Origin of the sequence: Paenarthrobacter sp. NPDC056912, from assembly GCF_042786555.1 — a bacterium.
Lineage (GTDB): Bacteria > Actinomycetota > Actinomycetes > Actinomycetales > Micrococcaceae > Arthrobacter.
The window spans coordinates 1-115,343 of the sequence record NZ_JBHUCD010000018.1; the positions used below are offsets into that span (position 1 = coordinate 1).

The 115,343-nt window shown below is 61.4% G+C and carries 97 protein-coding genes, 2 tRNA genes, 1 other RNA gene, 3 pseudogenes and 1 riboswitch (1 of these 104 running past the window's edge); of the genes and pseudogenes, 63 read left to right on the forward strand and 40 right to left on the reverse strand.

The annotated features are described in order from the left end of the window. Positions 1–206: pseudogene (locus ACFRJ9_RS18040) on the reverse strand (IS110 family transposase); the annotation flags it as partial. 442 nt (positions 207–648) lie between these two features. On the opposite strand from ACFRJ9_RS18040, the gene ACFRJ9_RS18045 reads away from it, so the two are divergent. The 3 genes from ACFRJ9_RS18045 (at position 649) to ACFRJ9_RS18055 (ending at position 1,861) form a co-directional block, all read left to right on the forward strand. Continuing rightward, positions 649–722: transfer RNA gene (locus tag ACFRJ9_RS18045), tRNA-Met, on the forward strand. A gap of 167 nt (positions 723–889) precedes the next feature. Then, a tRNA-Met gene (locus ACFRJ9_RS18050) sits at positions 890–963 on the forward strand. A gap of 124 nt (positions 964–1,087) precedes the next feature. Beyond that, positions 1,088–1,861, forward strand: coding sequence for a GntR family transcriptional regulator (locus ACFRJ9_RS18055; RefSeq protein ID WP_377670717.1), 774 nt, complete (start codon positions 1,088–1,090; stop codon positions 1,859–1,861). Between the two features lie 117 nt (positions 1,862–1,978). Here the strand turns inward: ACFRJ9_RS18055 and ACFRJ9_RS18060 are convergent, their stop codons facing one another. Both ACFRJ9_RS18060 and ACFRJ9_RS18065 read right to left on the reverse strand, forming a co-directional pair. After that, entirely contained in the window at positions 1,979–2,767 is a 789-nt protein-coding gene (locus ACFRJ9_RS18060) for a PspA/IM30 family protein (protein ID WP_377670719.1), read from the reverse strand. A 100-nt stretch (positions 2,768–2,867) separates the two neighbouring features. Next, complete coding sequence (locus tag ACFRJ9_RS18065) at positions 2,868–4,931, reverse strand: TPM domain-containing protein (RefSeq protein ID WP_377670720.1); 2,064 nt, start codon at positions 4,929–4,931, stop codon at positions 2,868–2,870. A 322-nt stretch (positions 4,932–5,253) separates the two neighbouring features. On the opposite strand from ACFRJ9_RS18065, the gene ACFRJ9_RS18070 reads away from it, so the two are divergent. From ACFRJ9_RS18070 to ACFRJ9_RS18095, 6 genes are all read left to right on the forward strand, one after another. Continuing rightward, a complete protein-coding gene (locus tag ACFRJ9_RS18070; RefSeq protein ID WP_377670722.1) occupies positions 5,254–6,915 on the forward strand; it encodes a trypsin-like peptidase domain-containing protein in 1,662 nt (553 codons plus the stop codon). Positions 6,916–7,147: 232 nt separating this feature from the next. Beyond that, on the forward strand, positions 7,148–7,951 hold the full coding sequence (locus tag ACFRJ9_RS18075; protein ID WP_377670724.1) for an electron transfer flavoprotein subunit beta/FixA family protein: 804 nt from the start codon (positions 7,148–7,150) through the stop codon (positions 7,949–7,951). A 13-nt stretch (positions 7,952–7,964) separates the two neighbouring features. Then, positions 7,965–8,918 (forward strand): electron transfer flavoprotein subunit alpha/FixB family protein, encoded by a 954-nt coding sequence (locus tag ACFRJ9_RS18080; protein WP_377670727.1) that lies wholly within the window; start codon positions 7,965–7,967, stop codon positions 8,916–8,918. A gap of 5 nt (positions 8,919–8,923) precedes the next feature. Continuing rightward, on the forward strand, positions 8,924–9,703 hold the full coding sequence (locus tag ACFRJ9_RS18085) for a PIG-L deacetylase family protein (protein ID WP_377670730.1): 780 nt from the start codon (positions 8,924–8,926) through the stop codon (positions 9,701–9,703). Positions 9,704–9,777: 74 nt separating this feature from the next. Next, a complete protein-coding gene (locus ACFRJ9_RS18090; protein WP_377670732.1) occupies positions 9,778–10,323 on the forward strand; it encodes a gluconokinase in 546 nt (181 codons plus the stop codon). Continuing rightward, a complete protein-coding gene (locus ACFRJ9_RS18095; protein ID WP_377670735.1) occupies positions 10,320–11,723 on the forward strand; it encodes a gluconate:H+ symporter in 1,404 nt (467 codons plus the stop codon). The genes ACFRJ9_RS18090 and ACFRJ9_RS18095 overlap by 4 nt, the downstream gene beginning before the upstream one ends. Positions 11,724–11,803: 80 nt before the next feature. Here the strand turns inward: ACFRJ9_RS18095 and ACFRJ9_RS18100 are convergent, their stop codons facing one another. From ACFRJ9_RS18100 to ACFRJ9_RS18115, 4 genes are all read right to left on the reverse strand, one after another. After that, positions 11,804–12,637 (reverse strand): anti-sigma factor domain-containing protein, encoded by an 834-nt coding sequence (locus ACFRJ9_RS18100; protein WP_377670738.1) that lies wholly within the window; start codon positions 12,635–12,637, stop codon positions 11,804–11,806. 1 nt (position 12,638) lies between these two features. Continuing rightward, on the reverse strand, positions 12,639–13,355 hold the full coding sequence (gene sigK, locus ACFRJ9_RS18105) for an ECF RNA polymerase sigma factor SigK (RefSeq protein ID WP_377670741.1): 717 nt from the start codon (positions 13,353–13,355) through the stop codon (positions 12,639–12,641). A 76-nt stretch (positions 13,356–13,431) separates the two neighbouring features. After that, positions 13,432–13,899 (reverse strand): tRNA (cytidine(34)-2'-O)-methyltransferase, encoded by a 468-nt coding sequence (locus ACFRJ9_RS18110; RefSeq protein ID WP_377670744.1) that lies wholly within the window; start codon positions 13,897–13,899, stop codon positions 13,432–13,434. A gap of 45 nt (positions 13,900–13,944) precedes the next feature. Continuing rightward, on the reverse strand, positions 13,945–14,889 hold the full coding sequence (locus ACFRJ9_RS18115) for a J domain-containing protein (RefSeq protein ID WP_377670746.1): 945 nt from the start codon (positions 14,887–14,889) through the stop codon (positions 13,945–13,947). 123 nt (positions 14,890–15,012) lie between these two features. Here ACFRJ9_RS18115 and ACFRJ9_RS18120 point away from each other — a divergent pair, with 123 nt between their 5' ends. Both ACFRJ9_RS18120 and ACFRJ9_RS18125 read left to right on the forward strand, forming a co-directional pair. Then, positions 15,013–15,945: a diacylglycerol/lipid kinase family protein gene (locus ACFRJ9_RS18120; protein ID WP_377670748.1), complete on the forward strand. Its 933-nt coding sequence runs from the start codon at positions 15,013–15,015 to the stop codon at positions 15,943–15,945. A gap of 83 nt (positions 15,946–16,028) precedes the next feature. Next, complete coding sequence (locus tag ACFRJ9_RS18125) at positions 16,029–16,703, forward strand: hypothetical protein (RefSeq protein WP_377670750.1); 675 nt, start codon at positions 16,029–16,031, stop codon at positions 16,701–16,703. A 39-nt stretch (positions 16,704–16,742) separates the two neighbouring features. Here ACFRJ9_RS18125 and ACFRJ9_RS18130 read toward each other — a convergent pair whose 3' ends face one another. Beyond that, on the reverse strand, positions 16,743–17,162 hold the full coding sequence (locus tag ACFRJ9_RS18130) for a hypothetical protein (RefSeq protein ID WP_377670752.1): 420 nt from the start codon (positions 17,160–17,162) through the stop codon (positions 16,743–16,745). An 89-nt stretch (positions 17,163–17,251) separates the two neighbouring features. Between ACFRJ9_RS18130 and ACFRJ9_RS18135 the strand changes: the two genes are divergently transcribed. Then, positions 17,252–17,935: a helix-turn-helix transcriptional regulator gene (locus ACFRJ9_RS18135; RefSeq protein WP_377670754.1), complete on the forward strand. Its 684-nt coding sequence runs from the start codon at positions 17,252–17,254 to the stop codon at positions 17,933–17,935. 26 nt (positions 17,936–17,961) lie between these two features. Beyond that, positions 17,962–19,191: a cysteine desulfurase family protein gene (locus ACFRJ9_RS18140; RefSeq protein ID WP_377670756.1), complete on the forward strand. Its 1,230-nt coding sequence runs from the start codon at positions 17,962–17,964 to the stop codon at positions 19,189–19,191. Between the two features lie 13 nt (positions 19,192–19,204). Here ACFRJ9_RS18140 and ACFRJ9_RS18145 read toward each other — a convergent pair whose 3' ends face one another. Continuing rightward, positions 19,205–20,443, reverse strand: a complete 1,239-nt coding sequence (locus ACFRJ9_RS18145; protein WP_377670758.1) for an NAD(P)/FAD-dependent oxidoreductase — start codon at positions 20,441–20,443, stop codon at positions 19,205–19,207. A 178-nt stretch (positions 20,444–20,621) separates the two neighbouring features. On the opposite strand from ACFRJ9_RS18145, the gene mnmA reads away from it, so the two are divergent. Both mnmA and ACFRJ9_RS18155 read left to right on the forward strand, forming a co-directional pair. Further along, positions 20,622–21,743, forward strand: a complete 1,122-nt coding sequence (gene mnmA / locus ACFRJ9_RS18150) for a tRNA 2-thiouridine(34) synthase MnmA (RefSeq protein ID WP_377670931.1) — start codon at positions 20,622–20,624, stop codon at positions 21,741–21,743. A 93-nt stretch (positions 21,744–21,836) separates the two neighbouring features. Then, positions 21,837–23,462, forward strand: coding sequence for a hypothetical protein (locus ACFRJ9_RS18155; RefSeq protein WP_377670761.1), 1,626 nt, complete (start codon positions 21,837–21,839; stop codon positions 23,460–23,462). A 31-nt stretch (positions 23,463–23,493) separates the two neighbouring features. Here the strand turns inward: ACFRJ9_RS18155 and ACFRJ9_RS18160 are convergent, their stop codons facing one another. After that, positions 23,494–24,321, reverse strand: coding sequence for a caspase domain-containing protein (locus ACFRJ9_RS18160; RefSeq protein WP_377670763.1), 828 nt, complete (start codon positions 24,319–24,321; stop codon positions 23,494–23,496). Between the two features lie 321 nt (positions 24,322–24,642). Between ACFRJ9_RS18160 and ACFRJ9_RS18165 the strand changes: the two genes are divergently transcribed. The 4 genes from ACFRJ9_RS18165 to ACFRJ9_RS18180 all read left to right on the forward strand — a co-directional run bounded on the left by ACFRJ9_RS18165 (position 24,643) and on the right by ACFRJ9_RS18180 (position 30,194). After that, positions 24,643–26,271 carry an ABC transporter substrate-binding protein gene (locus ACFRJ9_RS18165; RefSeq protein WP_377670765.1) on the forward strand — a complete coding sequence of 543 codons (1,629 nt, stop codon included), beginning with the start codon at positions 24,643–24,645 and terminating at the stop codon, positions 26,269–26,271. 118 nt (positions 26,272–26,389) lie between these two features. Continuing rightward, positions 26,390–27,481: an ABC transporter permease gene (locus tag ACFRJ9_RS18170; protein ID WP_377670767.1), complete on the forward strand. Its 1,092-nt coding sequence runs from the start codon at positions 26,390–26,392 to the stop codon at positions 27,479–27,481. Between the two features lie 2 nt (positions 27,482–27,483). Next, on the forward strand, positions 27,484–28,491 hold the full coding sequence (locus ACFRJ9_RS18175; RefSeq protein WP_377670770.1) for an ABC transporter permease: 1,008 nt from the start codon (positions 27,484–27,486) through the stop codon (positions 28,489–28,491). Beyond that, positions 28,488–30,194, forward strand: coding sequence for an ABC transporter ATP-binding protein (locus ACFRJ9_RS18180; protein ID WP_377670772.1), 1,707 nt, complete (start codon positions 28,488–28,490; stop codon positions 30,192–30,194). Before ACFRJ9_RS18175 ends, ACFRJ9_RS18180 begins: the two co-directional genes overlap by 4 nt. Before the next feature lie 95 nt (positions 30,195–30,289). On the opposite strand, the gene ACFRJ9_RS18185 is transcribed toward ACFRJ9_RS18180, so the two are convergent. Continuing rightward, entirely contained in the window at positions 30,290–30,946 is a 657-nt protein-coding gene (locus ACFRJ9_RS18185) for an NADPH-dependent F420 reductase (protein ID WP_377670774.1), read from the reverse strand. A 159-nt stretch (positions 30,947–31,105) separates the two neighbouring features. Here ACFRJ9_RS18185 and ACFRJ9_RS18190 point away from each other — a divergent pair, with 159 nt between their 5' ends. Both ACFRJ9_RS18190 and ACFRJ9_RS18195 read left to right on the forward strand, forming a co-directional pair. After that, positions 31,106–31,495 (forward strand): chorismate mutase, encoded by a 390-nt coding sequence (locus tag ACFRJ9_RS18190; protein ID WP_377670777.1) that lies wholly within the window; start codon positions 31,106–31,108, stop codon positions 31,493–31,495. Between the two features lie 3 nt (positions 31,496–31,498). Continuing rightward, positions 31,499–32,533, forward strand: a complete 1,035-nt coding sequence (locus tag ACFRJ9_RS18195; RefSeq protein WP_377670779.1) for a hypothetical protein — start codon at positions 31,499–31,501, stop codon at positions 32,531–32,533. Here the strand turns inward: ACFRJ9_RS18195 and ACFRJ9_RS18200 are convergent. Genes ACFRJ9_RS18200 through ACFRJ9_RS18225 form a run of 6 tightly spaced genes read right to left on the reverse strand, consistent with a single transcriptional unit; the run spans position 32,530 to position 38,564 of the window. Beyond that, positions 32,530–33,255: a DUF4166 domain-containing protein gene (locus tag ACFRJ9_RS18200; RefSeq protein WP_377670782.1), complete on the reverse strand. Its 726-nt coding sequence runs from the start codon at positions 33,253–33,255 to the stop codon at positions 32,530–32,532. The two genes, ACFRJ9_RS18195 and ACFRJ9_RS18200, sit on opposite strands and share 4 nt — an antisense overlap. A 12-nt stretch (positions 33,256–33,267) precedes the next feature. Next, the gene (locus ACFRJ9_RS18205) at positions 33,268–34,560 is read right to left on the reverse strand and encodes a DUF58 domain-containing protein (protein WP_377670784.1); all 1,293 of its coding nucleotides are present in this window, start codon (positions 34,558–34,560) and stop codon (positions 33,268–33,270) included. 32 nt (positions 34,561–34,592) lie between these two features. Beyond that, positions 34,593–35,657, reverse strand: coding sequence for an AAA family ATPase (locus tag ACFRJ9_RS18210; protein WP_377670785.1), 1,065 nt, complete (start codon positions 35,655–35,657; stop codon positions 34,593–34,595). Continuing rightward, positions 35,654–36,853, reverse strand: a complete 1,200-nt coding sequence (locus ACFRJ9_RS18215) for a DUF4350 domain-containing protein (RefSeq protein WP_377670787.1) — start codon at positions 36,851–36,853, stop codon at positions 35,654–35,656. The genes ACFRJ9_RS18210 and ACFRJ9_RS18215 overlap by 4 nt, the downstream gene beginning before the upstream one ends. Beyond that, positions 36,850–37,542: a DUF4129 domain-containing protein gene (locus ACFRJ9_RS18220; protein WP_377670790.1), complete on the reverse strand. Its 693-nt coding sequence runs from the start codon at positions 37,540–37,542 to the stop codon at positions 36,850–36,852. Before ACFRJ9_RS18220 ends, ACFRJ9_RS18215 begins: the two co-directional genes overlap by 4 nt. Continuing rightward, positions 37,539–38,564, reverse strand: a complete 1,026-nt coding sequence (locus ACFRJ9_RS18225; RefSeq protein ID WP_377670792.1) for a glycerophosphoryl diester phosphodiesterase membrane domain-containing protein — start codon at positions 38,562–38,564, stop codon at positions 37,539–37,541. Before ACFRJ9_RS18225 ends, ACFRJ9_RS18220 begins: the two co-directional genes overlap by 4 nt. Positions 38,565–38,993: 429 nt before the next feature. On the opposite strand from ACFRJ9_RS18225, the gene mtrA reads away from it, so the two are divergent. The 7 genes from mtrA (at position 38,994) to secA (ending at position 49,380) form a co-directional block, all read left to right on the forward strand. After that, on the forward strand, positions 38,994–39,668 hold the full coding sequence (gene mtrA / locus ACFRJ9_RS18230) for an MtrAB system response regulator MtrA (RefSeq protein WP_144649950.1): 675 nt from the start codon (positions 38,994–38,996) through the stop codon (positions 39,666–39,668). Between the two features lie 130 nt (positions 39,669–39,798). Beyond that, entirely contained in the window at positions 39,799–41,607 is a 1,809-nt protein-coding gene (gene mtrB, locus ACFRJ9_RS18235; protein ID WP_377670795.1) for an MtrAB system histidine kinase MtrB, read from the forward strand. Between the two features lie 5 nt (positions 41,608–41,612). Continuing rightward, positions 41,613–43,322: an LpqB family beta-propeller domain-containing protein gene (locus ACFRJ9_RS18240; RefSeq protein ID WP_377670933.1), complete on the forward strand. Its 1,710-nt coding sequence runs from the start codon at positions 41,613–41,615 to the stop codon at positions 43,320–43,322. Between the two features lie 215 nt (positions 43,323–43,537). Further along, the gene (locus tag ACFRJ9_RS18245) at positions 43,538–44,368 is read left to right on the forward strand and encodes a ComF family protein (protein ID WP_377670799.1); all 831 of its coding nucleotides are present in this window, start codon (positions 43,538–43,540) and stop codon (positions 44,366–44,368) included. A gap of 188 nt (positions 44,369–44,556) precedes the next feature. Beyond that, positions 44,557–45,285 (forward strand): ribosome hibernation-promoting factor, HPF/YfiA family, encoded by a 729-nt coding sequence (gene hpf, locus ACFRJ9_RS18250; protein WP_377670802.1) that lies wholly within the window; start codon positions 44,557–44,559, stop codon positions 45,283–45,285. Between the two features lie 30 nt (positions 45,286–45,315). Continuing rightward, positions 45,316–46,596, forward strand: coding sequence for a winged helix-turn-helix domain-containing protein (locus tag ACFRJ9_RS18255; protein WP_377670804.1), 1,281 nt, complete (start codon positions 45,316–45,318; stop codon positions 46,594–46,596). Positions 46,597–46,638: 42 nt separating this feature from the next. Next, positions 46,639–49,380, forward strand: a complete 2,742-nt coding sequence (gene secA, locus ACFRJ9_RS18260; RefSeq protein ID WP_377670807.1) for a preprotein translocase subunit SecA — start codon at positions 46,639–46,641, stop codon at positions 49,378–49,380. A 114-nt stretch (positions 49,381–49,494) separates the two neighbouring features. On the opposite strand, the gene ACFRJ9_RS18265 is transcribed toward secA, so the two are convergent. After that, positions 49,495–49,917 carry an Rv3235 family protein gene (locus tag ACFRJ9_RS18265; RefSeq protein WP_377670809.1) on the reverse strand — a complete coding sequence of 141 codons (423 nt, stop codon included), beginning with the start codon at positions 49,915–49,917 and terminating at the stop codon, positions 49,495–49,497. 158 nt (positions 49,918–50,075) lie between these two features. Then, a complete protein-coding gene (locus tag ACFRJ9_RS18270; RefSeq protein WP_377670811.1) occupies positions 50,076–50,852 on the reverse strand; it encodes a LysM peptidoglycan-binding domain-containing protein in 777 nt (258 codons plus the stop codon). Between the two features lie 150 nt (positions 50,853–51,002). Between ACFRJ9_RS18270 and ACFRJ9_RS18275 the strand changes: the two genes are divergently transcribed. Further along, positions 51,003–51,575, forward strand: a complete 573-nt coding sequence (locus ACFRJ9_RS18275; RefSeq protein ID WP_377670813.1) for a hypothetical protein — start codon at positions 51,003–51,005, stop codon at positions 51,573–51,575. Here ACFRJ9_RS18275 and ACFRJ9_RS18280 read toward each other — a convergent pair. After that, positions 51,572–51,808, reverse strand: a complete 237-nt coding sequence (locus tag ACFRJ9_RS18280) for a helix-turn-helix domain-containing protein (RefSeq protein ID WP_377670816.1) — start codon at positions 51,806–51,808, stop codon at positions 51,572–51,574. The two genes, ACFRJ9_RS18275 and ACFRJ9_RS18280, sit on opposite strands and share 4 nt — an antisense overlap. Before the next feature lie 155 nt (positions 51,809–51,963). On the opposite strand from ACFRJ9_RS18280, the gene ACFRJ9_RS18285 reads away from it, so the two are divergent. The 4 genes from ACFRJ9_RS18285 to ACFRJ9_RS18300 are packed head-to-tail and all read left to right on the forward strand — an operon-like array spanning position 51,964 to position 60,331. Next, positions 51,964–52,608, forward strand: coding sequence for an SAF domain-containing protein (locus ACFRJ9_RS18285; protein ID WP_377670818.1), 645 nt, complete (start codon positions 51,964–51,966; stop codon positions 52,606–52,608). After that, positions 52,605–53,915, forward strand: coding sequence for a CpaE family protein (locus tag ACFRJ9_RS18290; RefSeq protein WP_377670820.1), 1,311 nt, complete (start codon positions 52,605–52,607; stop codon positions 53,913–53,915). The genes ACFRJ9_RS18285 and ACFRJ9_RS18290 overlap by 4 nt, the downstream gene beginning before the upstream one ends. Before the next feature lie 57 nt (positions 53,916–53,972). Next, positions 53,973–58,829, forward strand: a complete 4,857-nt coding sequence (locus ACFRJ9_RS18295; protein WP_377670823.1) for an NAD-glutamate dehydrogenase — start codon at positions 53,973–53,975, stop codon at positions 58,827–58,829. A gap of 32 nt (positions 58,830–58,861) precedes the next feature. Then, complete coding sequence (locus tag ACFRJ9_RS18300) at positions 58,862–60,331, forward strand: sensor histidine kinase (RefSeq protein WP_377670825.1); 1,470 nt, start codon at positions 58,862–58,864, stop codon at positions 60,329–60,331. 93 nt (positions 60,332–60,424) lie between these two features. On the opposite strand, the gene ACFRJ9_RS18305 is transcribed toward ACFRJ9_RS18300, so the two are convergent. Beyond that, a complete protein-coding gene (locus tag ACFRJ9_RS18305) occupies positions 60,425–60,673 on the reverse strand; it encodes a WhiB family transcriptional regulator (RefSeq protein ID WP_003804966.1) in 249 nt (82 codons plus the stop codon). A 238-nt stretch (positions 60,674–60,911) separates the two neighbouring features. On the opposite strand from ACFRJ9_RS18305, the gene ACFRJ9_RS18310 reads away from it, so the two are divergent. After that, a complete protein-coding gene (locus ACFRJ9_RS18310; protein WP_377670828.1) occupies positions 60,912–61,412 on the forward strand; it encodes a hypothetical protein in 501 nt (166 codons plus the stop codon). On the opposite strand, the gene ACFRJ9_RS18315 is transcribed toward ACFRJ9_RS18310, so the two are convergent. After that, the gene (locus ACFRJ9_RS18315) at positions 61,409–65,536 is read right to left on the reverse strand and encodes an FtsK/SpoIIIE domain-containing protein (protein WP_377670830.1); all 4,128 of its coding nucleotides are present in this window, start codon (positions 65,534–65,536) and stop codon (positions 61,409–61,411) included. The two genes, ACFRJ9_RS18310 and ACFRJ9_RS18315, sit on opposite strands and share 4 nt — an antisense overlap. A 168-nt stretch (positions 65,537–65,704) precedes the next feature. Between ACFRJ9_RS18315 and ACFRJ9_RS18320 the strand changes: the two genes are divergently transcribed. The 7 genes from ACFRJ9_RS18320 to ACFRJ9_RS18350 all read left to right on the forward strand — a co-directional run bounded on the left by ACFRJ9_RS18320 (position 65,705) and on the right by ACFRJ9_RS18350 (position 73,367). After that, positions 65,705–66,322 (forward strand): acyltransferase, encoded by a 618-nt coding sequence (locus ACFRJ9_RS18320; protein WP_377670833.1) that lies wholly within the window; start codon positions 65,705–65,707, stop codon positions 66,320–66,322. Continuing rightward, positions 66,319–67,410 (forward strand): DegT/DnrJ/EryC1/StrS family aminotransferase, encoded by a 1,092-nt coding sequence (locus tag ACFRJ9_RS18325; RefSeq protein ID WP_377670835.1) that lies wholly within the window; start codon positions 66,319–66,321, stop codon positions 67,408–67,410. Before ACFRJ9_RS18320 ends, ACFRJ9_RS18325 begins: the two co-directional genes overlap by 4 nt. Continuing rightward, on the forward strand, positions 67,410–68,396 hold the full coding sequence (locus ACFRJ9_RS18330; protein WP_377670837.1) for a Gfo/Idh/MocA family oxidoreductase: 987 nt from the start codon (positions 67,410–67,412) through the stop codon (positions 68,394–68,396). The genes ACFRJ9_RS18325 and ACFRJ9_RS18330 overlap by 1 nt, the downstream gene beginning before the upstream one ends. Positions 68,397–68,581: 185 nt before the next feature. Continuing rightward, positions 68,582–69,766 carry a UDP-galactopyranose mutase gene (gene glf / locus ACFRJ9_RS18335; protein WP_377670840.1) on the forward strand — a complete coding sequence of 395 codons (1,185 nt, stop codon included), beginning with the start codon at positions 68,582–68,584 and terminating at the stop codon, positions 69,764–69,766. After that, the gene (locus tag ACFRJ9_RS18340) at positions 69,763–71,775 is read left to right on the forward strand and encodes a glycosyltransferase (protein WP_377670843.1); all 2,013 of its coding nucleotides are present in this window, start codon (positions 69,763–69,765) and stop codon (positions 71,773–71,775) included. The genes glf and ACFRJ9_RS18340 overlap by 4 nt, the downstream gene beginning before the upstream one ends. A gap of 2 nt (positions 71,776–71,777) precedes the next feature. Beyond that, the gene (locus ACFRJ9_RS18345; RefSeq protein ID WP_377670845.1) at positions 71,778–72,635 is read left to right on the forward strand and encodes an ABC transporter permease; all 858 of its coding nucleotides are present in this window, start codon (positions 71,778–71,780) and stop codon (positions 72,633–72,635) included. Then, the gene (locus tag ACFRJ9_RS18350; protein WP_377670847.1) at positions 72,636–73,367 is read left to right on the forward strand and encodes an ABC transporter ATP-binding protein; all 732 of its coding nucleotides are present in this window, start codon (positions 72,636–72,638) and stop codon (positions 73,365–73,367) included. It begins immediately after the preceding gene. Positions 73,368–73,646: 279 nt separating this feature from the next. Here the strand turns inward: ACFRJ9_RS18350 and ACFRJ9_RS18355 are convergent, their stop codons facing one another. The 8 genes from ACFRJ9_RS18355 to ACFRJ9_RS18390 all read right to left on the reverse strand — a co-directional run bounded on the left by ACFRJ9_RS18355 (position 73,647) and on the right by ACFRJ9_RS18390 (position 87,102). Next, complete coding sequence (locus ACFRJ9_RS18355; RefSeq protein WP_377670850.1) at positions 73,647–75,890, reverse strand: hypothetical protein; 2,244 nt, start codon at positions 75,888–75,890, stop codon at positions 73,647–73,649. A 146-nt stretch (positions 75,891–76,036) separates the two neighbouring features. Beyond that, positions 76,037–77,065: a UPF0104 family protein gene (locus tag ACFRJ9_RS18360; RefSeq protein WP_377670852.1), complete on the reverse strand. Its 1,029-nt coding sequence runs from the start codon at positions 77,063–77,065 to the stop codon at positions 76,037–76,039. Further along, positions 77,062–77,817 carry a glycosyltransferase gene (locus ACFRJ9_RS18365; RefSeq protein WP_377670854.1) on the reverse strand — a complete coding sequence of 252 codons (756 nt, stop codon included), beginning with the start codon at positions 77,815–77,817 and terminating at the stop codon, positions 77,062–77,064. Before ACFRJ9_RS18365 ends, ACFRJ9_RS18360 begins: the two co-directional genes overlap by 4 nt. A 235-nt stretch (positions 77,818–78,052) precedes the next feature. Beyond that, complete coding sequence (locus ACFRJ9_RS18370) at positions 78,053–81,148, reverse strand: chitobiase/beta-hexosaminidase C-terminal domain-containing protein (RefSeq protein ID WP_377670856.1); 3,096 nt, start codon at positions 81,146–81,148, stop codon at positions 78,053–78,055. After that, on the reverse strand, positions 81,148–81,411 hold the full coding sequence (locus ACFRJ9_RS18375; protein ID WP_377670858.1) for a hypothetical protein: 264 nt from the start codon (positions 81,409–81,411) through the stop codon (positions 81,148–81,150). The genes ACFRJ9_RS18370 and ACFRJ9_RS18375 overlap by 1 nt, the downstream gene beginning before the upstream one ends. 348 nt (positions 81,412–81,759) lie before the next feature. Further along, positions 81,760–82,251 carry a hypothetical protein gene (locus ACFRJ9_RS18380; protein ID WP_377670860.1) on the reverse strand — a complete coding sequence of 164 codons (492 nt, stop codon included), beginning with the start codon at positions 82,249–82,251 and terminating at the stop codon, positions 81,760–81,762. Between the two features lie 520 nt (positions 82,252–82,771). Beyond that, entirely contained in the window at positions 82,772–84,118 is a 1,347-nt protein-coding gene (locus ACFRJ9_RS18385) for a hypothetical protein (RefSeq protein WP_377670862.1), read from the reverse strand. 257 nt (positions 84,119–84,375) lie between these two features. Continuing rightward, positions 84,376–87,102: a GH25 family lysozyme gene (locus ACFRJ9_RS18390; RefSeq protein WP_377670864.1), complete on the reverse strand. Its 2,727-nt coding sequence runs from the start codon at positions 87,100–87,102 to the stop codon at positions 84,376–84,378. 287 nt (positions 87,103–87,389) lie between these two features. Here ACFRJ9_RS18390 and ACFRJ9_RS18395 point away from each other — a divergent pair. Both ACFRJ9_RS18395 and ACFRJ9_RS18400 read left to right on the forward strand, forming a co-directional pair. After that, positions 87,390–88,280, forward strand: a pseudogene (locus tag ACFRJ9_RS18395) (CpaF family protein); the annotation flags it as partial. Positions 88,281–88,312: 32 nt separating this feature from the next. Further along, positions 88,313–89,881: a recombinase family protein gene (locus ACFRJ9_RS18400; RefSeq protein WP_377670867.1), complete on the forward strand. Its 1,569-nt coding sequence runs from the start codon at positions 88,313–88,315 to the stop codon at positions 89,879–89,881. A gap of 136 nt (positions 89,882–90,017) precedes the next feature. On the opposite strand, the gene ACFRJ9_RS18405 is transcribed toward ACFRJ9_RS18400, so the two are convergent. Next, positions 90,018–90,617, reverse strand: a complete 600-nt coding sequence (locus ACFRJ9_RS18405) for a recombinase family protein (protein ID WP_377670869.1) — start codon at positions 90,615–90,617, stop codon at positions 90,018–90,020. Positions 90,618–90,843: 226 nt separating this feature from the next. Between ACFRJ9_RS18405 and ACFRJ9_RS18410 the strand changes: the two genes are divergently transcribed. After that, a complete protein-coding gene (locus ACFRJ9_RS18410) occupies positions 90,844–91,410 on the forward strand; it encodes a hypothetical protein (protein WP_377670871.1) in 567 nt (188 codons plus the stop codon). Between the two features lie 171 nt (positions 91,411–91,581). Here the strand turns inward: ACFRJ9_RS18410 and ACFRJ9_RS18415 are convergent, their stop codons facing one another. After that, positions 91,582–92,277 carry a hypothetical protein gene (locus ACFRJ9_RS18415; protein ID WP_377670873.1) on the reverse strand — a complete coding sequence of 232 codons (696 nt, stop codon included), beginning with the start codon at positions 92,275–92,277 and terminating at the stop codon, positions 91,582–91,584. A 226-nt stretch (positions 92,278–92,503) separates the two neighbouring features. Here ACFRJ9_RS18415 and ACFRJ9_RS18420 point away from each other — a divergent pair, with 226 nt between their 5' ends. The 17 genes and pseudogenes from ACFRJ9_RS18420 to ACFRJ9_RS18500 all read left to right on the forward strand — a co-directional run bounded on the left by ACFRJ9_RS18420 (position 92,504) and on the right by ACFRJ9_RS18500 (position 105,488). After that, positions 92,504–92,791 carry a hypothetical protein gene (locus ACFRJ9_RS18420; RefSeq protein WP_377670875.1) on the forward strand — a complete coding sequence of 96 codons (288 nt, stop codon included), beginning with the start codon at positions 92,504–92,506 and terminating at the stop codon, positions 92,789–92,791. A gap of 594 nt (positions 92,792–93,385) precedes the next feature. Continuing rightward, entirely contained in the window at positions 93,386–93,532 is a 147-nt protein-coding gene (locus ACFRJ9_RS18425) for a hypothetical protein (RefSeq protein WP_377670877.1), read from the forward strand. Positions 93,533–93,590: 58 nt separating this feature from the next. Further along, positions 93,591–94,733 carry a GTP pyrophosphokinase family protein gene (locus ACFRJ9_RS18430; protein ID WP_377670880.1) on the forward strand — a complete coding sequence of 381 codons (1,143 nt, stop codon included), beginning with the start codon at positions 93,591–93,593 and terminating at the stop codon, positions 94,731–94,733. A gap of 21 nt (positions 94,734–94,754) precedes the next feature. After that, positions 94,755–95,105: pseudogene (locus tag ACFRJ9_RS18435) on the forward strand (CpaF family protein); the annotation flags it as partial. Beyond that, the gene (locus ACFRJ9_RS18440; RefSeq protein WP_377670882.1) at positions 95,105–95,959 is read left to right on the forward strand and encodes a type II secretion system F family protein; all 855 of its coding nucleotides are present in this window, start codon (positions 95,105–95,107) and stop codon (positions 95,957–95,959) included. The pseudogene ACFRJ9_RS18435 and the gene ACFRJ9_RS18440, both read left to right, overlap by 1 nt. Continuing rightward, positions 95,956–96,897 carry a type II secretion system F family protein gene (locus ACFRJ9_RS18445; RefSeq protein ID WP_377670885.1) on the forward strand — a complete coding sequence of 314 codons (942 nt, stop codon included), beginning with the start codon at positions 95,956–95,958 and terminating at the stop codon, positions 96,895–96,897. Before ACFRJ9_RS18440 ends, ACFRJ9_RS18445 begins: the two co-directional genes overlap by 4 nt. An 83-nt stretch (positions 96,898–96,980) precedes the next feature. After that, complete coding sequence (locus tag ACFRJ9_RS18450; protein ID WP_377670888.1) at positions 96,981–97,220, forward strand: hypothetical protein; 240 nt, start codon at positions 96,981–96,983, stop codon at positions 97,218–97,220. A gap of 81 nt (positions 97,221–97,301) precedes the next feature. Further along, positions 97,302–97,649, forward strand: coding sequence for a TadE/TadG family type IV pilus assembly protein (locus ACFRJ9_RS18455; RefSeq protein ID WP_377670890.1), 348 nt, complete (start codon positions 97,302–97,304; stop codon positions 97,647–97,649). Further along, positions 97,630–98,160 carry a hypothetical protein gene (locus tag ACFRJ9_RS18460; RefSeq protein ID WP_377670892.1) on the forward strand — a complete coding sequence of 177 codons (531 nt, stop codon included), beginning with the start codon at positions 97,630–97,632 and terminating at the stop codon, positions 98,158–98,160. The genes ACFRJ9_RS18455 and ACFRJ9_RS18460 overlap by 20 nt, the downstream gene beginning before the upstream one ends. A gap of 176 nt (positions 98,161–98,336) precedes the next feature. Beyond that, positions 98,337–98,747, forward strand: a complete 411-nt coding sequence (locus tag ACFRJ9_RS18465) for a pilus assembly protein TadG-related protein (protein ID WP_377670936.1) — start codon at positions 98,337–98,339, stop codon at positions 98,745–98,747. Positions 98,748–98,816: 69 nt separating this feature from the next. Then, complete coding sequence (gene prfB, locus ACFRJ9_RS18470) at positions 98,817–99,935, forward strand: peptide chain release factor 2 (protein ID WP_377670894.1); 1,119 nt, start codon at positions 98,817–98,819, stop codon at positions 99,933–99,935. A 179-nt stretch (positions 99,936–100,114) separates the two neighbouring features. After that, complete coding sequence (gene ftsE / locus ACFRJ9_RS18475; protein ID WP_377670897.1) at positions 100,115–100,879, forward strand: cell division ATP-binding protein FtsE; 765 nt, start codon at positions 100,115–100,117, stop codon at positions 100,877–100,879. Beyond that, complete coding sequence (gene ftsX / locus ACFRJ9_RS18480; protein ID WP_377670899.1) at positions 100,876–101,790, forward strand: permease-like cell division protein FtsX; 915 nt, start codon at positions 100,876–100,878, stop codon at positions 101,788–101,790. Before ftsE ends, ftsX begins: the two co-directional genes overlap by 4 nt. 55 nt (positions 101,791–101,845) lie before the next feature. After that, positions 101,846–103,261, forward strand: coding sequence for a peptidoglycan DD-metalloendopeptidase family protein (locus tag ACFRJ9_RS18485; RefSeq protein ID WP_377670902.1), 1,416 nt, complete (start codon positions 101,846–101,848; stop codon positions 103,259–103,261). 65 nt (positions 103,262–103,326) lie between these two features. Beyond that, positions 103,327–103,797, forward strand: a complete 471-nt coding sequence (gene smpB, locus ACFRJ9_RS18490; RefSeq protein ID WP_017198498.1) for an SsrA-binding protein SmpB — start codon at positions 103,327–103,329, stop codon at positions 103,795–103,797. A gap of 109 nt (positions 103,798–103,906) precedes the next feature. After that, positions 103,907–104,275, forward strand: a transfer-messenger RNA (tmRNA) gene (ssrA, locus tag ACFRJ9_RS18495). 199 nt (positions 104,276–104,474) lie between these two features. Then, on the forward strand, positions 104,475–105,488 hold the full coding sequence (locus tag ACFRJ9_RS18500; RefSeq protein WP_377670904.1) for a S1C family serine protease: 1,014 nt from the start codon (positions 104,475–104,477) through the stop codon (positions 105,486–105,488). Here the strand turns inward: ACFRJ9_RS18500 and ACFRJ9_RS18505 are convergent. Further along, positions 105,485–105,859 carry a hypothetical protein gene (locus ACFRJ9_RS18505; protein ID WP_377670907.1) on the reverse strand — a complete coding sequence of 125 codons (375 nt, stop codon included), beginning with the start codon at positions 105,857–105,859 and terminating at the stop codon, positions 105,485–105,487. The two genes, ACFRJ9_RS18500 and ACFRJ9_RS18505, sit on opposite strands and share 4 nt — an antisense overlap. A gap of 31 nt (positions 105,860–105,890) precedes the next feature. Between ACFRJ9_RS18505 and ACFRJ9_RS18510 the strand changes: the two genes are divergently transcribed. Next, positions 105,891–107,345 carry an MFS transporter gene (locus tag ACFRJ9_RS18510; protein ID WP_377670909.1) on the forward strand — a complete coding sequence of 485 codons (1,455 nt, stop codon included), beginning with the start codon at positions 105,891–105,893 and terminating at the stop codon, positions 107,343–107,345. 18 nt (positions 107,346–107,363) lie between these two features. On the opposite strand, the gene ACFRJ9_RS18515 is transcribed toward ACFRJ9_RS18510, so the two are convergent. From ACFRJ9_RS18515 to ACFRJ9_RS18545, 7 genes are all read right to left on the reverse strand, one after another. Next, positions 107,364–108,077: a metal-dependent transcriptional regulator gene (locus tag ACFRJ9_RS18515; protein ID WP_377670911.1), complete on the reverse strand. Its 714-nt coding sequence runs from the start codon at positions 108,075–108,077 to the stop codon at positions 107,364–107,366. A 9-nt stretch (positions 108,078–108,086) separates the two neighbouring features. Next, positions 108,087–108,899 (reverse strand): class I SAM-dependent methyltransferase, encoded by an 813-nt coding sequence (locus tag ACFRJ9_RS18520; RefSeq protein ID WP_377670913.1) that lies wholly within the window; start codon positions 108,897–108,899, stop codon positions 108,087–108,089. Between the two features lie 69 nt (positions 108,900–108,968). Next, complete coding sequence (locus tag ACFRJ9_RS18525) at positions 108,969–110,363, reverse strand: aminotransferase class V-fold PLP-dependent enzyme (protein WP_377670916.1); 1,395 nt, start codon at positions 110,361–110,363, stop codon at positions 108,969–108,971. Between the two features lie 31 nt (positions 110,364–110,394). After that, positions 110,395–110,508, reverse strand: a riboswitch (SAM riboswitch). 182 nt (positions 110,509–110,690) lie between these two features. Then, positions 110,691–111,503, reverse strand: a complete 813-nt coding sequence (gene hisN, locus ACFRJ9_RS18530; RefSeq protein WP_377670918.1) for a histidinol-phosphatase — start codon at positions 111,501–111,503, stop codon at positions 110,691–110,693. Positions 111,504–111,557: 54 nt separating this feature from the next. Next, positions 111,558–112,673: a ribosome small subunit-dependent GTPase A gene (locus tag ACFRJ9_RS18535; RefSeq protein ID WP_377670921.1), complete on the reverse strand. Its 1,116-nt coding sequence runs from the start codon at positions 112,671–112,673 to the stop codon at positions 111,558–111,560. A 2-nt stretch (positions 112,674–112,675) separates the two neighbouring features. Further along, positions 112,676–114,034, reverse strand: a complete 1,359-nt coding sequence (gene aroA / locus ACFRJ9_RS18540; RefSeq protein ID WP_377670923.1) for a 3-phosphoshikimate 1-carboxyvinyltransferase — start codon at positions 114,032–114,034, stop codon at positions 112,676–112,678. Positions 114,035–114,040: 6 nt separating this feature from the next. Further along, a complete protein-coding gene (locus ACFRJ9_RS18545) occupies positions 114,041–114,556 on the reverse strand; it encodes a DoxX family membrane protein (protein ID WP_377670925.1) in 516 nt (171 codons plus the stop codon). Between the two features lie 271 nt (positions 114,557–114,827). Between ACFRJ9_RS18545 and ACFRJ9_RS18550 the strand changes: the two genes are divergently transcribed. Next, positions 114,828–115,343 carry the 5' portion of a sigma-70 family RNA polymerase sigma factor gene (locus ACFRJ9_RS18550; RefSeq protein ID WP_377670927.1) on the forward strand. It continues 186 nt past the right edge of the window, so the window shows 516 of its 702 coding nt (coding positions 1–516); the start codon lies at positions 114,828–114,830; its stop codon lies beyond the right edge, outside the window.

The following is a 115,343-nucleotide window of genomic DNA, read 5'->3' on the forward strand; positions in this document are numbered from 1 at the left end:
CGCAGATACCGGGCCAGGACGTATCCGGTCGGGCCGGATTCATACACCGCCTTCACAGGCGGTTCGCAGCGGCGGATCCACTCCAGCACCACCGCGGGGTCGGAGTCCATCTTCGCGTGCACCAGCTCGCCGGTATCCGGGCTCAGCGCACAGCCAACAACGGAAACCGCGTGAACATCGAGCCCGATGAAAGTACGCTCAAACATAGCCGGGACCTCCCAAAACTCACATGTGGCACTACCATTGCACCGCCCCACGGACCAACAATCCAAGAGCACCGTCACTGGCAACCCACGGATCTGTGACACAGAAGGCCCCGGCCCTCACGCCACCGTCCCGGGGCCGTTCCCAGCCCGCCCGGACAAGGGCCGATTCCGCCGGGCCACAGGCCCCGCAGCGCCGCCCCCGGCACCAGGGACACGCCCCATGCCAGGCCGGCGCTGCGCGGCCGCCCGGCGACAATGGGCCGCACCGGACGGGCAGGGACCTAACGCCCTCACTTCATATCGTCTAACCCCTGCTTGTTCCTGAAAGGGCCTGTGCCCGCCCGAACCGGGGCGGGCACAGGCCCTTTCACGTAGGGGAGACGCACATCACGTCGTCAGGATTTGGTCTGCCATTCACCGGACGGTAATGTTGTTCTTGCGACGCGGGGTGGAGCAGTTCGGTAGCTCGCTGGGCTCATAACCCAGAGGTCACAGGTTCAAATCCTGTCCCCGCAACTGGAGAAAAGGTCCGGATCAGTCAAACTGATCCGGACCTTTTGTTTTGCCCGAAATCGCCGATGGGGGACTCGGCCCCGCGCCTTGGGCAGCGGACGTGATCTGCGGCACCTTGGCCGCGATTGGTCAAAAGCACCCTCGAAGGTGCGGTAGAGTTGATCTTGCGACGCGGGGTGGAGCAGTTCGGTAGCTCGCTGGGCTCATAACCCAGAGGTCACAGGTTCAAATCCTGTCCCCGCAACTGGAGAAAAGATCCGGATCAGTATTCACTGGTCCGGATCTTTTGTTTAACCTGGCGACGCCCCTGCCGGTGCTAGCATCGAATCCGGATTGGCGGCACGCACAAACATCACTGGGAAGGTCACATGGTCAACGAAGACTCCAACCATGGCCTTGATCGCCAAGTACTCCAGAGGGATAGCCCGATAGCCGTCTATCAGCAGGTGGCCGACGTCCTCACGGATCAAGTCAACCGCCTTGAGCCCGGGTCGCGGATACCCACTGAAGAGTCCCTGATGGACCAGTACGGAATCAGCCGCACAACTGTCCGCAAAGCCATCGAAACGCTCGTCGTGAAGGGCCTGCTCGTCCGCAGGCAGGGCAAAGGTACGTTCGTCATGGCCCAGCGCCCGGGAAAGCTGCTGAACCGCCTGGCGCCGTTCATGGAAACGTTCACGGCCGCGGGAATGAAGACCGTCAAAGGCCTCATCGAATACAAGTGGATGGAGAAGGACAAAAGCGTCCCCGCGAAGCTGGTGTCCGATGACAACCTTGTCTTGGTGATACGCCGCTCATATTCAAGCGCCGGATGGCCGTACGCCATTGCGGAAATCTTCATTCCGTCCCATATTGGCCGCCACATCAGCCTTGCCGACGCGGAACGGAACTCCATTTACCAGGTAATCCAGGACCGGACATCCAAGCCTCTCCAGCGCGCTGAGATCACCGTCACCATGCATGCCCCACCCGAGCACCTGGCGGACGCACTGAACGTGCGGGGATTCGCGATGGTTCCGCGTCTGGAGAGGACCACCCTGGGGCCCCACGGCGAGGTGTTGGAGTGCACCGTGACGTACTTCCACCCCAAAGGCTTTGAGATCCGCGCCGAGGTGGCAACGGATGCCAGCCCTGGTCAATAGCCTTAGGCGTCCTGCACGGCAGGTGGGTTGGCCGGGAGCAAAAGTGGCCGGCCCCGCAAGGGACCGGCCACTTCCATGGTTCAGCGGTACGTCATGGGCCGTCGGCCCGGTGTTTTCCTAGAGCTTGTCGAAGTCAGCTTCGTCAACGGTTACACCGTTGGAGGCCGAAGCTCCTGCACCGATGGCAGGCTTGGAGCCGCCGGACTTGAGGGCGGCAAGGCGGGCTTCGATTTCAGTCTGCTCGCCAAGGTCTTCCAGCTGGTTGAACTGGGCATCAAGGCTGGAGCTGGCGAGCTCCTGCTGGCCCAGGACCTTCGCTTCTTCGCGGCGGATCTTCTCTTCGAAACGGCCCACTTCGCTGGTGGGATCCATGATGTCGATGCTCTTGAGGGCATCGTGTACCTGGGACTGCGCGGCGGCCGTCTTGGAGCGGGCTACAAGCTCGTTGCGCTTGGCCGTGAGCTGATTGAGCTTGTTCTTCATCTGGTCAAGCCCGGTCTTGAGCTTGTCCACAACCTCTGTCTGGGAAGCGATGCTCGGTTCAGCAGTTCGTGCCTCCGACTCGGCTGTCATCTGGCGCTGAATGGCCACCTTGGCAAGGTTGTCGAACTTCTCGGCATCACTGGGGTCGCCTGCCGAGCGGTACTCATCGGCTTTGCGTGAGGCGGCCAAGGCCTTGTTACCCCAGTCCTGGGCGTTCTTGATGTCTTCGTTGTAATCCGCCTGAAGCATCCGAAGATTACCGATGGTCTGGGCCACGGCAGACTCGGCCTCGGCAATGTTGTTCGTGTAGTCGCGGACCATCTGGTCCAGCATCTTCTGCGGGTCCTCAGCCTGGTCCAGCAAGGCGTTGATGTTTGCCTTGGCGAGCTGCGAGATCCGACCGAAAATGGACTGCTTAACCATGGTGTTGCCTTTCGTCCTGCTCAGTGGTGCCCACTGAAATCAGTGATCAGTTGTTGTACCGCTTCTACATGGGGCATGGACCCCACCTAGTCTGTTTGGGCTAGAAGCTGCCGGAGTCGCCGCCGCCGAAGTCGCCGCCTCCGCCGCCCCAATCTCCGCCGCCCGAGTCGCCGCCGCCGCCGAAGAAGCCGCCGCCGCCACCGCCGTCGTTATGGCCGCCGCCCCAACCGCCGCCGCCGCCGTTCAGGATTGAGTTGATGAGGATGCCACCGAGGATGGCGCCACCGAGACCTCCGCCGCCGCCGCTACCTCCGCCGAACATTCCGCCACGGTCGTAACCTTGGTCCGCATAGCCGAAGTGGTCGACGTCCGCCTGGGCAAGCTGCGCCGCCTGAGCAGCCAGCGCGTGGGCCTGCTGCGCGTAGGTCAGTGCGGTTACAGGATCATTGCGGGAGATGGACAGGGCGTAGTCGAGGTTGCGCTGGGCCTCGGCCAATCGTGTACGGGCTTCGGTGCCTACACCGCCACGACGGGCCGTAATGTAGTCGGACGTAGCGCTGATCTGTGACTGGGCAGCCATGATGGTCTGTTGCAGGGAAGCCTGCGCCCGCCGGGCCTGCTCCTGCTGATCCCGGATACCCGACAGGGACTGATCCAACGCCTGATGGGCCGACGAGACACGTGCCAACGTCGCAATGGGGTCGATCTTGCCGCCCTGGATCTCCGCCTTGACCTGTGCCAGTGCGGCTTCGACGCCGGCTACGGGACCAGCAAGCTCCGGATGCTCGCCAGACTGAATCATGGCCCGTGCCTGGGCAAGGTCCTGGCTGGTTTCGGCTACTGCGCTTTCCAGTGAAGAGCGCGCCTCATCGAGGCTGCCGGCTGTCTTGGCTATGGCGTCGATCAGCACGTTGGTCTGGTGCAGGCTTTCCTCTGCCGCGCGGACAGCAACGGCGGCCAGGCTGTTCTCGCTGACCGCCAGCTTCTCCTGCGCCGTTGCTGCAGCGTTCTGCACGAAAGCCAGACGTTCCTTGGCTTGGAGAATATTGTCCGATACTTGCGTCAGCGCAGATTCGGCGTACTTGACGCGCAGGCCCTCAAGGGATTGCTCGGCGCTGGCGATCTTTGCGTCGGCCTCATGGGCCCCTGCCGTTACTGCCGCGAGTGCCTGGGGAGCGTTCTTCTCCAGCTCGCGAAGGGAATCGAAATCCGCTTTCTGGTCGCGCAGAGATGCAAGCGCTGCCTCGGAACGGCGGATGATCTCGCCGAGCCAACTCCGCTGCTGCTCCTCGGTGTCAGGGATGTGGTCATCGAGTTGCTGCTGAAGCTTGAAGGATTCCGTCATGTGCCCCTTGGCTTCCTGCAGCGCCTTGGTGAAGTTGCCGATGGCGGAATCGCCGTACTGTGCCTGGGCGAAGCCAAGTTCCTGCTCGCTGGATTTGATGGCGTCGTCCGCCTCGATCAACAGCGAACCGCTCTTCTGGCGCAGTTCCGGGATGCTCAGGCCCGCGAGGGGATCAAGCTGCTCGCCTTGGGGACCATAGCTCGTGCTTGTTGCCTGGCTGCTGCCCTTCTTGCGGCGGTTGCGCAGGTACAGGTAGGTACCGGCGCCACCTGCGGCTACTACGCCAACCCCGACGAGGACTCCGACGCCGGCATTGCCGCTGGGTACGGTCCCGCTGCCTCCGCCGGCGGCGTCGCCGATGGCGGCGGCCGTATCAATCGCTGCCTGTGCGTAATCCTTCTTGCCTCCGGCAAGGTTGGCTACGACGGCATTTTGAGTGATGTTCGACTGCTTGGAGTAGATGGGACTCGCAGAGTTAAGGACGAAGTTGTATTGCCCGGCAGTGGAGATCGCGAGAATGGCATCCGCCTTGCCCATGCCCTTTTTGGTGGCTACGGCGCTTGTCCACTCTGCTGGGGCGCTGGGGTTCTCGAACGAGTCAACCGTCACCACATACAGGTTGTACTTGTGATCCTTAAGCGTTTTTTGGATGGCTTCCTGGACTTCGCCCTTGCGGCTGCCCAGTACATTGGCATCATCGACGATATTTTGGCCGGACGGTATTGTCACCGGATCAGCAGCCCAGGCGGCGGTGGCCGGGAGGGCCAACAGTCCAGCCACGCCAATCCCGGCGAGTACGCGTTTAAATATTGACCGCATGTGCAACCCTTCAGCACGTCTGCGACTGGAACAAGGCGTACCAATCGTCACAGAATGCTCAGCGCCCCCACGCATGGTGTGTAAAGCCGCAGGTCGCTGTGGCAATTCCTCTTGATTCTATGGTGCACCCCATGGCCAGTCCACAGGGGTGAATATGCCACCAGCGAAATATAGGAGAAAGCTGGAACGTTGGGGCGTTGAGGCGCCTTCGTAACGTACGTTCGACTCCATTCGTGGCTTTCAGGAAGCTCCCAGCGAACGTCCGCTTTTGTTCCAGTAAACAGGTACATAGTTGAGGAAGACGAGGATGAAAGGAAGACCCATGACGGAGAACCCAGCGCAGGGCAATGCACCAGAGAACCGCGAGCCGTCCGAGCCGCGGGATCCGGCCGGAATACACAACGATGCTCCCGCCGCCCCGGAGCAGCGTGCATGGAACTCCGGTGACGAGTCAGGCAACCGCGACGGCACTCATGCCACCACTCCCTTGCCGGCCTTCCAGCCCCAGGCAACGCAGCCCCAGGCAACGCAGCCTCACGCCGCGCAGCCGCCGGCAACGCAGCCCCAGCCCGCACAGCCCCACCCATACGGCGGAGCCCACCAGCAGGAAGCACCGCAACATCCGAGCTACCCCAACCACCAGCCCTTCTATGGCGGCGGACAGAATCCAGCGGCGCATGCCTCGGGAGCTCACTTCCAGAATGCGTCGGCAGGACAGCCTGGTTTCCAGCAGGGCCCGGGGATGCAGCACGCGCCGGGTCATTCTTCGCAGGTAGCGACCAAGCGCAAGCCGGCTTTCGGAGTGGGCACCCTTGTCGCGAGCATGCTGGCGGCGGGTTTGATTGGCGGAGGCGTGGTGGCCGGCAGCAATATGCTCTGGGACAACCAGACTCCCGTGGCCTCCACCGGCAACCAGTCCAGCACCGTCATCGTGAACAACAAAGACGATGTCAACGTTATTACCGCTGCGGCAGCCAAGGCCTCACCCAGCGTTGTGACCATCAAGGCAACCAGCGGCAGCGAAGGTGGAACGGGTTCCGGCATCATCATCGATGACCAGGGACATATCCTGACCAACACCCACGTGGTGACCTTGGACGGCGCTACGTCCAACGCTGCTATCGAAGTTCGCACCAGTGACGGCAAGGTCCTCAAGGCCACCGTCGTGGGAACGGACCCTCTGTCCGACCTCGCCGTCATCAAGGTTGACGACACCTCGGGGCTCGTTCCTGCCACTCTGGGTGACTCATCCAAGATCAACGTCGGGGACACCGCCGTCGCCATTGGCTCGCCACTTGGCCTCACCGGCACGGTGACCGACGGAATCGTCTCGACGCTTAACCGCACTATCAGCGTGGCTTCTTCGGCGGCTCCGAAGGAGGGAACCGATAGTTCCCAGGGCGGTGACCAGGGCTTCCAGTTCGCCCCTCCCGGGGGCGGCCAGAGCCAGGCCACAGCCAACGAAGGATCGATTTCCATCAATGTGATCCAGACTGACGCGGCCATCAACCCGGGGAACTCCGGCGGCGCGCTGGTCAACAGCAAGGGCGAGATAATTGGTGTCAACGTCGCCATTGCATCCGCCGGCAGCGGTACTTCGGATTCCTCGAGCGGCAACATCGGTGTGGGATTCAGCATTCCCATCAACCATGCAAAACGTGTGGCCCAGGAGATTATCGACACCGGTAAGGCCAGCCACGGACAGTTCGGCGTTTCCGTACGGGCCAAGTCGTCCACCGGCAGCGACTCCAGTTTCTCGGTTGGTGCGGAGGTGGCATCGGTGACCACAGGTTCAGCAGCTGCCAAAGCGGGGATCAAGGTTGGCGACGTCGTCACCAAGTTCGGCGACTATTCGGTGAGCGATCCCAACCAGTTGACGGCAGCGGTCCGCGAACAGCCGGCAGGCGCCAAGGTCAAGGTGACTATCCAGCGCGGCGGCCAATCGCAGGAGGTTGAGGTCACCCTCGACGCTGCACAGCAGTAGGACGCTCAGGATCAACAACCGACGGCGGGCGGCACCTCACAGGTGCGGCCCGCCGTCGTGCTGTTCCCGGCGTGGCGGCAGCGATTGAAACAGGGGTTAACGCGGGGAGTGGTTTTCTGCGGGCAATATGCTTAGCTAGGACGAGCCCACGCGCTGGGCAATTCACGGCCACGCTGCTGCGGTTGGCCGTTCACAAGCATGGAAGGCTGCTTCGAAGACAGTGGAAGAGACATTGAAGATTGTCGTTCTGGTCAAGCACGTCCCGGACGCCCAGTTCGACCGGCACATCACCGGACCCGGCAACACAACCGACCGTGACGAGAGCATCTTGTCCGAACTCGATGAGTACGCCCTTGAGGCAGCGTTGCAGCTGGCGGAAGAGCGTGGCGGCCCCAAAGCAGGCAACGAGGTCATCGCCCTGAGCATGGGCCCGGCAGGTGCCGTCAACGCCGTCAAGAAGTCGCTCCAGATCGGCGCCTACTCGGGCGTCCACCTCAGCGATGACGCTTTGGCCGGTTCCGATGCTGCTGCGACCTCCTTGGCGCTGGCTGCTGCCATCCGCTATATCTCGGCGGACGGAGGTCCGGTGGACCTTGTCCTGACCGGCATGGCTTCCACTGATGGTGAGACCTCACTGGTTCCGGCCCAGCTCGCTGAGCGGTTGTCAGTCCCGCAGGTGACTTTTGCCTCCAGCCTGGAGATCTCCGGCGGCACCGTGGTGGGACGCCGGGACGCCGGCCACTTTTCGGAGACCGTGGAAGCACAGCTGCCTGCTGTTGTTTCGGTCACGGACCAGATCAACGAGCCGCGATACCCCAACTTCAAGGGCATCCTGGCCGCGAAGAAGAAGAAGATCGCTTCCCTGACGCTTGCTGACATCGGAGTGGAACCCTCGCAGGTAGGACTTGCCGGCTCGTGGACGGTGGTGGAGTCCGCCGCGGCCCGCCCGGCGCGCACCGCAGGCACCATCATCACCGACGAAGGCGACGCCGGCATCAAGCTGGCCGACTTCCTTGCCGCACAGAAGCTGCTCTAAGGGGATTCCAACCATGGCAAATGCACTTGTTTTTATTGACAACCCGGGAGCGGCGCTCAAGAAGAGCAGCCTGGAACTCCTGACCATCGCCCGTTCGCTGGGGGAGACGGCCGTCGCCTTCACGGGAGAGCTGAACGACGACGTCGCGGCCACCTTGGGTGCCTTCGGTGCCTCCACGATCTTCCAGCCGTCGCTCGGAAACCTCGACGAGTACCTCGTGGGGCCGAAGGCGGCCTATCTCGCTGCAGCTGTGGAGGCTTCCGGCGCAACCGCTGTTCTCCTCGACAACTCGGCGGAGGGCAAGGAAATTGCGGGCAGGCTGGGCATCAAGCTGAACGCAGGCGTGATCACCGATGTTGTGGGCGTGGACGAAGACGGTACCGCTCATAAGTCTGTTCTGGCCGGCTCATACAACACCACGGCCAAGGCAACAACACCGGTGACCGTGTTCTCGGTCAAGGCAAACAACGTGGAACCTGTAGCGGCTGGTACCGCGTCGGCACCGGCAACGGCCACAGTTGACGTCCCTGCTGATGCCGTAGCGAACTCGGCACGCATTTCTGCCCGTACTGAGAAGCCCGCGAGCGGACGTCCGGAGCTCAGCGAAGCCAGGATTGTCGTAGCCGGCGGACGTGGTGTCGACGGAGATTTCGGTCCTGTTGAAGAACTTGCGGACGTGCTGGGTGCTGCCGTGGGTGCTTCTCGCGCTGCAACCGATGCCGGCTGGATCGGACACGACGCTCAGGTTGGCCAGACCGGCGTCACGGTCTCGCCCCAGTTGTACATCTCCGCCGGCATTTCCGGTGCCATTCAGCAGAAGGCCGGAATGCAGACCTCCAAGGTGATCGTTGCCATCAACAAGGACGCCGAGTCGCCCGTGTTTGAGATCGCGGACTACGGCATCATCGGTGACCTCTTCAAGGTGCTCCCACAGGCGACGGCCGAAATCAAGAAGCGGAAAGGCTGATCCCTTTGCTTACTGACGTCGCGTCAGCAAAGAGCCCGTTCGACACCTCTACGGAGCGCGTCGAGCGGGTGCTTTGTTTTACTGCCCATCCTGACGACATCGACTTTGGTGCCGCGGGGACCATCGCGGCCTGGACGGCTGCAGGCGTCCAGGTCAGCTACTGCATCATGACCGACGGCGACGCCGGCGGCTTCGATCCCGTGGATCGGGAACGGATCATCGAGCTGCGGGCAGAGGAACAAAAGCGGGCAGCTGCCTTGGTGGGTGTCACTGACATCCACTACCTCCACGAGCGCGACGGATACCTGGAACCGACACATTCCGTCATGAAGCAGGTAGTAAAGCTGATCCGGGAAATCCGGCCGGACATCGTGCTGACCATGCACCCGGAAAGGAACTGGGACCGCCTCCAGAAGAGCCACCCTGACCATCTAGCGGCAGGCGAAGCTGTAACCCGGGCGGTGTATCCGGCCGTGGAGAATCCGTTCGCCTACCCTGAACTGGCCGAAGCCGGACTTGAGGCCTATAAGCTGCCGTGGCTGTGGTTTATCTCCAGCCCGGAGTCCAGGGAAAACCACTTCGTGGATGTCGCTGGCCACGTCGAGGCCAAGCTTGACGCCATTCGGGTCCATGCGAGCCAGCACCCGGATATTGAGGGCATGGAGCGTGTGGTCAGGGGCCTGATGCTGGCCAACGGGGAGCGCGCCGGCCTGCCTGCCGGGACAAGTGCCGAGTACTTCCACGTCGTCTCGGTCAACGGGTCCACCACCATCGCCGGCTTCTGACGTTGCCGTGGTGTAACCCGTGTCATATGCTTGATCTCGGTTAAATCATATTTATTCGAGGAAGGCAGACTTTGATGGCGAAGACTGCGCAACAACCCGTACTGGTGATTATGGGAGTCTCCGGTTCTGGAAAATCGACCGTGGCCGGCGTTCTTGCAGGCAAATTGGGCTGGGACCTCGCCGAAGGCGACGACCTTCATCCAGAAGCGAATGTGGCCAAGATGCACTCAGGGCAAGCCCTCAGTGATGAGGACCGCTGGCCTTGGCTTGGCATCATTTCGGATTGGATCCGGGAACGGGCCGATGCCGGGACTCCCGCGATCATCACGTGCTCTGCACTGAAAAAGAAGTACCGCGACGTACTCCGCGGCGAAGGGGTTGTATTCGTCTTCCTGCAGGGAAGCAAGGACAAGATTTCCGACCGCCTGGCATCCAGGCACGGTCACTTCATGCCGCCGTCGCTTCTGGAATCGCAGTTCGACGCCCTCGAGGAACCCACGGAAGAGGAAAACCACATTTCCCTGTGCGTTTCGGCCTCGCCCGCAGAGGAAGCGGACGAAGTCATTGAACGGCTTGGGCTGCGTCCCGCCGGTGCCGGCTCCGAAGCAACTGCTCAGTGATCGCACTGGAAACTGCCACGGAAGTACAGGCCTGGACGACGCATGACACGCGGTTGCTCGTGGTGGCAGCGCTGGGCATCGCCCTGATTGTGGTCCTGATTGCGAAGCTGAAGTTCCATCCGTTCCTGGCACTCATCCTGGGCTCGGCCTTCGTCGGTCTTGCCTCAGAGGTTGAACTGGGCAAGGTTGTCACCAACTTCGAGGACGGTGTGGGAGGGGTACTCAAGGAAGTCGGGCTCCTGATCGCCTTGGGTGCCATGCTCGGCAAATTGCTGGCCGACTCCGGGGGTGCCAACCGCGTGGTGGACACGCTGCTGGCCAAGGCGAGCGGCAACAAACTGGTGTGGATGATCACCCTGGTGGCAGTGATCATCGGATTACCGATGTTCTTCGAAATCGGGCTTGTTCTTCTCCTTCCAGTGATCGTCCTGGTGACACAAAGATCCAAGATGAAGCTGATGCGCATCGCGATTCCCGCGCTGGCCGGTTTGTCAGTGCTTCATGGCTTGGTGCCGCCGCATCCCGGACCACTCATCGCCATCAGCGCGGTGAAAGCTGAACTTGGGACCACCCTTGGTCTGGGTATCCTCGTGGCTATTCCCACAGTCATCATCTGTGGTCCGCTCTTCTCCAGGCTGGCGGCACGCTGGGTTCCCGTCGACGCTCCCGCAGTGGCTGGCGGCATCGATACCCGTCACAGTGCCGATCTCAGCGACGTCAAGCGTCAGCCCTCCTTCCTGGTGACCCTCCTGACGATCATCTTCCCTGTGGTTCTCATGTTGTTGAAGGCCTTGGGCGGGATCATCTGGCCGGATGCAGCCACCGCTCCCGGCATCAAGGTATTCCTCGACTTTGTTGGCCAGCCGCTGGTAGCCATGACACTTGCGGTGCTAGCTGCCATGGTGACCTTCGGGTACACAGTTGGCTTCACCGGCAGCAAGATCACCGCAAAGTTGGGGGCCAGCTTGGGTCCCATCGCGGCGATCCTCCTGATTGTCGGCGCGGGCGGAGGTTTCAAGCAGACCTTGATCGGAGCCGGCGTGGGCGATGCCGTCAAGAAGTGGGCTGAGGGCGCCAGCATGTCGGTCCTGGTGCTCGGGTTCATCGTGGCGGTGGCCCTACGCCTTGCAACAGGATCCGCGACGGTTGCCACGGTGACCGCAGCGGGCATCGTGGCCCCCTTGGCCAGCAGCCTGAGCCCGACCCACGCGGCGTTGCTCGCGCTGGCCATCGGAGCTGGTTCGTTGTTCCTGTCCCACGTCAACGATGCCGGATTCTGGCTGGTCAAGGAGCTATTCGGACTCACTGTCGGGCAGACTTTCAAGACCTGGTCGGTCATGGAAACGTTGATTTCCGTGGTTGGATTCGGGTTCGTGATGTTGCTCTCCCTGGTGGTTTAGCTACCGAACGCCAGAACCAACGACGACGGCGGCCGTTCCACTTGCGTGGTTCGGCCGCCGTCGTCGTTAAGTCGCTGGGGTCAGGCGGTCAACGCGACCACCAGGACCGGCGCCGTCGTCGGCGCGCTTGATCCGCCGGCTGGTTCCACAGTGATGGCCACCGATGAAGCGGCAGACAAGCCCTTCACCACTGCGGGTTTGGACAGCGTCTCAGCGTCCATGGTGCCCTGCGGAACCGGGGCCGAGCCATCCTTGGGCAAAGTCCACAATTGGTAGACCTTTCCGTTGGGTGCGGGGGCAACCCCGTCCATCAGGACCACGAATGAGTCTTTGGCGGACGACGCGGAGATGGTTGCCGTCCCACCACCGGGAACGGGTGCGGACTTCTTTTGGACGTCTTGAGCCTGCAGGACCTGGTTCACGGGATCGTTCTGCGCCGAGACGTAGGCGCCGACTCCGATACCGCCAAGGGCGATCACTGCGGCGGCCGCAGCTCCCACGAGCCAGCGCCGGGCGCCACTGGAGCGGCGGCTTTCGTCTCGTTTGGTCCTGGCGGCGGCAAGTTCGTCGACGACGGGACCCGAAGGAGCGAGGTTGGCTGCCTCATCAGCAGGCTGGCTTGTATCTTCCGTGGAGATGCGCGCCATGATGTTGTCGAAGAGCTCCGCGGGAGGTTCGTGTTCGGGTGCAAAGCTGACGGCGAGTGTTTCGCGTGCTTGGCGGACCCGCTCCAGGAACTCCGGTCCTTCCGGGGCATCCTCGATGTAGTGATCGATCATGGCCCGTTCGTCGTCGCTCAAAGCGTCCAAGGCATAGATTTCGGCCAGCTCGAGGACGCGTCCCTCGGCCAGGTCGGTAGCGATGTCGTTGGCGAACATTCTGCGGATAAAGCCTCCACCGGTGTTTTCACTCATATCAACCCACCCCCAGGCAGGTCTTCAGGCGCAGCAGTCCATCGCGGATGCGGGACTTGATGGTTGGGACGGCCGCGCCGAGATGCTCGGCGACCTCCCTGTACGTCAGGCCGCCATAGTAGGCGAGGCGGACCGATTCGCGTTGGGTGTCCGTCAGCGTACCGAGGCACCGGCTGACGGCTTCGGCTTCCAGATTGGTGTCGGCCTCCTCCGCGACGAGGTCGCGGTCCGGGTCTTGGCTGGCTGCCCCATACCTGGCTTCGCGATCGGTCGCCGCCTGCACGGCCCGGACGCGGTCAATGGCGCGGCGGTGGGCGATGGTCATGAGCCACGCAAGAGGGCTGCCGGCGGCTCGATCGAATTTCGACGCGCCCTGCCACACCTGGATGAAGACTTCCTGGGTGGCGTCCTCGCTGAGGTCGGGATCAATCAGGACACGTCTGGCCATGCCAAAGACGCGCCGCGAGGTCAGGCGATAGAACTCGGCGAAAGCCTGTTGGTCGCGTGCGGCCACGAGTTCAAGCAGCCCGGTCAACTGCGAGTTCAGGTCTGTCGCAGTGCCGGAGGCCTCGAAGACCGGTGGGCCGGGATTGTTGGGGATGTCCATCACCGTCCAGCATATGTCGTCCCGTTTGAAACCGGCACCACGACCGTATTGTGTTGCGGGCGCGGCGGTGCAGCGGTCAATGGCCATCACCCTGGTCTCCAGCGCACTCACGTAGGCTCCCTCAACGAATTTCCAAGGCAGGATTTTCCCTGCACAAGGTATTCGGTGCTGTGGCGGCCGTGGATGGCTACACCTTTGCGCCGGCAAATCCGTTCTGTCGCCACGCTTCAAAAACGGCGATCGATGCGGCATTTGCCAGGTTCAGCGAGCGCAGTGAAGGCAGCATGGGCAGGCGTACTCGCGCCGTGACATGTGGATCCTGCTTGAGCCAGTCCGGGAGGCCTACGGATTCCGGGCCGAACATCAGGACGTCTCCTGGCCTGTAGCTGACATCCGTGTAGGAAGTCTCGCCGTCCGAGGTGAAGGCGAAAACACGCTCCGGCTGCAGAACAGTCCAGGCGGAATCGATGTCCTTGTGGACTGTGACTACCGCGAGGTCGTGGTAATCCAGGCCGGCACGGCGCAGCTTGGCGTCGGAAAAGTCGAAACCGAGGGGCTCCACCAAATGAAGCTCGGCTCCGGTGATGGCTGCCAAACGGATGGCGTTGCCCGTATTGCCCGGGATTTCTGGAGTGTGGAAGAGGATGCGGAACACTGTTCCATCCTATCCAGCCGGGGCAGGTGCGTGCCGACGTGCGTCCTAGTGCATCCCTCGAAGGAGCCTGGCGAGGACAGGGACCACCACGGTATTCGGAGCGGGTCCGGAGCTGAGGAACTGCTTCAGGCCCCGGGCAAGCCCTGCACCATTGACCACCTCCACTGCGTTGTTTTCGGTCGGTCCCTTGCTGTACTGGTCAATGACCGGTTCGTGGAGGTTGCCATCGGGGCTGTGGAGGACCACCCATCCGGTGACGTTCAACTCAGGAAAAATGTCCTGCATGTGGCGCACTATGTGGCCAAGCTGCGGGGGAGCGACGGAGCGGCCGCCGTGCCGGAGCGCGTGGCCGTCCCAGGCGTAAGCACCCTTGGGCAGCAGCATGGAGCCAACCAATGCGAGCCGGTAGCCGGACAAAACAGCGTGGTCAATATGGTTGTTGTCCGACGGTGAGCGGAGACCATTGATGAGCCGTGCCGCAGGTATGGCGGTCAGGACCTGCCGGCTGATGAGCTGGACTGTCCGCATCTCCCGCTGGATGCGGGCCTCTGCGCCAAAAATCCCCCGTTTGCGGGGGAGCCCGTGGACTTGTTGGACTGCTTCGGCCCGGGAAATAAGCGGGACCTCGTCAGGGTCGTCGAAGGCAGGTACATAGACGGGGGGATCACCGGCCGTGTTGCGTTGGGTCTGCGGACGTTTGACGTTGGCGGAGGTCGCTGCTCCTGGTGCAGGCGCGCCGGTGTAGTCTCCGGGGCGCGGCTGGCTGAGGCCGGAGGCTCCGCTGGCATACCTCCGGTCGTATTCGGCCCGCCGCTTGGGATCGATCAGGGTTTCGTAGGCGAGGGTCACGCGCCGGAAGATCTCCGCTTCCCCGCCGTGGTCGGGGTGGGCCTTCCGGGCGGCCCTGCGGTAGGCCACCTTAATCTCCTTGTCCGTCGCGGTGACGGACACGCGGAGTACCTGATAGTGCGAACTGCTGCCCTCGGCCAACCACGGGCCCTTCTCTAAGATGATGGTCCGCCTCGGATGCGACGCGGTACAAGCCAGTTTATCCAGCCACTATGTGAACGTCGGCAGCGGTCTCCGTGGTTCCCGGCTGGCATAATTCACGCTGTGAATCCTCCGGCACCACCTCATCCCGTCAGCGCGCCGGGGAAGATCGCGTTGGCGATAAATCCGGCGGCCTCTTTTGGCCATAACCGCCAGGCGGGGGACGAAGCCGCCCGGTGGTTGCGTGCCGCCGGTTGCGACGTCGTCGTGCTTCGGGCGGACAGCTATGAGGCACTCAAGGCAAGGGTCGAGGAAATCCTTGCTGCCGATGCCGGCGTTGATGCCCTGGTGGTGGTGGGCGGGGACGGCATGGTTCATTTGGCGGTCAACGCGCTCGCCGGCCTGGATGTCCCGTTGGGAATCGTTCCGAGCGGTACCGGTAACGACGTCGCGAGACTCCTCGGATTGCCCTTGAACCGTACTGCCGCCGCATGCGGCAGGCTGCTGGCCGCATGGGAGGCTGGTGGTCGCAGGATAGACACGGGCCTTGTCACCGCGGCCGGCCGGAGCACCTACTTTGCCGGTGTTCTTTCGGCCGGATTTGATGCAGCGGTTAATGAGCGGGCCAACTCCTGGCGATGGCCGCGGGGAAAGGGCCGCTACAACCTGGCGATGCTGCGCGAGCTGTATGCCCTTCGGGGAATCGAATATTCGGTAACCGCGGACGGCGTCTACTGGAAGCAGCGGGCTTTGCTGATGTCGGTGGCGAATGGTCGATCGATTGGTGGCGGTATGAAGATCACTCCTGACGCCGAGCCCAACGACGGATGGCTGGATCTCTTTGTGGTCAAACCTTTGTCGAGGCTGCGATTCCTGGCCGTTTTTCCCAAGGTGTTTGCGGGCAAGCACACGGGCCACCCGGCTGTGGAGATCCGCCGGGTCCGCAAAGTGCGGCTGGAGGCCGACGGCGTGGTGGCGTACGCGGACGGCGAGCGTGTGGCGGCCCTTCCCGTTGACGTGGAGATTGTTCCGGGTGGCCTCTCCGTCCTCGCCTAGACGGGGCAACGACGTTGGGTCATGGGTACCTGCCGGCGGCTAGACTCGATCGCGGCGGCAGACAACTGGAGTAGGGAGCAAGGGTGGCGCGCAACGTTCGACGACGACTGGCTGGCTTGGCCGCCGCGGGCACCGCGGGTGTCCTGCTGGCCGCGTGCAGCGTCAACGTTCCCGATCCTGCGGCGCCGCAGCCCTCGCCGTCGGCGTCCACGCTGGCAACGCCGACGGTGACGCCGGGTCATGATGCGGCCGCCGTGGCAGCGAAAGATTTGCCGCTGACAGCGGGAGGCACCTTGGCAGCGGGGGATCCGGTGACAATCTCCAGCCGGTTGGAGGAGGTGCCGGGTTGGTCGGTGGTGCACACTGCCCTTCAGGGTGAGGTGCGCTACAGCAAGACCGACGGGTGCACCGTGGCGGCGCGTGTCAGCGTGAATCAAGGGCCTTTGGTGGTGGCCGGCGACGATGCCGCCTCAACGAAGGAACTGTTTCGCTACCTGGATGCGGGCGCCGCAGTGGAGAGTCTGAAGCCTGCCTCCCTGCGTTGGGGCCAGGAATCCGACCAGCCCTACCATGCCGTAGAGCTCCTCGCGCTGGGATCTTCCGCGGCTTCCGGTGGAAGGGCCGCCTTGGTGATGGCCCGCTTGTTCAGCAGTCCGGCATCTTCAATCTATGTCTCAGTCGGCTGCCCGGATGATGCCACGTTGGCCTCGGCCCGGGCGGATGTGGAAGCCCGGTTAGTGGTGGTTCCGCCATCCTGACGGCGGGTCTTGGACACCGCCGGGAAGTTGGGAACTGGACTACTTCTTGTTGGCGATTGCCAACCGGTTAAGTGCCAGGGCTCCCACCAGCAGGCCGAAGTCCCTCAGCGCTACGTCAAAGTAGGCGCCAAGCACCAGCAAGTTGACGATGATGCCCAGCAACCACGCGGCCACCACGAGTGATCCGATGCGTGGTCGGAAAGCCACGATGATGCCGGCTACGACCTCGATGATGCCCACTCCGTACATGAATGTCTGGGCTGGAACAGGAAAGACCGCTGTTGCTGCGGGAGCCAGGTAGATAGTCCAGTTGGTCAACAGATTGCTGAATTTATCGAGCCCGAAGACGATCGGTGCAATGGTGAATACGGTCCTGAGCAGCAGGAAGGCCTGATGTGAAGGTCCTCGCACCGGGGTCAGCCCGGTCCGTGGGTGGAGGTGCGTAGCTGCGGTTTCCATGACATTCCTTTCTAAAAATGGATACTTTGATTTTAGAGCCGTTCTGCCATTTAAACAATGGATCTTGTTTTTAGAGATATCCTTGCTGAATGAGCACGCCAGGACTCCCATGGCTCCAGCGAATCTCGGCCATTGCCTCGCTGGACGACGCCAACCGCCGGTCGCTGTACGCCTACATCCGCGGTGCGGACGATGCTGTAGGGCGGGATGAAGCGGCCAGCTCCGTCGGAATTCCACGAAGCACAGCGTCCTTCCACCTGGACAGGCTGGTGCGTGACGGGCTGTTGGACATCGAATTCAGGAAAGCCAGCGACAAAGCCGGTCCAGGTTCCGGCCGACCCGCCAAGCTCTATAAGCCCGCACTGAACGAGGTGGACGCATCGGTCCCCGAGCGCAGGTATGACCTCGCAGGGGACCTCATGGCCACAGCCATCTCGCGGTCCTTCGCTGGGGACGTGCCCGTCCGCCAGGCGCTTCTGGAGGTCGCTGGCAGCAAAGGGAAGCAGCTCGGCCGACCCGGGGACCTTCCAGGCGTACTTGCGGACCTGGGGTACGAACCCTCGGCGGATGGTTCCGGCGGGTACAGCTTGCTCAATTGCCCTTTCCACCGCTTGTCGCGGGAGCACGAAGCAGTGGTGTGCGCTATGAACGGTGCGTTCCTCAGGGGAGTGGCGACGGCATCCGGTCTTGCCCCGGAGGTCGTTCTAGCGGATCCGGGAACAGGGCATTGCTGTGCCCGGTTAGTCATCGAGGACGCCCCGCCAGAGCCGTGACGCCCTGGCGTCGGTAGAATTGCAAGGTGCCTGTATACCTTGACCACGCCGCCACCACGCCCATGGCAGCCGAAGCGCTCACTGTCATGACGCGCGAGTTGGCGCGGACGGGCAATCCGTCGTCTCTCCACGGCGCTGGTCGTCGTGCGCGCCGGGCAGTGGAAGATGCCCGCGAAACCCTGGCTGCAGCAGCGGGTGCGCACCCTTCGGAAGTGATCTTCACGTCCGGCGGGACGGAAGCCGACAATCTCGCGGTGAAGGGTCTTTACTGGGCCCGCCACGACGAAAACCCCCGCCGGACACGCATACTCTGCTCCGCCGTCGAGCATCACGCTGTGCTGGACACAGTGGAATGGCTTGAGCGGCACGAAGGTGCTGAGGTCGTGTGGCTTCCCGTCGATGAGAACGGAACCGTGCTCCTTGAGGAGGTTGAACGGGAACTCGACAAGGAACCGGAGTCTGTGGCGCTGGTAACGGTAATGTGGGCCAACAACGAGGTTGGCACTCTTCAGCCTGTTGAGCAGATTGTGGAACTGGCAAACCGGCACGGTATTCCGGTGCATTCGGACGCCGTCCAGGCCTTCGGGTCCGTTCCCCTCAACTTCCGGGCGTCCGGCCTTTCGGCAATGTCCGTCTCGGGACACAAGCTCGGCGGTCCGGTCGGCGTTGGCGCGCTTTTCCTGGGCCGGGCAGTCAAGCTGACGCCGGTTCAGCATGGCGGCGGACAGGAACGCGACGTGCGTTCGGGAACCCTGGATACGCCGGCAATCGCCGCGTTCGCAGCGGCGGCGGAAGCTGTTACATCGAGTCTTGAGGTGGAACGGGAACGGCTTGGTTCGTTGAGGGACCGCCTCATCAGCGGAGTGCGCGAGACGGTTCCTGACGCCGTTTTGAGGGGCGCTCCGTCGAGCGGCAGGCTACCGGGGAACGCCCACTTCACCTTCCCTGGATGCGAGGGCGATTCCTTGCTCTTCCTGCTGGATCTTGCCGGAGTTGAATCGTCCACCGGGTCTGCATGCACCGCCGGTGTTCCGCGACCCTCACACGTCCTTCTGGCCATGGGCCTCGACGAAGCTACGGCCCGCGGAGCCCAGCGCTTTACGCTTGGCCATAGTTCAACCGATGCCGACGTCGATGCCCTTCTGAAGGCGCTCCCGGAGGCATGCGCACGGGCCAGGCAAGCCGGTATGGCCGGCCATGAATCCAGCATTCAAACAGCCGCTACTGTTGCCCGGCTGGGGTCGTCGTCCCACTAAGTGAGCCCGGGCCCTAGGCGGCAGGCAGCATTTCCTGCAAAGGCACTTGGGCGTCAGTCAGTCGGGCAATGTCCACTTGGATCCGTCCTGAAATCAACGCTTTAATGGGCTTCTGAACCCTGCCTTGATTGACACTCATGCCCGCCACCACGTGGTTCCCGCGTACCCAGAATGCATTGAAACTGCCGTCATCCAACGAGCCGCGGATGACCGGTTCAATGCCGGAAGCCAGCGATGGAAAGCCGGAGTACTCCATGCTGAGGTTGAACTGGTCCGTATAGAAATAGGGCACGGCATCCAGGACGGCGGCCTTTCCCAGCATTGATCTTGCTGCTACCTTGCCGCCATTGAGGGCGTTCGCCCAGTGTTCGCTGCGGTGGTGTTCGCCGGTGAAAGGGTGGAGCGCGTTGGCGGCATCGCCCGCGGCCAGGATGTCCGGAGCGCTCGTGTGGAGCCCAGAATCCACCAGGATCCCATTGTTGAGGACCAGCCCCGCGCCTTCGGCCAATGACGTGTCCGGAGAGACTCCGGCCGCCAGGACCACGATGTCGGCCTGCAGGCTTTCGCCTGTGCTGGTGCGAACGGCAGCCGCGCGTCCGCCCCGCCCCTCGATAACGGCTGCGCTTGCCGGCAGTCTGAAGCGCACCCCGTGTTCCTCGTGCATCCGGCGGAAGTAGCTGCCCAGTTCCGGTCCAATGGCGGCACTCAGCGGGACATCCTCCAGTCCGAGCAGAGTCACGTCATTGCCATAACTGCGTGCTGCTGCGGCCAGCTCCATGCCGATCCATCCCGAGCCCACCATGACTACCTTGCGCCCACCGTCCTGCAGCAACGTCCGTAACTTCAGGCTGTCGTCAAAGGTCCGGAAAGTCATGACGTTGTCCAAGTCCGAACCCGGGACGGGAATTCGCCGGGGTCGGGCACCGGTGGCTATGAGCAACTTGGAATAGTCCACGGTCCGGCCGTCCTGCAACGCCACCGTATGGCTGGCCGGACTGATACCGGTCGCGGGACTGCCCAGGACGAGCTCAACATTGTTTTCCCCATACCATCCGGCCGGCACCACCGGCACGGAATCCTCGCCGACTTTTCCCAAGAGGAACTCTTTGGACAGCGGGGGCCGAAGGTAGGGAATGCGGTTCTCCGCCGCCAGCATGAGGATGGGGCCTGTGTATCCTTCCGCGCGCAAGGTTTTTGCCGCCGTAGCCCCGGCCAGCCCTCCACCGGCAATGACCATTCGTTGTTGTGCCATGTCCACTCGATTCTAAAACCAGTAATTTTGACTTTAGAAGCCGGTGCCAGGTCAGTCAAGGGATGAACCATGCTCATTGCAGTACACGCTAGAATGGATGGGCACCCCGGCTGTTCTGAGCCGGAATCGATGCCATCTTCCAGAGACACAGAAAGCCAGCATGCGAGTACTTGCAGCAATGAGCGGCGGAGTCGACTCTGCCGTGGCCGCCGCCCGGGCCGTTGAGGCGGGGCACGACGTCGTCGGAGTCCACCTCGCGTTGTCGCGTATGCCCGGCACCCTGCGGACAGGAAGCAGGGGTTGCTGCACCATTGAGGACTCGCGTGATGCGTGGCGGGCCTGTGACGTCCTGGGTATCCCTTACTACGTGTGGGACTTCTCCGAGCGCTTCAAGGAAGACGTCGTTCAGGACTTCATCGACGAGTACGCGGCGGGCCGGACGCCAAACCCATGCATGCGGTGCAACGAACGAATCAAGTTCGCGGCGTTGCTGGAAAAGGCCATCGCCTTGGGGTTTGACGCCGTGTGTACAGGGCACTACGCCAAAGTAATCGAAGACGCAGATGGCAACCGGGAACTGCACCGTGCGGCCGATTGGGCCAAGGACCAGAGCTATGTCCTGGGCGTCCTGACCCATGAGCAACTCAAGCACTCCATGTTCCCCTTGGCGGACACTCCATCCAAGGCCGAGGTCCGCGCTGAGGCCGAGCGGCGGGGACTGTCGGTGGCAAACAAGCCGGACAGCCACGACATCTGCTTCATTTCAGATGGCGATACCCGCGGGTGGCTGGCTGAGAAGATCGAAATGACTACCGGTGACATCGTCGATGAATCGGGGGCAAAGGTCGGCGAGCATCCCGGCGCCAACGCGTTCACCGTTGGCCAACGCAGGGGCCTGAAGCTTGGCACTCCCGCAGCCGATGGCAAACCACGTTTCGTCTTGGAGATCCGGCCCAAGGAAAACAAAGTTGTTGTGGGTCCCGAAGCGCTGCTTGCCATCGACGAGATCCGTGGCATCAAGGTTTCCTGGGCTGGCCTACCGATTTCCGAGATCGCAACAGGCGCGGAGTTCGAATGCCATGCACAGGTCCGTGCCCACGGCGACCCCGTGCCTGCCCGCGCACACGTCGAATCGGCTGTTGACGAGGCAGGTGTGGAACGGGCCGAACTCGTGGTCACCCTCACGGAGCCCCTGCGTGGCGTGGCTCCCGGACAGACCGTGGTCCTCTATCAAGGCAGCCGGGTGCTGGGGCAAGCCACTATCGACGCCGCCCGTTCCCTGCAGAGGGCAGCACTCTAGGAGTCATTGCCTCCGCATCACGGCGCCTTCATACTGGCCTAAGCAGCGCTTCCGCTGCGGTGTGTTGGGGTCCGCATTCGGGACGGCGATGACGTGGCATTTCCAAAGAAAAGCCCGGGAGACATCAAGGCCGGGCAGATGGTTTCGGTGACCGTCCTTGCAGAAGGGCCGATCGGCAGTGCCGGGGGACCTCCGCTGACAGCCCAGGTGCGCATACCCGTGGAGCGGTTGCGGCGCGGCCCCACTGGTCACCGCTACGCGATCCACATCAGGAAATGGCGCGGAACCACTGTTTCTCCGGTCACCCTGACGCGCCAAGGCGATCCTTGGCAGCTGGTTTCCGAACCCCCTCCGCCGGGCCTTCGCGAACTCCTGGATGACACCCGGTTCCTTGCCCAGCACGTTTACGGCGTGGCAATGAGCACCTTGGAGATTTTCGAATCCACGCTCGGCCGGCGTATGCCGTGGTTCCCTGAAGGCCGGGTGGTGCTGAAAGCCCGTGACCTCGTGACCGCGGTCGATACCGGCTATGAACGGGGAACCAACATCATCCGCTTCGGTTCCGTAGACCGAATGGGCTACAAAGTCCCTACTGCCCTCTACCGGGACATCGTGGCCCACGAGGTGACACACGCGATCCTTGACGGGTTCAGGCCTGCCTGGGCCGACCAAATGGCCACCATGGAACAGCTGGCCATGCATGAGGCACTGGCCGATCTCGTGGCTATCCTTTCCGTGTTCTCCTCCCGTGAGGTGGTTTACCGGCAGCTTGAAGCGGCGGCCGGTGGATTCGAAGCAGGTCAAGTAGTCGATGACGCCGTTCTCATGCGATCCCTCTTTGACTTCGCAAGGGACCTCTTTGCCCGCGGTCCATTGCGCGAGCCCTTTGTCGGGGCTGTTCCGGCGGATTGGCAGGATTTGCCGGAACCCCACGCCCGCGGAGCGGTAGTGGTGGGAGCGGTGCTCCGTGCTGTCCAGCGATTGTGGTCGGAACGGAATGCCCGGTTCGGGGACAACCAAAGCCTCCAACAAAAGGCCGAATCCGGTTCGATCATCGCCATGAGGATTCTGCGCATGGTGATCCGCGGCCTCTCGTATATGCCGCCCGTTGACGTTTCCTGGCGTGACCTCCTCAGGGGCATCGTCGCCGCCGACCAGGACATGGTGCCCGAGGACAACTATGGGTACCGCGAGGCGATCCAGGAAGAGTTCTCTGCAATCGGCATCCGTCGCGTTTCGATGAACAACATCAGCGGCGTGGACAACTACCAGGGCCTGCGATACCCCATCAGGCTCTCGGCCCTGGGATCGGATCCCCAAGAGGTCCAGCGCTTTGTATGGGAGAACCCGCGTCTCCTTGACGCGGCACGGCTCGAACGCCGGACGCCGCTCAGTTCCACCCGCGTGCGAACCTCGGAACGTGTTTCCCCCGACGGATTCATTATTTCGGAAATCGGGGCTTCCTTTATCCAAACGGTCCGCATGAGCCGCAGGGAAGCCTACGTCCGGCTGGGGCTGAAGACGCGGCGGGACTACGTGGACGTCCGTGGCGGAGGGCTCCTGCGTTTCGATGCAGGAGGACGCCTCGTTTACGCCGCGCTAAAACCGGTGATGGACAGGGATCGGCAGTCCGCGTTGTTCAACTCGGATGAACAACTCGACGCAGAGCGGGCAGCATCGTCAGGGGTCAGCCACAAGTTCCACGGCACCGGCGAATAGCCGGTGCCGTGGCAGGACCATCCACCGCGGGCTAGCTGCCCCAGGCAGCCTTGCGTGCCGCCGTCGTGGCTTCCAATTGGGCGACCTGATCGAATCCGCCGGCCTTCAAGCCCTTGCCGACAACCTTGAGGACTTCGGCGCGGCCCGCAGTGCCGTTGCCTTGCAAGGCCTTCACGAAGTTGTAAGTGAAGGCGCCGTTGTACTTGCCATCGATCAAGGCGTCGGCGGCTGTCTGATCGGAACGGCAGGCCGCCATGAGGACCGGCCTGGACAGCGTCGCGGCCTTGACAAGATCGCGAAGCGTTCGGGTGTCGTTGAACTCAGTGGCAATGACTGCACGCGGCGTCGGAGCGGGAAGGAACCGGGGCCGCCGTCCGGGCAAAAGGTCCAGCGACTTCAGCCCCGTGCCACTGTGGCACGTGTCCAGGACCACGTCCATGAGGACACCTTCGGGCAGGCGGGCGAACAGTGCCGAGAGTTCGTCATCGGAGATCACGGTCTGGGGATCCCAGGCGTCACCCGTGTTGTTGATGTCATAGCAAGCGAACGCCTCGTCCAGCCTGTCTGCCTCATCTCCGCTGGTGTCCGGTATTTGGGTGCCATGGCTGGAAAACGTGAAGACAATGTGCTTGGCATCTCCGTTCGCCGTGCCGTCCACCAACGCATTCAGGGCTGCCATGACCGACTTCTTGGTGGCCTTTGCATCCCTGAGGACGGTGACGTCTCCTGCTGCGAATCCGTACTTTTCCTGGAGAAGGGCCGCCAGGTCTTCCGCGTCGTTGACGCAGCCCTGAAGCCAGCTTGATTCCGGGAGATATTTGAATTTGTTGATCCCTACACAGAGGGCTGCCTTGCTCATGAGCGTGTCCTTCGGACCGGTCCTGCACCCTTTACCACGGCGGCCCCAGATACCACCGCCCGGATGCTGTTCACGGCGGCCATGAGCCGCACGGTGATCCAGCGATTGCCAACTCGCAACAAAGATATTCCGGCACCTCTCCGGAGGCAATGGCCCTCGGGCGCATCGGCAAAGCTACTGGAAGGTAAATATTGTGTCTCGAATCACAAAAATGAGGGTTCGAGGCGTTCGAAGTCTGATTGAATCGGGGAATCAAGAGTGCTCGCCGTCACAAATATCCCACGGCGGCGCGCCCAATCCATCGAACAGAAGGTTCACCAGATGGCACTGAACAAGAAGGCTCTGCACGGCGTTATCGCGCTGGCGGGCATCTCCGCACTCGCCTTAACGGCATGCACCGGGCCCTCCGGTGGCGGCTCCTCCTCAGCCCCGGCTGCCTCGGGCCCCGTCGCCTACGGCACCACGGACAAAGTCACATCACTGGACCCGGCCGGGTCATACGACAACGGTTCATTCATGGTGATGAACCAGATCTATTCGTTCCTGTTGAACTCCAAGCCAGGCGGAGCCGAGCCGGTACCGGACCTCGCGGAATCGTCGTCGTTCACGGCCCCCTCCGAGTACACGGTCAAGCTCAAGTCAGGCCTGAAATGGGCCAACGGCCACACCTTGGATTCGAAGGACGTCAAGTTCTCGTTTGACCGCCAGACAGCAATCAACGACCCCGCCGGACCAGCATCGTTGCTGACCAATATCGAGAGTGTTTCTGCTCCGGATGCCACCACGGTGGTGTTCAAGCTGAAGAACGCCAACGACCAGACGTTCAGCCAGATTCTCAGCAGTCCTGCCGCGCCGATCGTCGACGATGAAGTCTTCCCGGCAGACAAGGTCCTTTCGGACGACGAGATCATCAAGGCCAATGCCTTCTACGGTCAGTACACCATCGACAGCTACAAGAAGAACGAGCTCGTCAGCTTCAAGGCCTTTGCTGACTACAAGGGCGTGCTGGGGAAGCCTGCGAATGACGCGGCCACCATCAAGTACTACGCCAGCCCTACCAACCTGAAGCTGGACATCCAACAGGGCAACATCGATGTAGCATTCCGCAGCCTGAGTGCAACGGACGTCGATGACCTCAGGAAGGACTCCAAGGTCAAGGTGTTGACGGGGCCCGGTGGCGAGATCCGCTACATCACCTTCAACTTCGACACCATGCCGTTCGGCACCAAAGCAACTGGTGCAGACCCGGCCAAGGCGCTGGCAGTCCGCCAGGCTGTTGCAAACCTCGTGGACCGGCAGGCCATTGCCGACCAGGTCTACAAGGGCACCTACCTGCCCCTGTTCTCCAACGTTCCCAGTGGCTTCCTCGGAGCCAATGAGTCCTTCAAGGATGCCTACGGAGACGACGGCAAGCCGAGCGCGGACAAGGCCAAGAAGGTGCTGACCGATGCCGGAATCACCGAGCCCGTCGCCCTGAACCTGCAGTACAACCCGGACCACTACGGTGGATCCTCCGGCGACGAATACGCCATGGTCAAGGAACAGCTGGAGAAGTCGGGACTGTTCAAGGTCAACCTGCAGTCCACCGAATGGGTCACTTACAGCAAGGCAAGCCGTGCTGACGAGTACCCGTTGTTCCAGTTCGGGTGGTTCCCCGACTTCAGCGATGCCGATAACTACCTGACGCCCTTCTTCCCGGACGGCGGCTTCCTGAAGAACCACTACAACAACCCGGCCGTGAACGAACTCATCGGCAAGCAGCTCACCGAAGCGGACAAGACCAAGCGCGAAGCGGACATCAAGGACGTCCAGAATGCCTTGGCCAAGGACATCTCCACCCTGCCGCTCCTCCAGGGCGCCCAGGTGGCGGTAGCTGGAAGCAGTGTGAACGGCGTCGAAATGACGCTCGATCCTTCCTTCAAGTTCCGTCTCGGAACTATTTCCAAGTAACCAGACCCGGGGGAGGCGGGACACTGATCATGTGTCCCGCCTCCTTTGCTGACCACCTTCGTGGCAGGCACGCATGACACAATCCCGCGCAACCCACGGGCAGGAAATGCAGGTATCAATGACAACACTTATAGAAGTACCCGAGGCTGAGCCCGGAATCGTGGCTCCCAAGAGCAAGTCCAGGCCCGGTGGAGGCCTTGGAAGGTACATCGTGATCAGGTTCTTCCTGATCATCCCCACCGTTTTCATCCTTGTGACGCTGGTCTTCTTCCTGATGAGGGTCATCGGAGACCCCATCACCGCAGCCCAAGGCGGCCGCCTTCCCCCGGATGTGCTGGCCCAGCGAATACACGACGCCGGCTACGACCGGCCAGTCCTGGTGCAGTACTTCGAATACCTTGGACAACTCCTCACCGGAAACTTCGGCACCACGATTACTGACCGCCGTCCCGTTGTGGAGGTGCTGACCACCTTTGGCGCGGCCACACTCGAGCTTTCCATCAACGCACTGATCGTGGCGCTCGCAGTCGGAATCCCGTTCGGACTCATCGCTGCCCAGCACCGAGACAGGACTCCGGACGCACTGCTGAGGTTCTTCGCGATCCTCTGCTACGCCACTCCCGTCTTCTTCTCCGGCCTGCTCCTCAAACTGACCTTTTCCGTATGGCTAGGCTGGTTCCCCGTAGCTGGTCGGGCCTCTACCCGCACGGAACTGACCATGAGCAGCCTGGCGGCTCCTACAGGCATCTACTGGCTGGATGCGCTGCGCAGTGGCAACTGGGCAGCGTTCGCTGACGTTGTTTCCCATGCAGTTCTTCCAGCCGTAGCCCTTGGCCTGCTCACGGCCGGTGTCTTCCTGCGCCTGGTCCGCACCAATGTCATCGGCACACTGGGCAAGGACTACGTCGAGGCCGGACGGTCCAGGGGCGTCAGCGAGTTCCGGTTGGTGACCAAACACGCCTACAAGCCGGCGCTCATTCCCATCATCACGGTCATGGGCTTGCAGATCGCATTGATGCTCGGCGGTGCCATCCTGACCGAAACCACGTTCGAATGGAAAGGGCTCGGCTACCAGCTGGTTCAGTATCTGAATGCCCGTGACTTCGTGGCAGTGCAGGGCATTGTGGTCCTGCTGGCGATCATCGTGGCTGTCACCAACTTCATCGTGGACATCGTCGCCGCGCTCATCGACCCGCGAGTGAGGTACTGACCATGAGCACTCCTTCATTGACCCGCCCCAAGCAGCCTCTTCTCTCACGCCTGCCCGTGGTGTCACACCTCAGGAAGAGCGTCGGCCTCCAGCGGGGCATGCTCGTCGTGGGCGTGGTCCTCAGCGGGCTGTTCATCCTCACCAGCATCTTCGCTCCACTTCTGGCGCCGTACGGCTACTCCCAGCTCAGTGATGCGTCCGGATCGTTTCCAACGCAAGAACCACCTAGTGCGAAGCACCTGCTGGGGACCACCGTTGGCGGCTACGACGTCCTGTCCCGTGTCCTGTGGGGTTCCCAAACAGCCGTGACTGTCATCGTCGTGTCCGTCGCGATGTCGCTCTTCCTTGGTGTGGCCCTTGGTCTGCTCAGCGGCTACTTTGGTGGTTGGCTGGACCGGATCCTGGTAGTGGTGGCGGACGCCATCTACGCGTTTCCCACGCTGCTTCTCGCGATCGTCATTTCGATTGTGATCAGCCGTGGCCAGTCCAGTTTCTGGGGCGGCATCTTCTCGTGCGCGTTCTCCATCACCGTGGTTTTCGTCCCCCAGTATTTCCGCGTGATACGCGCTGAGACCATCCGACTCAAGGCCGAACCCTTCGTTGAGTCGGCCCAAGTGCTCGGGGCATCCAGCATGCGCATCATCGGACGGCACATCTTCAAGAATGCAACGAGGACGTTGCCGCTGATGTTCACCCTCAACGCCTCCGAGGCGATCCTGACGCTGGCGGGCCTGGGCTTCCTCGGGTTCGGCATCGAACCGACGTCAGCTGCAGAATGGGGCTTCGACCTCAACAAAGCGTTGGCCGATACCTCCTCCGGTATCTGGTGGACCGGTGTGTTCCCTGGCATTGCCATCGTCCTCACGGTCCTGGGCCTGACGCTGGTGGGAGAGAGCATCAACGACCTCAACGATCCCCGGATCCGCGGCCGTAAACGCGCAGGCACCACAGCGAAGGCCCCCGCAACACCGGCTGGACCGTCAACATCTTCAGAGGCAGGCAAGCCATGACCACGAACCTCGGAAAAAGATCCGACCCGGCAGGCTCCGACCAGCCCGTACTTGCCATTGACCGGCTCCAGGTCACCTTCGCCACCGACGGAGGGGATGTCCACGCCGTCAAGGACGTCAGCCTGGATGTCAGGGCTGGCGAAGTGGTGGCCATTGTGGGCGAGTCCGGTTCCGGCAAAACAGTAACGGCCAAGACAATTCTGGGCCTTCTCCCCGAGACAGCCATCAGTTCCGGCGCAGTGGTGATCAACGGCAACAACATCATCAGTGTCAGCAAGTCCACCCTGCGGAAGATCCGTGGCCGGGACGTCGCCATGGTCTTCCAGGAACCTTCAACCGCCCTGAACCCTGTCTACACCGTGGGCTGGCAGATCGCTGAAGGAATCCGGGCACATGCAACGGACGGTCATCGCGTCTCCGCCAAGGAGGCCAAGGAACGGGCTACGGAGGCTCTCCGCAAGGTGGGCATCCCCGAGCCGGAAACACGGGTCAACTATTATCCGCACCAGTTCTCGGGCGGCCAGAAGCAGCGCGTGGTGATCGCAGCTGCTCTCGCTTTGAACCCCGGGTTGATAGTGGCCGATGAGCCAACCACAGCCCTGGATGTCACCGTTCAGGCCGAAATCCTGCAACTACTAAGGGACCTGCGCGACAACTACGGCACCTCAATTGTGCTCATTACCCACAACATGGGCGTCGTTGCGGACCTGGCAGACCGCGTTGTGGTCATGTACCAGGGCGATGTTGTGGAGGAAGCAGCTTCGAGGGTCCTCTTTGCTGATCCGCAGCAGGAATACACCAGGAAGCTCCTGGCCGCCGTGCCGCACCTTGGCCGTAATTCGGCCTCGGAGGGTGCCCGCGGCCGTCTCCACCAGGACGGCAAGGTACTGGTGGAGGCAAAGAACCTCACCATCGAATACCCGGGCAGGTTTGGCAGGCACGGATTCAAAGCCGTGGACAACGTCAGTTTCACCATCTCGGAGAATGAGGTTTTCGGACTGGTAGGCGAGTCGGGCTCTGGAAAATCCACCATCGGACGGGCCATCGCGGGCCTGAACCGGACCACCGGCGGCAGCTTGAAAGTCCTGGGGTACGAGATGCTGGACTTCAAGGAGCGTTCCTTCCGTCCTCTCCGGAAGGAGATCGGCTTCGTCTTCCAGGACCCGGCCGCGTCCTTCAACCCGCACCTGACCATCGGTGAATGCGTTGCCGAACCGCTGATCATCCACACGAAGCCCACCGCGGCTGAGGCGAGGAAAAGAGTAGGTGAGCTGCTCGAATCAGTCCAGTTGCCGGCGTCGTACGCCGAACGCTATCCGCATGAATTATCCGGCGGCCAGCGGCAGCGGGCATCGCTTGCCCGGTCGTTGGCGCTCAATCCACGGCTGCTGATCGCCGACGAACCGACCTCCGCCTTGGATGTTTCCGTGCAGGCCAAGGTCCTTGACCTGTTCAAGGAAATCCAGGAGCAGTTCGGCTTCGCGGCGCTCTTCATCAGCCATGACCTCGCAGTGGTGGACATGTTGTCGCACTGGGTTGGCGTGCTGTACAAAGGCCAACTGGTGGAGCAGGGGATCGGGAACCACGTGATGGGCTCGCCGCAGCACGATTACACCAAGCGGTTGATTGCCTCGCTTCCGGTGCCGGACCCAGACGAACAAGCACGACGACGGGAAGCCCACCGCGCGCTGCTGGGCGGCTAGACACAGAGGCGGCCGGAAGGCTCAGGCTGCACGCGACGAAGGCCCGTTCCCCCTCGAGGGGGAACGGGCCTTCTCATTGATCGGAACCGCGGGCTTTACTCTGAGACGATTCCGATGTTGAACATTTTTCCTTGTGGCTGCTGCATGAAAATCCGGAGCCATAGCGGCAGCCACATTTCCAACGCGCGGGCGGCATCCAGTCCGCCAAGGTCCCGGATATGCCCAGGAACCCAGCCAAATTCCTGCAATAGCCCGGACACCGTGGACTTGGCTGCCTGATCGTTGCCGGCCATAAAGATGTCGTGGTCGCCCGCGAGACGGCCGGGATCGACCATGACCGGCGCGCTGACGGTGTTCAGTGACTTCACCACACGGACCTGCGGGTACGTCCGTTGGATGGTCTCTGCAATGCTGTCTGTGTTGCAAACTGTCAGTGACGGCGGGAAGCCGTGGGAGAAATCCAACGGGTTGGAAACGTCCAGCAGGATTTTGCCGCGCAGATTCGCCTCTCCCGCCTCCGCGAGGGCAGCCAGGCTGACCGTGCCCGGAGTTGCGTTGACTATCAGCTCGGATCGGCCCGCCGCATCGCTGAAGGATCCCGCCGCGGCCAATGGGCCAGCTTGCCGTGCCCACTCCTCGCCCTTGGGGTTGCCGGATTCGCGCGATCCCATGGTGACCTCATGCCCGAGTGAGACGAGTTTACCGGCGAGGGTGTGCCCCACCATTCCGGTGCCCAGAACAGCGATTTTCATGGAAGCTCCTTTGCTGGCTCTGCAGTGATGGTGTCATTCTGCTCCGATTCCTGAGCCACGGACACTGTTTGTCGAGCTGCCGTACGGGCCGCCTCCTCTGGTCTGGTCTCCGCAGGTAACACCCGCGGAGGTACCGGCCGGCACCCTAGACTGGGATGCATGACCGAGCAGAACAATGCCCTCCCCGAAGACGCCGACTCCTTCAATCCGGCAGCGAGTTCCCTGGCCGGCCATGTGGACCGCGCCATCATGGATGAGCTGTTGTCCATCCGGTCCAGTATCGACAACATCGACGCAACGCTTGTTTTCCTGCTGGCTGAGCGATTCAAGGCCACCCAGAAGGTAGGAATCCTCAAGGCCACGCACAAGCTTCCGGCTGGCGATCCAGGCAGGGAAGCTGCCCAGATTGCCCGGCTGCGCCACCTCGCCGAGGATGCCCATCTCGACCCCGCCTTCGCCGAGAAATTCTTGAACTTCATCATCAGCGAAGTGATCCGACACCACGAGGCCATTGCCGAGGACCACCAGATTTCCAGCCAACAGGCTTGATCCATGCCGCCACTGAATGACCTGCGTGCCAGTGCCACCGCACTGGGGCCGTGGCCCGGCGGGGACCCTGCCGAGGCGGCCCGGATCATCCGGGGCGAGTTCGGCGACCCCCATGTTCCGTTTCTGCCCGAGCTCCCGGATCGCGGAGTGGGATCCGATGCTGTGGGACGGACCGGCTCCTTGCTGGTGGAGATGGCCATCGACGTCCAGCCACACGGCTGGCGTCTGGTCGACAGGCCCGGAAAGGATGCGCAGCGGGCCCGCTCGGCACTCGCAACGGACATCAACGTTCTGGCCGATGTGGCCGGCGCCGAAGACGTTTCCGCAACGGAAATCAAAATCCAACTGCTGGGTCCGATGAGCCTGGCAGCCGGACTCTACCTTCACAACGGCGAACGGGCGCTCCTGGACTATGGTGCTCGCCGGGACATAGCCGAGTCCCTGGCCGCCGGGGTTGCTGACCACCTGAAGCGTGTCTCTGCCGCTGTTCCGGGCGCCGGACTCGTGGTGCAGGTGGACGAGCCGGAAATTGCCGCAGTCATGGCCGGGACCATCCCGACGGCGAGCGGCTACCGGACCCTGCGCTCCATCTCGGGCGAAGAGGTCACCGGAGCATGGCGGTTGGTGATCGATGCGCTCAAGGCCGCGGGCGCCGTCGAAACCGTGGTGTCGGTGCCGGAGATCGAAGCACCCATCGATCGCATACTGGCTGCAGGTGCGGACGGCGTAGCAGTGCCGCTGAAGGCCCTGACCACCCGCCAATGGGAGCAACTCGCTGGCGCAGTTGAAGGCGGGAAACGCCTCTGGGCAGGGGCTCTTTCCACCGACAACGCCCATGCCCGGCTCGCACGGGCCGCGGATGTGGTGGAAAGCATTTGGAAACCTTGGCGCCAGCTTGGCCTGCCGGCGTCGGACCTGGCCGGAATCCGCGTCACCCCATCGACGGGCCTGGAGTACTTCACGCCTTCAGGGGCCAAGGACGTACTCACCCGGCTGACGCAAGTGGCCGACGGACTGGACCAGCTGGCGCAAGGCTAGAGGCGCTTTTCCCACCGGTCCGGTTCGGCATAACGGGGGAGCGTCGTGCCGGGGGCAGCACCGGGCAAGTAGGGCACAAGCCGGTAGTCGAATCGTCCTGCATAGACCAGCACCACGCCGACCTGCGGTTGGATGACCTTGACTTGGATCCGGTGCTTGCCCTCGGCCTCGTCCCACCACTGCTCGGCATAGGCGCGTGCGTCCAAGGCTGCGGGCAACGGGATCCGGACGGGTCCCAAGAGCAGGCGGCTCGCCCGGGAAATGCCACGAAGTCGGCCTTCGGCCGTGACGCTGACTTCCAGGTCGGTGACCAGGCGGCGGTAGCGACCTACATGGTCCACCAGACGGGTGGTCGCGTGCGCACTCCCGTCTTCCGGGGACGGGAGCAGCGCGCTGGTTGTGTCATGGAACAGCCTTGTTCCAGCGGGGAAGTAGATTTCCCGCCGCGCCGTCAATGCTGGACGGCCGAACGGATCCACGTGGGCGTGATTCTCAATGCGGAACGGGATGCCCTCGCCATAGTCCGGGAAGAAGGCCTCTTCTTTTCCGGTGAGGGCGAGCAAAGGGCGCAGCCATTTCTGCCGGCAACCCACCACGTCAAAGATCCCTTCGCCTACTCCGTACGAGCCGGAGCCGGCGGCCAGCGAAAAGTACTCCTGGACTTCTGGTGCCAGATTGGCGAAGTCATCTCCGAGGGCGAGCTGGTAAATCGGGGCGTTCATGGCCGATCCTTCCTAAAGCCGTCCGGCAGCTTTGAGCCGGATGTACGTATCAGCAAGCATGGGAGGAACGTCGAGCGGCTCTGCGTCCACCACTTCAGCTCCGAGATTCCGTAATTGGACCGTGACCGCGGCGCGTTCCAAGAGCGCCCGTTCGGCCGCAGCTGCGCGAAATACCTGGCTTGCCGTTGACCGTTCTTCCTTCATGGCCGACAACAGGGGATCGCGGACCGAGGCAACAATCACCACGTGGTGGCGCGACAACTGCGCCACAGTGGGGAGGAGCCCTTCTTCGGGGGCACCGCCGTCGAGCGCAGTCAGTAAGACGACCAGCGAGCGGTGCGCCGAAACGGCACGCACCTGCGCCGGAACCTGCTGCCAATCCAACTCGATGAGTTCCGATTCCAACGGGGCCATCGCCTGGACCAGCTGACCGAGCAGATTGCCTTTCGACGCCGACTCGACCCGCGCCCGGAGCCGTCGGTCATAGGCAAGGAAGTCAACGCGATCACCGCCGCGTTCAGCCAGCACGGCCAGCAACAGCGCTGCTTCCATCCCGGTGTCGAGCCGTGGCTCGTCCTCGATCCTGGCCGCAGCCGTCCGCGAGGTATCCAGGACAATCACCACACGCCGGTCACGTTCAGGGCGCCATGTCCGCACCACAACGGACGTCCGGCGGGCAGTTGCGCGCCAGTCGATGGAGCGGACGTCATCACCTCGGACGTAGTCCCGGAGCGAGTCGAATTCGGTGCCGGCCCCGCGGATCTGCACGGCCGCCCGGCCATCCAGTTCGCGGAGCTTCCGCAGTTTGGAGGGCAGGTGGCGCTTCGAATGAAACGGCGGCAGAACCCGAAGACTGCCGTGCAATGCGAGGGTTCGTTGTCGTGCCGCCATTCCCAACGGACCAAATGACCGGACCGTGACGTGCGGGCTTTCGAGGTCGCCGCGACGCCGGGGGAGCAGCGTCACGGTCATGCGGCGGCGCTCTCCCGGTGGAACAAGGAGTGTTTGTGCTGGGTTGGCGGCACCGGCCGAGGGCTGCCATGCGTCGCGGATCTCAGCCCTGAGAGTGCGCCCGGTGCTGTTGGTTACCGTGAGCACGGAATCCACGCTGCCTTCCAGCGTTACGTTCCCGGGTTGCTGGCGGTCAAGAACCAGTCGTGCCGGTGACGCAGCCACGACGAGGTCCAGGACCAGGACCAGGAGCAGCCCGGTGACGATAACCAGGATTGTGCTCCACACGGGGAAGAGCACAATCGGCACCAGCGCCGCAAACGCCAGCAGCACGAAACGTCCCGTGATGGCCATTCAAGCCACCGTTGCCGGGCTCAACCGAAACATCACCGCGGCACCGGGACCGATGCCAAAATGCTGCCCAGGACATCGTCCACGTGAATTCCGTCCATTTGCGCCTCCGGCCGCAGGCCCACACGATGCCGAAGGCAAGGCAGCGACAACGCCTTGACATCGTCCGGAGTCACGAAGGACCGGCCAGTCAGCCAGGCCCATGCTTTCGAGGTGTTGAGCAGGGCAGTGGCACCGCGGGGCGACACTCCAAGTTGGAAGGAGGGTGCGGCCCGCGTCGCACGGACAATGTCAACAATGTAGGCAAGGATCTCGGGCGCCACAGCCACCTGCGCTACGGCCGCGCGGGCGTTGGAAAGCTCGACGGCGCCAGCTACCGGCCGTACGCCGGCTGCGGCCAGGTTTCGTGGATCAAAGCCGGCAGCATGGCGCCGGATAACCTCGATTTCCTCGGACCTTCCCGGTAGCGGCATTGTGAGTTTGAGCAGGAATCGGTCAAGTTGGGCCTCTGGAAGGGGATAAGTCCCTTCGTACTCCACCGGGTTTTGCGTGGCCGCCACTATGAAGGGATCGGGAAGCGGGCGGGACACACCATCCACTGAGACCTGGCGTTCCTCCATCGCTTCCAGGAGTGAGGCCTGCGTCTTCGGAGGCGTCCGGTTGATCTCATCCGCGAGCAGAATGTTGGTAAATACCGGACCCTCCCTGAAGGTGAACTCGGAGGAATGGGAGTCATAGACCAAGGAGCCTGTGACGTCACCGGGCATGAGGTCCGGAGTGAACTGAACTCGTTTGGTGTCCAGGCTCAGCGCTGTGGACAAGGCCCGCACCAGGAGCGTCTTGGCCACACCGGGGACCCCTTCCAGCAGGACGTGCCCGCCGCAGAGAAGGGCAATGAGCATGCCTGTCACGGTAGGGTCCTGGCCGACAACTGCCTTACCCACTTCGCCCCGGACATCCAACAGCGCTTGCCGTGCTGGATCCACGGCAGCGGGCCCGATGACTTGCGGTACGCCCTCTTCTGTACGGCTTGCCTGTGGCGTCGCGCCGCCCGTGTATTGGCTGTTGCTGTCTGTGTAACTGTTCGGCTGGCTGCTCATCGGGCTGTCGCCTCCTGTTCGATTCGTTCGATCTGTTGTGCCCACTGCACCAGTTGTCCTTCTGTCTCGGGTGTGAAGTCGATCAGGGCGGCCCTCAGCTCCGGAGCCGGCCTGGCCAGGCGGTGGGCTGTCGCGTCCACGAGTGCTTCAACCGTCGCGTCAGTTCCAAGATTGAAGTGGCGGGCAAGGCGGCCAAGCGTTCCGGCCCGGAGGTTGTCAGCCGCACGCCCAACGGCCCGCGAATCCTGGTAGAGGCGTGCCCGGCCTTCTGCCGTTTCTGCGGCCTTGACCACCACGGGGAGCGGCTCGAACACCAACGGCCCCATGCGCCGCCCGCGCCACGCGATAGACAGCAGCGCGATGACGGCCAGCCACGGGCCAACGAAGGCCAGCCACTTGGGAGCAAGTTCGTTCAGCGTGGGAATGGAACCGTCCGCGGCAATATCTGAGACCCCCGGGATATACCAGACGAGGTCTGAAGTACTACCCAGTGTTCGGAGCGCGAGGGCGGCGTTGCCCTCCGCCGTCAGGTGTTCGTTGTCCATCAGTTCGGAACTCCCGAGGACGATCACCTGTCCGTCTGCTGACGCGGCGTACAACCCTGGTCCGCCGCTGCGGGCTGCGTAACAGACCACGGGACCGGAATAGATGGTTCCCTGTGCCGCCACGGGGCCAGCTGCCTTGGCATCGGCCTGGTTGCAAGCGGGGTCAAGGATGCCGGTTGCACCAGGTACAACCCCGCCAGGACGGAGGTCACCATCCAGCCCGCTGACTGTTCTGAGCCTCGGGGCTACAACTACCACCCGTCCTGCCGCCTCGCTGAGACTCTGAAGTTGGGACCTATCCAGGAATCCCCGGGGGTCATAGAGCAGGACAGTGGTTTCTCCCTTGCCCGACAAAGCGCCCAAAGTGTCATTCATGGTGTCGGTGGATGTGATGGAAACTCCTTGGCGCCCCAGGATTTCGGCGAGGGCCATGGCGCCATCCGGGGATGGATTTCGGGCGGACATGGGCCGCGCGTCATCGGGGCCGGAGAAGCGGTCTGCGGCCAAATAGGTCACCAAACCGGCCAGTACCGCAGCGATCGCAATCCAGAGGAGGTGTCGCCGGAACCAGGCAACGAGTCCCCGGCCGCCGCGTTCTTCACGGGCCTCGTGGCCGGGAACGCTGGTTCGCTGGATCGTGGGGTGTGTCATCGGGGCACCCGGAATCCTTCGTGGGTCTGCCCCGCATAGTCCGGCGCCATGGCCTGGAGGTCGGAATCGAGTTGTCGGGTTGCCTCAAATTCAGCTTTGGATGCGGCCTGGTCGCCGTAGCGGACGGCGTCGAAGAGATGGGCGACCCTGTCCAGAAGCACTTGGGCGCCGCCAAACACGCGTCCCAACTCCTCGGCGGCCTCGTCTGCGGTCCTGCCGGCACGGGCGTCGATCACGTCGCGCTCCTCGGCGGAGCGCACAATTGCTCGGAACTGTTCGACGACGGCGGCCGCCCAGTCGCCGTCGTCGGCTGCAACTGCTGCCCGCTTCCTGTAGCCGTCAGCGTCCACCCTGCTGTCATCTCCGTAGATGTCCGCAGCGCTTGTTTTTCGACGCACATTCAGCCGGGGCCGGACCACCACGATGGCCACGACGATCAGTATTACCGCCAAGGCGATGATCAGAGGAACACCAAAGGTGTTGCCGGGACCAGTCCCGTCGCCCTCAAGGGACGTCAGCCAATCCAAGAAGTCGCGCCACATCTGATCCAGCCAGCTGGGCCGGGCATCAGGATACTGCGGCTTGGAGAGTTCCTCGGTTGCCCATCTCCGTGCTTCCTCACGGTCCGGTGTTACAGGCGGTTCGAGGGGCGCCCAGAGGATGAACGGGCGGAGCGGGGCTCCGCTCATGCCGAGGGCCGCGTTCCGGGGGGAGCAGACGGGAATTGCCCTCCTGCCGGGGGCCACGCGTTGTTCGCGGGAAGCGTCGACGGACCTCCGGGTATTCCGTCCGGATCAGCGCCGGTTTCCATCAGCCGCAGCAATTCCACGTCCAGTCCATCACGACGCATTCGCAGATCCATGTAGAGCAGGGCAGAGACGGACGTCTGGAAAGCGAACGTCACCGACCCCACCAGAGCCGCTATCGCTGTAGAGATAACGGTCGTCAGAATCAGGGTGGACGAAACTGAGTCCGGGTCCGGATGTGGCGTGACAACAGCTTCGATAGCCCCTGCAGCCAACGACACGGGGATCTGGACGATCTGGGCAATGATCCCCACCATGATGGTGACCACGAGCGTGATCCCGAAGATGCGCCACCAGTTGTTCTTGGTCAGCTGCCAGGACCGCAGCAATCCGTCGTAAACTCCGGTGCGTTCCACCACTATGGCAGCGGGCGCCAGCATCAGCTTCAGGCCGATCCAGACAAACAGCACCACTGCACCGAGACCCAAGGGCATGACAATGAGGAAGGCGCCCGGTCCCATGCCCGTAAACAGCAGGATCGCTATGCCGATCAGTGCCGCTGCCGAGAGTAATCCACACAGTGTCAGTAACGCAGCGACGCCGAGGAGGGGCCAAATCCGTCGGCCCGCAAGCTTCCACATCAGCTTGAAGCCGGTGCGCCGGTTAAGAACCGAACGCGAAACAGGCACCACCATGACCCCTTGGAGCACGGCTCCGAGGAATCCGAGCAAAACGGACACGCCCAGCGCGCTTGCCATGATGGCGACGAATGGGCCCATGAACTCGGCGAAGTCAGCTTCCGAATTGATGGATTCGACGGACATGGACAGCTGGAGCATTCCAACTGAAGCGATGCCAATGAGCACTGCCCCGGTGGCTTGGACTATCAGGGCGGAACCAAACATGGCGGCGGCATTGCGGCGGATCGTCTGGAATGAGCCGTCGAGGATCTCCCCGAATTGCAACGGGCGCAGTGGAATGACACCAGGCTTGGGAGGGGCGACATAAAACGGCTGTCCATAGGGAGGCCATCCCGGTGCAGCGTGGTTTGGCTGGTTTTGGGCACCATATTGGGGGGCTGCCCACGCAGGAGGACCACCCCATTGCGGCTGGTTTCCCCACCCCGGCTGGCCGCCCGGCGATGGATTTTGGCCGTGTTCTGGCTGTGACACGATTTCCTCCCCATAAGACCCGGCCCGCCGACATCCGACGTCCCCCTACGGACCTTCGCCCCCAGCCTATAGTCCCGCCGTCGCCACTCATAGCCCGCCGTCCAGGTAGCCGGCTTAGGCTTTCCGCCCGGCGGGTGCAGTACGGTGGAAGAGCCCTTGGGGCGCAATGCCGTGTGCCGTGCCCAACGGGACAAAGACTTGGTGATAAGGGAATATATAACTATGAAGGCACGCATTCTGGTAGTAGACGACGACGAAGCACTCGCCGAGATGATTGGCATTGTCCTGCGCAACGATGGCTTCGAGCCGGTGTTCTGCGCCGATGGCGGTCAGGCTCTCGAGGTGTTCCGTTCGTCCAAGCCGGACCTGGTGCTGTTGGATCTCATGCTGCCTGGCTCGGATGGCATTGAAGTCTGCCGGCAGATCCGCGGCGAATCGGACGTTCCCATCGTCATGCTCACTGCCAAGTCGGATACTTCCGATGTGGTCCGTGGACTGGAATCGGGTGCCGACGACTACGTACCCAAGCCCTTTAAGCCTGCTGAACTCGTGGCACGCGTCCGCGCTCGGCTGCGGCCGGGCGAGCAGAAGGCCCCCGAGACTCTGCGAATCGCGGATGTGACCATTGATGTGGCCGGCCACCTCGTGACACGTGGAGGGGAACGCATCTCCCTGACCCCGCTTGAATTCGACCTCCTCGTGGCACTGGCCCGCAAGCCATGGCAGGTCTTCACCCGCGAACTGCTCCTCGAACAGGTCTGGGGATACCGACATGCCGCCGATACGCGGCTGGTCAATGTCCACGTTCAGCGTTTGCGGTCCAAGATTGAGCGCGATCCTGAAGCGCCCGAGGTCGTTTTGACGGTGCGTGGTGTCGGATATAAAGCAGGTTCCTGAGTCTCCAGTCGGCAAAGCCGGCACAGCGGACGGGGACCCCGGTTCCAGCAGTCCCGATACGGCCGGTGTCCGTCAAGAGACGCCGGCTTCTTCGGCGTCTCAAGAACCCCGCCAAGAGCATCCCGCTCCGGTGACCCGGAATCTGTCATGGCTGGTCTCCAGGGCGCGGATCTGGACGCGCCGGAGCCTCATCCTAGTCCTTCGCGTTTCGCGGTTGATCTCGACCGGTGTCCGCCAGATCAAGCCGGGCTTGCGCTTCCTCTGGCGTTCATTGCTTCGGCGCTGGCGGCGGTCCTTGGAGTTCCGTACGGTGCTCACTACGCTGCTGCTGGCTGTGACGTCCTTTGCGATCGTCGGTGCGTACCTGTCCAACCAGATCGCCAACAACCTCTTCCAGGAACGTTTGGCGCAGGCGGAGTCGGAGTCGCGGTACAACGTCAAGCAAGTTCAGGACACGTTCGACGGCGCGCAGGTCACCGACCAGTCGAGCGTCATTACCCTCGTCTACGACACATTGAACGCCGTGGAGGGCCGCGGTTCAGTTATCCAGCGGCGCTACGTCTTTGAGGCGATGCCCGAACAGACCAAGCCGCGCAATCGTTGGGTTGAATCGCGTGCCTCGGACCAACTGACAGTGCGCGTGATTCCACCGGATCTGCGAAAGGCCGTCCAAGAGGGCGGAAAACAGCAATTCTGGGCTTCCACCCAATTTCCGGTCGGCAATGAGGACCGGCCCGGCATTGCCGTCGGGAACAAGGTCACTTTCAATGGAACCGTCTACGAGCTCTACCTGATCTACGACCTCAACACGGCCCAGAAAACCCTGGATGAGATCCAGAATGTCTTGTGGGCAGGAGGTGCGGCCCTGGTCCTGATGATCGGCGCCATAGCCTGGTACGTAACCCGCAATGTGGTCAGCCCTGTCAGCCATGCCGCTGTGGTTTCCGAGAAGCTCGCTGCTGGCCAGCTCCAGGAACGCATGGTGGTCAAGGGTGAGGACGAGGTAGCCAGGCTGGGCGCATCCTTCAATCACATGGCTGCCAGCCTCCAGGAACAGATCACCCAGTTGGCCACGTTGTCCCAGATGCAACAGCGCTTCGTCTCCGACGTATCCCACGAACTGCGGACGCCGCTGACCACCGTCCGCATGGCTGCTGAAGTCTTGTTCGATGCGCGCGAAGACTTCGACCCTATGAACAAGCGATCCGCGGAGCTGCTTTACCATCAGGTGGAGCGTTTCCAGTCCCTGCTTTCCGATCTCTTGGAGATTTCGCGCTTCGACGCCGGTGCTGCGGTCCTGGATGCCGAACCTCAGGACATTTTCCAAGTGGTTTCGCACGTGATGGAAGGCGCAGCACCTGTAGCTGCCGAGTACGGCTCGGAAGTTCGACTGAATGCCCGCCAGAAGAGCATCATCGTGGAAATGGATTCCCGAAGGATCGATCGGATCCTTCGCAACCTCCTTCTCAACGCGCTGGAGCACGGTGAAGGCAAGCCGATACACATATCGGTGGCAGCCAATCACGATGCCGTGGCCGTGTCCGTAAGGGACCATGGCATCGGAATGAGCCAGACCGAGGCGGCCCGGGTCTTTGACCGCTTCTGGCGAGCCGACCCCGCCCGGGCCCGAACCACGGGAGGAAGCGGTCTGGGCCTTTCCATCGCCGCCGAAGACACCAAGCTGCACAATGGCTGGCTCCAGGCATGGGGCCGCAAGGGATCCGGCTCCAATTTCCGGTTGACGCTGCCGCTCCGCCAGGGAGGAACCATTCAAAAATCCCCGCTTCAGCTTGAACCCGCGGACATCGGGCTCCCCGGGGCTGCCAGCGAGAGGCAGATGCTGGTTTTGGGCACCGGACTTGAAAGCCCCGCGCGAGCGACGGAAACCGATGTCAGAAATCCCGGGCCCACGGACCGCCATGCCGGGGAGGGATCGTGAGCACGTTGCGCCCGCATCGCACCAGGACCTTCGTGGCCATCCTGGCTGTGCTCATGTTCCTGCTCGCTTCATGCGCGCAAATTCCGCGCTCCGGTCCCGTGGGCAAGAGCAAGGATGAAAGTGCGGGCAATTCCAACTCACCGGTCTTCTTTCCGGCCGCCCCCCGCGCCGGTGCCAGTCCTGAGACAGTCATTGAGGACTTCTTCATGGCAGGCAGCGGCTACGAGGACGACTATCCGGTGGCGCGCCAATACCTGACACAAGCCCAGTCAGTCACCTGGAAGCCCGATAAGCGCGCAATCGTCTTCCGGGAGGCGCAGGTGGTCAAGACAGCCGTGGAGAATGAGTACCTCTACGAGCTTGACCTCGCGTATTCGGTGGATGCCGACGGCGTTGCAACGCAGTTTCCACCGGGAACCAAGGAGACAATTCCGCTGTCGCTGGAACAGGTTGAAGGGGAGTGGCGGATTTCCAAGGTGCCCGATGGGACGGCCATCCCTGAAGAGACTTTCAAGGTCATTTACGGGGCATTTCCCATCTACTTCTACGATCCCACCTTTACCTACGCGGTGCCAGACTTTCGGTGGTTCATCAAAAAGAAGACCGTCAAATCCATGACCAGCGCCTTGCTGGCTGGTCCGGCCCCGTACCTTCGCGGCGCTGTTGTCAGTGCGTTCCCGTCCGGAATGAAGTTGGCCAGGGAATCCGTTCCCGTGGTGTCCGGCGCAGCCCAGGTGGATCTGTCCGCCAAAGAGCTGTTCGATGCTTCCGCCGAAGACCGCCAACGCATGCAGAACCAGTTGGCGTTGACCTTCAGGAGCCAACCGGACGTCATCAACATCCAACTCCGCGCTGACCAGGACCTGGTCCGTGTCGAGGACAATGGCTCGGTATTGCCTCCGGTACTGGATAAGAGTGTCCCCGCGCGCCAAATTGCGGTCAGCAACGGCGACCTGGTGCGGTATGAGAACAACAGGGTCTCTCCGCTTCCAGACATCCAGTCAGTCGCCGGGCTCGGACCCCATTCACCCGCAGAGTCCCCGGTATCCCAGACGGCGGCCTTCCTCAACGGCGACAAAACCACGTTGTATTCGGTCGAACCGGGACAACCGGCTCGCCAGCTGACTACACGAAGTACGCTCACGGGGCCCTCGTTCAGCCCTCATGATTGGGTCTGGACCGCAGGCCCGGGCGCAAGCGGAGCAGCCGAAGTTGTGGCGTTCAAGCCCACCGGCATTGCTCCGGGCATGGCCGTTCCTACGGTCACGCTGACACCCCCATGGCTTTCCGGGCGGACAGTGAAGGACTTCAGGGTTTCCAGAGAGGGGACCAGGGCGCTGGTCATTTCCGAAGCAAACGGAAAGTCCTCCGTGCAAATTGCCGGAATTGTCCGCAACGCCGATGGCGCTCCCAAGGACCTCACCACGCCCATCACTCTTCTGAGTACGGCCTCGGCCGATCAAGGCGTCTGGGTTAATGGCTCGACCGTTGCCGTGATGTCCAGTTCTGCCACGGGGACTGTGGTTCCGGAACTGCTGACATTGGCGTCGGGTGAACCGCAGCAGCTGGCTCCTTGGGACGGGCTGACGAGCCTCAGCGCCGGAAACGGCTCCGAACAGATCTACGGCCAGTCGGTGGCAGGGATTTTCCAACGCGTCGGAAACGGCTGGGAGCTGCAGTTGAAGGGGCCTACGGAGCCAGCCTTCCCCGGTTGATTTCCACCGGGATTCCTGCCCGGTTTTCCACATAGCGCTCACAAAGCCTTTGCTGCGGTCGCGGCTCCGCGGAAGCTGTCAGCATGACAAACTCCGCCTTCGGTCCGGGAAATCCCGGGCGTCGGATCAGACGCCGTATCGATCCCGATCTCCACGGAGGAGATCCTGCCAGGCCTAGCCGTCGCGGCCCTGATCCGACGCCCGCGGGACGGTGCTTGACCGCGCTGAAGGCGGCGCTGGTGGATTTGCTGGCCCTGTTGGTTCCCGTTGAGTGCGTGTGCTGTGAAGCGGAGGACACGGTGCTGTGCCGCGGTTGCGCCAAACGCGTGCGCCAGCTCTGCAAGCAACCCTTCAGGGCCGAGCAGGAATCGCCTGCGTTGGTAGGCCACGACGACTCTGTGAAGCTGGCGGTGGTTGCCGCTGGGCCATACCGCGACGAATTGGCTCAATGCTTGCTCTCGTTCAAGCATTTTGGCCAGTGGCGCCTGGCAGGGGTTCTGGCTCCATGCCTGGGCAGGGCCGTGGAAGCTGCGCTCGGGGGTGCCGCCGGATACTGTCTGGTTCCAGTCCCTACCAGCGGCAAGGCCTTCCGCAAGCGCGGGTTCAGTCCCGTGCACCTGCTCCTGCGTTGCCTCCGACAACGCCGAATGCTGCCTCATTGCCAGACCCTCGATGCTCTGGCAAAGGCGGGGACTTCACCGGCAGGCTGGCCGAGCAACAAGACTGCCCGGGAACTCGCGGCCTGGCTTGCCAGCGCGATACCGGGTGTCAACAAGGAGGACCATCCGGGCGGTCAAAAGGGGCTCGGACGGGGTGAACGGGCGCGCCGTGTCCGGGGATCCATGAGGGTACGTCGGCGGCAGGCCAATGCGTTGAGGGGACGGCGATGCCTGATCGTTGACGATGTCCTCACCACCGGGGCAACGCTTGCAGAGGCGGCCCGGGCTGTGACGGCTGCCGGGGGAGTCGTCTGCGGCGCCGTAGTGCTTGCGGCCACGAGGCCACCAGCCTACGCCTCGAATCCTGCCGCGGGCGACCCCCGTTAAGTTGGTACGTCGCAATCAAAAAATAAGTGGCTAAAGGATGAATAACTCGTGGCGATGAACTAACGTCGGTTGTGGGTACCAAGAACAGATGTACCTGTCGATAGCGGCTCGGAAAGGGGCTCGACTGTCCGTCAGACCAGCCCCTAACAGCGTCGTTGTCGTGTCACCTGAGTTATTTGGAGGGCACCATGGAGTTCATGATCAGCGGACGAAATCTCACAGTTTCTGACCGCTTTCGCGAATACGCCGGCGAGAAAATCTCAAAGATTGAATCGCTGGGGGATAAGGTCCAGCGAGTCGACGCCAAGGTTTCCAAGGAAACCAATCCCAGGCAGACGCCGGGCCAGCTCACCGTTGAAGTGACAGTCCTGGGCCGCGGTCCTGTTATCCGTGCCGAGGCCACAGCCGCTGACAAATTTGCTGCCTTCGATCTCGCGTACAACAAGCTGCTTGAGAGGCTTCGTCGCGCCAAGGACAGGAAAAAGGTGCACCACGGCCGGCACACGCCGAAAGCCGTGCGGGAAGCAACCGCAACCCTGGAGCCGGCCAGCGCCACCGAGCCGATTTACGTTGAGGCCAGCAATAACCAAGAACCCGCGCCGCAGGCAGACGAACGTTCGCCCTACGAGATCGAAAACGATATCCCGGCAGGCGATTCACCCGTTTTGATCCGTCGGAAGGTTTTCCCGGCGGCATCCCTGACACTCGATGACGCCGTGGACAACATGGAACTCGTAGGTCACAGCTTCTACCTGTTCCTGGATAAGGAGACCAACGCACCCTCGGTTGTCTACAGGCGCAGTGGTTGGACGTACGGTGTGATCACCCTTGATTCGGACTGCGAGCCCGGCGAGGACGCCGTGGAAGAGAAGATACACGCCTACCGATCCGATGATCAGGCTGCAACGGCCAAGTAAAGACCATATTCACCGTATGAAAGGACTTCAATGACCGCTTCGCTGAGCCTGTCCCAGGCCCGGCGGATCGCATTGGCAGCCCAAGGATTGGCAAAGGTTCGGTCCACTGCTCCCGTGACACCACGGGCGGTGGGCCGAACCTTTGCCCAACTCCAGCTTGTCCAGATCGATTCCGTGAACGTGCTCGCTCGAAGTCATTTCCTTCCTTTCTTTTCCCGGCTGGGAAACTACGATCCCGAGATCCTTCGAACCATGGCCGGCAGGAAGCCGCGCAAAATGATGGAGTACTGGGCTCACGAGGCGAGCTTTATCCGGCCGGAACACTTCCAAGATCTGATCCAGTGGCAAAAGCGGGCCTGGGTGGGTGCGCATCGCATGGAACCTTCAATCCGGCTGGACATGGAGGAGCGCATCCTGGCGGCCCTGGCGGCCGGGCGCCCCATGACGGCCTCGGAGCTCACGGCGAAGTTGGGACACGATGAGGATTCCGAGCGGGACAACTGGGGCTGGAACTGGAACATCGTCAAACGTGTGCTTGAGCATCTCTTCGAAGAAGGACGGGTGTCCGCCGCGACAAGGACGCCCCAATTCGAGCGCAAGTACACACTGACTTCACGAGTCGTTCCGCTGTTGCCGGCTTCTTCCGAAGATCCGGAAGCCTCGCTGGATCGGCTAGTTGAGGCAGCAGCCCAGGCCCACGGCATTGGGACGGTACGATGCTTTTCCGACTACTTCAGGACCCCCGTAAAAGCGGGGGCGGAGTCCGTCCAGCGGCTGGTACATGCCGGCAGGCTTGAACCGGTTTCCGTCACCGGGTGGGATCGGGCAACGTACAAGCACGTGGACGCCAAGCTGCCCCGCAGGGCCGAAGGCCGTGCGCAGCTGAGCCCTTTCGATTCCCTGGTCTTCGAGCGCCGGCGCTTGGAGGAACTGTTTGGATTCCACTACAGGATCGAAATCTACACGCCTGCAGAGAAGCGCAGATATGGCTACTACGTTCTGCCGTTCCTGCTCAGGGAAGCCATGGTCGCCAGGGTGGATTTGAAAGCAGACAGAGCCGCCGGACGGCTCTTGGTGCGCTCGACGTATGGCGAGATTGGCGCTCCGGCAGATACCGCCGTCGAACTTGCAGCAGAACTTGAGCTCATGGCCGAGTGGCTTGGTCTGCCGGAAATAGTCGTGTGGCCGGTGGGGGATCTCGCCGCGACGCTCAGCGACGCAGTAGCTGCCATCGGTATGAGCCCCGGTGAGTCGCGCAGTCCGCTCAGAGGGAAACCCGGCAACGTGGTCTTGGTCTCTCCCGTAGACTGAAACAGCCAGAATTCGGCAGCATGAGACTGGGAGCAATTTCACGTGGCATCACTAATCGAAAAACTTCTCCGCACGGGTGACAAAAAGACACTCAAGCAACTGCGGAACTATGCCGATTCCATCAATGCCCTGGAAGACTCATTCAAGTCGTTCTCGGATGCCGAACTTCGCGAGGAAACGGATCGGCTGCGGTCCCGTCACCAAGACGGCGAATCCTTGGAGGCACTCCTTCCTGAAGCTTTCGCCGCAGTGCGCGAGGCCTCATCCCGTACCCTGGGCATGCGACACTTCGATGTGCAGCTCATGGGTGGCGCCGCCCTGCACTTGGGCAACATTGCGGAAATGAAAACCGGTGAAGGCAAGACACTCGTCGCCACTGCTCCGGCCTACCTCAATGCCCTCACAGGCAAGGGCGTGCACGTTGTTACAGTCAACGACTACCTTGCTGAATACCAGTCCGAGCTCATGGGACGCGTCTACCGCTTCCTGGGACTCACCAGCGGTTGCATCCTGTCCAACCAGGATCCCGCGGTACGCCGTGAGCAGTACGCCGCGGACATCACTTATGGAACCAACAACGAGTTCGGGTTCGACTACCTGCGCGACAACATGGCCTGGGACGCCAGCGAGCTGGTCCAGCGCGGGCACAACTTCGCCGTCGTGGATGAGGTCGACTCCATCCTGATTGATGAGGCTCGCACCCCGCTGATCATTTCCGGCCCGGCACAGGGAGACACCAACCGCTGGTACAGCGAATTCTCCAAGGTCGTCCTCCGCCTTCAGCCCGATGTCGACTATGAAGTCGACGAAAAGAAGCGAACCGTAGGTGTTCTGGAGGCCGGTATTGAGAAGGTAGAGGACTACCTTGGAATTCAAAACCTCTACGAATCCGCTAATACCCCTCTGATTGGATTCCTCAACAACGCCATTAAGGCCAAGGAACTTTTCAAGCGAGACAAGGACTACGTCATCCTGGATGGCGAGGTCCTGATTGTTGACGAGCACACGGGCCGTATCCTGGCCGGGCGACGCTACAACGAAGGCATGCACCAGGCCATCGAGGCCAAGGAAAATGTGGAGATCAAGGCTGAGAACCAGACCTTGGCTACAGTAACCCTGCAGAATTACTTCCGCATGTACTCGAAGCTTTCCGGCATGACCGGTACGGCAGAGACTGAAGCGGCTGAATTCATGAGCACCTACAAGCTCGGTGTGGTTCCTATCCCCACCAACCGCGACATGCAGCGCATTGACCAATCGGACCTCGTCTACAAGAACGAGGTTGTGAAATTCGATGCCGTGGTCAAGGACATTGCCGAACGCCACGAGAATGGCCAACCTGTCCTGGTCGGTACCACCAGCGTTGAGAAGAGCGAGTACCTCTCCAAGCTGCTGGCGAAGGAAGGTATCCGGCACGAAGTTCTGAACGCCAAGAACCACGCCCGGGAAGCATCGATCGTGGCACAGGCCGGCCGAAAGGGTGCCGTCACCGTGGCGACCAACATGGCAGGCCGCGGTACCGACATCATGCTGGGCGGTAACGCGGAATTCACGGCCATTGCAGAGCTGGCCAAGCGCGGGCTGGATCCCGAGGAAAATTCGGAAGAGTACGAGGCCGCGTGGCCGGAAGCGCTCTCGGCAGCCAAGCAGGCCGTCAAGGACGAACACGAAGAAGTTCTGGACCTTGGGGGGCTCTATGTCCTGGGCACCGAGCGACACGAATCCCGCCGCATCGACAATCAGCTGCGTGGCCGCTCCGGTCGTCAGGGCGACCCCGGCGAATCCCGCTTCTATCTTTCCCTGACGGATGACCTTATGAGGTTGTTCAACTCGGGTGCGGCAGAACGGTTGATGAATAGCTCGGTACCGGACGACGTCGCACTTGAATCAAAGCTGGTCTCGCGTGCCATCGCCTCGGCCCAAGGGCAGGTAGAAGGTCGAAACGCCGAGCAGCGCAAAAACGTCCTGAAGTATGACGATGTCCTTAACCGCCAGCGTGAAGCCATCTATGGTGACCGTCGTCGGATCCTTGAAGGCGATGACCTTCATGAGAAGGTCCAGTTCTTCCTGGAAGACACCATCACTGCGCTCATTGAGGCCGCTACGGCCGAGGGCACGGGCGACGACTGGGACTTCAACCAGCTCTGGACCAACTTGAAGACGCTGTACCCGGCCACCATCACAGCCCAGGAAATCATCGACGAGGCCGGAGGCAAGTCCCACGTCACCGCCGACTTCCTCAAGGACGAAATCCTTTCGGATGCCAGGCTCGTTTACCAAGCCCGCGAAGAGACCATCGGCGCTGAGAGCATGCGTGAGCTGGAACGCCGTGTTGTGCTGTCGGTTCTTGGTCGCAAGTGGCAGGAACACCTCTACGAGATGGACTACCTCAAAGAAGGAATCGGTCTTCGCGCCATGGCGCAGCGCGATCCGCTGGTGGAATACCAGCGCGAAGGCTTCGTAATGTTCCAGAGCATGATGGAAGCCATCCGCGAGGAAAGCATTGGGTTCTTGTACAACCTCGAGGTTGAAGTGACCCCGGCTGAAGACGTGGTCGTCGCAGACGACACCGCCGCCGGGACACACACCGAACACCACGATCCCCAAATCCGGGCCGCCGGACTGCAGGCGCCTGAGAAACCTGCACAGCTGCAGTACACCGCACCCGGCGAGGACGGAGCAACGCAGACACGCATTGAGGGCCGGGCTTCGGGCCGGTCGGGGAACCCGGCCAAAGCAGCCGGCCAGGAGCCACGCAAAACAGCGAAGAAAAAGCGTCGCTGAACCGAACTTCGTATGAACCGCTTTTTCGCGAAATGGGAGAACCCCGGACAGCCGTCCGGGGTTCTCCCATTTTTCGGCCAGGCACCTACGCCAGGAAACCACAGTCCAAAGACATCAACCGATTTCCAACGCCGTTACCCGCCAGATTCCGTCGCATCGCTCCAGCCTCATGGCGATTGCGCGGGATCGTCTCTCTTCAGAGACAACGATGCTTGCTTCACAGATGGATTCGGAGATGGAACAGGCACGAACGGAACGGACCATGGGACTCCGGTGCGGCTGCAAGAGCCCTCGGGTTCTGGCCGCATGCTCACGCGTGAGGGCAACGCGGTGTTGGAGTGCCAAGTAGCATTGCGCGTCCAGTGATCTGGAAAGTTGTTGGACAGGCCGCGTTCCGGCAAGAATCTCCATGGCGGCTTGTGCGATGCTTCGGGCCACCAGCCGGACGTCGATGTCCGAACCACTCGACCCGTGGAGCGCGACTGAGCGTTTGTTCTTTTTTCGGTTGGCAGGTCGGCTCGCGGTTGCAATGGTCATGGTCATACCTCTGGAATTCACAACATGAGCTAGGCGTGGGGGACGCTCAACTCGGGTGGCTTCTTCTGGGATGACTTTGGGTTTGGATTTCCTAGGCGTGGAACCGCCCCTGAGTGGGCGGGGTCCAGTGGAGACGAAGGGCCGGAGTGGCTCGGTAGTTAGTCGGGTTGCGGCGGCCGAAGAACCTGACCCGGGAGCAGCACCGCCGGGTCGGGTCCAATCGTGGTCCGGTTGATGGCGTACCACTTGGGCCACGCGACAGCGATCTCCACGTCCGTCGCGAACGGTCCAAGCCTGGCGGCGGCAATGGACCACAGCGAATCTCCCGCCCGGACCACAGCAGGCTCTTGGTTAGGCGCCACGGACTGGCGGGGTGAGCGGGGGCTCAAAAGCCCAGGATCGACGACAGGCGGCCGTGGTTGCCAGCGCGGATCTCGCCCTTGTGGATCCGGAGTAACTGCCGGATCGACTGGGGGCGGCTGCGCTGAGGCGTTCCGCCCGGAAGCAGGTGTCCACGCAGGATGAACGGACCCAATGGTGGTCCCTGCGGTTGGCTGCCAACCCGGCTCCGGTGACGCCGCAGCAGCCTGTGCCATTGTGGTGCCGAGAAGATTCAGGCTCATGACACATGCGATGAGCCGCAGCATGAAGACCGGACTGAACTTGGAGACGGCGTTTGCCCCTGCAGTCCGACCTGCCCGACTAAGGGCTGACGCCAAGAGAGCAAGAGCAAGGGACAACGTCCACCAGATAACGATGGCAGCCCCTATGCCGCTTGTTACGAAGCCAAGCAGGTGTTCGAACGATAGGTTTTGCTGATGACTAATGGCGGATTGCCGTTGTCTCAGGAGGTCGTTGCCGACCCAGACCAGCAGGCCGCCCAGGACAAGGATGGTGGCTGCGAGGGCAGAGTCGTTCCGCATTGTTCGTGTCATCCGGAAAGTCCCCCAACTTCATTTGATGCGATTTGATGCAGTTTGATCAACTTGGAATATTCTGACCATGTTTAATGCGTTTTGTCCAATCATGACCAGTGCGCACCATGCGATTGGCCAAGTCTCTATTCTGCAGCCTAGTCTGGCCAGATGAGATGGGACTCTCTCTTCTTTGACTTGGAATCACAAATTTACGCTGAGCGCGCCCTGGCTGGGGAGTCGGAGATCTCCGAACGGGCCAGGGTCGAGTATGCCGGTGTCGAATTGACCGACCGGCTGCGCGGCGCTGCCGGGACGGAGGTGCGGCTGGTCCTCATTGACGGCAGCGCTATTCGCGGAGGGGTGGGGCACGTCGGCAGTGAGTGGCTGGTATTGGCCGAGGGTGGTCGGCAGTGGTTTGTTCCTTACGCGTCGGTAGTCAGTTACCAGGGCCTGGGGAGGCTGGCCCGGAAACCCGCGTCCCGGACGCGGCTTTCCCTGGGGATCGCCAGTGCACTGCGCGTGCTTGCGAGGGATCGAGCCGAGCTGATGGTCCATCTGGCTGTTCGGGCGGAGGGCGGCCGCACTGTCCAAGGTGTCATCGACCGGGTGGGCAGGGACTATTTTGATCTAGCGGTCATCCCGCAAGGCGAGGCGAGGCGGGCTGGCAGTGTAGCCACGGTCATGACTATTCCCTTTGCCGCCTTCATTGCCCTCTGCTCTCAGGGTTTACAGGACTATTAGGACTCCACCGTCGACGACTGGCCGGACTTGGATTTGGCCTCTTCGATCATTCGGCCGGCTTCCGCATACCGTTCCTCGATGTATTGCTCCAGCATCTTTTCTTCGATGCGCCACTGCCCGCGACCTCCCACCTGAATGGCTTTGAGTTCGCCGCTGCGGACCAGGGCATACGCCTGCGGTGAGTTGATTTGGAGTTGTTCGGCGACATCCGCCAGAGTCAGAAAACGGGGCATGGTTCCATTTTGCCACCCCTTGCTCCTATTTGGTGCACTTATCCACAGTTTGAGCCCCTTTGCGGCCATTGGCTTTGGGGCGGTGGCAGCGGCCGGTAACAATGAGTGGGCAGGTCCGCCGACCATGCCGTCATTCTTACCGGGGGAGCATGAAAATGGGAACAAATGAAACCGCTGCCGGCGCCAGATTGAAGAAGCCATCGTGGAAGGATCCGCGGCTCTTCGTGGGTATCCTGCTCGTCCTCCTGTCCGTCACAGGCGTCATCGCACTCCTCGGAACGGCTGACCGGACAACGCAGGTATATGCGGCCCGGGACGACATCGCCGTGGGGCAAGCCGTCACGAGGGAAGACCTTTCCGTCGTCAAGGTACGCCTCGATGACGTCGAGTCCGGCTACGTCACTGTTGAGAGTGGACTGGCAGAAGGAAAAGTTGCTTTGCAAAGGGTGGCGAAGAACCAATTGGTACCCAAGGAAAGCCTGGGGCAAGCGGATTCTCTCAAGCGCAAGCCTGTGGCCATCCCCATGGACGAAGGTCTGCCGGAACAGGCCGTTCCAGGGGCCTGTGTGGATGTCTGGGTTGCAATGCCTGGTTCCAAAAATGCGTTCGATGAGCCTCGATTACTGCTGCCGGGCGCGGAAATCGCCCAAGTGACCGCAGGCGCGACCACCTTGGGCGCGTCGAAAACCACTACCGTGATGGTCCTTGTGACAGATGAGCAGATGCCCAAGTTGCTTGGTGCGCAGGCCAACAAGGCAAAGGTGTCTGTGGTTTGGAACCCGACGGGACTGAGTCGATGAGCATTCCAGTAGTCACCGTCGGCTCGGCGCAGGACGCCGTGGTTGGAGGATTGGAGCGGCTCCGTGGTCCCGTCACTGTCGTTCGCCGGTGTTCAGAACTGAACGAGCTCATGGCCGTCTGCCAAAGCGGCCTCGCGATGGCGGCAATAGTTGCTGAAGGAAGTGAGGAACTCACCACCACGCTTGTCGATCGACTCGGGGCCGTAGGGGTTTCTATCGTGGCGATGACAGATGATCCCGGTGAGGCCGCCCGCCTTCGCTCCATCGGAGCTGTCCCGGCACCTCCGGGAATTGAGTCCTCAGCACTTGCCGCGAGAATCTCAGAGGCGGTTGGCCGTGAAGAGCTCCGTCGCCCGGGGCCATCCGGGCGTGACACGGGGTTCGCTGACGTGGCAGTCGAATTGCCCGTGAAGCCTGCAGCCGATGAGGGCGGCGAAATACCAGGGGCGTCCGGGCGAATCCTTGCAGTTTGGGGTCCGGCAGGTGCGCCCGGAAGGACGTTGCTCGCGGTCAACGTCGCTGCGGAGTTGGCGGCAGGCGGCCAATCCGTAATTCTCGTGGATGCCGATACTTACGGCGCGAGCGTTTCTGTCATGCTGGGCCTCCTGGACGAGTCGGCTGGCCTGGCCCAGGCCTGCCGCCTCGCTGACCAAGGCATGCTTAGTCATGATGCCTTGGTTGCCGCGGCCGCTCCTGTTTTCACCCGGGGCGGAGAGTTTCGCGTTCTCACGGGCACCACCCGGGCGGACCGCTGGACAGAGCTCAGGGCGGGGGCACTTTCGCGCGTTCTTGAAGCAGCACGGCAATTGGCTGAGGTGGTTGTGGTGGATACGGGCTTCTGCCTGGAATCAGACGAGGAACTGAGCTTTGACAGCATGGCTCCCCGTCGCAATGCTGCCACGCTTCGGAGCCTGGAAATGGCTGATGTTGTGTTCGCGGTGGGTGCGGCAGATGCCATCGGTGTTCCAAGGTTGGTGCGCGGTCTCGCTGAACTCAAGGCGGCGGTCCCTCAAGTGTTGCCACGCGTGGTGATGAACAAGGTGAAACGGTCTTCCGCAGGGCGGTCGCCCAAGCGGCAATTGGAAGATGCATGGGCCCGCTACGGCCCCGGAATGGAAATTGCCGCGTACCTTCCGGCTGACCCCGAGGCGTGCGATGCTGCATTGCTGTCCGGCTCAGTGCTGATGGAAGTGGCTCCTGCTTCACCGCTGCGGATGGCCATTGCAAACCTGGCCTGTGCACCTGGCCAGCAAAACCGCAAATCTCCTAGCCGATCCACCAGAGCCTTGCGCCTGCTTAAGCGCTAGGCTCGGCATGTGGGCTGCAGAGTCGCAGCAATCAACATGTGATGGAGGCGTTTGTCAATGTCGTCAGGATCCAGTGTGGAGGATCGGTCCGATGCAGCAGTTGTCCGTGAAGGGTTCTTCGGTGACTACTATGAGCACCTCGCAGAGGAGGACTCCCGCGGGTACTCGCCTGAGCTCCTGCTGACGCGGGCAACAAATCACCGGGCTGCTGCCCAGTCCCGCAAGCCCGGAAACGCGATAGTGGAGATCACTGGCGAGTCCGACCGAAGCGTCGTCTACATTGTCACGGACGATATGCCCTTCCTTGTCGACTCCGTCAATGCTGAACTCGTACGGCAGAACTGCGCGATCCGCTTGGTGATGCACCCTCTGTTTGTGGTCACGCGCGATCGCGTATCCGGTGAACTCAGCGGTATTTCCAGGGTGCCGTCAAACGTCGGAATTTCCAGTGGCGATACCGCCGCGTTGCCTAGCGTCGCCCACCTCCTCGGAGACGGTGACAACGCATCGCACATGGAGTCTTGGATCGCCGTCGAAATCGACCGCGTCAGCGACGACGCACGCGAGCAATTGATTTCCGGGCTGCACCGCGTCCTGGGCGACGTCCGGGCCGCAGTTGAAGACTGGCCCAAGATGCGGAGCAAGGCCCGCGAACTGGCCGAAGCGCTGGGTGGCGTGTCCCACCCTGAACAAATTGCGGAGCTGCGGCAGGCACAAGACCTGTTGCGATGGCTGGACAACGGCAACTTCACTTTCCTTGGCTACCGTGAATATGACCTCGTCGACGACAATGGCGAGGACGTCCTGGAACTCCGTGAGGACAGCGGTCTCGGGCTGCTCCGGGAAGGGGACAGTGCACGGCAGGTCCAGCACCTCACGGATGCGGGACGGAAGCGTGCCCGGGAAAAGCGTGCCCTGGTCATCACCAAGGCGAACTCCCGATCCACGGTCCACCGTCCTGCATACCTTGACTACATTGGCGTGAAGAGTTTCGACGCCCTGGGCAACGTGAACGGAGAACGGCGCTTCATCGGGCTGTTCGCCACAAGCGCCTACACGGGCTCCGTCCGCAGCATACCGATTGTTCGAGACAAGGTGGATGCTGTACTGCGGAACGCCGGGTTCCCGATTGATTCCCACTCCGGCAAGGATCTCCTCGGCATTCTCGAGACATACCCCCGCGATGAACTGTTCCAGATAGAGGTGGCGGACCTGGCAGCTACTGCCACTGGTATCCAGCGCCTGCAGGAGCGACGCAGGACCAAGCTGTTCCTGCGTCCGGACATCTACGGGCGGTTCATGTCCGCGGTCGTCTACTTGCCCCGCGACCGGTACACCACCAGTGTGCGCCTCCGCATCGAGCAGGAACTCCGCGAAACCTTCCATGCCGAGAGCATTGACTATGAAGCCCGCATAACAGAGTCCGCGCTGGCTCGAGTCTTCTTCAGGATCAGGCTTCCCAAAGCCGCTGAACTAGCGGACGTCAACGTTGAAGAGCTCGAACACCGGCTCATGCGGGCGTCGAGGTCCTGGAGTGAAGGCATCGCCGAGGTTCTTCGGGAGCACGTTCCCGCCGGGAACGCGGACGTTCTCTCAGCGCACTGGGCCGAGGCATTCCCCGCAGGCTACCGTGTGGACTACGAAGTGGAAGACGCGCTTCAAGACATTGAACGCTTCGAGAAATACGGGGCGCAGGCCGAGCGGGCGGGAGCTGCCACTAAAGAGCTCAAGCCCGGCGTCCACGTCTATCTCCCGGCAGGGGCCGGCGAAGCGTTGGAGGAGGACGCGCGCGTCAAGCTCTATTTGATGGAACCCAAGAGCCTGAGCCAGATCCTTCCCTACTTCCACAATCTTGGCCTCGAAGTACTGGATGAGCGGCCCTTTGAGATCGAAACGGCCGATCACCGCGACTTTTTCCTCTACGACCTTGGGCTCAAGTATCCGGCTGGCGTCGACCCGCTCGTCACGGGAGACCTCTTGGCCGATTCCTTTGGCGCTGCCGTCACAGGGATCGTGGAATCGGACAACTTCGATCGCCTCGTGCTCCGTGAAGGGATGCATTGGCGGAAGGTAATGGTTCTCCGTGCCTACGCCAAGTACATGCGGCAGATGGGCAATACAAACTCATTCGGCTTCATCGCGGACACGCTGCTGGGCAATCCGGATGTTGCCCGTGGGCTCAACGAACTCTTCCTCGCGCGCTTTGATCCCGCTGTTGCCGAGGACGAGCGCCCCGAACGCCAGGCGGTGGCTCGTGCAGCGCTCGCTGAGTCGATCGAGCAAGTAGCGACGCTGGATGCGGACCGCGTACTGCGCACGTTCGTGAACCTCATTGAGGCGACCCTCCGTACCAACTATTTCCAAGACAAGGAATACCTCAGCTTCAAGCTGGACCCGACCTCCATAGACGGGCTGCCATTCCCACGCCCGATGTACGAGATCTGGGTCTACTCGCCGAGGGTAGAGGGTGTGCACCTGCGATTCGGCAAGGTGGCTCGCGGCGGCCTCCGCTGGTCCGACCGCCGGGAGGATTTCCGCACGGAGATCCTGGGCCTGGTGAAGGCCCAGACCGTCAAGAACGCCGTTATTGTCCCCACGGGGGCCAAGGGCGGGTTCTTCGCCAAGAAGTTGCCCAATCCCGCACTGGACCGGGCTGCATGGATGGCCGAAGGCGTCGAGAGCTACAAGACCTTTATCCGAGGCCTTCTGGACATCACCGATAATCTCGTGACGTCCGCCGAGGGCGAGACGCTAGTTCCGCCGTCGGACGTAGTTCGGCACGACGGTGACGATTCCTACCTTGTGGTCGCAGCGGACAAAGGTACGGCAACGTTCTCTGACACTGCAAATGGACTCGCTGCAGAATATGGCTTCTGGCTAGGTGACGCGTTCGCCTCCGGTGGCTCAGTCGGCTATGACCACAAGGCAATGGGCATCACTGCACGCGGCGCATGGGAATCGGTCAAGCGCCACTTCAGTGAGCTGGACCTGGACACCCAAACCGAAGAATTCACGGTAGTGGGCGTGGGTGACATGTCCGGCGACGTCTTTGGCAACGGCATGCTGCTTTCCCGCCACATCCGGCTTCTGGCTGCCTTCGACCATCGGCACATCTTCCTGGATCCCGCTCCTGATGCCGCAGCATCCTTTGCCGAGCGGCAGCGGCTCTTCGAATTGCCCAGGTCATCGTGGGACGACTATGACCGCTCGCTCATCAGTGCGGGCGGCGGGGTCTACCCGCGCCAGGCAAAGACTATTCCGGTCTCGGAAGAAGTTCGAAGGGCCTTGGGGCTGCCTGATGGAACTACCCAGTTGAGCCCGCCGGAGCTCCTTCGGGCCATCTTGCTGGCCCCGGCAGACCTGCTCTACAACGGTGGAATCGGTACCTATGTCAAGGCGAGCACTGAGACCCACGCGGCCGTGGGTGACAAAGCCAACGACGCCATCAGGGTTGATGGACGCGACCTGCGGGTCAAGGTTGTCGGTGAAGGCGGAAACCTGGGACTGACCCAGCGCGGACGCATCGAAGCGGCCCTGCAGGGAGTCATCCTCAACACGGATGCGATCGACAATTCAGCTGGCGTCGATTGCTCTGATCATGAGGTCAACATCAAGATCTTCGTTGACCGCATGGTTGCCGCCGGGAAGCTTCAGGCGTCTGAACGGGCGTCCTTCCTTGCTGATATGACAGACGAGGTCGGCAGGCTCGTCCTGCAAGACAATATCGACCAAAACATTCTGCTCCTCAACGACCGGACACGTGTTGCAGACTGGAGCCCAAGCTACGAACGCCTTATGGACTGGCTGGAAAAGTCTGCGGACCTCAAACGTGACCTTGAGGCACTGCCCACCACGGAAACCCTCCGTGAGCGGCTCGAGCAAGGCCAAGGCCTGACGTCACCAGAACTTGCCGTTCTGGCTGCCTACGCCAAGATCGAACTGGGAGCGGCGCTCCGTGACAGCAACCTTGCCGACGACCCTTGGTTCGCAGACACGATCCGCTCTTACTTCCCCAAACAGTTGCGGGAGCGGTTCGACGCCGAGTTGGACACCCACCCCCTCCGGCGCGAGATCATTGCAACCGTGGTCGCCAACGACATCATCAACCTCGGAGGCATCACCTTTGCTTTCCGGGCCATCGAAGAGACCTCTGCCAACGAAGTAGCGGTGGCGAAAGCGTTCGTGGCCTTGCGGGAGATCTATGACCTCGACTCGATGGTCGCCGAGCTGAACGCCCTGCCGGCGTCCTTCCCGACGGAACACTGGAGCGAAGTGCATTTGGATGTGCGCCGCCTCCTCGACCGGGCAGTGCGCTGGGTCCTCGGACAGGGTATGGCTTCGCAACCGATCTCCGACGTTGTTGACTCGTTCAAGCACATGATGGCTCCGTTGCGGGCCAAACTCCTGGACTACCTCAGGGGCGACGACAAGGTACGCATCAGCGGCTGGCTTGAAAAGGCCCGGGGCTGGGAGTTGCCTGAACTCCTCGCACACCGGTGGGCCGAGCTTTTCGAGAGCTACGCGCTCTTGGACATCGCACGGATCGCCCAGACGGGGGCCGATGGCGTTGAGGACGTGGCACACGTCTACTACACCGTCTTCAACCGGTTCCATGTGGATTCGCTGCTGGAGCGAATCAGTTCCCTGCCTCGCGACGACCGCTGGCAGGCATTGGCCCGTGCAGCGCTTCGGGATGACCTCTACTCAACGGTGGCGGACATGACGACGTCGGTGCTTGAGTCGACGGAGCCGGGCACCCCCGCTGAGGATCGCCTGAAGGCCTGGGAAGGCATTAACGCGGAGCAACTCGGGCGCGCCAAGACCATGTTTGACGAGGTCAACGCGCTCGAAGCCGACGACATGGCTTCACTGTCGGTAGCATTAAGGCTCTTGAGGTCAATCGTTCGACGCTAGGAGCAATCCCTGGCGTCGCAAATGGAGGTGCAGTGGCAATCTTTACAGACCCCATCAGGGAACACGCTGATTTCGGGCCTGGAGATGCCGAATGGCTGCACCTCCTCGTCGGTGACTGGCAGATGGTTGCTGACTTGGCGTTTGCGGACCTTGCACTATGGTTCCCGCATCCCGATCTCGGCTACATCGCCCTCGCCCACGTACGTCCGTCGACATCGCATACGGTGTTCCACGCGGACTTCGTGGGCGAGGGAATCCGGTCGGATCTCCGCCCGCTTGTGGACAAGGCATGGAACAGTCGGTCGATCGAGCGTTCCAGCGAAACAAACTGGAGCAGTGAGATGGCGCTCCGGGTTGAGGCTGTTCCCATGGTGCGCAACGGAAGAACGCTCGCCGTAGTCACATCCCATATGGACTTGTCCAGTTCCCGTATGCCCTCCCGGCTCGAACTCACTTATCGCCAATGTGCGTACGACCTCCTGCGCATGGGAACCCTGGGGCTGTGGCCCGACTTCGCTTCCCCGACCGGTTCCCGCCGAGGCGCCCCGCGCGTCGGAGATGGACTCATCAGGCTCGACGCTGAGGGCGTAGTGCAGTACGCCAGTCCAAACGGAGTTTCCGCCTTCCGCCGTCTCGGCGAGGTGGAGTCCCTGGAAGGCCGCTCACTGGCAGAAGTAACCGCAGGTCTGCTCAAGGACCGGCGGATGGTGGACGAGACGCTGCCTTTGGTAGTTACAGGCCGTATGCCGTGGCGCAGCGAAATTGAGTCCAGGGGTGTCAGCCTTTCCCTGAGGGCCATTCCTTTGCGCGACGAACAGCATCGATTTGGAGCTTTGGTCCTGTGCCGTGACGTCTCTGAGCTGAGGCGTCGGGAGATGGAACTTGTCACCAAGGACGCCACCATCCGGGAAATCCATCACCGGGTCAAGAACAACCTGCAGACTGTGGCTGCCCTCTTGCGGATGCAGTCGAGGAGGATGGTCAGCGATGAAGCCAAACAGGGTCTTGAACAGGCGATGCGGCGCGTTGCCACCATTGCTTTGGTCCACGAAACTCTTTCACAAGGTCTGACGCAGAGTGTTGATTTTGACGAATTGATCGGACGGCAGTTCCGGCTCTCGGCGGAGGTCGCTTCGCCGTCCCAGCATGTCCGCACTGAGCGTTCGGGTTTGTTTGGGGAGTTGCCCAGCGACTTCGCGACGCCGTTGGCCTTGGTCATCAACGAACTGGTGACGAATGCTGTTGAGCACGGACTCGAGGGGCGGACAGGGACTGTTTGGTTGCTGGCCGACCGAGCCGACGGTGACGGCAACGACGAATTCCTTACAGTGACTATTGCCGACGACGGCGTCGGATTGCCGGACGGGCAATACACAGAGGGCCTGGGTTTGCAGATTGTCCGCACGCTCGTGACAAGTGAATTGGGGGGGTCCATTCAGTGGAGCCCACGCGATGGCGGCGGGACTGCCGTGGAGATCGTGCTTAACCTCGCACGCGCCTAGGAGCCCAGCAGGGCCTTTCCCGAGAGCACTCGAAGCCCCAAATGAAGAAAGGCCGCGGACCATCCGGTCCGCGGCCTTTCTGTTCGCCTTGTGCTAGGAAGCGCGGCGTGCGCGTGCTGCGCGACGCTTGAGGGCGCGACGCTCATCTTCACTCATGCCGCCCCACACGCCGGCGTCTTGTCCGGACTCCAGTGCCCATTGAAGGCAGGTGTCAACGACGGGACAGCGGCGGCAGACGCTCTTTGCTTCCTCGATCTGCAGAAGTGCTGGTCCCGTGTTGCCGACTGGGAAGAAGAGCTCCGGGTCCTTGTCGAGGCAGGCTGCGCGATTACGCCAATCCATGCTGATCAGTCACTCCATTCGTGAGAACTAGAAGGGCCTTTTGTGAAAACATTCACGAGAGGCTCCAAAGGAAAGGGGCCCGCATGGGCCCCCTTGGTCGTCTGAGTCAAGCGTTTCATGTTAACGCCTTGTAAACAAGGGGTGTTAGTGGTCGAAATGCTCGGAATCCGTGAGCGATGCATCACATCAGCCGCCAGTGCCCTCACTGCTAGATGACTATGTCCGGTAGTGTGCCAGTGTGTCAAGACCTCCTGTTAACCCTGCCCAGCCCGCCCCCGGATCGGACGGAAGCGATGATTCCGTCGCGGAGCCGACGAGTGCTGGAGCCGGTCCCGCCGGCAATCAACGGCCCGCCGGAATACTGGTTATCTCCATCGTTGTTGCTTTGGAAGCCCTCGCACTTCTTGGAGCTGCCGCTTGGTATGCGTTCGAATTGTTGAGCGGGGCTCCCGTGCTGACCTTCTGGGGCGCCGTGTTCACTCTGGCGCTGCTGCTGGCGTTCTCAGCGTGGTTGTTTGCTGTGGGCCTTTTCTTGTTCCGTGGGTATAGATGGACCCGGGCAGCCGCATTGGTGGCCCAATTGTTCGTCCTCACCATTGGTTTTCCGACGATGACCGGCGGGCTCGTCTTCCAAGGGATAGCGATGATCGTGCCGGCTTTGGCTGCCATAGTGTTCCTCTTTCAAAAGAACGTCATTGCCTTTGCCTCACGGGTGGGCGGTACTTCGGCGGCGCTTTAACCCGGATGCCCCGAATCTTCCTTTACGTCCACAGCTGGGGGCGGGAAACCCGACGTGAGCACCCCTTGAAAGGGCCTGACTTCCGGTCCGCGCACAACAAAGCCCCGGCCGGCACTCCCCGCAGGGTCGGCATCGAGCCGCACCCCAAGAAGATCACCGTCCAGGGACGTTCTGGGAGCCAAAACGATCCCCAGGCCGGAAGCCTGTACGTCCCTGACGAGGGGTAGACGCTGCAGGAGAGTCGGTCCGGTCGTAGCGGTCATCACGATTCCGCGGACTTTCCCTGCCAAGTTCATAAGTGCCTGATGCCCCTGAGCGTCCAATGTATCTGCGTCGTCCACGAGCAGAATGCTGTCAGGGTCCAACGTTCCTCCTTCTGCCTCTTGGGCTGCAGACACCCAGAACATGTTCGCTGACGTTGATTTCGGCGGGAACACCCATGGAACTGCGGGATTCAGCGTGCACAGGGCACCGAGCGTTGAGCTTTTCCCACTGCCGTGGGCACCCAGAATGACGCTGACGCCGTGTGGCCGCAGTGGTAGTGAAATGGGGGTGGATTCGTCGCCACCCACTCCGACCCACAGCGGCCGCTGTTGGGTCATTTCCTCGTTGCGGGAATCGACCGCATTCAGCTGGGCATGGAAGTCCTGCGGGCTGAGAAGTCCCGGGAGCGGCCTCACTCGGAACGGCGCTTCGGATGACGTGACGGAACCGAACGGCCACCGTCCCGTCCCCGGGGCCTCACGGAATTGTGCCACTGCGGTGTCCCCGCCCACGAAGTTTCCGACGATGAAGGCCCGTCCCGGAAAGTTTTCCACGTCCGGCAGGCGTGGCCAATGAAACCGGGACTCGTCGGTGGAACCCGAGGGAAAATATGCGCGATTCTGGATACCGGCAAAAAAGCGTGAGGCTACGAGTTCCCGTTCTCCCGAAATGAGTACTGCGATGCCCAGGGGACCGCCGTCCCTGACAATGTCCTGCAGAACTTCCTCAGCCCATCCGAAGGGCCCGGACCGTAGCGCGGTTGCCCAGGAACACCATCCCGCCACGATAAGAGCCAAGGGGCGGTGGGAGCGACCTTCGTCCCCAGCCGCGCGTCGACGTTCGAGCTCTCCGGCGAGGCGCTTCAACACCCGCACGGCAAGATGCATTTCATGGAGGCCGGCAGCGGCTCCAAAGAGTTCCCTCTCAGCGGGATTGCCTGCCAGTAGTCCTGCTGCATCGAGAACATAAAGATGAGGTTTGGGCTCCTGGGTTGCGAGCAGCGCGGAGACCGCCCTGAAGCATTCATGCATGCCACTTGACGCACCGCCGATCATCGCCAGATGCCCGTGTTCGGATGGTGACCAGAGCAGATGCTCGACAATTTGCTGTTCCGGCCTGTCGAAGAGGGCCAACGGGCCGACAATCCGCTGGCCTGGCTCATTGGACTGCCTCGTCCAGGGGTCTTTCGCGAGATCGAGCTGATCGTCCCAACCGATTGAGGCCGGCAGCGGCGCCGCGATAGGACGCCTCGGCAGCGGCCGTAGGAGAAAGTTCCATGCCTCCTGAACCGCCGAGACCATCTTCCGGGTGCCGGGGTCCCCACCCGGATCATGGCTGCCAACGGCAGCGGCAGGTGGGTCGGGAAGATATGTCAAAGCCCGGGCCGCCGACTGTACGGTTTGCAGTCCATAGTCGCAGCGCCCCGGTAGCGCCGAGTCTCGGGTGGAAACAGACAGCGAGGCTGTCTGGAATTCCTCGGGACTACCTGATGCCCTGGCCAGAAACGCTCTGCCGGGGGTGTTGACGCCAATAGATGCCGCGACTTTTGAATTGATGATGTCAACAGACTCCATCTCCGACTGCACTCGTAACGCGATGCTCGATGTCACGTTGGCGCGGATATCGGCGGAGAGGGCCCCTTGCGGTCTTTGTGTGGCCATGACCAGGTGGATACCTAACGAACGCCCGATCGTGGCGATACGCATGAGCTCTCGAAGAGCCGCTGGGTTTTCGTCCACAAGCATTCGAAATTCGTCAACGACAAGTACCAAGTGCGGAATCGGCGACTCTAAGGCAGTCTTGGACCGTTCATACGCAGCAAGGTCCGAGGCCCCGACCGTAGCAAACAGCTTTTCCCGGTGTTGGATCTCTCCACGAAGTGACATGAGGGCACGATCGAGATGATGCTTTCCGAGGTCTGTTAGGAGGCCTACGCAGTGCGGGAGGCCGGCAAGCGGTCCCAATCCGGACCCACCCTTGAAATCAAAGAACAAGAAAGATGCACGGTCCGGTGGGTGTTTCAGGGCCAAGGACGCTACCAGCGTCTTGAGGAGTTCAGACTTTCCGGAGCCGGTAGTACCGGCCACCAGCAGGTGCGGACCGTCGGCCTTGAAGTCAAATGTCAGCAACCCGTCGATTCCCTGGCCAAGGACCGCGGAGAGCGCATTGTTCTGCGCTGGATCGGCCCATCGTCGATGAATGCTCCTCTGCCCTGATGAAAGAAGGTCAGACAGTGAACAGCTGGCGGCAATTTCATGATTTCCAGCTGCGACTTCATGGTCGGTTTGGGTCGCCATGCGGCGACAGAATTGATCGAAGACGTCGATTCCGACCATGTCCGGGGTGAATTGTCGGCGTTCATCACCTGAATCCATCGAGGCCGTAGTACCTGACTGTGCAATGTCTATGACGAGTCCGGTGGTCTCTGCCGAGTCGGAATGATGAATCACCTGCCACGAGGCGAGGCGCGCTGCGCTCAGGAGCTGCGGCAAGGCTTCGGGATCAACGCACGCCGGATGGTCGAGGACGATGAGCCTGCCTTGTGGGCCGCGGCTTAGCTGGCGGCATGCCTCAAGGGCGGCAGTTTGATGAGTGACAAGGGTGATGCGGGGGAGGAACCTGGCGCTCAACGGCAACCGTTCTACTGGTCCCAGAACAATCACGGGTGATTCCTTCGAAGAAGGAAATCCGGCAAGCTGCATCACGATGAATCGTAGGATTGCATCGACTTGGAACTCTTGGCCTCGAAGTGTCACCACTGGGGATTGTGGACTCAGTGTCAGCGCGGCGGAACCAATGGATGGTGGACGGAACTGAGGATCCTCGGGGACCATGCGGACATTGGCAAGCGCCGGCATGGTGCCGAGCCGGACCCATACGCCGGGGAAATCGACCACGGTCTCTTCCGAAGGGCTGGTTTTCGGCGTTGGTCGCGTTGTCTTTTTCCCGCGTTCGGAAGTCGTCAAACCCACTCTTGATCCCAACGGGTGGGCGGCCACGATGAAATCCGCGGCCGAAGGTGAGCAACGGCGTCGTCGCTCGACGTCAGCATGTGCCGCGTGGGCAACAGCCTGCCTGAACTCCCGGCGACTCTTTCGGCCGGTGATCATCGGGACAAACATGGAAACCGCCGATATGGCCGTGAATCCCAAGTACATCCACATTCCGGTCGCGATGGCCAGACCGACGCCGACAATAAGGGGCAGGGCTGCCGCCAAAGCAACGGTGAGGCGATTCGCAGAGCCTTTGGCATGCGGTACCTCGATTGGTTCTTCCACGGAAACGCCGGCAGAAGTTGAGATCGCCTGGAATGGCATGTTGTCGGCGTAGATCGTGAAAGTCGAGTTACCAAGACGCATGATTGACGCGGACGTTACCGTTCGTCGTCGACTAGGCTCCCCGTCCACAAACACCGGGTTGGCTCCGCCGATTTGGGTGAGTGTCAGTGCAGTGCTGGAAACGTCCAAGAGAGCGTGCTCCCGGGACATCCCAGGATCAGGTACTGAAATATCCACAGCACCTCTACCTATCAGGTAACGACCACGCTGAAGGCGGTATACGGAACCCGCACCGGGTCCGGAGTGGGCCACGAGCATCATGGGCAGGGGAGTGCCACCGGGATCGCGCAGAAGAGCCGGACCGTCAACCACCACGGCGCCAGACATCAGTGGTGGCTCTCCAACTGTCAGAGTGGACAAATCCTGGGCTTCGACGTAAAGCCGACCGGTTCCGTGTGCTTCCTCCAAGAGCCGCTGAACGTGGGCGCCGGAAGTCCCGTTGGCGACCGAGATACTCAACTCTTCCGGTGCCGCGGAGACCGCGGCGGCAGGACCGCGAACCAATGTGCACTCCAAGGTCATGGACCGGCTCCTCTCCTGATTGGCGGGTCTTCCTACTGACGGTATGGAGTTGCCGGCCGAAACACAGCGCTCTTTATGGCGTATGTGGAAAACTCCGCCGTTCACCCCGCCCTGCTGCCTTGACGCGGGGGCTTGGTGTCTCAGCTAAGATGAATCTCGTTGTCGCGTGTGCTCAATGAGGAAGGACCTTCACCGGTGATAGTGGTTGCAGAGAGCGCCGATGTCTCAGACAAGGCGGTAATTGGTGATGGATCAAAGATTTGGCATCTTGCCCAAGTCCGCGAGCAGGCCGAACTGGGCGTTAATTGCATCGTAGGACGCGGTGCCTATATCGGCACCGGGGTCAAGATGGGGGACAACTGCAAAGTTCAGAACTATGCACTTGTCTACGAGCCCGCAGAACTGGAAGCCGGCGTCTTCATTGGCCCGGCCGTGGTCTTGACCAACGATACGTATCCCCGGGCCGTTAGCCCGGACGGCAGCTTGAAGAGCGCTCACGACTGGGAGCCAGTAGGCGTCACGATTCGTGAAGGTGCGTCAATCGGTGCCCGCGCAGTTTGTGTCGCCCCCGTAACCATTGGACGATGGGCCACAGTAGCTGCCGGTGCCGTCGTCGCCAAGGATGTCCCTGATTTTGCCCTGATGGTCGGAGTCCCGGCCAAGCGCCATGGCTGGGTCGGCAAAGCAGGAATCCCGTTGCAGCGCAGCGGAGAGAACTGGGTATGCCCGGAAACCGGCGCCACATATGTTGAACAGAACGAGACACTTCGAGAGGTAGAGGCATGAGCCCTGAATTCATTCCCCCCGCCAAGCCCATCATCGGTGACGAGGAGCGCAAGGCAGTAGATGCCGTTCTGGCCTCCGGTCAGCTTGCCCAGGGTTCGGAGGTCGCGTCTTTCGAGCAGGAATTCTCGCAAGTCCTCCTCGATGGCCGGGCTGCAGTAGCCGTGAACTCCGGAACTTCCGGCCTGCACCTTGGCCTCCTGGCCGCGGGCATTGGCCCTGGGGACGAAGTCATCGTCCCGTCGTTCACCTTCGCGGCAACGGCAAATTCCGTGGCACTGACAGGCGCGACGCCGGTTTTTGCTGACGTGGACCCGGACTACTACACCCTCGATGCTGCTTCCGTGGAGTCCAAGATCACGGACCGGACGGCAGCTATCATGCCCGTCCACCTCTATGGGCACCCTTTCGACGTTGACGCCATCGGCGCGCTCGCTGCCAAGCACGGCGTAAAGGTATTCGAGGACGCAGCCCAGGCACACGGAGCTGCAGTCAACGGCCGGAAGGTGGGCACCTTTGGTGATTTCGCCATGTTCAGCCTCTATCCGACCAAGAACATGACCTCTGGCGAGGGTGGAATGGTCAGCACCGGCCTGGCCGACGTCGAGCGTCGCCTCCGGTTGCTCCGCAACCAGGGCATGGAGCGTCAGTACGAGAACGAACTGGTTGGCTTCAACTGCCGTATGACCAACATCCACGCCGCTATCGGCCGCGTGCAGTTGACGAAGGTGGAAGGCTGGACCAAGACCCGGCAGGAAAACGCAGCGTTCTTCGACAAAAACATCGAAGGCGTCGTCACTCCCAAGGTCGCCGAGGGTTACGAGCATGTCTACCACCAGTACACCATCCGCATCGCCGAGGACCGTGACGGCTTCGCGAAGGCCCTCCGCGAGGAATACAACGTTGGCTGCGGCGTTTACTACCCCATCCCCAACCACCGCCTTGCGCCCTTCCAGACTTCAGACGACCTGCCCGTGACGGAGGCGTCGGCCGCCAACGTGCTGTCCCTTCCTGTCCACCCGTCGTTGAGCCAAGACGATCTCGACCGCATTGTTGCTGCGGTAAATGCAGTGGCAAAGGCAGGTAGCTAGTGGCGAATCTGCGCGCCGGCCTCATTGGGTTGGGCATGATGGGCCGCCACCATGCCCGGGTAATCAGAGAGCTTGAAGGTGTTGACCTGGTTGCCGTTGCCGATTCCTTCGGCGACCCTCACAATGTGGCCAATGGCTTGGATGTGTTCAGCACTGTCGAGCAGCTCATTGAGCAGGGCATCGACATGGCTGTCGCTGCCGTGCCGACCGTCCTTCATGAAGAAGTGGCCTTGCAGTTGGCAGAAGCCGGTGTGCACTGCCTCGTGGAAAAGCCGATCGCCAATGACTCGGTTTCGGGGCGTCGCATCGCTGAAGCCTTCGAGTCCCGGGGCCTGATCGGGGCTGTCGGCCACATCGAGCGCTTCAACCCGTCCTTGCAGAGCCTGCGTGAAAGACTGGGTAACGGCGACCTCGGTGAGGTCTACCAGATTTCCACCCGCCGCCAGGGTCCCTTCCCCTCCCGTATCGCTGATGTCGGGGTGGTCAAGGACCTGGCAACCCATGACATCGACCTCACAGCGTGGTTGGCCCAGAGCAACTTCGTCAACGTCGTAGCTCACACGACTTCCCGAAGCGGCCGCCAGCATGAAGACATGGTCACCGCTATTGGCCACCTCAAGAGTGGCGTAGTAACGAACCACATCGTCAACTGGTTGTCTCCCATGAAGGAGCGCACCACCGTTGTCCTCGGTGAGCGCGGCGCTTACATCGCAGACACCATCTCCGCTGACTTGACGTTCATTGAGAACGGCACCTTCCAGACTGACTGGGATTCCGTTGCGGCATTCCGCGGGGTCTCCGAGGGCTCTTCTACCCGCTTTGCTTTGGCCAAGCGTGAACCCCTGAAGATGGAACACGAGGCGTTCCGTGATGCTGTTCTTGGAAAGTCCATGAACATCGTCACAATGGCGGAGGGGCTGGAGACGCTTCGCGTCGCTGAAGCGGTGCTTGAGTCGGCCGAATCCGGTGCTGTCATCTCGCTTTAGTTCTATCGCTTCCAGCATTTTTGGACGGGAGGCTGGCTATGGGCCAAGCCTCCCGTTCCTTTTTTCGGCCAGTGGCCGCTCCCGTACCACGTGCCCTCGAATCGGGGAACGATCGGAACGTCGGGTAGCCTTGACCAGTAGACGTGGGCATTTTTGTGCCCGCACGCCAATACACAGGAGAGTTTGTGAACGCTGATCTCGTCGTCGTCGGCTCGGGTTTCTTTGGCCTGACCATAGCAGAACGCGCCGCTACCGAGTTGGGGCTGAAGGTCGCGGTGCTTGATCGCCGCCACCATATTGGAGGAAACGCCTACAGCGAGAACGAGGCGCAGACGGGAATTGAGGTGCACCGCTACGGAGCCCACCTCTTCCACACGTCGAACGAACGCGTCTGGGAATACGTGAACCGCTTCACCAAGTTCACCAGCTACCAGCACAAGGTCTACACCAGCCACAAGGGCGAGGTGTACCCGATGCCCATCAACCTGGGCACCATCAACCAATTCTTCCGTTCGGCCATGAGCCCCACGGAAGCGCGGGCGCTCATCGCCGAACAGGCTGGTGAACTGGCGGGAACAGACCCGCAGAACCTGAATGACAAGGGCATCCAGCTCATCGGGCGGCCCCTCTACGAAGCTTTCATCAAGCACTACACCGGTAAGCAGTGGCAGACAGACCCGAAGGATCTGCCGGCCGAGATTATCTCCCGCCTTCCTGTGCGCTACAACTATGACAACCGGTATTTCAACGACACCTACGAAGGTCTCCCGGTGGACGGTTACACGGCTTGGATCGAGCGCATGGCGGACCACCCCAACATTGAGGTCATCCTGAACGCGGACTTCTTCGACGACGGCGAGTATGGCCGCTCCGCTGTACTCGGCCAAGTGCCGGTCATCTACACCGGCCCGGTTGACCGCTACTTCGACTACGCCGAAGGCGATCTCTCGTGGCGCACCATCGACCTTGAGGAAGAAGTCCTTCCCATCGAGGACTTCCAGGGATGCTCTGTCATGAACTACCCCGACGCCGATGCCGCCTTCACCCGTATCCATGAGTTCCGCCATTTCCACCCGGAGCGGGACTACACCAAGGACGCTACGGTCATCATGCGGGAGTTCTCGCGTTTTGCTGAGAAGGGCGACGAGCCGTACTACCCCGTCAATACTTCTGACGACCGTGAGAAGCTGCTTGCTTACCGCGATCTTGCCCGAGGCGAGAAGTCCGTCCTCTTTGGTGGTCGACTCGGAACCTACAAGTATCTCGACATGCACATGGCCATTGGATCGGCCCTCTCCATGTTCGACAACAAGATCAAGCCGCACTTCACTGGCGGCGCCAAGCTTGAAAGTGGGGGAGTGGACGCATGACCGCTACGACCAACGAAAGCCAGGAGACTGCCATGACAGCCACGCTTGCCGCGGAATCCCCGGTGTCAACAGAAGAAAACCTGCGCATTGTCCAGCGCGTCATTTTCCCGGCAAACCGTGATCTCGACACGCTGCCCCTTTACGTAGACCCGGACACCAGCAAGGTCCAGAAGGATGGTAGCGACAGCAGCGCCGTCGTCCAGACAGTCGGCATGGCACGCAAGCTCCACCCGGAGGACATCCTGGACCGCGGTTCAGTGCAGGTCCGTCGTGGTGAGCGGCTCTCCTTTGGTTCCTATTTCAATGCCTTCCCGGCCAGCTACTGGCGCAAGTGGACTGTGGCAACCAAGACGGTGCTTCATCTTGAGACCGAAGGTGAGGGAACGGTTATCGTCTACCGTTCCAACGCACGCGGTGCTTCCCAGCGCGTTGATTCGGTCTTGGTCGAGGGCGACTCGAGCAACGATTTCGAGTTGACTCTCGCCCCCTTCGGCGACGGCGGCTGGTACTGGTTCGACTTGATCGCCGGCGGCGATGGAATGACGCTCAAGAAGGCCCACTGGGCTGTTCCGGACGAGGGGCGCGCCCAGGGCCGTGTGACTCTTGGCGTTACCACGTTCAACCGTGCGGACTACTGCCTTGAGACCATCAAGTCGATTGACGGCGATGCCGGACTGCGCGAGATCCTCGCCGAGTTGATCATCGTCGACCAAGGCAACAAGAAAGTTGCTGACGAAGCCGGTTTTGACGAGGTTGCAGAGTCGATGGGTGACCAGCTTCGTGTCATCAACCAGGGAAATCTCGGTGGCTCGGGAGGCTTCGCACGCAACATGTACGAGATGGTCGTTTCGGATAAGAGCGACTACGTCATGCTGCTGGACGACGACATCGAGCTTGAAACCGAGGGTGTCCTGCGTGCGGTCGCCTTCGCTGACCTTTGCCGCAAGCCCACCATTGTTGGCGGCCACATGTTCGACATGTACAACAAGTCGGTCCTGCACGCGTACTCGGAGGTTGTGAACTTCTACAGGTTCCTCTGGGGCCCTGTTGAAGGTCTCGGCAATCACGACTTCTCTGCAGCAGGCTTGCGCTCAACACCGCAGCTGCACAGGCGTTGGGACGCGGACTACAACGGTTGGTGGATGTGCCTCATCCCCAAGACGGTCGTAGAGACCATCGGCCTCTCGCTTCCTGTCTTCATCAAATGGGACGACGCGGAGTACTCACTTCGTGGACGTGCGGCTGGATTCCCCACCGTGACCCTGCCCGGCGCAGCGGTCTGGCACGTCTCTTGGGCCGACAAGGACGACTCCGTCGACTGGCAGGCGTACTACCACGAGCGCAACCGGCTCATTGCCACCTTGTTGCATTCTCCCTTCCCCAAGGGCGGACGCATCCTGCGTGAAAGCCTGAATACTGACGTCAAGCACTTGGTATCGATGCAGTACTATCCGGAACAAGCCCGCATCATGGCACTTCGCGATGTCCTTGCTGGTCCCGGCAACCTTCATCAGCAGCTGCCTACCACGATGCCTAAACTCCGCGCCATGCGCGAAGAGTTCCCCGACTCCCAGGTCAAGACGGATCCGGGCGCCTTCCCCGAGGTCTTCCGTAAACGTCCTCCCAAGAAGCCGCAGTCCTACAAGCAGCCCGGCGCGTTGGGTCTGCTTCCGTGGGCCGTCAAGACAGTCTTGAAGCAGACCTTGGCTCCGGTCCGGGACTCCGCCAAAGAGAACCCTGAAGCCCAGGTAGCCCATCAGGATGGCAAGTGGTGGAGCTTGGCCCACCTGGATAGCGCCGTGGTCTCCAACGCCGACGGTACTGGAGCTTCGTGGCATTTGCGTGATCCGAAGATGGCGCGGCAGCTGGTGGTCGAATCGGCCAAGCTGCACGCCCAGCTCTTCTCCAATTGGGAGACCCTTCGGGCACAGTACCGGGAGGCCCTTCCGGAAATCACCTCGATGGAATCGTGGCGGGAAACCTTTGAAGCGTCGGAGCCCAGCAAGTAGCGATGGCCATTTCCACTGATACTTATGCTGTTCCCGGGGTTGGTGCCGGCCTGCTCGATGTCTATCGACGCCGGTACCTGCTCAAGCTGATCGTCCGTAAGGAACTCCGGGTCCGTTACCGAGGTTCGGTACTCGGTTTGGCCTGGTCTTACGTGAAGCCCTTGGTCCAGTACGTGGTGCTGTTCTTCGCGTTGGGCATCGTCCTGCGCGTCGGGGACCAGATTCCCAACTACGCGCTGTACATGTTCTCGGGCGTCATCGTCATCAACTTCTTCTCCGAGGCGTTTTCGAATGCCACGCGATCGATTGTGTCGAACGCGGCCTTGGTCAAGAAGATCTATCTGCCACGTGAGCTTTTCCCGGTTGCCTCGGTGTGGGTGGCAGCAGTTCACTTCCTCCCGCAGCTGGTGGTGCTGCTGGCAGCTGCATTGCTGTCCGGATGGCATCCGGACATCTTTCAACTATTCGGGGCCGCCCTAGGCTTCGTCATCGTTGCTGTCCTGGCCACGGGCCTCGGCCTGTTGGCCGGTGCGATCAATGTCTTCTTCCGGGACGCCGAGAACATCGTCGATATGTTGATGATGATTGTGACCTGGACGTCTCCCGTCCTTTACGACTGGACAATGATCCGCCGGCTGGCGCCCACCTGGGTGTTGGTGATCTATCAGCTCAACCCCATCACTGTGGCAGTTGAACTGTTCCACTGGGCGTTCTGGTATCCCACTGTCGACCGTCCTGTTGAGCTGCCTCCGCACCTCATGTGGACTGGTTTCATAGGTCTCGGGATGGCCACACTGTTCCTTATTATTGGCCAGCTGGTGTTCCGCCGGCTTGAAGGCCACTTTGCGCAGGAGGTCTGAGTGGGCGCCGCTGTCATAGTCAAGGGCTTGAAGAAGACGTTCAATCTGCGCCACTCGCACTCCCTCAAAGAGACGCTGGTCTGGCTCGTGAAGGGACGCAAGGGTGATCTCACCAAGAAGTTCGATGCCCTGCATGACGTCAGCTTTGAGATTCAGCCGGGGGAGACCGTAGCGCTCCTAGGTTTCAACGGGTCCGGTAAGTCCACCTTGCTGAAACTGATCTCCGGAGTCATCCTCCCGGATCAAGGAACAGTGCGAACCAAGGGACGCGTCGCTGGACTCATCGAGGTTGGTGCCGGATTCCATCCGGATTTGTCCGGCCGCGAGAACGTCTTCCTCAATGCCGCGATCCTTGGTATGACCGAGCAGGAGATCAACGAGAAATTTGACGACATCGTCGCCTTCTCCGAAATCGAACAGTTCATTGACACTGAAGTGAAGTTCTATTCTTCGGGAATGTTCCTGCGCCTGGCCTTTGCGGTTGCGGTGCACACTCAGCCGGACATCTTCCTTGTGGATGAGATCCTGGCAGTAGGTGACGAGCCCTTCCAGAAGAAGTGCTTGGCTAAGATCAAACAACTATCCGACGAAGGCCGCACACTGGTTGTGGTCAGCCACGACCTGGACATGATTTCCCGGATCTGTGATCGTGGAGTCGTCCTTTCGTCAGGGACAGTGCAGTTCGAAGGACCCGCTGACCAGGCTGTGGCTTGGCTTCGCGAAAGCAACTAAACCGCAGTACTTGTACAGCCCCTACGCGGCCGACGACCAAGCCACCGTATTCTTCCAAGGAAGGGTGCGGTGGCTTGGTCGTCATGGGTTCGTCCCGCCCTTGTCGCGGTCTAGGGGGAAGCAAGACTTTGCCTCCGACGCAGTACCTGTCCGCGCTGGACCTGGGACACTACGGGCACACAAAAAGGCTGCTCCCCGGGAGACTGAAGAATCTTTCAGTCTCCCGGGGAGCAGCCTAGGAGTACGGACGCGGATGGGCGGCCGACCGGGTGCGGTGGCTTAGACAGTCACCTTTTCGGCCGGCTCCGGGTTCAACCGCACTTCAGGCCGTTTAGCGCGGCGCCTGCGGATGTAATGGAAGACGGTGAAGACCAGTATCCCGAACCACGCAATTGCTTGCGCCGCGAGGCCCATGGTGAGTCCCGGCGTCGTAAATGTAATGTCAACCGACTTCGCACCAGCGGGAACGTCCACCAGGATGACGCCGGCAGGTCCTTGGGTCAGAGTTTGCGCTTGGCCATCGACCTTGACCGTGTATCCAGGCCACGCGAGACGGGCAAGCGTCAGCTTTCCAGCGCTGCCGCCGCCGGACAGGGTGATGTGCTCGTCGTTGCCGCTTCGGGCCGAATCCTCCACGGTTATACCGCTGGATGTCCAGGAAACGGTGCCCGGATAAGGCAGGGGGCTTTCACGCTGAAGGATTGTCCTGGTCTCGTCTGACTCGACGATAAACCAGCCTGGTGCGACATCGAGCTGATCAGGAGCGATGAGGGTCTTTTGCACGGAGACCGTTTCGACTTGAAGGACGTCCGCAAGAGTAACGTCGATGTCCGGCGAGGCGGGCTTGAACAGTTCCGTGTAGGCTGCCGGGCATGTTTCGCCGCGGTAGTTCATGCACAGCGCATTGACGTACGTGATGAAGCTGATCCCGCTGTACCGACCCATGCTGTTGTTGACGTCGGCGTTGAGGATTTGGTTGCCGTAGAGAAGCCGGCCGCCGGTGAATTCCTCGCCCGTGATCTTCATGGTGTTGAAGACTTGGATCGTGTTGCCTTTGTAATTCTTGGTTGCATCACGGAGCGTGTCGGCATCGACAGGTGAACCGATTCCAGCCACGGTGTTGTTGGGAATGAATTGACGCGATTGCATGCCGAGCGTCGCGATGGTTCCAATGACCATCACCGCTGCGAGACCTCGGTAACCGAAACGCCTCCAGCCAAGCACGGCCAGGGCAACCAGGCCAAGGGTCACAGCCAAAGTGAAGATCTGCCATTTGCCGCCACCGGGGACCATGGACCACGCCCGGTAGGTGCCAAAAGCGAGAATTGCCACTGTAATGAACAGCCGCTGCTTCCACGCGCTGGTTTTCAGCCCGGCTGATGCAATCACTGCCACAAGGACAATGACGCCGAGGTAGACGTACTCGATGAGGCGGATCGGCCAGCGGAAGACAAGCACCTGAGATGGTGCGAACGTCAGCAGGAAGTAGATTCCCGAGATGATATAGATGCTGAAAATCTGTCGCGAACGGTCCCGGAAACTCCTGAAATCAAGCCAGGGAAGCAAGGGCAGGACGAACCATGCCAGGTAGCTCGACGGGACGTTGTCGATGGGGGCCCAGAAGTTGTTGATCCTGGGCGTCATGGATGAGGTACTCATGGTCAACAGCGAAGACATATCCGGCGAGAGAAAAAGGTCGTTCAGGATCTCGCTCTGTTGCCGGACCGTGACAGCCGAACTCAGTGGCAGCGGGAAGTACACCAGAACGGCCGTAAGCCCCACAAGGGCGCCCACGATAACGATAGGGATCAGGCGTCGCCAATGACGCATCAACATCAGCTCAATGGCCACAGCGCCCAGCACGAGAATAACCCCGATGGCACCGTAGGGGTTGCCCGCGGTCATGGTCATGAAGCCCAGGAGGAACGGCAGGAACGGGGAGGTGTTCCGGCGTGCGTAGCGTCGAACGGACCACCAGAAAACAGTGATCCAAGCGAAGGCCATGAGGCCTCCCGGCCAGCGGGCCGCTTCGTAGAACAGCGTGAATCCACTGAAGGGAATGGCCACACCGGCGGCAAGGGCGAGCGGCCTGTTCGAGCCGTAGTCGCGTGCCAGCATGTAGGTGCCAAAGCCCAGCAAGGCAATGAACTGGACAATGATGAAGTAGCTCGCCAGCGACAGGTTTTCGAAGTTCGAAACGATGACGGAGTTGACGATGTTGACGGGGTTGAAAATTCCGTAGCCGACCTCGGCGACGATGTTTCCACCCACCCAGCCGCCGGGTTCCATCAACGGGAACCGGCCGGAGCGGATTTCTTCACCCATGTGTCGCCACAGGGGAAGGAATGACTGCATCATGTCGTCCCAGTAGTAGAACGTGGGGTTGAACAGCCTGGGAATGATGGAAGCGACGGCTGCAATGGCGGCAGTAACCAAGCCCCAATGCCAGTCGTGCTGCATGAGATAGCGCCGTTTGGTGGCTTGCGGGCGCTGGGCAGTTGCCCCGGAGGTTCCTGCTGTCATGGTCGTACCTTGCTCCTTAGCGCGGCAGATGTAGGAATGATGGGCTGAGGGGCGACATCTTGCCGGGCAAAGACGCCCGGCAGGCCGGGGACCGGGCTTTGGCATGGCGTCACGTCAGAGCATCTTCCTGAATGGATGCATGCCTGTTATTCGGCGTCGCGGGTGGATTCGGCAGGTGTCTTGGAAAGAGACGGTTGCCGCCACCGGAAGTGAATGTACGCGACGCCCACACACAGCAGGTCCGCAACGGTGAACATGATGCGGGACAAGGCTGCGATGGCGGTCGCGGCCCCGGCGCTCATCATGCCGGCCAAAGCCAGAATGAGGATGGCTTCGCGTGCACCAACACCGGCCGGCAGCAGGAAGGCAAGGACGCCAAGGGTCATACCAAGAGCCAGCGCGCCAGTCAGCACCAGGAAGGTTGCAAGGTCCAACGTTGCTTCGTGGCCCACAAGGATCCAAAGGTGGAGGCCGAAGCAAAGGTACATAAGGACACCCAGAATGAAGGCCTTCACCATGGTGTTTGCCTGGATGCGTTCGGGAAGGGGCGGCCTCCGGAACACTTTCAGGACCATGTTGACGAGGAACGTCACGACGTTCGGATTCATCGCCAGGATGACGACGGGGAGGATGACGTAGAGCCACTGGAGGTTGGGCTGGCGCTGCACGAGTATCGGGAGGGACGAAGCGCCGACCACCAGGGCGGCTCCGATGGTGATCCCGGTGCTGACCAAAGATGCCACGAAGACTTGCGCCCTGGCAATGCCGTTCTTCCGTCCGAGTTCCATTTGCAGGACAAATGCCCACACCGAACCGGGTAGGTACTTGCCGATTTGGCCCACCAGGTAGATCTGGTTCAGGACCAAGCCCGGGGGTTCAACGTCAACGGATCTCAGCAGGCTCGCCATGACGACCCGCCACATGTACATGCCTAAAAGCACGCCAGGGATGAGGGCCAGGAGGGACAGCAGTATCTGCCACCACTCCAAGGCGAAGACCGTGGCCTGCACCTGTGGCCATTGGGTCACAATGAAGTAGACGGCGGCAGCAAAGACGATGACGACGAGCGCACGGCGAGCGAAGTCCACCAACTTGGACTTCAAGCTTTTTGCCGGAGGTGTTTCCTGATTGAGGTCGTTGCCGTTAGAGGACGATTCCGCGACTGATCCCGTCATGAGGCATGAGTTCCCGTGCTTGGTGCCACCGCAAATTCACTCCGACGGCGGCGCATGGCCATGAGTCCCTTGAACATATTGACGACGTCGGCAATACGGATGGTGGTCTCGCCCGGTTCGTCGTCGGGAGCCAAAGTGACGGGAACTTCGACAATGCCGAAGCCCTGCTTCTCTGCGGCATAGACAACTTGGGTGCTGAAGAGGAACCCGGGGTCGTCGAAGCGATCAACCATTGACCGCAACCACGCGCCGTCGACGATCAGCGTGCCCTGGGAATCTCCGACCTTGGATCCGAGAATGACCTGACGCAGCGTCTTGAAGGCAAAGGTGGTCAACCCGCGCAGCGCGCTGCGCTCGATGACGGAGTTTTTGTGTGCTTTTGAACCGATAACAACGTGGGGTTTCGGATCAAACTTCTGATCTTCGTCGAGGTCATCCGTTCCAAAGGGGAGATCATCGGCGGTGAGGAGCACTCGACGGCCCGAGCTGGCTTCGATGCCCCTGCGATAGGCGTTTCCCATGCCCTTTTGGCTTTGTAGGACCCTGAACGTGACATGGGGAGTGTCCACTGCGTGTCGACGGGCGACTTCGAGTGTGTTGTCGGAAGATCCGTTCTCCACGATGATGATCTCGGAGCTGCCACTGGTTAAGTAGCCGGTTAGACGGGCCATTGTCGCCGCCAATATCCGTTCTCCGTTGTAGACCGGGATCACAACGGAGAGGTCCGGTTGGCCTGCCTGGTCGAAAGTCAAGACTCTCCTCGGTAGTTCGTGCCGACGAATTCTCGAACGCCAGCCACAGCCCGCAACGCTGGTGTCACGAGGTCCTTGCAAACCCTCAGTCTAGTTCATTGTTGGGTAGGCTCCGGGAAAGCATGGCCTGCTTCGGAACGACGGAGAGGCCTGGGACGTTGCGGGGGCGGCGAAAGGGGTGCACCGGATATTTTCCGATGCACCCCTCAAACTGGCAAGCCAGGGCAATTCCGGATCAGGGGAGCGAGGTAAACCCCTGCCATCCTGTGCCTACTTGCCCCCAGGCCAGCCAGCCACCGGTACCGTTGCCGGGATACAGCCAAAGATTGCCGTTGGCATCACGTGCCAGGACGTCAGCTTTGCCGTTCCCGTTGAAGTCACCCGGACCAAGTAGTGCAGTCATGGTGTTCCAACCGCTACCGATCTGCGTGCGGGTGCCCCAAGCACCAGCACCGCTGCCGGGGTAGAGCCAAAGAGCGCCGGCAGTGTCTCGTGCCAGGACGTCGGTCTTCGAGTCTCCATTGAAGTCCCCGGTACTGAAGATGGCATTCATGGCGTTCCAGCCTGCCCCTACTTGAGTCCGGCCGGCGCTGAACTTGCCCAGACCGTCGCCCTTGTAGAGCCACAAAGCGCCTGATGAATCCCTGGCCAGCACATCCGACTTACCGTCCCCGCTGAAGTCCCCGGGGGCCAGAATCGCCGTCATGCCGCTCCACCCGCTGCCAACGGCGATACCTGTTTGCCACCCGCCCAGTCCGTTGCCTTGGAACAGCCACAGCTGGCCGGAGGCGTCACGGGCGAACACGTCACTTCGTCCGTCGCCGCTGAAGTCCCGAGTAGGCACAATCAGGTTGTAGTTGTTCCAGGTAGTTCCCGTGTTGACCCGGGTCAGCCAACCTCCCGTGCCGTTTCCTGGGTAGAGCCACAATGTGCCCGCACTGTCGCGTGCCAGAACGTCGTTCTTGGCGTCCGAGTTGAAGTCCTTCCAGGTGTTCGCCGGGGCTGTGGGAAGTGTGTACGTCTGTGAGGCCACAGCCGATTGGTTTCCTGCCGTGTCCACGGCGAAGTACTTAATGGTTGTGGTCGCAGTTGGCGTCACGGTCACTGTTGTTGTGCCGGTCGGGCTTGAAACAGTGGGTGTGGAGTTGTCCGTGGTGTAGTAGATCTTCGCCCCGGACTCTGTTGTCAGCGTTACCTTTTGCCCCAGGGTCAGGCTTCCTCCTTGTGGGCTCGCAGTGACCACAGGTGCAACGTTGTCCAGCACGTAGACCTCGGTCTTCGGTGCGGAAGCATTGTTGGCTGCGTCCACCGCAATGAACTTGATGGTTTTGCTGCCCATGGAGATCGGACCGGAGTAGAGGGTGCTTGCCGGGGTAGGCGTTGCACCATTTTCCGTGTAGTAGATCTTGGCGCCGGCCTCATTCGCTGTCAGGGCGATCTTGGTTGCCGCCCCGTAGGTTCCACCCACAGGACTGGCGGTGACGGTAGGCGGAGTTGTGTCAGCGATGAAGACCGTGAAGTTGACCCCGGCAACGGTGGTGTTTCCGGCCGCGTCCCTGGCTTCAACTTCAAACCTGTTTGATCCGTTGGCCATGTCAGCGTAGACCTTCGGCGACGTGCATTCAGTGAATGCAGCGGTCCCCAGCCGGCACCGGAATCCCGCCACGTCCGTGGAGGTGGAAGAGAACAGGAACTGGTAGCCGGCACCCACGGTGGCGCCACTGGCCGGAGCCGTGATGGCAACCTGGGGGGCCGTCAGATCAGCCGTCACGGTGATTGCCGCGGCGGGGCCGACGTTTCCGGCAGAATCCGTGCTGCGAATTCTTAGGGTGTGTGTACCCGCGGTGGTCAGGGTGAAAGTATCTCCAGGTACGCACGCTTTGAAGGAGGCGTCTGCAGTGGAGTCAACCGAGCAGGTGAGTGTTGTTCCCGGCTCGAAAGTGGCTCCCAGCGCTGGCTTGCCACCGACTACTTGGCCATTGTTCGGTGCCGTGAAGACAGGGGCCGCAGGCGGGACCGTATCAATAGTGAACGTTCGCGAAACCGGAACGCCGTTTGGAGCCGGCCGAACCGAGAAGGTTTGCAACCCGTTGGACAGTGCGGCCGGCGTGAATGTTCCGCTGGTGCAGCTCTGCCAGGTGACACCACCGATTGAGCATTCGAGTGCGCTACCCGCGGGCTCTGCACTCACCGTAAACGTTGGTGTGGTGTCGTTCGTGAATTCCGGATTCGTTGCTTGAGCGCCGTTTGCCATGGTCGGACCGGTGAGGATCTTGGCTGTGGCACCGCCAAGCAGGCTGAGCCGACCCTGACCAGCGGCAGGTGTGGCATTCAACTGTCCCGGGTCATCCAAGACCAGAAGCTGGCCGCCCCGCATCCCCAAGCCGCCGATCTTGCTGAACCCAAGGGCCCAGGAATTATCAACCGCACCGGTTGTCAGATTGAGCCGCGACACCTTGTCTTTGCCGGCGTCGGCAGCAGTGGCTGCACTGCCGGTTCCCGTATAGATAATGTTGGCGTCGTAGTCGTAGTAGATCGATGACGCTACTCCCACGTTGTAAGACGTAAGAGGAACGTAGTCCGTCATGTCGCCGTTGTCCGGTGCAGAGAAGGCCCGTAGACCCGTGGTCTCAAGAACATAGACGCTGACATGGCCGTTGCTGTCCCAGCCGGCAGCGACCAGGCCCAGGGCACGGGTGGTTACTGAGGCAATGGACTCGATGCTCGGATGCATGATCGTGGGGTCCACGATCTTAATGATGGATCGGGCGTTCGCGAACGACAGGTAAATGTTGCCGTCGGGGCCGTCGCTGACCGCATTGGGTCGAACATCGCCGTCCAGAATCGACAACGTGCTGCTGTATTCAAAAACGTCAGACGGCGGATTCCACACGGCCCGCACAACGTGTGAGCTTCCCACCGCCGAGTCCGGGATGAAGGCCGTTTCGTCGCCGCTGCCGACAGACGCCGGTGTTGGATCGAAGACCACGGAAACACCCGGAACCTTGGGGCCGGGACCAGCTCCGGGCAAGCTTCCGCCCAAGCATGTATCTTCTTCAATCCGGCCAGGTTGTCCATTGACTGGCTCGGACATCCTGCAGAACCCGGCAACGCTGTCGGAAACCCACATACGTCCGATCGGGTCCAGGACGGAGCCCGCGGCTTTGGTCAGCCCCGTGCCAATTACCTGCCGCTGTTGGTCCGCGTGGGCAGGAGTGCTTGAAACTACTGCTGTCATCCCTGCAACAGCAAGAACGGCAGCGACAAGGATCGTCGTGAATTTGTTCCCGCGAAGCGCCAGTCGGGCGCGAACGCCTGCTTGATGTTCCATTACGCCACTTCCTTCAGCCACTTTGTCAGGACTGCGGACTGCGGCGCCATGGGCGCGAAGGCCAGGGCCCCCTTGACGATGGGCACACCACCGAGCCCATAAAGTGCCGTACTGATGGTCGGGGGGTTGCTTCGGGTACACGCTTTGACGATGGCCAGGCAGATGTCATTCCGCGTTGCGGAGGCTCCGGCCGCGATGGCGACATTGACGGCAGCGTTCTCTTCCGCTTCGAGCACCTGGGGCTGCGGACCCACGTAGCTCACGCGGACATCTGCGAATTTCTTGTAAAGGGTATTGGCCCAGACCTCTTGAAGGCTGGAGAGAACCGCGAGCGAAAGGCCATCAGCTCCGCGGCAATCGAATTTATACCGTTTTACCGGTTCGGGCCTTTCTGGGCGTGGTTTGTCGGCATCGCCGGCATTAGTTACGCCCAGCCTGAATGGCTCAACATTTTCTACGACCTTGACCGAGCAGCCCGTTAGAACGAGACCGGCAAGGCCAAGCTGGACGACAGCACGTCTTGGCATGTCCACCGAGGGATCCCCACTTCATTCGGATGCTCCCCAGCTCCGCATGCAGTTGGATTTTCGCCCCAGCCGTTGCCGGCTGCATTACTCTATCTTCTCCCAAATCCCGCATTTGTCACTACTCAGGACGTCTTTTTCTGCGAGAAGTATTCCTGCTTGACCTTCGACTGCGCCGCCACTGGCTTTTTGGCTGCCATCAGCGGCAGTGATAGTCCAATTGCACCCTTCGGGGGGTGCTTTCCGGAGGTGGAACCGGCCGGGGCTCAAGCCGCCGTCGCCTACGGCGTTTTGCCCGTCTCCTGCTCGCGCGCCGGCAGCCCACAGGGCGATGATCTTTCCTTGCGGCGCCCTCGGGCACAGTTCACTGGCCGCAAGCAACAGCTGACGGCTGCTGCCACCGAAGAGCTCCGAGGCAGAGTCGTCGCTGACACGTGTGCAAAGTCCCAATGCTGCCAAATAGGTGTCCAGGCCGTTGGATGCCGCTAAACCTGGCTCCGCGACGCCTATGATCCTGGCCTCGTCTTCGGTGGGTTCGAACGGTTCTGGTCCAACATAGCTCGCAGTACAGGAAGCCATGCGAGTATAACCAGTGGAGGCCCACACCTCCGCGAGGCTTGAAAGGGTTACGTCAGGAACAGAGTCAAGGCTTGTACACACATAGGAGAACCGACCGGAATCATCCGGTGCGCCGGCACCCTGCCCGCTGCCGGTTCCCGGTTCTGCAGTTGGCGACGGAGGCGTGGTCGACGGCGACACACTTGGTGCGGAGGATTGAGCTGAACTGGATGGACCAGAAGGAGATGGTGCTGGCGCACCTGAGCAACCTGCAACAAGCAGTATGAGCAACGCAGCCGCCGGATACAGGATTCGCATGGTGACCTCCAACTCTCATGGTTGTCCGGACCATCCGGCCGGTCAATAGATTCGCCTGCGGATCGGGTATCGATACCGCTACAAAAATTGGCGGGCTTTGGTAATCGCTGTTGCCGTACTTGCGCTTGCAGGGCCGGGCAGGCGATTTATGGAAACACTGAGTCCCTGCGGTTGGACGCCGAAGGTCCGGTTCGGAGACGCGGGCCCTCGACGTCCACTCGAATCAGGCGAGCATCGAGTTCAGCGTATTGATCACTGTGGCTTCCACGCCCGTTGTTCCTCCGCGGAAGTGGGCAATGTGACCGTAGACAGTCATTGAGCCACCTGCGATGCCCGGGTAATCGGGATCCCAGCCGCCTTCGTAGCTGCCTCCCACCGAGTATGGAGGAAGGAACTGTGCGCTGGGCAGGTAGTAGCAGGATTCATTGCCGTAACCGCCCACGATGACGCCGTTCGCGCCGCCATACCGTGAACGGAAGTACGCGGCGTAGCCGCTCACCATCTCACCGCCCACGATTCCGATCCGCAACTGCGGGCTACCGCCGAACTTCCAAACCTGGAACGGGCAGGCAACGGACGTGGCGTAGCTGCCGCTGTCTATCCGACCAATCATGACTTGGGCATGGCGCCCGTACCATGCCGGGTTTCCGTCCAAGTTTGGCAGGCGGGAAGCGTAGGCCGCGCGGACCGCAGCAAGGTTTCCGGCTGTTGCCGTGATGTCCAAGGGGATTTGTATCTCTTGGTAGCTGGTCAGCAGGGGGCTGCCAATGGTCCTGCCGGCCGTCCGCATGGCTGTGGTGACCGCTGCACCCAGCTTGGTGGCATACTCGTCGCGCAGCTCCCAGCTCGGCTCGCCCATGGGGTTCTGGTCACCTGCGGCTCCTTGCAGGAAGAGGGCGAAGCAATCGTCGAAATTGTTCTCGATGTAGTTGCAAGCACCTGCGGGAAAATCCCCGTCGAAAAGCGTGCGCATGCCAGCAGACACGGGATGGCAGGCATAGTTGAAAATGACGGCCGCAGGTGTCCCGTTTCCCCTGCGGGCAACGATGACGGGAACTGTGTCTTCCAGATAGGGCAGCCCTGCACGGTTGTAGGCAATGCTTGCAGTGGTGACCTTGTAGTCCAACGTGACGCTGGTCTGGGTCGCATTGAGCGCTTCCTGGGCGGCCTCCACGAGGTCGTTCTCCAGTTGCTGGCTGTAGGTCTCAATCATGGACAGGTCTGACAAGCCGTAGCACATGAAAGGGTGCAGGATGTCTTTGACGACGGGTCCATTGTGAGTGTGGGTTGACTGGATCAGAATGTCGCTGTTGGACCACGCAGCAAGCTGGAGGATCCTCTGGCGGGCGCTTTGGTGGATGGATCTGGGCAAGGCCAGGATGTCCACGCTCATGATCAGGTTGGGTGAGCCATTCTCCCAGAGCACGATAGCTCGTACCCAGAGCGACTCGTAGGGGTCGCTGCTGGTGGCCTCCCGGCCGCCGTCGAGGGTCCCGTACCCGGCCATGTACGGGTTCGTGTCCAGTGAGGGGGAAATGCTGACCTTGGCCGTCGAAACGGTAAACGCCATGAAAGATCACTCCTTGATTGTGCGCAGTGGTGACCTTCGCTTGCCCCCAAACAAAGCCCGTTTCCAGAATGCGCTTAACAGCCAATACGTGAGACCACCTTCATTAGATCACGCAATCGGGTAAATAAGGCCTGTCCCTTGACCCAAATGTTCTTTGTTTCCCAATTGTGCTTTTGAGAAAAACAGAAAGGCCTGTGCACGCCATTTTGGCGTGCACAGGCCCTGCACTGATGGCCGAGTGGGAGTCTCGAGGGACCCTAGCTGGTGGCCGGGGTAAGAATGTTCAGTGAGTTCCAGCCAGTGCCCACGCTGACAGGGGATCCCCACGCCCGGTTCTGACCAACCGGGTAGTACCGCAGGTCTCCGCCGGTTGTGCGGGCTATGATCCCGGTTGAACCCGAACCGGCGAATTCATCAACGGAGCCAAAGCTGGAGATAACATTCCAGCCGACCCCAACGAGGCCCGGTGATTCCTGAACAAAAGCGCCGCTTCCGTTTGACCGGTACAGCCTGAGATCGCCTCCAGCGGTCTTGGCCAGCAAATCGCGGTTCGAGTCCTTGTCGAAATCCATTTGTGCGATGTCCAGGCCGGTCCAACCGGTGCCGATCTGGACACGAGTGCCCAATGCCTTACCGGAGGGGTTGTTGATGTAGAACAAGCGTCCAGCCGAGTCATAGCCGACAATGCCTGGGCGTGCGTCCGACTTCTTCCATGAACCAACCGTGAGCGTCCAGTCTTTCCAACCGGTGCCCAGGCTGATGGGCGAGCCGAAGCGATTGCCCGCGGTGGCGGGGTAAACGTTGAGCTTTCCATCGGTCCACTGAGCGACGATGTCCAACGCGCCATCACCGTTCCAGTCGGTCAGGAAGCCGGCCTTCAAGGCGGTCCACTGAGTGCCGATGAGTTCGGCGGGTTGGAGCGAGGCGGAGCCGGTGGCGGGGTAGCGGTAAAGGTTGCCGTCCGCCCGAACGGCCAGTATGTCCGCCGTATCGACCCCCAGCGTTGTGTCAACGTTGATGGGCGCGTTGCTGATCACCTTGGCGTCGTTCCAGCCAACTCCGATGAGGAATCTGTTTCCCCATGCCCCGCCGAGTGCAGGGTAGTAGTAGAGGTCGCCATTGGCTGCGCGTGCCTGAAGACCTTGGGAGCCCGATCCATTGAAGCCGGAAGCTGAACTCACAGATGTCATGCCGGACCAGCCGTTGCCAACAACGCTGCTTGGCTCGGAGATGAAAGATCCAACTCCGTTGGAACGGAAGAGCCGCATTGTTCCGTCCGAGGTCCTGGAGACAATGTCCTGGCTGCCGTCGCCGTCGAAGTCGAGCTGGTTGAATTGGTGTCCGCTGAAGCCGGTTCCGATGAGAACGCCCCCGCTCAGGGCTCCACCCGACGCATTCTGGTACCGGTAGAGATTTCCGCTGCCGTCCTGGCCGATAACCCCCGGGTAGGCGTCCTTGGAATTCCACCAACCTGCAGTGAGCGACATTTCCTGCCATCCGGAGCCGACAAGTGCCGGGGCACTGAAGCCGCCCCCCGCCAACCCCCGGTAGACCTTCAGGGATCCGTCCGGCCATTGGGAAAGGACGTCCTGGACTCCGTCTTGGTTCCAGTCGATGACATAGAGGGATTTGGCGGTCCCCCAACCAGAGCCAATGGCCACCGGGCCGGTGATGCGGCCCTGGCCGTCGGCCGGGAAGTTGTCCAGGCGGCCCGAGGACGTGGTGATGAGGACATCAGCCGCGGAGCGAATGGACGGGTTGGCGGGGCGTGTGACCCCCCGCGCAAAGGACCGAAGTTGATCGTATGTCCCGTTGAAGATGTTTGAATCGCCAACGAAAGGGCCGGTGCTGCTGTACTGCCACATCGAGTAGGTGCCCCAGCTGGCAGGCATTGAGCCAGGAGTATCGGTTGGATTGTTGAAGTACGAGGCGATCCAGAGGGGGTAGCTCCCGAACGTGGAATTACCTACGCAGGTGTCCCACCAGTCAGTGGTGCTGTAGATAACAGGGAAGCGGCCAGTGAGGGCTTTGACAGTGTTGCCGAAGTCGGCAGCCCACTGGCCAAGTTGGGCCTTGGACATGTCGTAGCAGGTGTTGCCGAAATAGAAGCCGTTGATGGTGCGTCCGACATAGGGGTTGTACTCGATGTCCAGGACCGGTGGCAGCGTGTAGCCGTCAGCCGTCCAACTACCCCCGTTGGCTACGAAATACCTCGCCTGGTCAGCCCCCGAAGACCAGTTGGGGATGGCGAAATGGTAGGCGCCGCGGACCATGCCGACGTTGCGTGAGCCGTTGTACTGCTGCGTGTAGTTTTCGTTCAGGTAGTAGTTACCCTCGGTTGCTTTGACATAGGCCCACCGGGATCCCTGGTTCCATTGGCTCTGCCAGTTGACGTTGCCTTGATGGGCGCTGACATCCTGCCCCTGGATGCCGATGCTTGGGCGCCAGTGGTCCGTTCCCAGGGGTGCTGCCGGGTCATCTTCCAGGGCGAGAGCTCCGGCAGATGGTGACGTGCCGTTTTCCTGCGACGTTGCGCGGACGCGCGGTGATCGTTGTCCCATCTCAGCGCCACCGACAGGAATGGCTGTCCGCATGGCTTCCTTCATGGCTTCGGCATCGGGCGCATTCGTTGGCAGTGCCTGCTTTGGTGAAGTTGCCGCTGGGGTCTCGGCTGTGGGGCCGACCTTTGATTGCGGCGAAACGTCCGGTGAAGGCGCGACGGCGGGGGCGGGCTTCGGCTGTTCAGGTGCCTCTGCGGTTGGCGGCAGCTCGCTGCCGGCCGGTGCCGAGCCTCCGCCGTCTCCGGCAGGCTGGGGACCTTGTGGGGGCGACGATTCCTGCGCGGTTGCGGCCGGCGTCGGTCCGGATGTTTCCGCCAGGGCGGGCGTTCCGAGGCAACTGCCCGCTACGAGGGCTATGGAAACCGCGACGCCGAACCGCGTCATCAGCATGCGGCGGACCAGTCCAGTTGAACTTCTTGTCATCTTCACATCCGGCCCTGTACCGCGGCTCAGCGGCGCATGGTGTGGCTTGCGGACAAGCTCCGGGGCGGGCGCCTGCGCATGGGACCAAAGGCCAGCTCCTAACGGCCTTTACCCTAACATTCTGTAACTGGAGTGACTAGTGGGATTGAAGATACTGGCGAGACGGGTGATACGCGGTTATCCACAGGTCGACGGAAATGACTTGGTCTCCTCAATATGGCTCACCTAGCGTAAGTGACTCGAGATACGTCTCTCGTTTACGGACAAGGTTCATTTTTGGGGGAAGTGTGGATGCGGCAAAGATTGTAGAGGGCGAGGTCCGGGAGCTCATCAGACGGCGCGGACTGGACCCGCTCGAACAGGCAGCGGATGTCCGTCGACTCGTGGAAGACGCAGTCAATGACTATGACGAAAGGGCGCTCCTGGGTCCGCTGCCCCCGCTGGGTCATCTTGAAACCGCCTGCAGGCATGTCTTCGATGCGGTAGCAGGTTTTGGTGCGTTGCAGCCATTGCTAGACGATGCCGGGATCGAAGAGGTGTGGATCAATGCGCCGCACGAGGTCTACGTCGCTCGCAATGGAGAGTCCGAGCTGACAGCCATCAACCTTACGGAGCAGCAAGTCCGTGACCTCGTTGAACGAATGCTCAAGAGCTCGGGGCGCAGGCTGGACCTTTCATCCCCATTTGTTGATGCCGCCCTTCCGGATGGGTCCAGGTTGCATGTCGCGATTCCGGACATTACGCGGAAGCACTGGGCCGTCAACATTAGGAAGTTCATTGCCAAGGCCAGTCGGCTTGAGCACCTGGTCGAGCTGGGCAGCCTGACGCCACAGGCTGCCAGGTTTCTGGGCGCCGCAGTGGCCAGCGGGCTCAACATCCTGGTTTCGGGAGCCACGCAGGCGGGGAAGACCACCATGCTGAACTGCCTGGCCGCAAACATAGGTTCACGTGAACGCGTGATCACAGTCGAAGAGATCTTTGAGTTACAGCTCCCGCTGCGTGACGTGGTTGGCCTGCAATGCCGCCAGCCGAACCTGGAGGGGGAGGGCGAAATTCCATTGCGGCGGCTCGTCAAGGAAGCCCTGAGGATGAGGCCTGACCGACTGGTAGTAGGAGAGGTCCGCGAAGCCGAAAGCCTCGACATGCTGATCGCCTTGAACTCCGGACTTCCCGGTATACGTTCAAACGCAATACAAACTAGACTGTCACCATGGCACAGCAGCGAGCGGCGATCTATGCCCGTATCTCCGATGACAAAACAGGCGCGGGTCTAGGCGTACAGCGCCAGATAGAGGACTGCCAAGCGCTCGCAGCCAGCAAGCGCTGGCATGTCGTTGAGGTGTTTACCGACAACGACATAAGCGCCTACTCGGGAAAGGTGCGCCCCGGCTATCAGAAGATGCTGGGGGCCATTGATGATGGCCGGATTGATGTTGTCATCTATTGGCATTCAGATCGGCTGCACCGTAGCCCGCTGGAGCTTGAGGAGTACATTGCGATCAGCGGTAAGAATTCTATCGAGAATCACGCGGTCAAAGGTGGAGAGGTTGATCTCACCACACCTGAGGGGATACTAAGGGCAGGTTTGCTGGGGCAGGTGGCCCGCTATGAATCGGCGCACAAGGCCGAGCGTGTGCGCCGGGCACAGGAGCAGAACGCCATGAGTGGCAAGTGGCTTGGCGGCAGTCGCCCGTTTGGCTGGCAGATCGTGGACGGCGTACCTGTCCTAGATGAAGCTGAGGCGGCGATTGTCCGAGAGGCGCACTCGCATGTGCTGGCAGGGATGTCGCTTGGCTCATTCATTGACAGCCTTGCAGAGCGCGGCGTCAAGACCGCGCGCAGCGGCTCCTGGTCTTATGCCACACTGCGCCAAATGCTCTTACGCCCCCGAAACGCTGGACTTGCTGAATGGAAAGGGGAGATCGTGGGGCCGTCCGAGTTCCCGGCCATCGTGGAGCGCCACGTGTGGGAGGCCACGCGCTCAGTCCTGACAGACCCGTCGCGGAGGCGGTCCACCACAAACAAGGTCAAGTATCTGCTGGCGGGCATCGCGCTTTGCGAGTGCCTCCGCCCGGTGAAGTCCGGTCAGATCGTGGATCGCAAGGGTGTCAAGCACATGATCTACAGGTGCTCCGAGCGTGGACCCGGCCATGTGAACAAGCGGATTGAGTATGTCGATGCTGCGGTTGAGGAGCGCGTCTTGTGGTTCTTGGCTAGTGCCGATCGCCAGTCCACATACACGGTTGATCCTGAGATTGTGGACGCCCTGCGCACAGATGAGGCGGCGTACCGTGAGCGACTGAATGAGGCTGCGCGCATGTTCGCCAGCGGCGACATCGATAGCGAACAATTGGCGGCGATGTCCAAAAACCTGCGGGCCAAACTGACTGAGACGCAATCGAAGCTAGCGGCGCTGGATGCGGAGGCTGCGCACAGCAAGGAAACAGACTTGGCAGGACGCTTGGACTGGAAGAATAGCGACGCCTCAACACACTGGAACGCGCTCCATGTCGAGCGCAAGCGCGCATGGCTGCGGGCCAATACCGTGATTGTCCTCCACCGCCACGGGCGTGGCAGTCCCCGCGTCTTTGATGCGCTCACAATTCAGGTGGCCATCAAGGCCACGTCGAATGCTGCGATCACGCTGGACGACGTGCGGGACTGGCGCACCACTGCCAATGGATGGGGCGACCTTCCGATCACTCCGAGCGTCCTACTTACTACGGTTGGCGACATGACTGAGGCCTTGACGACTGGGCGCAGATTAGAGCGCCCGTAAATGCGCAGAGCTACCCAACCATCACCCCGCCCCCGATAGGCGCTAATTGCCCCCCACCGTTCGGCGTTTAGAGGCTACTGGCAGAAGCGACAAGACCCCCGACTCCTAACCGGGGGTCTTGCTGGCTGATGTGTAGTTAGGCGCTGGCCTTATCTGTGAGGCCAAGCGCGTCCATGCGGCGATAAAGGGTGGCCCTGGACATTCCCAGGTCACGCGCAACTTGAGCGGCTGGCTCACCGGACTGGATCAAGCGGTGCGCGCTCTTGATCTGGCGATCCGTGAACTGCTCCTTACGCCCGCCCAAGTCCTTGCCTGCGGCGCGGCGCTTGCTCACGCTGTCATTGATGCGCTCGCGTTTGATCTCAAGCTCCATCTGTCCGAGAGCGGCCATCACAGTGAAGATCATGGCCCCCATAGGAGTGCTTGTGTCCATTTCGCTGCCGCCCAAGTTGAGTACGCGCAGCCCTGCGCCCCTGTCCTTGATCTCCTCAGCCAGCTTGAGCATGTTCACGGTGGAGCGCCCCAAGCGATCCAGTGTGGTTACGACCAGTGTGTCACCGTCGTGCAGCGCGGCCATGGCCTTATCCAGTTCGGCGCGGGATGCCTTGGCACCGCTCACGCCATGATCTACGTACAGATCATCTCGCCGCACGCCAGCGGCGAGGAGGTCGATCTCCTGCCGGTCAGTCTCTTGTGCTTTCGTGGAAACTCGGGCGTATCCGATCAGCTTTGCCATGGTGGAACTCCTTCGAAGTGTCTCGCAACAGTGTTTGCTTACATCCAAATTAACAACTACTTGCGAGACATGCAAGTAAGACACATTGGCGGTGCTCTGGATGGGGGAATGTGTCTCGCTGGCAAGGTGTCTTAAAACTCTTGGGTTACGAGACGCGGCGGGTCAAGAACGCTGAATCAGGATTACTACCGTAAAGTCGTTGACGTTTGGAAGGGGACGGGGACATATGGCCATAGAGTTCAAAGAATCGCTGACTATCAAGCAGGTAGGTACGCCTGAGTCGGCGGCTGCGCGGCTTGAGGCTCAACTTGACAGGTATTTTCCGATCCCGGAGTACGATCCCAAAGCCTTCACGTTGGACTCGTTTGATTGGCGTTTGAGGGATTCCTCAGGCACCCGTTCCCTAGGTGAAACGGTGGCGGAGGTCTTTCAAGAGTTCAGGGACCACAATCTGAAACCGAGCCAGCTGTACCATGATCGGCGTCTGGCCCCGACCCGGGACGGGGACAGGGGGCCGAAGGTCACTATCTTTTTTCCCTTCCACAAGAAAGCCATCTACGTAGATATCGCTGGCACGGATCGGATGGCTGTGGACGGGGCTGCCGTTACATGCCGCCGCATCAAAGAGGCGGTTGAGAAACGCCCTGACGGGAGCGTAGACAATGTCAGCGAGTCTCGATCATGGTTGAAGCGAACATGGCGAGATCACACCGCTACTTTTGCTGTCACGCTGGTGGCCGGAGTCCTTGTGGTTGCTATCGCGCTGTGGCTGGGCTTGAGCCCTAGGCCCTGACAAGGGGAGGGGGAGGGAACCCCTTGAGGTTCCCGCCGCCCCCCGGTCGTGATAGCGGCTCCCTGGTCGAACGGATTGGAGAGTCCGCCGAATGCCCCTGCATGCCACTAAGGACGGCATATTTGGGATCCAAAAACTGGCGAAATATCCTGAAAAGTCGACGCGTTCAGGTCAGAACATCTGGCAGTACTGCTCGGCGGCGGCTTCGCCATGGCCGCTGACCCAGTCTGTGTACTTCTGCACGCGCTCAATGCGGTAGCTGGGTGCTACTGGCACGCGCTCCTCGTTTACCGTGACCCACCGGGGATTGGTTGCCTTGCCGTCCTCGTGGCCCCAAGCCAGCGGTGAAGCGGGATTGCCCGTGCCGTCGTCCGTGACGGCGTCAGTGTCCGCCACATCATCCAACAGTTGGCGGACGCCCTCGTTGTGCAAATCGCACTTGGCTTGGTGCGCCGCCAGTTCCTTGGCATGCTTTTTGGCCAGCGCCACAGCGTCAGCGCGGAGGGCGTCCATGCTGATGCCGTACTCTCCGGCGTCGAGCTTTGCCATCACCACGGCAGATTTGGCCGTCCTGACGGCCAGTTCGGCCTTATAGGCCGCTTTACCCTTTGCCGTGGCTTGGAGATTGTGAAACCTAAGGCTGGTGTCGGCCTTAGTTAGGTCGTCAAGTCCGACAGTCTGATCATCGTTGGCGATGCACTGCTCGATCCGCTGCTGTTCGGCGGTGGCTGACCGTGCGTCCTGCTCAGCTTGAGCCTGGGCCGACAGATGGGCGGCGAGCTTTGCTTCTGCCTCGGCTAAAGCCTGCGTTGCCGTGGCAACGGACGGCTTGGTGTTGGTGTTGGCGTTGGTGGTGGTAGTGCTCATGGTCTATCTCCTGAATGGATTGGTTGTGGATGCAAAGATTCGGGCGGCTACGTCATGCACCCTCCTTGGGAGCAGGCAATGGCAACTTGAACTCCGTGGCGAAGGCCACTACGGCGGGAGCCGTCGCTGCGATCCAATTGATGGGAGGGCCGCTGGTCAGGTGGTCGAATCTCCTGCGTGCTTTCCTAGCCGCATTGCGCGCTTGTCGGCGTCTCATGTTCACGTCATGCGTAACTGGCTGAATATGGGCAGGGTTGGCGCATCGTGCCTGGACTGCGCAGCCAGTCAAATGGTCCAGTTCGCGGCGCTGCTGGTGGCCTCCAATAAGCAGGTCCCAGACCGCCCGATGGAATGGCCAGTGGACCTTGCCGTTCGATCCCTCGGGGTCGAACAGGCCCGCGCCGTTGCTGAGGCTCGGGACGGCGTCCTTTGGACGCCAGCACCCACCGACAGCCTCCAGACCCATGCCCAGCCTGTGCCGATTGAGCGCTTCGACTTCGGGCGAAGGGCGTAGATGTTCTGCCTCATGCTGACGGCAGTACCCAAGACGCCCCGTCCCTGTGTCCATGGTGCGGCCGTCAATGCGTTTGAGCTTGCCGTCTCTCAGACGGCGCTCTTGGTGCCAGTCATCTCGGGCCACGATGGTGGTACATCCCGGCCAGTCACATCGGTCCTTTGTGTAGCGTCTGCGCCACGATTCAAAGTGGCTTGCGCAATAGATTGGGGAGCGCGTTGGCTCGGTGCACTTGGGTAGCCAAGCGCAGGTATCTCTGAGGGATTTCGGACGTCCCAAATTGCTCCTGTTTGCATGTGTACATAATTCGTGGTAGAAGGCGCGCTCTGGTGCTGGCCCTTCTACGGTTGGCGGGGGAACCCGCCAGCCATGAGAAACCCTAAGGCCCGTTCCACTATGTGGTTGCTGGAGGCGTCTGTTTTTGGGTCCTCCTGATGGTCCGCGTAGCCGCAGCGAAGCGGCTGATGCTGGGGTGTGCTGCGGCGCTTCAAAGTCATTCGTGAGTTCCAAGCCCAGCTCCCAGTAGACCTGCTGGGAGCTGGGCTGACCGCCTTGCCTGACAGCGCCTCAGCCCCAGCGTGGCCGGGAAGTTCCGTGGTAGATCTTCTCCACGGTTCGCTCCGTGACGACGCCGGAAACGTCATCCTTGCGTTCCAAAAAGTGCACGTGGATCTGGTGCGTGCGGATTACTCAGAGAAGGTTCCGCATGCCCACGCAGTTTCCAGCACGCGGGTGGCGTAAAGCGCCAGTCGTGGCCCGGTTGGCGCTGGCCCGCCAACTGACAGATATCCTCAGTCCCATGATTAACAAGGGGAGCGGTGCGTCGCGGTACGCAGACGCGGTTGCGGGTATGGATGATTTCGGTCAGGCCGTCAAGGGGCTGATCATGGAGTTGCTTCGCCACCACAACGTGAAGTTTCACACGGTGGACTATCGGGTCAAGACAGAGGAAAGCGCCCGCCTCAAACTCGATGCACCGGACAGCGGCTATCAAGGATTTACCTCCCTTCATGACCTTCTTGGTCTGAGAGTCACGTGCTACTTCGCCGACGAAGTAGACCGTGTCGCGGAGATCATCGAGAAGGAATTCAACTGCGACGAGAAAAAATCGGTTGATAAGGGCGAACAACTCGGGGTGAGGGAGTTCGGATACCGCTCGGTCCATAGGGTCGCAAGAATGAATCGGAGAAGGTCTGGGCTTGCTGAGTACGATCGCTACAAGAGCCTGCGTTTCGAAATTCAGATCAGGACAGTGGTGCAACATGCCTGGGCCGAGATCGAGCATGACCTGGGCTACAAGGCCAGCACTATTCCAGAACCAATGAGCCGCCGCTTTTCGATGCTGGCGGGTGTGCTTGAACTCGTGGATTACGAGTTCAAGTCCCTTCGCGATGAACTCGACAGATACGAGAAGGGTGCAGACGACGCCGCCATGGCGCAGGCTCCGAAGATGATGCTTGACTTAGCGACCCTCGCTTCTACTTTGAGGTATGACACGTCACTCACCACACTCGATCTAGCCATAGCTGACGCCGCAAACGGGAAAATATCGGAAAGATCCACGGATGCCAAGGCCTTGGAGGATCGGCTCGTAGAACTTCGCCTCATCGGAATCACCTCTATCGACGAACTGCGTGAGGCGGCGGAGCGATGGCGCTTGCACATACTTCATTTCGTGCCTCTTTGGCTCATGCACCACCGGGCGAAGCGAATGAACGAAGAGTCGACTGATAGGCCCGTGTACTCAATCGCGAGCTTTCCAAATGGCATTGGGCTCTTTTACCTGTGTTATGTCATGGGAGCTGAGGCATGGAAGGAGGGGCGGGGTAACCAGTACAAAAGGTGGTCTAACCCCAGCCTTCAGGAAATTTGGGCCACCACTGTGGCGAGCCTGGGCGCGCCACCTCAGCTTCCAGACTTGCCGTTGACTGAGTCCAAATAGGTGAGTTGCGTTTCAAGATAGTCCGGGCTGCCGGGCATGTGCACGGTTCACGCCAACTCCGCCCACGACGCCGTCACCAAGATCTGCACTCTGCCGCTGCTTGCCGGATCCAACATTTCCAGTGCCTTCGTGCTGCCCACCGTTGCCTCGTGCATCGACCTGGTGGTGCACTGCAGCCGCCACTCAACGGGGCGTAGGCAGGTGACGGAAATACTGTCACTCGGAAGGAGGGTCGAGAACGGCATCATCGAATCCTCCGGGGTGTTTGGCTTGGTAGGCGGTCGGCTGCTGCCCAAGGCCAACTCCATGCCGGCGGCTGAAAAGTTTGCCCGGGCGGGTTTCGACGTAGCCCAACTGCTGGAGGTGAACTGATGGCACCGCTTCTTGGGATCCTGTGTGGCATTGGGGTGTTTCTCGTGTGGTGGTCCGCGTGGGAGCAGCCGGCGGCAGCGGCGAAACAACCCAGACCCCGACGACTCGACCTCCTCTTGCTGTCTGCAGGCATTGAGAGGGTTTCCGGTGGCGGTCTGCTGCTCACGTGCGCGGGAGTGGGATTGGTTGCCGCGCTTGTGTTCTTCGTGCTGACAGGGTCGCCAGCCGTGGCCTTGTGCTTCGGGCTTTTTGGCTCCTGGACGCCCTTCGCGGTTGTGCGCTGGCGAGCACGGAGGCGCCGCGCAACGCTGCGCCAGCTGTGGCCCGACGTCGTTGACCACCTGCGGTCCGCCATCCGTGCGGGCCTCGCGCTGCCGGAAGCGTTGGTCCAGCTGGGCCACAAAGGGCCCGAGGAACTGCGGACATTGTTCCTGGACTTTGGCGCTGACTACAGGTCCGGGGGTCACTTCGAGGACGCATTGAACAAACTCAAGGAACGCCTGGCAGATCCTGTTGCGGACCGCATTATCGAGGCCCTGCGCATGACAAGGGAAGTGGGCGGGTCCGATCTGGGACGAATGCTGGGCACCTTGGCGGAATTCCTGCGAGAGACCGCACGGACCCGCAGTGAACTTGAGGCAAGGCAATCCTGGACTGTTAATGCCGCGCGGCTTGCAGTCACAGCGCCATGGATCGTGGTGGTTGTCATGGCCGGACGCCCGGAAGCAATGCTGGCGTACAACTCCGGCATGGGAGCCGTAGTCTTGCTCGCTGGCCTCTTGGTCTCGGTGCTCAGTTACGCGGCCATGCTGAGGATCGGCGCCCTGCCCGAGGACGAGCGGGTGCTTCGATGAGTACATCGCTTGCCATGGCAGTGCTCCACGGGTTGGTTCTTGGAGCCGGGTTGTGGTTGATTCTGGTCCGGCTTCCTTTCATGAGGGGAGTGACTTTCAGCGATCGAGTCGCCCCGCAGCTGAAGTCCCACAACCTCGAATCCCGGCTTCTCCGCGCGCCAACGCACAACCTCACGCCGTTCGGGCCCCTGGAGCGAATAGTGCGTCCACTGTTCCGCGATGCCATTGGATACTTTTCCAGATTCAACCTCACTGCACCCGCGCTCGCAAAAAGACTGGCGAGGGCGGGTTCGGTGAAAACGACACTTGATTTCCGGGCCGAGCAACTGCTCTGGGCGGCCACGGCGTTCCTGCTCGCGCTGATTATCGTGGCACTCGCAGCCGTTTCAGGGCGATTCAACCCTGCCGTTGCGTTGATGTCCGTATTCGGTAGTGCCCTCTCCGGGTTCCTTCTTCGTGATTTCGCGTTGGGCCAACGTATTAAGCGGAGGGAGTCCAGGATGCTCGCCGAGTTTCCCAGTCTGGCGGAATTGATGGCACTCGCCGTTGCCGCGGGAGAGAGCGCCCTGGGTGCGATGGACAGGGTACGCAGGAGTTCCCGGGGTGAACTCTCAGTTGAGTTTGCGACTGTCCTCGCCGATACGCGTGCCGGGAAGCCGCTGGCGGAAGCACTCCAAACCTTTTCCGCCAGGACTGAGCTGCCTCCGTTGGTCAGGTTCGTCGACGGATTGGTCGTCGCCGTTGAGCGGGGGACTCCGTTGGCCGATGTCCTTCGGGCCCAAGCTGCGGACGTCCGTGATGCAGCCAAGCGGGAGCTCATGGAGTCCGCGGGCCGAAAGGAGATAGCCATGATGGTTCCCTTGGTTTTCGGTGTACTTCCGCTCACGGTGGTGTTCGCGGCTTTCCCTGCCATTGCGGCCCTTGAGATGACTTTCTAGCGCCGAGTATCCGCCTTCTACGACATCACCCCTTCGCCAGATCAAGCCCTAGCCGGCCAGAGAAACCATGTAGTGAGGAAAAAATGAACAGAATCGCCCGCCAACTGACTACTTCGACCCACCTGCTTTGGACGTTCCTCTTGTGGACGACCGTGGTGGTAGTCCGCGCCTTACCAGCGAGGGAGGAACGTGACAGGGGTGATGTCCCCGGTTGGGTGATGATCACGCTGATGTCCGCCATCCTTGTGGCCGGTCTCCTCGCAATAGCTTCGCCTGCGCTGGAGGATCTCTTCGATCAAGCGATGAGCAAGGTGGGCAACTAAGGCATGAACCGTGCCAGTTTCCGCGCGCAGGGCAGTTGCCGACCAGCCTCGTTGAGTGACCACCCCGAGCGAGGATCCGCTGTGGTGGATTTCGTGCTGGTCGGTGCACTGCTGACCCTGTTCCTGATGTCCATCGTTCAGCTCATGCTCGTATTGCACGTCCGGAACACACTGATTGATGCCGCAGCGTCCGGTGCCCGCTACGGAGCATTGGCGGATCGGACGGCCGTGGACGCCCAATCCAGGACAATTTCACTGATCGGCTCAGCCCTGAACAACGACTTTGCCGGGGACGTTGCCATCTCCGAGCTGGTGGTCGACGGAGTCCGTACTTTGGAAGTGACCGTGACGGCACCTTTGCCCATGATTGGGCTTATCGGTCCCGGCGGACTGTTGGAGGTGAAGGGTCATGCTGCGCTTTCCGGGTGACACACCGGATCAGCTGCTGGCCGCTGTCTGGGACAGGCTGCGGGAGGCCGTGTGTTTGCCGGATGGATCGGCCCACCAGGATGCGCCACGCGTCGCCGAAGACCAAAGGGGCAGCGCGGTAGTGGAATTTACGTTTCTGACTGTGCTGCTCATGGTTCCGGTGGTGTACTTCGTGGTAACCATCGGCCAAATCCAAGGTGGGTCTTTTGCGGTCGTGGGGGCGGCGGACCAGGCGGCCAAGGTCTTCGTGACACAACCGGACACAGCCCGGGGGAGGACCGCGGCGGAGCAGAGTGTTCTGGTAGCGCTGAATGACTATGGCCACACGCCAGACCAAGCCAGCGTCGAGATCACGTGTGATCGTGAGGATTGTTTGTCGGCCGGTGCGACTGTCACGGTGACTGTTCGTTTGGACGTTCCCCTGCCCATGGTGCCTTTCGGTGACGAACTGAACCTGCATGCGAGCCGGCTGACCGCCTCATCCGTGCAAGTTGCGGGGCGATACAAATGACTCTTCGGCAGTCCCGCCGAGCAGGCGAGCCGGGGCCGACAAGAAAGCCGGGACCGGCAGGAAAGCCAGGCCCTACAGCAGAACCAGCACTGACTAGAGAGCCAAGCAGGGCAAGGGAGCAAGGCGCAGACGTCGCCTGTGGATCATCTGGCAAGCGCATCCGCGAAGAAGGCCAAATAACGGTTCTCATCGTGGGTTACGTGCTGTTGACCTTACTGTTGGCCACCATGGTCATGGCCGCATCCGCGGTGTACCTCGAGCACAAGAAGCTGTTGTCCCTGGCTGACGGAGCGGCGCTCGCTGCGGCGGATTCCTTTCTGGTGGGAGACCTCGGGGGAGGAGCTGTTCCGACCGCCCCGCTGGTGGACGAACGGGTGCTTGGGGCTACCCGCTCTTATCTGGCCGATAGTGGTGCCTTCACCCGTCACGATCAGTTGGTCGTTGGGGTCGGAACCGGGAGTGAGCCCGGCGGAACGGCGGTGGTGGTTCTTAGGGCAGTCGCCCACCCGCCGGTCATCAGTTTCCTTTTGCCGGAGGGGATCGTGCTTGAGGCCACGTCAACCGCGCGGTCCAGGCTGACCCAGTAGAGGTCCACGGGATGCGATTGTTGCGTCGCCGTCGGGGGAGTCCGATGGATAGCGTAGGCTTGAATGACCATGGCTGAGATTGATTTTCCCGCAGAAATCCGCGCGCTTCGCGCAACTTACAGCTCCATCGAGAACGTCACCGATGTTGATGCTTTGAAGGCTGAGATCGCCGAACTCAGCGAGCAGGCGGGGGCTCCTGACCTTTGGGACGATCCTGCTTCCGCCCAAGTGGTGACGTCCCGGTTGTCGCATCGACAGTCGGAAGTTGAACGTCTCTCAAAGCTTGCTTCCCGAATCGACGATCTCGAAGTGCTCGTGGAACTCGGCCAGGATGAGGGCGACGAAGCCTCCATGGCAGAAGCTGCCAAAGAACTGACATCAATTCGCAAGGCCTTGGCCGAACTCGAAGTCGTTACGCTTCTGTCCGGCGAATACGACGAACGCGAAGCCGTGGTCACCATCAGGGCCGGGGCTGGCGGCGTTGATGCTGCCGATTTCGCGGAGATGCTGATGAGGATGTACCTGCGGTGGGCTGAACGCCATGGCTACCCCACCACTGTGATGGATACGTCCTATGCCGAAGAAGCCGGCCTGAAATCTGCCACTTTTGAAGTGAAGGCACCGTACGCTTTCGGCACCTTGAGCGTCGAAGCCGGTACCCACCGGCTTGTTCGCATCAGTCCTTTCGATAATCAGGGGCGCCGTCAGACGTCCTTCGCGGCTGTTGAAGTTATTCCGCTGATTGAACAGACGGACTCGGTCGAGATTCCGGACAATGAAATCCGGGTGGACGTTTTCCGTTCCTCGGGACCCGGCGGCCAATCCGTCAACACCACCGACTCCGCCGTGCGTTTGACCCACATCCCCACGGGCATTGTGGTGTCGATGCAGAATGAAAAATCACAGCTTCAGAACCGGGCCGCGGCCATGCGCGTGCTGCAGTCCCGATTGCTGCTGGTTAAGAAGGAACAACAGGACGCTGAAAAGAAAGCTCTGGCCGGTGACGTCAAGGCGTCCTGGGGCGACCAGATGCGCTCCTACGTGCTCAATCCGTACCAAATGGTCAAGGACCTGCGAACGGAGCACGAGGTAGGCAATACGTCAGCCGTTCTGGACGGCGACATTGATGACTTCATCGACGCCGGCATCCGCTGGCGTACGGGCAACCGTAACGCCGCAGCCAGCTAGGGGTATTGCCGGTGCCGCAGGGCACTCGGATTCTGCGACACGCCTGTGCAAGCCCCTGAATCCCGGCCTGCCCGTGCGTATAGTCGAGAGGCCGGTGCTCTCACTTCCCACATCGAAAGCCCGCGCTCCGGCTGTTGGACTGCGCGACCATGTCACGTCCGGCGGGGTTCTAAAGGGCCATGATCAGATTTGAGAATGTCACCAAGGTCTACGAGCAGAACGCCCGACCGGCGCTGGACTCCGTAAGCCTTGAGATCAACCGTGGTGAATTCACTTTCCTCGTGGGCGCCTCGGGCTCAGGCAAGTCCACCTTCCTGCGGTTGATCCTGAAGGAAGACAAAGCTTCCTCCGGGTCCGTCTACGTAGCCGGCCAGAACGTAGCCAACATCTCCAGTTGGCGTGTCCCGAAGCTCCGACGCGGGATCGGTGTTGTCTTCCAGGACTTCCGCCTGCTTCCGCAGAAAAACGTCTTCGCCAACGTTGCTTTCGCAATGCAGGTCATCGGCAAGAGCCGCTCCATCATCCGAGAGACAGTTCCCGAGGTCCTGAAGACCGTGGGCCTGGAGGGCAAGGAACGCCGAATGCCCCACGAACTTTCAGGTGGCGAGCAGCAGCGTGTAGCTATTGCCCGCGCTGTGGTGAATCGTCCCGGCATCCTGCTCGCGGACGAACCGACTGGAAACCTGGATCCCATTACCTCCATGGGCATCATGGGTGTCCTGGACAAGATCAACCAGAACGGCACCACTGTAGTCATGGCAACCCACGACGACGACATTGTCAATGAAATGCGGCGCCGCGTGGTGGAACTCAAGAACGGCAAGGTCATCCGCGACGAAGCCAAGGCGCTGTACACCTCAATGATTCCCGTGGTTGGCGAATCGCGCAGGCTGAAGGATGCCAGCGGCGAGGAACTGGATCGCGCGCAGGGGGCACAGCTGTGAGGCTCTTGTTTATCCTGGGGGAGATTGGCAGTGGCCTGCGCCGCAACCTGTCCATGGTGATTTCCGTCGTTTTGGTGACTTTTGTTTCCCTGACGTTCGTTGGTGCGGCCGGAATGCTGCAAATGCAGATCAATCAGATGAAGGGGTTCTGGTACGACAAAGTCCAGGTAGCCGTCTTCCTCTGCAATGACGGTTCGACGGCGGTTGGTTGCGCTTCAGGGCCGGCCACGAAGGAGCAGCAAGCCAACCTTCAGGCGATGCTCGAATCTCCGGCAGTCAAGCAGTACATCAACGATTTCCAGTTCGAATCACAGGCCGAGGCCTACACGCACTTCAAGGAACAGTTCTCCAACTCGCCCATTGTTGATTCCGTGTCCGAGGACCAACTGCCGGCCTCATTCCGGATCAACATGAAGAACCCGGAAAAGTACCAGATCATCAGCGAAACGTTCTCCTCCCAGCCTGGAGTCGAGACGGTCAGCGACCAGAGACAGGTGCTGGAACGGATCTTCTCCTGGATGAATGGAGCTTCGGTGGCAGCCATGGGCGTGGCCGCGGTGATGATTTTTTGTGCGGTGCTGCTTATCACCACTACGATCCGGCTCTCGGCGTTTAGCCGGCGACGTGAAACAGGCATCATGCGGCTGGTCGGCGCCTCCAAAACGGTCATTCAATTGCCCTTCATCTTGGAAGGCGTCATCGCCGCCGTCGTTGGAGCTCTCCTGGCTTCCGTCACTTTATGGCTCATGGCGCACTTCTGGCTTAACGGCGACCTGTCCAAGCAGTTCCTGAACACTCCGTTCATTTCCTCTACCCAAGTCCTGGTAATAGCCCCGGTGCTTATTGCCCTTGGCGGTGGCTTGGCCGGCATATCCTCGTTGCTGACCCTCCGGCGCTACTTGAAGGTCTAGGAATGAACCACTGGACTCAACGAACAACCCTCCTGACAAGCGAAAAGGATTCCTGATGACCACGTTGGACCCGAACTCCCTGCGTCGGCGCCTGGCGTCCGGCCAAGCTCGGATTCTTGGCGCTGTTTTGGCTGTCGGTCTGGCTGTGAGTCTCTTGTCGGGCGTGCCTGCTGCCCAGGCAGACAACCTCGATGACCAGCAGGCTGCGCTGGAAGCAGAAGCTGCCCGGGTCCAGGCGTCCCTTGAGTTCGTGGACTCGAACATTGCGAAGGCCGCTGGGGATCTTGTGATCTACCAAGGCCGGCTCCCGGGTGCGCAACAGGCTCTGCTGGAGGCGCAGGGGCGCGTGGCGAGCGCTGTCAAGGAAGTCGAGGCCCTGGCTGCCAGAGTGGAGCTTGCCCAGCAGAACAAGGCAAAGATCACCGAACAGTTTGAGAGCGACAAGCAAAAGATCACCGACACCAAAAAGCTGATCGGGCAGATCGCTTCACAGGCTTACAAGTCCGGAGGCGTGCCAACCAACATCGCCCTCTTGTTCGGATCCAACGAGAACGGCAGCCTGACTGAGTCCATGGATTTGGCTGACCAGGCAATGCGCAGCCAGAACGCGGCGATGACGAAGCTGACCCAGCAGAACGCTACCAACGTTAACTCTCAGGCAAGGCTCGTTGCTGTTGAAGAGGAAATCCAGGATCTGAAGGCGAAAGCCGATGCTGCGCTGGAACGTGAAAAGTCAGCAAGGGACGAGGCGGCCAGCAAGAAGGCCGAAGTCGACAAGCTGATCGAAGACACGACGCGTCTTAACGGACAACTTCAGGCCGCCAAGCCGGGCATTGAAGCCAACCTGGCGAGGGTCAAATCCGAGCAGGACTCAGTTGCCGCAGAAATTGTTGAGCGCGACCGCAAACTAAGGGAAGCCTGGGAAGCAGAGCAGCGCCGTCTCGCCGCGGAGGCTGCAGCAGCCGCGGCTGCCGCCGCCGCTGCACAGGGCAGGCCGGCGCCCCCGGAAGCCCCGTATGTTCCGCCTGCAACGGGTTCGCCGTCTGCCTTCGGGTTGCGCCATCCGTTCGCCAGCCAGGTACCCATCACGTCGGGATTCGGCTGGCGTGCGACGCCGCCTGGAACCATCGACTTCTACGGTACTGGCGGTTACATGCACACGGGCATCGACTTCGGAGCAGCTTGTGGAACTCCGGTCTACGCTGCCGCAGCGGGCGAAGTCTTCAACTCCGGCTGGAACTCGGCCGATGGTGGCGGCTGGCGGGTGAAGTTGTCCCATGGCGTCGTTCAAGGAAACTCCCTGACCACCATCTACTACCACAACAGCAGCATCGTGGTGGCGAATGGTCAGCAGGTTTCGGCTGGACAGTTGATCGCCTACTCCGGCAGCACAGGCAATTCCACCGGTTGCCATGCCCACTTCGAAACCTGGCTCAACGGCGTCGCAGTTGACCCCATGACGCTGCTCTAGCGCACCGAGCGGACGCCGCGCTGGCGTACACTGGTTCAAATCCGTATCTATCAAGGAGTTCTACCGTGCCCAAGGAAAGTGGCCGTAAGGTAGTGGCCACCAATCGGAAGGCCCGGCATAACTACCATGTCCTGGATACCTATGAGGCCGGCATCGCTCTCATGGGAACAGAAGTGAAGTCCCTCCGTGAGGGCCATGCCTCCATGGTGGATGGCTTTTGTACCTTCTACAATGACGAGCTGTGGATGGAGGGCATCCACATCCCCGAGTATCACCAGGGGAGCTGGACCAACCATGCCGCCCGCCGGCGTCGTAAGCTTTTGCTCCATCGTGACGAACTGGACAAGATCTCACAGAAGATCCGCGAGTCAGGCTTCACTGTGGTGCCCCTTCAGCTTTACTTCCTGGACGGCAGGGCCAAAGTGGAGATCGCCATCGCCCGCGGCAAGAAGGACTATGACAAGCGGCAGACCCTGCGTGAGCAGCAGGACAAGCGCGAATCACTGCGTGAACTGCGGGAACGCAACCGCCGTTAGGCCGTGCGCCGTGTTCGGGGAATGATCTCCCGGATGCATGCGTTATGATGAATAGTCCGGCAGGGATTTCGAGTATTCGATCCGCCTGCCGGGTTTGGTAACAAAATACGGGGATGATCGGTTTCGACGATGTTAGTCGCGACAGGTGAAGCGGGCCGAGGATGCAGAATTATCTCGTAAACGCTGTCTGCAAACCAATAAGTGCCGAATCTAAGCGCACTGACTTCGCTCTCGCTGCCTAAGCAGTAAGACAGTCCGTCAGCCCGGGGATGCTATCGCCCCGGTTCCTGGCGTCATTTAGATAGCCACTGCTGTTTGCCTTCGTCATTGAGGTAAACGGGACTCTTAGATGACTGGGCCCGGATCAGCTACCTGTTTGCAGGATGGCTGGGGCCGAGAAAATCCGACGCAAACTGCGCCCGGAGAAGCCCTGACAAAACGACATCGGACGGGGGTTCAATTCCCCCCATCTCCACCCTGGAAAGCCCTCGGATCCTTGTGATCCGGGGGCTTTCTTCGTGCCCGACAGGACGTTTCCACGTTCACCCACGGCGTACCGTAATCCGGACTAGCTGATCGATGCCGGCCGTTGTATGAGATAGGCACTTAGCTCAGCCCAGCTAACACAGCACAGGGCACTGGGACGGTGCAGGTACAGCGTTGGCAGGAGGCGCACGATGAGTACTGAGCCGGAGTTCGAACTGCCGGACCCAGATCCGCACCCGTGGCGGGATGAAGGTGGCGATGACGCACTGGACGCCTACTCCAAGGTGGTTGTCCGCGTGGCCGAGTCCGTCACTCCGCACGTTGCCGCCATCGAAATGACAAGCACCGGCCGCAATGGCAGGGTCCGCATGGGCAGTGGATCGGCAGTGGTTTTCACAGGAGATGGATTCATGCTGACCAACGCCCATGTCGTGGCGGGCATCCGGTCCGGAAGGGCGGTGTTCGCCGACGGCAAGCACACCGATGTGGAGCTGGTAGGCGCGGACCCGTTGTCAGATCTGGCGGTGGTGCGCGGTGTCAGGTCAACCCCGACGCCGGCCTTGTTGGGCAACGCCGAATCCTTGCGGGTGGGTCAGCTGGTGATAGCCGTAGGCAATCCGTTGGGGTTGGCGGGCTCGGTCACAGCCGGGGTAGTGAGTGGCCTGGGCAGGTCGATCCCTGTACGTGCCGGCGAGCACAGGCGAGTCATCGAGGACGTCATCCAAACCGACGCGGCCCTGAACCCGGGAAACTCCGGAGGCGCGTTGGCAGATACGCGTGGTCGCATCGTCGGGATCAACACCGCAGTGGCCGGACTCGGCCTTGGTCTCGCCATCCCTATTAACAGGACGACACAGCGGATCATCGCCTCGCTGCTGAAGGACGGACGGGTCCGGCGCGCCTACCTGGGGCTGGTGAGCACGCCGATCCCTCTCGACGCGAGTGCCGTGGTTCGGACTGGCCAGAGGGAGGGGCTGCGCGTTGTGGAGGTGATCCACGGCTCCCCGGCGGAACTGTCCGGGGTCCAACCGGCGGACATAGTGCTGCGGGCGCAAGGACGGGCCGTGTCCAGTGCGGAGAGCCTCCAGAAGCTCCTGTTCGAGGAAGCCATTGGGGAGCCTTTCCCGCTGACGGTACTGCGGGAGGGGCAAACGCTCCAGCTCATTGCAGTGCCATCTGAAATGAGCCAGCAACAGGGAGGCTAGCCCTTGTCCTCCCGGACGTCCACCACACCGATGAAGCGGCTGCCTATGCCGTCGAACTCACTGCGCACGTCGCCGAGGAAGAGGGTGGGTAGTTCGCTGTTGCGGTGGTGGCCGCAGAAAACAAACGAGAACTCGGGCCACCACTTTTTGGGGCGAATTGCCTCGGAGTACCCGCAGACCGCGCATGTCAGATGGACCCAGACGGGCCTTTTGCCTGTGCGGTTCGCGCGAGACTGCACCAACCATGCCGGGGGATTGTCCTGCAGGTCCTTCAGCTCTGCCTCGGTGAGCCGCGCCGGGATGCCGTGGCGTTGGGCCATTTCCATCGGTATATCAAGGGCCAATGCGGCATCACGTCTGCTAATCACCATCCAACGATACGGGACTTCCCGGGCGTAGGCTGTGCTCATGACTGACGCAGCGGCCCTGCTGCCGAGTTCGCCCCTCCAGAAACGCGTACTCGTCGTGGCAATCGTGGCCTCTTTCATCGCAATCCTCGATGGATTTGTGGTGAATCTCGCACTGCCGGCCATCGGCCGGGAACTGGGTGGTGGCCTGGTCATTCAGCAATGGGTGGTGGATGCGTATTTGCTGACGCTGGGTGCGCTGATCCTCGTGGCCGGATCACTCTCTGACCATTTCGGCCGGGCGCGGATTCTCGAATGGGGCTTGGCCGGCTTCACCGTGACGTCCGTGATGTGTGGGCTTGCATGGACCGGAGAGGTGCTGGTGGTGTCCCGCGCGCTCCAAGGCATCGCGGGCGCGCTCCTGGTACCGAGCTCCCTCGCCATGATCATTACGTCGTTCTCAGGTCCCGCCCAGTCAAAGGCGATCGGGCAATGGTCGGGATGGACCAGCGCTGCCGCAATCGTCGGGCCGCTGATCGGCGGCCTTTCGGTGGATATGCTCTCCTGGCGAGTCATCTTCTTTATCAACGTGATCCCGGCTGTTGCTATTTGGCCGGTGCTGGCCGGGCTCCGGGCCTCGGATGCGGCCAGGGACAGGAGCAAGAGAATTGACTACCTTGGCGCTTTCCTGGCCATGATCGGCCTGGGCGGGCCTGTGTATGCGTTTATTGAACAGGGCCGCCTGGGCTGGGGCAATCCTCAAGTCTGGGTGCCCCTGCTGGCAGGTGTTGCAGCGCTGGCCCTGTTCCTGATCCATGAGGCGAGGACTGCGGACCCCATGCTGCCGCTCAGGCTCTTCACCATCGGCAACTTTGCCTGGGGCAACGTGGCGACGCTGGCCATCTACGGCGGCATTTCCTTGGGGTTCTTTGTCCTTGGCATCTACTTGCAGCAGGTGGGTGGGATGGGCGCCACGGTCGCGGGTATTGCCCTGCTTCCGGGCACGATAATCCTGATGTTCAGTGCATCTTACTTTGGCGGGCTGGCCGGAAAGTATGGACCTCGCTGGTTCATGGCGGCGGGCCCGTTATTGTGCGCCGTGGGTTTCCTGATGTGCCTGTCCGTTCAGGAGCCGCTCAACTATTGGACGCAGGTGTTTCCGGGCCAGATTGTCTTCGGGATCGGTCTTGCGACGCTCGTTGCTCCCCTCACGGCGGCGATTCTTGGGGCGGTACCAACGGAGGAGGCTGGAATCGGTTCAGCCGTCAACAACGCCGTAGCCCGAATCGCGGGACTGATCTGCATTGCTTTTGCAGGACTCATCGTGGGACCGGTCTTCACGCGGCAAGGCCTCTACAATGCCTTGGTGGTGACAGCCGCGCTGTTCCTGGCAGGCGCAGTGGCGTCCGCCGTCGGAATCCGGAATCCGGTGCGGGGAGCGAAGGCTGCCGCGGGCGGCGAACCAGACACGGCGTCCGACGACGGCGGAGCGGCCGGACAGCACAGCTGACCTGGAGCGGCTCAACCGTCAGAGGGCGGGGAGTACGCAGCCTTCATGGATTTCGGCGCTGTATACCCAGAGAGCCGACGTTACCTCGTCCGCGAGATCGAACTCACGGCGGAGCGGGCCGCTGCCGATGCGGACTACCAATGCTCCGCCGAAGGGTTTGCGCCCCACTACTTCGACGGCGGCGTCCAACGTGATCTCCTCCGCCGCCAAGTAACGCAGAAGGTCCGGGTTTTCGTCGCTGATCCTGGTGATGCGCCCTGAGTGGCCTTGGTCCAGCTCGATCATGCGGTAGGCATGCGGCAGTTCCACTGAACCGTCGGCGGCGGGAATAGGATCGCCGTGCGGGTCGCGCACCGGATTGCCGAGCTTCGCTGACATCCGCTCAACAAAGGTATCGGACACCGCATGCTCCAGCATCTCGGCTTCGTCGTGGACTTCGTCCCAGCTGTAGCCGAGTTCCTCCACCAGGTAGGTCTCAATGAGGCGATGGCGCCGGACCATCGACAACGCTAGGCGCATGCCCTGCGGCGTCAACCTGATGGCACTGTAGGGCTGGTGGTCCACCAGTCCTTGGTCCTTGAGCTTGCGCACCATTTCCGACACCGACGAGTTGGCTACGCCCAACCGCTGCGCGAGCTGCGATGACGTGATGGGCTTGTCTTGCCACTCGGTATAGGAGTAGATGACCTTAACGTAGTCCTCAATCGAGGAGGAGGGCGTACTGGTCTTCACAATCCAAGCCTACCGTGGCCGGGCGCCGGGAATCCTCGTTGCGCGCCACGTCTGCGTCACGTATGGCAACTGGATGGTTTCGCCCGGCTGGTGCCCCAGGTGGTCGTGGAGGTACCACTCAAGGTTGCTGATGACTTTGGCCCGCGTGGCATCGTTGGCGCGGAGATAGTAGCTGCGGGACTTGGTCAGTTCCATGATGCCTTCAGGAGTCAGGGCGTCTTGCCAGCTGGTTACGTGACTTTCCAGGCCTGCGAACTCCGGTCCGATGACTGGCCGGAAGTCCGGTTTGTGGACGTCACCAGCATGCATGATGCGCGAGAGGCGGTGTACCCACGGAACAGAGGTGTCCAATTGATTCCAGATGAGGCCCAATACTCCCTCTGGTCGCAGGATCCGGGCGATTTCCGTGCTTGCTGTGAGGGGGTCGCACCAGTGCCACGCCTGGGCAACGCTGACGACGTCGAATGCTGAGTCCGCCAGTCCTGTTGCCTCGGCGGTGCCTTCCAGTGCAGTGACGCGTGGAAAGGACTTCCGCAATTGCTCCAGCATGTCTGCCGAAGGGTCGACAGCTGTGACCTCGAGTCCGCGCTCCACGAGAAGGCCTGTGAACTTGCCGGTCCCTGCACCGATGTCCGCGGCAGTCCTCGCTTCCGACGGCAAAAGCCAACCGGCGGAGTCGCGAGGATACCCGGGGCGCACCAAATGGTAGTGCTCTCCGCCGTCCTGGAAGCTCTGACCGAGCTCATGCCGGCGGTTGGCATGAAGTTTTGGTCCTCCTGGACCGGCCTGACCGCCCGAAGTACCCAGGGAACCAATAGCCACGCACAAACTCCTTCACAGGGCCGCCAAAGATACCCTACGAATTTACCGCAGCTGGTGAATGAACAGGCCTCAGTCCACAGTGCAGGGCGCAGCGCCCGCCGTGCCGGGTGTGTTCGGAGCCCACTCCGGGTAGGTGCGATGATCGTTGGCGGGGACCCAGCGGCCTTCATCCACCACGTAGTCCCAGCCCAGCCCGGTGTGCTTGAGTTCCTCGATACCGGCAAGGAGCCTCGTAGCGTCCTCCAACCTCGAACCAACGCCAAAGCTGGCGCGCAGGGACCCGGACGGGAGCCCGAGGCGCTTCAGGAGCGGGTGGGCGCAGAAACGGCCGTCCCGGAGACCGATTCCGTGCTCGGCCGCCAGGTATGCGGCGACCAATCCAGCGTCGAAACCTTCAACAGAGAAGTTGACCACGCCAATGGTGTCCTCGGAATCGCTGAAGATCTGGTGGACGGTGACGCCGTCGATCGCCCGCAGTCCATCCACAAGGTACGAGCGGATGGAGGCCTCGTGGGCATGCCACGCATCCTCATCCAGCCCTGCCAGAACCTGGGTGGCACGGGCAAGCGTGGCTGCGCCCAAAACATTGGGGGAGCCGCCCTCGTGGCGGGCCGGTCCTGTGGCCCAGCTGACGGAGTCCAGGCGGGCCTCACGCACGGCTCCGCCGCCGGCCAAGTGGGGGGGTCCTGCGTCAAGCCAATCCGGCCGGCCAACAACAACGCCTGCACCGAAGGGTGCATAGAGCTTGTGGCCGGAGAAAACAACGTAGTCGACGTCGGCCTCGGCGATGTTGATCCGGCGGTGCGGAGCGAGCTGGGCCGCGTCCACCACAATCCGTGCCCCGTATTCGTGGGCCAACGACGCCAGCTGTGCGATGGGCAGGATTTCGCCGGTTACGTTGGAAGCGCCCGTTATGGCGAGCAGCGACACGCCGCCCTCGCTGAGCTCCGCACGAAGGTTCTCCAAGGTGGCCGCCAGTGTTGGGGCCGCAATGACGCTGCGGTGCGGTACACCCTGCCAGGGAAGAAGGTTGGCGTGGTGCTCAATATCCAGGTAAAGGACCTCGCCGGTGTTCTGTCCGTTGACCTGGGGAAGGCACCCGGCCAGCAGGTTCAAGGAGTCCGTGGTGTTGCGGGTGAAGATGACGGAATCGTCCGCCCTGCCGCCGACGAACTCCCGGACGATGTTTCGGGAGTTCTCGTACACCGAGGTGCTGATCTGGGACGCGTAGCCGGCGCCGCGGTGGACGCTGGCGTAGTACGGAAGAACTTCGTTCAGATAGGCCGACACAATGGTCAACGCAGGTGCCGAAGCACCGTAGTCGAGATTGGCATAGCGAACGTGGCCGCCCTGAATCAGGGGCGCCTGCAGTTCCGCGCCAGTGACTGCGGCCAGCGGCCGCGAGGCGGCGGCTGCCTGTGCGGAGGACGGCCTGGTGTTTGAGTTTAACGTGACAGTGCTCATGGGACCTCACTCAAGAGGGACCCCCGCAGGGGATCCGCGCTTGCCGTATCCGTTCCGGACCGGCCAGGTCGTCACCCGGGGCACCCCACCGCGAATGGAGGGTTGCCGGCCAGCAAACCGGGGTTTAGCGCTGGCACTCGTGACCTGTAAAGAGGTTAGGGCACCTCCGACGCTCCCTCCAAAGCCGCCAGGTTTTGTTAAGCACATTGTTACGGAGAATGGCGGGCAGTCGTTTCGTCGAATAAAAGACGGCGGGTGCCTCCCAAAGGAGGCACCCGCCGTCGAAAATTCGCCAAAACTGTCCAGAAGTGTGCAGGCTGGATTACATCAGAGGAGGTCGTCCAAGGCGGGGTTGAGCCGCTTGAGGACCTCGGAATGCAGGATGGAGTTCGTCGCCAGGGCATTGCCGCCGAAGGGGCCGTCTTCGCCCTCCAGGGACGTGAAGCGACCGCCTGCCTCCGTAACGATGGGGACCAGCGCTGCCATGTCATAGAGGTTCAGCTCCGGCTCGCAGGCGATGTCCACGGCACCCTCGGCCACCAGGCAATAGGACCAGAAGTCACCGTAGGCGCGCGTGCGCCAGATGTCCTCGGTGAGCCCCATGAATTCATCCAGGTTGCCGCGCTCCTTCCAACCCGAAAGGCTCGAGTAGGACATCGAGGCGTCTGCCAGGCGCGAGACATTGGAAACTTTGAGTCGGGTGGCCGATGCCAGGGAACGGCCCATGTAGGCGCCCATTTCCTTGGCGGCCCACCAGCGCTTGCCCAATGCGGGCGCGCTGACCACACCCACAACGGGCTCTCCTTCGTCCACGAGGGCGATCAATGTGGCCCACACCGGAACCCCGCGGACAAAGTTCTTGGTGCCATCGATGGGGTCGATAATCCAGCGACGCGAGCCGTGCCCGCTGCTCCCGAACTCCTCGCCGAGGACGGCGTCACGGGGACGAGAGCGTGATAACTGCCCGCGGATCGCTTCCTCGGCGGCCTTGTCGGCGTCCGTGACGGGTGTGAGGTCAGGCTTGGTTTCGATCTGCAGGTCCAGTGCCTTGAATCGGTCCATGGTCTGGGCATCGACGGAATCGGCGAGGACGTGAGCCAGTCGCAGGTCATCGTTGTAGCTGGAAACGGGTCGGGTCATGCCACCAAACTATCCTGAAACGATCCCCGCAGTGGGGACGTGAAGCGGCAACGATCAGTTGACAGTGCCCAGCTCCTTGGCCTCTTTGGCTTCCAGCCTCGGGTCGGCACCCAGCAAACGGCGCAGGGAAGCAAGCCGCGGTACGCCTGAAGGCCCCGCGTGGCCCGCGTTCACCCAGGCGTCCAGGCCGCAATTGATGGCGGTGGCATCGTGCTTGCAGCCGCGGTCGCACGCTTCGGTGCCGGGTTCGAGGTCAGGGAATGAGCGCAGGATCCGGTCCGGATCGACGTGCGCCAAGCCGAAGGAACGTATGCCGGGGGTATCGATGATCCAGCTGCCGGACGGTGCATCGGCCAGCTTCAGGGCCAGCGCGGAGGATGAGGTGTGCCGCCCACGCCCTGTTACGGCGTTGACGCCGCCCGTGGCCCGCTCAGCGCCTGTCAGCGCGTTGACCATGGTGGACTTGCCGACCCCGGAGTGGCCGAGCATGACAGTCACTTTGCCGTCGAGGTGGGCGCGGAGTTGGGACACTGCGTCTCTGTCCAACCGGGCGGACAGTCCGTCGTCCGAGCGGGCATCGATACCGGAAGCCTCGGCATCGGCCGTCCGGCTGATGATCACAGGGAAGTCCAGGCTGAGGTAGTTGGCAAGCAGTTCCGCCGGATCCTTGACGTCCGCTTTGGTGATCAGCAGCAATGGTTCGATGCCGGCGTCGTAGGCTGCCACGAGTGCCCGGTCGATGAATCCGGTGCGCGGTTCTGGATTGGCCGCCGCAACAACCACCACGAGCTGGTCGGCATTTGCCACGACCACGCGTTCGATGGGATCTGTGTCGTCGGCGCTTCGGCGGAGGAGGGTTTTGCGCTCCTCAACTCGGACCAGCCGGGCGAGTGTATCCGGGGAGCCGGAGACATCACCCACCAAGGCGACGAAATCGCCAGGGACCACCGGATTTCGCCGCAGCTCACGGGCGCGCGCGGCAATGACGATGCGCTCGTCCGCTGAGTCTTCTCCGACAATTGCCCTGTAGCGTCCACGGTCCACGGTGATGATCCGCCCGATGACGGCATCATCATGGCTGGGACGATCTTTGGTCCTGGGCCTTGAGCCCTTCTTGTTGGGACGGATCCGGACATCGGACTCATCCCAGGAGCGTGCGTCGCGGCCCATCGTCAGTTGCTTGCCTCGTCGACGCCAATTGAATCAAGCAAGCCGGCCCAGATTTCGGGGAACTCGGGCATGGTCTTGGACGTCGTGGCAATGTCCTCCACCTGCACGCCCTTGACGGCGAGTCCCAGGATGGCGCCTGCAGTGGCCATGCGGTGGTCGGCGTAGCTGTGCACAGTACCGCCATGCAGTGTGGCCGGGCGGATGACGAGCCCGTCCGCGGTCTCCTCCGCGTCACCTCCAAGCCGATTGATTTCAGCAACCAATGCGGCGAGCCGATCAGTTTCGTGCCCGCGCAGGTGGGCGATGCCGGTTAGCCGTGAAGGGCCCGTGGCGAGCGCACACAACGCTGCAACGGTGGGTGCGAGTTCGCTTGTTTCGTCGAAGTCGGCGCCCTTGATCTCCGGCCCGCCGGTCACGGTCAGTGTTCCCTTGTCAAGGGAGACGCTTGCTCCCATGGCAGCGAGGATGCTGCGCCAAAGGTCACCCACTTGGGTAGTGCCTGTTGGCCAGTTGGGAATGCGGACGGTACCCCTCGTGGCCAAGGCGGCCGCAAGGAAAGGGCCGGCGTTGGAAAGGTCCTGCTCAATCCGCTGGTCGAAGGCCCGGATGGTTCCGGGGGACACGCGCCAGTGGTTGGGCACGGAGTCATCCACCGTCACCCCGACGCTGCGGAGAACCGACACGGTCATGGTGATGTGGTCCAGGCTCGGAACAGGTTTGCCGACGTGCTCCAGATGCAGGCCTTCGGTAAACCGGGCACCCACCAGCAGCAGTGCTGAGACGAATTGCGATGAGGCGCTGGCATCAATCACCAGATGTCCGCCGCGGACCTCGCCGGTGCCGTTAACAGTGAATGGAAGAGCCGACGGCGTCGCGCCGCCTTCGGCACCCACCGGAACGCCGAGCGCGATCAGGGCTTCGATAATGGTTCCCATCGGCCGGTTGCGTGCGTGGGGGTCACCGTCGAAGACAGTGGCGCCATTGCGCATCGCCGCCAGCGGCGGAACGAACCTCATCACAGTGCCGGCCAAACCGCAGTCAATGGCAGTCTCTGCGCTGGAGGCGGCCGGGTCCATGGGCGTGATCTCAAGGTCAGGACCGTAGTCGCCGTCCCCGGGGATCTCCGTGACGGTGGCGCCCAGTTGCCTGAGTGCCTGGACCATGAGGGCCGAGTCGCGCGAATGCAGTGGAGCCCTCAGGCGCGACGGGCCGTCCGCCAAAGCAGCCAGCACCAGGAAGCGGTTGGTCAGGGACTTTGAGCCGGGTACCGTGACCGTTGCGTCCACCGGCCCCTCGGCAAAAGGGGCCGGCCACAGGGGAAGTGCGGTGGTGGCGGCGTTTGCTGCGGTGGTACCTGTCATGCGTCCTTATGCTCCAACTGCGTTGTCAACGGCCTTGCGTACTGCTTTGTCCGTGCGTTTGATCTGCTTGCCCGTGGCCTTCTTGGCGTCAGCGGCCAAGTGCTCCGCCCGCCAGGCCAACCCCGGACGGCCTTCGGTATCAACGGACGCCAGAAGTACGCCGCCCGTCAGGGATATGTTCTTGAGGAGTTGTGCCTTGCGGGCGCTCCTGCCTTCTTTCGTGCTGATGTCGGCCGAGCGCCACTCAACATAGGAATTCAGGGCGGATGTCAGGGCAAGTACAGTGGCCGCGAATCGGGAGACCTTGCCAAGTCCGAGCAATGCTCCGGCACCCAATTGCGCGCCTCCGATGACGCGCGCCAAGGTCTTCTCGTCAGTCTTGAAGGGGAGCGACTCCGAGGCCCGGCGCAGGATTGGCGATAACTGCTTGGCGGTGTCGTCCGCATTCCTGAGCTTGTCCAGACCTGCTACGACGAAGCTGGACGCGAGCATAGGTCGCGCGAGAAAACGGATAACAGACATGTCTTGCCTCCTGGATGGCTTGCCACACTATTCGATGAGTGTTGTGTTCACGGGGTGCAGTCTGCTCTAGTCTTGCACTTTTGCGGAATATTTACCCGGCGACAGCCGTTGTGAACGTCAGGTGCGGTGGAGACCGGACCGCGGCAATGGTGTTGCCGCCTCGCTGAACGGAGTTGGTTTTTTGACTTTGGTTAAGGACCGCGCGGTCCTGCTGGAGCCCGGATACGGTACACAGCCGGTTTCCCGGAAGCTGACAGTAGACTTGGCAACGATGAGCACCATTGAACCGGCCGCAGCGGCCATGTATGAAGCAGCCGGCGGGGATGACGCCGCGGCGGCCGACGTCGACGTCTCAACAGAAACCCCCGAACAGCGGCGGGCGCGCTTTGAGCGCGACGCCATGCAGTACGTGGATCAGTTGTACTCGGCCGCGATGAGGATGGCCAGGAATCCGTCGGACGCTGAGGACCTCGTTCAAGAGGCCTACACCAAAGCGTTTTCGGCGTTCCACCAGTACAAGCCGGGCACGAACCTCAAGGCCTGGTTGTACCGCATCCTGACCAACACCTACATCAACCTCTATCGGAAGCGGCAGCGCGAACCGTTGCAGTCCAACTCGGACACGATCGAGGATTGGCAGCTGGCCAAGGCAGAGTCGCATACGTCCGCGGGCCTACGGTCCGCAGAGGCCGAGGCCTTGGACCACTTGCCGGACTCCGACGTCAAGAACGCGCTGCAGGCCATTCCGGAGGAATTCCGGTTGGCGGTCTACTTTGCCGACGTCGAA

Bases quoted from the DNA above. Each gene is read 5' to 3' on its own strand.
- ACFRJ9_RS18415 (WP_377670873.1), bottom strand. From the start codon at position 92,277: ATGAGCACTACCACCACCAACGCCAACACCAACACCAAGCCGTCCGTT.
- mnmA (WP_377670931.1), top strand. From the start codon at position 20,622: ATGAGCGGCGGAGTCGACTCTGCCGTGGCCGCCGCCCGGGCCGTTGAG.
- ACFRJ9_RS18220 (WP_377670790.1), bottom strand. From the start codon at position 37,542: ATGAGCGGAGCCCCGCTCCGCCCGTTCATCCTCTGGGCGCCCCTCGAA.
- ACFRJ9_RS18485 (WP_377670902.1), top strand. From the start codon at position 101,846: ATGACCACGTTGGACCCGAACTCCCTGCGTCGGCGCCTGGCGTCCGGC.
- ACFRJ9_RS18185 (WP_377670774.1), bottom strand. From the start codon at position 30,946: ATGAAAATCGCTGTTCTGGGCACCGGAATGGTGGGGCACACCCTCGCC.
- ACFRJ9_RS18420 (WP_377670875.1), top strand. From the start codon at position 92,504: ATGCGTAACTGGCTGAATATGGGCAGGGTTGGCGCATCGTGCCTGGAC.
- ACFRJ9_RS18360 (WP_377670852.1), bottom strand. From the start codon at position 77,065: ATGACGGGATCAGTCGCGGAATCGTCCTCTAACGGCAACGACCTCAAT.
- ACFRJ9_RS18295 (WP_377670823.1), top strand. From the start codon at position 53,973: ATGTCGTCAGGATCCAGTGTGGAGGATCGGTCCGATGCAGCAGTTGTC.
- ACFRJ9_RS18180 (WP_377670772.1), top strand. From the start codon at position 28,488: ATGACCACGAACCTCGGAAAAAGATCCGACCCGGCAGGCTCCGACCAG.
- ACFRJ9_RS18170 (WP_377670767.1), top strand. From the start codon at position 26,390: ATGACAACACTTATAGAAGTACCCGAGGCTGAGCCCGGAATCGTGGCT.
- ACFRJ9_RS18175 (WP_377670770.1), top strand. From the start codon at position 27,484: ATGAGCACTCCTTCATTGACCCGCCCCAAGCAGCCTCTTCTCTCACGC.
- ACFRJ9_RS18145 (WP_377670758.1), bottom strand. From the start codon at position 20,443: ATGGCACAACAACGAATGGTCATTGCCGGTGGAGGGCTGGCCGGGGCT.
- ACFRJ9_RS18070 (WP_377670722.1), top strand. From the start codon at position 5,254: ATGACGGAGAACCCAGCGCAGGGCAATGCACCAGAGAACCGCGAGCCG.
- ACFRJ9_RS18055 (WP_377670717.1), top strand. From the start codon at position 1,088: ATGGTCAACGAAGACTCCAACCATGGCCTTGATCGCCAAGTACTCCAG.
- ACFRJ9_RS18255 (WP_377670804.1), top strand. From the start codon at position 45,316: ATGACCGCTTCGCTGAGCCTGTCCCAGGCCCGGCGGATCGCATTGGCA.
- ACFRJ9_RS18430 (WP_377670880.1), top strand. From the start codon at position 93,591: ATGATTAACAAGGGGAGCGGTGCGTCGCGGTACGCAGACGCGGTTGCG.
- ACFRJ9_RS18325 (WP_377670835.1), top strand. From the start codon at position 66,319: ATGAGCCCTGAATTCATTCCCCCCGCCAAGCCCATCATCGGTGACGAG.
- ACFRJ9_RS18545 (WP_377670925.1), bottom strand. From the start codon at position 114,556: ATGTCTGTTATCCGTTTTCTCGCGCGACCTATGCTCGCGTCCAGCTTC.
- ACFRJ9_RS18160 (WP_377670763.1), bottom strand. From the start codon at position 24,321: ATGAGCAAGGCAGCCCTCTGTGTAGGGATCAACAAATTCAAATATCTC.
- ACFRJ9_RS18390 (WP_377670864.1), bottom strand. From the start codon at position 87,102: ATGACAAGAAGTTCAACTGGACTGGTCCGCCGCATGCTGATGACGCGG.
- ACFRJ9_RS18315 (WP_377670830.1), bottom strand. From the start codon at position 65,536: ATGACCTTGGAGTGCACATTGGTTCGCGGTCCTGCCGCCGCGGTCTCC.
- ACFRJ9_RS18385 (WP_377670862.1), bottom strand. From the start codon at position 84,118: ATGGCGTTTACCGTTTCGACGGCCAAGGTCAGCATTTCCCCCTCACTG.
- ACFRJ9_RS18355 (WP_377670850.1), bottom strand. From the start codon at position 75,890: ATGACAGCAGGAACCTCCGGGGCAACTGCCCAGCGCCCGCAAGCCACC.
- ftsE (WP_377670897.1), top strand. From the start codon at position 100,115: ATGATCAGATTTGAGAATGTCACCAAGGTCTACGAGCAGAACGCCCGA.
- ACFRJ9_RS18090 (WP_377670732.1), top strand. From the start codon at position 9,778: ATGGCGAAGACTGCGCAACAACCCGTACTGGTGATTATGGGAGTCTCC.
- ACFRJ9_RS18270 (WP_377670811.1), bottom strand. From the start codon at position 50,852: ATGACACGAACAATGCGGAACGACTCTGCCCTCGCAGCCACCATCCTT.
- ACFRJ9_RS18275 (WP_377670813.1), top strand. From the start codon at position 51,003: ATGAGATGGGACTCTCTCTTCTTTGACTTGGAATCACAAATTTACGCT.
- ACFRJ9_RS18380 (WP_377670860.1), bottom strand. From the start codon at position 82,251: ATGGCTTCCTGTACTGCGAGCTATGTTGGACCAGAACCGTTCGAACCC.
- ACFRJ9_RS18535 (WP_377670921.1), bottom strand. From the start codon at position 112,673: ATGGGCCGCGACGCACGCTCCTGGGATGAGTCCGATGTCCGGATCCGT.
- hpf (WP_377670802.1), top strand. From the start codon at position 44,557: ATGGAGTTCATGATCAGCGGACGAAATCTCACAGTTTCTGACCGCTTT.
- ACFRJ9_RS18195 (WP_377670779.1), top strand. From the start codon at position 31,499: ATGCCGCCACTGAATGACCTGCGTGCCAGTGCCACCGCACTGGGGCCG.
- ACFRJ9_RS18285 (WP_377670818.1), top strand. From the start codon at position 51,964: ATGGGAACAAATGAAACCGCTGCCGGCGCCAGATTGAAGAAGCCATCG.
- ACFRJ9_RS18190 (WP_377670777.1), top strand. From the start codon at position 31,106: ATGACCGAGCAGAACAATGCCCTCCCCGAAGACGCCGACTCCTTCAAT.
- ACFRJ9_RS18210 (WP_377670785.1), bottom strand. From the start codon at position 35,657: ATGAGCAGCCAGCCGAACAGTTACACAGACAGCAACAGCCAATACACG.
- ACFRJ9_RS18505 (WP_377670907.1), bottom strand. From the start codon at position 105,859: ATGGTGATTAGCAGACGTGATGCCGCATTGGCCCTTGATATACCGATG.
- prfB (WP_377670894.1), top strand. From the start codon at position 98,817: ATGGCTGAGATTGATTTTCCCGCAGAAATCCGCGCGCTTCGCGCAACT.
- ACFRJ9_RS18440 (WP_377670882.1), top strand. From the start codon at position 95,105: ATGGCACCGCTTCTTGGGATCCTGTGTGGCATTGGGGTGTTTCTCGTG.
- ACFRJ9_RS18305 (WP_003804966.1), bottom strand. From the start codon at position 60,673: ATGGATTGGCGTAATCGCGCAGCCTGCCTCGACAAGGACCCGGAGCTC.
- ACFRJ9_RS18205 (WP_377670784.1), bottom strand. From the start codon at position 34,560: ATGGCCATCACGGGACGTTTCGTGCTGCTGGCGTTTGCGGCGCTGGTG.
- aroA (WP_377670923.1), bottom strand. From the start codon at position 114,034: ATGACAGGTACCACCGCAGCAAACGCCGCCACCACCGCACTTCCCCTG.
- ACFRJ9_RS18450 (WP_377670888.1), top strand. From the start codon at position 96,981: ATGAACAGAATCGCCCGCCAACTGACTACTTCGACCCACCTGCTTTGG.
- ACFRJ9_RS18370 (WP_377670856.1), bottom strand. From the start codon at position 81,148: ATGGAACATCAAGCAGGCGTTCGCGCCCGACTGGCGCTTCGCGGGAAC.
- ACFRJ9_RS18500 (WP_377670904.1), top strand. From the start codon at position 104,475: ATGAGTACTGAGCCGGAGTTCGAACTGCCGGACCCAGATCCGCACCCG.
- ACFRJ9_RS18280 (WP_377670816.1), bottom strand. From the start codon at position 51,808: ATGCCCCGTTTTCTGACTCTGGCGGATGTCGCCGAACAACTCCAAATC.
- ACFRJ9_RS18290 (WP_377670820.1), top strand. From the start codon at position 52,605: ATGAGCATTCCAGTAGTCACCGTCGGCTCGGCGCAGGACGCCGTGGTT.
- ACFRJ9_RS18135 (WP_377670754.1), top strand. From the start codon at position 17,252: ATGAGCACGCCAGGACTCCCATGGCTCCAGCGAATCTCGGCCATTGCC.
- ACFRJ9_RS18400 (WP_377670867.1), top strand. From the start codon at position 88,313: ATGGCACAGCAGCGAGCGGCGATCTATGCCCGTATCTCCGATGACAAA.
- ACFRJ9_RS18130 (WP_377670752.1), bottom strand. From the start codon at position 17,162: ATGGAAACCGCAGCTACGCACCTCCACCCACGGACCGGGCTGACCCCG.
- ACFRJ9_RS18405 (WP_377670869.1), bottom strand. From the start codon at position 90,617: ATGGCAAAGCTGATCGGATACGCCCGAGTTTCCACGAAAGCACAAGAG.
- ACFRJ9_RS18065 (WP_377670720.1), bottom strand. From the start codon at position 4,931: ATGCGGTCAATATTTAAACGCGTACTCGCCGGGATTGGCGTGGCTGGA.
- ACFRJ9_RS18340 (WP_377670843.1), top strand. From the start codon at position 69,763: ATGACCGCTACGACCAACGAAAGCCAGGAGACTGCCATGACAGCCACG.
- ACFRJ9_RS18345 (WP_377670845.1), top strand. From the start codon at position 71,778: ATGGCCATTTCCACTGATACTTATGCTGTTCCCGGGGTTGGTGCCGGC.
- mtrA (WP_144649950.1), top strand. From the start codon at position 38,994: ATGAAGGCACGCATTCTGGTAGTAGACGACGACGAAGCACTCGCCGAG.
- ACFRJ9_RS18100 (WP_377670738.1), bottom strand. From the start codon at position 12,637: ATGAGTGAAAACACCGGTGGAGGCTTTATCCGCAGAATGTTCGCCAAC.
- ACFRJ9_RS18460 (WP_377670892.1), top strand. From the start codon at position 97,630: ATGCTGCGCTTTCCGGGTGACACACCGGATCAGCTGCTGGCCGCTGTC.
- ACFRJ9_RS18525 (WP_377670916.1), bottom strand. From the start codon at position 110,363: ATGAGCACTGTCACGTTAAACTCAAACACCAGGCCGTCCTCCGCACAG.
- hisN (WP_377670918.1), bottom strand. From the start codon at position 111,503: ATGACCCGACCCGTTTCCAGCTACAACGATGACCTGCGACTGGCTCAC.
- ACFRJ9_RS18060 (WP_377670719.1), bottom strand. From the start codon at position 2,767: ATGGTTAAGCAGTCCATTTTCGGTCGGATCTCGCAGCTCGCCAAGGCA.
- ACFRJ9_RS18200 (WP_377670782.1), bottom strand. From the start codon at position 33,255: ATGAACGCCCCGATTTACCAGCTCGCCCTCGGAGATGACTTCGCCAAT.
- ACFRJ9_RS18080 (WP_377670727.1), top strand. From the start codon at position 7,965: ATGGCAAATGCACTTGTTTTTATTGACAACCCGGGAGCGGCGCTCAAG.
- ACFRJ9_RS18410 (WP_377670871.1), top strand. From the start codon at position 90,844: ATGGCCATAGAGTTCAAAGAATCGCTGACTATCAAGCAGGTAGGTACG.
- ACFRJ9_RS18265 (WP_377670809.1), bottom strand. From the start codon at position 49,917: ATGACCATTGCAACCGCGAGCCGACCTGCCAACCGAAAAAAGAACAAA.
- ACFRJ9_RS18215 (WP_377670787.1), bottom strand. From the start codon at position 36,853: ATGACACACCCCACGATCCAGCGAACCAGCGTTCCCGGCCACGAGGCC.
- ACFRJ9_RS18445 (WP_377670885.1), top strand. From the start codon at position 95,956: ATGAGTACATCGCTTGCCATGGCAGTGCTCCACGGGTTGGTTCTTGGA.
- ACFRJ9_RS18165 (WP_377670765.1), top strand. From the start codon at position 24,643: ATGGCACTGAACAAGAAGGCTCTGCACGGCGTTATCGCGCTGGCGGGC.